The following is a 115,343-nucleotide window of genomic DNA, read 5'->3' as shown; positions in this document are numbered from 1 at the left end:
TTTTTATCTGATTCGCAAAAATCACTTTTGTTAGAACGCTTAAAAAATAGAATCAATAAAGAGGGCATATTCCAATTAGAATCATCTGTCGATCGCAGCCAACTGCGCAATAAAGAGCTTGTTCTAGAACGTTTCTTTAATCTCTTAGATTCCGGTTTGACGGTTGCCAAGCCCCGTAAGGCAACAAAAGTTCCAAAATCCAAAATTTTGGAACGATTAGATCGTAAAAAGAAACAGGCACAGAAAAAATCTTATCGCGGGAAAGTTGATTTTTAAAATTAAGTATCTGTTTGTTAGCCACTTGTTGTTTGTTTTCAAAACAAACTAAAGAATTAGTTTTAAAACTAAGTTTTTAGTTATATCTTTATTGTGTAATCGATTACAGACGATCTAGGTCTACACAAATTAATAAAGTCATGAATGAACTAAAAGAACTAACAAAAGCGGAAGAGCAGATTATGCAGCAGCTTTGGGAAATGGGAGGAGGATTTGTGAAAGATATTATGGAGCAGCTGCCTGAACCAAAACCAGCTTACAACACAGTGTCTACTATTATACGTATCCTAGAGACCAAGGGTTTTGTAGGGCATGAAGCTTTTGGTAAAAGCCATCGCTATTTGCCAAAAATTCAGAAAGAAGAATATAAGAAATTAATCACTGGAAAACTTTTGCATAACTATTTTAACAACTCGGCAACAAGCATGCTTTCTTTCTTTTTGGAAGAAAAAAAGATGGACGTGAAAGAGCTTGACGAGATTATGCAAATAATTAATAAAAACAGATAAAGCCTAACCAGCTTATAAACGACGTAATTATGATTTATTTACTTTTGGTAAATACCACGCTTATGCTGTGTTATTTGCTATATATCCTTTTCTTCAGAAGGCTAACCTTTTTTCAGCTAAACAGGATTTATCTCTTAGGGGCTGTACTTGTTTCTTTGCTTATTCCCGTGGGTCTTTTTATTAAGATTCCTAGCAGTTGGTTTATGAAGGAGACACTTCCGGTTATTGATTTATCATCCTTGATGACTGAAGCTGTTGTTATGGGGAGGGTAAGTACATCTCAGATTTCTTTACATATGCTATTGCAAATGCTGTATTGGGCGGGTGTGACCATCGGTTTTGCTTGGCTCTTGTTTCGCCTAGCTTATGTTTCCTACCTTGTAGGCCGTAAGAAAAGTACATTTAGTTTTGCTTTTTTTCACCGTGTCGTACTTGGTGATCAGGACTTGGGTAGCCCAATTATTGCAGCGCACGAGCAGGTGCATGTGCGGGAGGGGCATAGTTACGATATTTTACTGTTGGAAGTGGTGAGTGTGTTCAATTGGTTTAATCCCATACTATACTTTTATCTGAAGGAACTTAAGTTCCAGCATGAATGCATTGCAGACGATCAGTGTTCCCAAGATAAAGTTAGCTATGCTGAATTGCTGGTTGCGCAAGCTATGCAGGTTAAATCGGTTCATTTTTTACATGAGTTTTCCAATCAATCTATTTTAAAAAATCGAATTATGATGTTATTTAAAGATAAAACGAAAACACAAAAAAAGTGGCTTTACGTCACTATTGCTCCTGTTATTTTGTTAACGGCATTATCGACTATTGTTTTTAATACGAGTCAGGCAAAAGCATTGGTTCATGGTTTAGAAGATAAAGTAGCTACTAAGAATTTGCCAATAGGGAACTTCACTATGGCTGATGATAGCGATAAGGCGAATAGTGCTACGGAGACAGCTCGTAAGGTAGCGCTAGACGTGGTTCCAGAAAGCTTTGTTGAGCAAAAACAAGATACGAGTCGTCAAAAGACTGATGAAAATAAGAAAGGTGGAGTTTTCAATAATCCCGAGATATTGGCTAAACCGAAACAAGGAATTACTGATTTTAGAAAATGGGTCGGTGCGCATTATAATTATCCACAATCAGCAATTGATGCGGGTGTAAAAGGACAAATAATAGTTTCTTTTATAGTGGGAATTAATGGTGATCTCGACGATTTTAAAGTCGTTCAGGATGTTGGTCATGGTACAGGAGAAGCTTTAATCGAAGTATTAAAGACATCAGATTCTTGGGATCCAGGAATAATAAATGGTCGCAAGGTGCGTACTCTTTTTCAGCTGCCAATGACATTAGACTTAACACCTTAGCGGTTCTTCGGAGTAATTGCAAAGTTTAAACCTAATTCGTTAACGGTTATTCGTGGGTACAATGTTTGATGTTGTGCCAATGGATAACCGTTTTTTATATCGTTAAAGAGGCTTATTTACCGTAATCTCTTGATTTCTTCTTGCAACTGCTCAATCTTCTGGAGGAGTTGCCGTGCCACCTGAATACCTTGCATATTTATTTCAAGTTCGTAATACCAGGTGCTGTACTGCTCTAGTGCCTGTAGTTGCTCCTCATCAAGGTACTCTTCGTCTTTTTCTTTTAAAATATCTATCAGCCCCGATTCGGAAAGCTCTTTTAGAAAAGACGTTTCCAATTGATGATGAGAGGTGCGAATGTCTAGGATACGGATTAAGCTCTTTTTCATGGTGCTATTTTTTAAGATCAGCCAATTGTTGAAATAGTTCCTTCTCTTTGTCGTTGAGCGTTGTTGGTAATTTTGCTTCTAGGGTGATGTATAGGTCTCCAAATTCACCTTCTTTTTGGTAAACAGGAAAGCCTTTTCCTTTAAGGCGTACTTTAGTCCCGTTTTGGGTGCCTGCCTTTAGTGGTATTTTAACTTTTCCCGCCAAAGTGTCGACAATGGTTTCACCACCTAAAATAGCGCTGTATAGATCTATTTCTTGGGTTTTGTATAAATCATTCCCCTTGCGTTGGTACTGTGGGTCAGGTTTTATGTTAATCTGAATATAAAGGTCACCGTTAGGCCCCCCATTAGCACCTTCTGTCCCTTGACCTTTTAAGCGTATCTTCTGTCCATCATCAACACCAGCAGGGATGGTGACACGGATGTTTTTACCATTTATAGTAAAAGTTTGTGCATGCTTTGTATAGGCTTCCTGTAGCGTAAGGGATAATACCGCTTGGCTGTCTTGGCCTCTAAACTTTGTCTGTCGACCACCACCACGACGGCTACCAAACATTTGCTCAAAGAAGTCCGAAAATTCTCCGGTATCATAGTTTCCAGAATAGTCAAATCCCCCAAATGGGTTTTGTTGACCTCCAGATGATTGACGTTGTTGTTGACCATAAGCTTCTCCATGCTTCCAGTTTTCACCATACTGATCATATTTTTTTCTTTTTTCGGTATCGGTGAGTACTTCATTGGCTTCGTTAAGTTCTTGAAACTTTTTCTTCGCCTCTTCGTCGTTGGGGTTTAGGTCGGGATGGTATTTCCGAGCTAATTTGCGATAAGCTTTTTTTATTTCGTCTTGTGTAGCAGTTTTGGCTACGCCTAATGTTTTATAATAGTCTACAAAAGCCATGTTTGCTTCCCTTTGGGTTGGATAATCTGTGTGCAAGCAAGGCATTAAATGCTGCCTTAAGCCATTACTACTAAGTTAACAAAATAGATTCGTTTATTGTTTTATTTTAGGCATTAATCCTTTGTTTAAGCTGGTGGAAATAGGATACATTTGTTATAAAAAAATAGGGAAAGTGTTTCTTGCTGAAACGACTTTCCCTACCTATACATGCATGTAGATGGTGACTAATTTTTTATTAGTTGCACATTTTTTCCCACAAAGCTCTCTTTGAAATACTGTTTGTTACCTTGAACAATAAGTGTTTTAAGTTCGTGAACACTTGTCTGGGAGTCAGATTTTACAATGCTTCGACCATGAAGATTAGCTAATACGGTATCTGCTGCTAGTTCGTTTGAATAGTTTAATTCCGCATCTTTTAGATCTGCCTTAATCGATTTTATCTTGGCCGCATTGATTTTTAGCATTGATTTATCTTGAAGATTTAACTGTAGGTTGTTTATTTGAAATTCTTCATATTCGGGCTTGCCCGTGTACATATTTATGTTGGTGCCATCGTTAATTTCTAAAGCTAGGTTATCCTTTCTTTGGTTAACAGAAATATGACCTTCTGTATTGTTAAAAATAATCTTTTCTAAATTCCCAATATCATTTAATGAAAACGTCGTTGGATTACTTATGTCAAAAAATAAGGTGTCATTGGTGACACGTGTGTTGAAGTTGTAGATATCCTTTGAGAAGTAGCTATTTTCTCCGCTGGATAAACTTATGGAAGCCCTATGTCCATTACCCTCAATTTTAAGGATGCGGATGTTATCTGGATAACTCTTCTTTAGCTCTACTTTACGATTGGATGCCCAGAGCTTCGAAAGTAGATCAAGTGGCTCTCCTTCTTTACTGAGACGCATCGTTCCCGAAAGACTCGGAAAAATGGTCATGCATAGCATGATAATGAAAGCTATGCCAAAATATATAAATGATTTTTTCATGATTTATAGTCGTTATAATGTTGTATAATTTCGTTCAACTCAATCTTTAATAGCTCCATCGTTTTGAACAATAAGGGTAAATCTGTATGGATAAACTCTTGCTTCCTCTCTCGTTTGATTATTTCAATAGCATCAGGACTTACAAAGAAACCCAATCCACGCTTGTTGTAGATAATCTTATCCTGTTGTAAGATATCGTAAGCGCGCATGACCGTATTGGGATTCACCTCTATGTCGCTACCAAACTCTCGCACTGATGGAATTTTAGCATCGGCGGGCCATTCTTCCCGTAATATTTTCTCCATGACGAGTTGTTTAATTTGTAGATATATGGCTTTATCGGATGTAAATTGCATGGTTAGACCTCTCTTTCTTTTAATGCATGCTTAAATGCAAGAATAAACAAGGATAGGATAATTGCAATGAATAAAAGTTTAATCCACATTTCTGCTGGTGATGCTATAGTCTGGATACGTAGTTGCGTGTATGACATTTTGATGGTGATAATGATAGCTCCCCCTATCAAACATGCATACAATAACGCTGTATAGAGTAAGCTATGCTTTCTAAACAAAAAGTAGGCGAGATGTATTGCCGGTAAGAATAGAAATATTCCGAATGATACAGCTCTATACTTTTCAGGTTCAAGCGGAGTGAAATAGGTATTCCAGTAATACGCCGGGTACAAGATTCCTGCGGTTTCATTAGCAACATGCGATTTTTCTGCGAAAAAATGCTTCATTAATCCCACAAGGCTTTGGTCAATAATGTATAATGTTAGACTACCAATTATAGCAATCGCTATAGAGAAAATCCAAAGGGTTATGATTCTATAATTATCGCTAATAGGCATCGTGGTGTAACGGCTTTGCTTTTTAATGTGGCTCAGATATCTATGTGTGCACAAGATGATGATAGGAAGTGTGACAAATAGCGCCATCATTCTGCTTGGACCAAAGCCATTATGGATTTCGTTACGAATAAATTGAGAATTGTTTATTAATTCCGTATTAAATACGGTGTTATAAATTAATCCGTTAGGATGTAATAAATTAAAAAGCAATACTATAACCTGTATAACTGGAAGCAGTAGAATGAAGTTTTTGTTAAAGTTCCAAAACTCCTGAATGCTAGCTGTTAGGGTTATCTTTTGTGTCTTATTCAGCATGGTGATGAAGGTTAGTCGTTTTTAAATGCATAGGTATAACTGGGTTTTCATGTAGCGCGTTGAAGAAGATTTCGATGTCGAAAGGGGTATCTTCGTTATCACTATTCGGTACCAAGCTTAATGTGCCGTTGTAGTTGCTTTCTGCGTAAAAGGCTTCAGGGTAGTTCCCTTGCTTAAACGAAAAACGCTTGCTAAGTTCAAAAATTGAAGCGTCAAGGATAAGTTTGTTTTCCTTGATTACCAGCATATGGTCGATTAAATTTTGCACATCCCGTGTTTGGTGTGTAGAAATAATAATTGTTTTTTCTGAATCAAGGTGATTCACAATAAGTTTTCTAAACTGTGTTTTAGACGGAATATCTAAGCCATTTGTTGGTTCATCCATCAATAGCAAGGATACATTCGACGCTAAGGCAAAAGCAATATTTACCTTTTTGCGTTGACCATAAGAAAGGTCTTTTATCCTTGCCTGAGCCGCCACTTGAAACTTATTCAATATCTCGTCGAAATAGTGGCGGTCAAATTTTGGGTATAGCGGACTGTAGACACGAAGGATATCTGTAATCTTCCAATTTGGAAGGTCTACCTCATCTGTAACTAAGTATAAGTCGGATAATAATTCACGTTGGCGCTCACTTACCGTATAATCTCCAACCTTTAGTATACCGCTTTTAGCGTATATACTGGAGGAAATTAGTTTTAATAAGGTTGTTTTACCACAGCCATTAAGACCGAATAGGCCATATACTTGGCCAGGAGCAAGGGTCGTATTGATATCATTTAAGATATCTTTCCCTTTTTTGTAATGAAAGGATACGTTTTTAATTTCAATCATTAGTTTAGTGTATTAGTTAAGTAGTACACTACGAATGTATGTTTTATTTTTGAATATTATACAATTAATTGAAAAAAAAATCCTCTTACGGTTTGTAAGAGGATCTATTTATATTATTCTTTGTTGCTATCAACTTTAATGCGTTCTGCCCGATTAGCAATTTCCCATAGGATATGAAAGATGAGCTTTTCTCTTTTCACCATCATTGGGAAGTCTATTTTATCTACAGTATCTTCTGGTGTATGATAATGTGGGTGAAGTCCTGAAAAGAAAAAAGCCGATGGAATTCCTTTTTGTGCAAAATTATAGTGGTCCGAGCGATAATAGAGGCGCATTGGATCCTTCGGGTCGTCATACATATAATCAAGCTCCATATTGGTATAGCTCATATTTGCTTTTTCTGTAATTTGCTTAAGCTCGGAGCTTAGTTTGTCTGTTCCGATGGCGTGAACATAATTATGATTGTTATCGAGATGTTTATCGTCGATGCGTCCTATCATATCAATGTTTAGGCAAACAACGGTATTCGCCAACGGGAATACTGGGTTTTCGGTATAAAACTTAGACCCTAGCAAGCCTTTTTCTTCAGCCGCTAAAGCGATGAATAGAATGCTGCGTCGTGGGCCATGACCTTCAGCTTTTGCTTTTGTGAAAACACGTGCCAACTCCAATACGCCGACAGTTCCTGAACCATTATCATCAGCCCCTGGGAATATGGTTCCGTCGGGCAAGATGCCATCATGGTCATAATGCCCCGATACGACTAAGATTTCATCTTTAAGGTCGCTTCCTTCCAATAGCCCCAAAACATTAGGGTCATAGAAACGCTCGTTAACCATCCCCATTTCAGCCTTTACGCGAAGCGGAAAAGTGAAGGATGAAGGGTTTTTCGTTAAGCCTTCAATAGTTTTACCTGTAGGCAATAGAAATTGATTAGCTAATTTTTCCGAAAAATGGATTACAGGAGGGACGGTGTTTACAGCCGTTTCTTGTTCCGCTTTTGGATTAGCTAAGGAAAAGGAACCTCCACCTAAGCGGGTACCAAATCTTTTGATGTTATCTTGAACATAAGATCCTGTGGCTAATATTAGTTTGGGTTGCTGCTTGGCAATTTCTTGTAAGCGTTTGAAACGGCTTGTTGACCATTCCGATTCTTTATGTGTACCGGTGATGATAGCATTTCCATTTTTATCTTTAGGCTCTCCCTCGTTGATTAAAAGGACAATCTTGTTTTTAATAGAAACATTGGCCAGGTCATTGTATTTTTCATCTTGAATACCAAAGCCTATGAATACAACTTCATCTGCCTGGAAGCTACTTAGGGTGTTTACCCCTTGAACATAGAAGTCTTTTCCTTGTAGGTACTGCTCTCCATTAATTTGAAGACCTTCTGCTTTGTAGTATTTTTTTAGGAGTTGAACGGGCTGAAAGAAAGTGCCGTTTACTGGGGCTTTTAGCCCATATGATTTAAATTGATCAGCGATGTAGTGCGCTGCTTTTTCACCTCCTTTTTGTCCTGTTCCTCGCCCTTCAAAGGCGGGAGAAGCAAGGAGCGTAAGGTGTGTTTTTGCAGATGCCGTAGTCAAGGCTTCTGCATATTTGAGTTGTACAGGATCCTGGGCTACGGCACAGCTATGTAGTGCCGGTAGGAGGAAAATTGTTTTTAGCCAATTCTTCATTACCGGTTTTTTTTATTTGCTTATTGACAAGCGATTTTATTTACTCTGTTTCCATGTCTACCACCTTCAAATTCTGTTGTTAAGAAAGTGTCAACGATTTTTTTAGCCAATTCGATATCGATAAAGCGTGCAGGAATACAAACAATGTTTGCATCGTTATGTTGACGTGCTAAGGCTGATATTTCATTTTGCCAAGCAATTGCCGCGCGGATACCTTGGTGCTTGTTTGCTGTGATTGCTACACCATTTGCACTACCACAAATAAGGATTCCCAATTCGTTTTCTTTGTTTTCAACGCTTGATGCTACAGGATGTGCAAAATCTGGGTAATCTACAGAGTCTGCTGTTGCTGGACCAAAGTCTTGAACCTCGTAACCATTTGACTGTAAGAAATCAATTAAGATAGCTTTGTACTCTACACCTGCGTGATCACTTCCGATGGCAATTTTTTTAGACATGACTAATTATTTTTTGTTATAAAATTCTTTTTCTGCTTTATCCTTTTGTTTCTTAACATTCGCCGATACCATAATACTTAACTCGTATAAGATAAACATTGGAGCACTCACGGTAAGTAAGGTGATTACATCTGAAGTAGGTGTAATAATAGCGGCAATGATTAGGATGACAACGGTAGCATAGCGTCTACTAGCACGCATAAATGCTGGCGTCATTAATCCTAACTTAGAAAGGACAAATATTAAAATAGGCAAAAGGAATACCACACCACAGCCTAGGGTTAATGTTGCTACGGTCGACAAATAAGAGTCGATTGTAATCTGGTTGGTAATCATGTCACTAAGCGACACATTCGCTAAGAAGTTTATCGATAGTGGAACAACGATATAATACCCAAATAAAGCACCGATAATAAATAGTATCCAAGCATAAACAACAAAGCCACTGGCAGATTTTCTTTCTACAGCTGTTAATGCTGGTTTAATGAAAAGCCATACCTCAAATAAAAGGTAAGGAAAGCCTAGCGCTACTGCAATTAAAAGACAGGAGTTGATTTGTAGCATAAACTGACCTGCTACTTCGGTATTAATTAAATTGAAAGGAATCTTTTCAACACAAAAACCGTCGATACTCAAGGCGGCGCCAACTTTACACATCATACGGTAAGTCCAGAAGTCAAGTTGCTTAGGGCCTAAGATGATATCCTCAAAGATGAAATCATAAAAAGTAAAGGCCAGGGTAGCAAAAACTGCAACGGCGATAACTGATCGGATGATATGCCAGCGAAGAACCTCTAAATGGTCAAAGAATGACATCTCTGCCTCGATAGATTTACCTTTGTTTTTTATAGCTTTAATTAATTCGTTAGACTGTGACATGTTGAAATTTTAAAATTTTAATTTCGGTTGGAAACAAAAATACCATTCTTATTTGTAAGAATGGTATTTTCTGTATTTGTAAACAAAATATTATTAAACTTCTTCGTCTGGGTATTCCGATAAGTCGAAAGTCTCCATGAATTTAGTTGTAAAATTACCTGCTCTGAAGTTAGGGTCACGCATTAAACGTAGGTGTAAAGGGATCGTTGTTTTGATACCTTCGATTACGAATTCACTTAATGCACGTTCCATAGTGCTAATTGCTTCTTCACGCGTTTGCGCTGTACAGATCAATTTTGCAATCATTGAATCGTAATTCGGTGGAATGGTATAACCTGCGTAAACATGCGTATCGATACGTACTCCATGTCCTCCTGGTGAGTGGAAAGTAGTAATCTTACCTGGTGAAGGACGGAAATTATTGAACGGATCTTCAGCATTGATTCTACACTCGATAGAATGCATCGTAGGTTCATAATTTTTTCCAGAGATAGGAATACCTGCAGCTACTTTAATTTGCTCTTTAATCAAGTCGAAGCTGATAACTTCTTCCGTTACCGGGTGCTCTACTTGAATACGCGTATTCATCTCCATGAAGTAGAAGTTGCGGTGTTTGTCGACCAAAAATTCAATCGTTCCAGCACCTTCATAGTTTACGGCTTTAGCACCTTTAATCGCTGCTGCACCCATACGCTCGCGTAATTCTGGTGTAACAAATGGTGAAGGAGCTTCTTCCAATAGTTTTTGGTGACGACGCTGAATAGAACAGTCACGCTCAGAAAGGTGACATACAGTGCCATATTGATCACCCACTACTTGGATTTCGATATGTCTAGGGTCTTCTACAAACTTCTCTAGGTAGATACCGTCGTTTCCAAAGGCAGCAGCTGATTCTTGACGTGCTGAATCCCATGCAGATTCAAAATCTTCGTCTTTCCAGATGGTACGCATACCACGACCACCACCACCAGCAGTAGCCTTAATAATAACTGGATAGCCGATTTCATTAGCCAGCTGAATACCTGTTTTAACATCAGGTACTAAACCTAGTGATCCTGGAATCGTTGGTACACCCGCAGATTTCATGGTTTCTTTAGCGCTAGCTTTATCGCCCATTTTTTCAATTTGATCTGCTGTAGCACCGATGAATTTTATTCCATACTCAGCACAGATAGCAGAAAACTTAGCGTTTTCAGAAAGGAAACCATATCCAGGGTGAATAGCGTCTGCATTGGTTAACTCTGCAGCAGCTATAATATGAGGGATGTTTAAATAAGAATCTTTACTTGGAGGAGGACCAATACACACGGCTTCGTCAGCGAAGCGTACGTGTAAGCTGTCACGGTCTGCTGTTGAGTAAACAGCGACACTTTTAATCCCCATCTCGCGACAAGTACGGATGATGCGAAGGGCGATTTCTCCTCTATTTGCTATTAATATTTTTTTAAACATAAATGTAAAATGATGTTACCATGCGCGAAAAATTCGCTGTAATTGAGTTTTTTCCGAATTGAGTAGTACTCAATTAACTTGGGTCAACCAAGAAGAGAGGTTGATCAAACTCAACAGGCTGAGCATCATTAACAAGAATTTTAACGATTTTACCAGAAACTTCTGATTCAATTTCGTTGAAAAGTTTCATCGCTTCAATGATACACAAAACTTTGCCAGGAGCGATTTCGTCACCTACGTTTGCAAACAATGGTTTCTCAGGACCTGCTGCACGGTAGAACGTACCAATCATTGGTGATCTAACAGTGATTAAGTGAGCATCGTTGCTTGCTGCTGCTGCCGCAGGAGTTGCTGGCACTGCTGCTACAGCTGCTACTGCAGGAAGAGCTGCTGCTACTGCAACTGGGCTAGGTACTGTTGCCGTTACGTAAGTAGGCTCTTGATTTGTTTTTATCGTAATCTTAAAGTCTTTTTCTTCAATGGCGACTTCATTCACACCTGATTTTGATACGAACTTAATCAGATCTTGAATTTGTTTAATATCCATACTCATATTCTAGTCGATTTTTGTTTTTTAATGTTTTTACGAATCGGTAAAGATAATAAAATATTATGCTTTTGTATATGCCCACTTTAGGTATATAGAACCCCAAGTGAAACCGCCACCAAAGGCCGCTAATAATAGATTATCTCCTTTTTTTAATTTGTCTTCCCATTCCCATAAGCAGAGAGGGATGGTTGCACTCGTCGTATTTCCATACTTATGAATGTTTACCATTACTTTTTCTTCTGGTAGCCCAGCACGTTCGGCTGTAGCATCGATGATACGCTTATTTGCTTGATGCGGTACTAACCAAGCAATATCATCAGAAGATAAGTTGTTTCTTTCCATCACGTCGGCCGCCACATTCGCCATGTTTGTAACAGCAAATTTGAAGACGGTACGTCCTTCTTGGTAAGCATAGTGCATGCCTGCATCTACGGTGTGGTGACTTGCTGGGTTTAGTGAACCTCCTCCTTGAAGATTTAAGTAAGGAGTGCCGGAGCCATCAGTTTTTAGCACCGAGTCGATAAGGCCGTTGCCTTCATCATTAGCTTCCAATAGTACACATCCACAACCATCTCCAAAAAGGATACAGGTGTTGCGGTCTTCATAGTTAACGATAGACGACATTTTGTCGGCACCAACTACAAGCACGTTTTTATGCTTTCCAGACTCGATAAATTGAGCGCCTGTTGTCAATCCAAAAAGAAAGCCCGAGCAGGCAGCTTGTAAATCGTAACCCCAAGCATTTTTAGCACCGATTTTATCGGCCAAAATGTTGGCTGTTGCTGGGAATAACATATCAGGTGTACTGGTACAGAAGATAATCAATTCGATATCTTCAGCCGTAATTCCTCTTTTTTCTAAGAGTCCTTGTACTGCCGGAACAGCCAAGTCTGATGTTGCTTTGCCTTCCCCTTTAAGGATTCTTCTTTCCTTAATACCGGTGCGCGAAACAATCCATTCATCATTGGTGTCAACCTTTGTTTCCAATTCCTGATTCGTCAAGATATAATCTGGAACATACCCATTTACCGCCGTTATAGCCGCGTGAATTTTTGACATATTTAGTTAGTTGAAAGCAGATTTGATTTTGTCTACTATCTTCGACGCAATCATATCTCTTGAAAGTAAAACCATATTCTTAATCGCTTCTGGTGTCGAGATGCCGTGACCGATAATAACAGGTGCGTTAACACCTAATATCGGGCTGCCTCCGTACTGTTCGTAATTGAAGCGATCAAAGAATTCATCCTTCATACCTTTCTTCAATGTAACAACATAAAATGATTCGGCTAGTTTAAGAACGACATTTCCCGTGAAACCATCGCAAACGTAAACGTCAGCTAGATCTGTGAAAAGGTCTCTTCCTTCAGCATTACCGATAAAGTTAATTTTGTTGTTTTCTTTAAGAAGGGGGTATGTTGAGATTGTTAAGTTGTTTCCTTTTTCTTCTTCTTCACCAATATTTAGTAAGCCAACTTTTGGATTGTCAATACCATATATGTGTTGAGAATAGAGACTACCCAAAATAGCAAACTGATTAAGCATTTCTGGTTTACAGTCTGCATTAGCACCAACGTCTAAAATAATTCCAAAACCACTTTTGATTTTAGGAACGTTGGTAGCAATAGCTGGTCTGAGTACGCCAGGAATAGCTTTTACGCTGAACATCGCACCCACAAGCATTGCTCCCGTATTTCCAGCCGAGGCGAAAGAATCAAGTTCTCTATTTTTCAATAGTTCGAATCCCTTAGCGATACTCGAGTTGGGCTTTTGGGTAATGGCTTTGGTCGGATGTTCATGCATACCAATAGCATCAGGCGCATGGATGTAGTCGAAGTTATCGGGATTTGCTCCAGCTTGTTTCAACCGTTCTATGGTGTCTTGCTGATCTCCGATAAGGACTAGACGTTGATCGTCTTTTAATATTTTTTGAGCTTCTATGGCTCCTAGTATTGTGGAATTAGGTGCGTAATCTCCACCTAAAACGTCTAAACCAATCTTCATCCGTTATTATTTTATAACCAATAATACGCAAAAACATCCCAAATTGAAGCATAAAAATGTTTTACACCTATTTGGGATGTTGAGTTTTTTTGAATGATGTCGTTAGACAGCAGCGGTGTTTTCGATAATCAATTTACCGTTGTAGTATAAGTTACCGTCTACTGTGTATGCACGGTGTGGAGTATGTACAGCTCCTGTTTCTTTACATACAGTTAACGTAGGTCTTTCTGCCTTATAATGTGTTCTTCTTTTGTCTCTTCTTGATTTAGAAGTCTTACGCTTTGGATGTGCCATCTCGTATTTGTGTTTTAGTTATTTTTAATCTTTTTTAATATATCCCAACGTGGGTCTATCTTTTCTGTTGAATCTTCCGATTCGGTAATGCTTTCTTCTTGATTTATTTTAGCGAGCATTTCAGGATCACAGCTGATGTTAATACCTTGTTCGGTACAACGACTGTAGTAGGGTACGCATACGTTGATGTATTCATACAACAAGTTTGCAATATCCAACTCGTACTCCGCTTTTGCTAAAAAAAGAACTTCTTCCGTGCTGTTCTCCCAATCTTCCTCCGTGAATTTAACCAATGTACGCTCATTAATATCTAATGGCGAGTCAAACTCTTGTAGACAGATGTCACAGGTCAGCTGAATGATTCCTTTGATGTGAAAAAGAACAATTAACATGTTTTCTTGCTTCTGCAATTCTACATGAGCGTTCAGTTTTCCTTTTTTTACCAAAGAATGCGTATAGCAATCAAAGAACTTATCGTCAATTTCAAATTCAAAATTGTGCTGTCCCGCGGCTAAGCCCGAAAACGGTATTCTATATTGTTTTAGATATTTCACAATCTGCATTTGAGCCTGCAAAATTAATTAATATTTTGATAAATATGAAACATTTTTGCAAAATTACTGCGTTTCATCGCTGTAATAGTTTTTGCCGAGTTCGATTTTGTCACGTCCAGTGCTCACACGCCAGCGATTTGTGTCGCGTAGGGAGTAGGCACATCCGCAATATTCTTGCATGTAAAACCGCTCTCTTTTACTGATTTCCAACATACGTCCGGATCCTCCTTTTTTGCGCCAGTTTAGTGTCCAGTAGTCCATGTCAGGATGGCGAGAGGCCGCTTTAACGCCACAATCGTTGATCTGATTCATATTTTTCCATCTGGAGATGCCTAAGGAGCTCGAAATAACATCGAAGCCGTTTGCCGCAGCATATTCTGCAGTTTTTTCAAAGCGCATATCGAAACACATGGTACAACGAATTCCTTTTTCGGGTTCATTTTCCATCCCTTTGGCTAAATCAAACCAATGGTCGACATCATAATCGGCGTCGATAAATGGAATGTTGTGTTTCTCCGCAAAGCGAATATTTTCTTCTTTACGAAGGTCATATTCTGTACGTGGATGTATATTTGGATTATAGAAATAAATCGTGAACGTAATATCCGAAGCAATAAGAGCCTCCATTACTTCGCCAGCACAGGGTGCACAGCAGGAGTGAAGTAGCAGCTTTTTACCTTCATTCGGTAATGTTAATTTTTCACGTATAAGCGTGTCGTTGTTCATGAGTTACTTAAATATAATGCAATTTTACATAAATATTAAAGATTTTGCAAAAGTAGCTTGCTAGGATGTCGCAGGTGGCGCGTGAAAAGCGTTTAATTTTGTATGTTTGTAACATATAGCGAATAATGGTTATGATGAAGATTCCTTACGTTTTTAAGGCCTTAGCAGTGGTGTTTTGTTTAATTGCGGTTTACGCTTGTGAGCGCGATGATAAAGAGCCAAATTTAGATACAAAGAAGTTCTCTCGATTGTATGTTTCTTTCGAGGAATTTGGTACTTCAAATGTCGGTGTACCCGATACAAATGTTCGTATTATTTTTCCAGCAGATTCTAGTGAATTTAAATATTCTTTAGGTTTTGTTTCTGGCGCAAAGGGCGGAGGACCTATTTATTTTCATCCTTTTTTAAAGATGTTGTATCAGGCTAGCGTTATTAGTGGAGGAGTCTCCGATACGTCTATCTATGGCATGACCGTTGGGGATAGGACCGGTTTATTATCAAATGCAGCACGTTTAGGAAACAGACAGTATAATCTTATAAAGGGTCTTTTTTATCACTCAGCGTCGGAAACGCTTATAGCGGTAAATGCCTCAGGTGCTGATGCTGGTGTTTATCTTAATTACAGACCTCGAAACAATGGCTATGCACGTCCTATCAAGAAGCTAAAAAATTCGAGTCTTACAATGTGGGGAGCAGCGTTTGGTGGTTCTAATCTATTTACTTCTAAGACTGGTGATGATGCAGGGATTTATGTTTTCGAGAAAATATTAGCAACTGCTGTAGGTCCAGATTCTGTAGGTCGCTTAAATCCAACGCGTATTTTATCTATTGCTGACGCACAAAATCTTCGTGGAATGTCTTATGATACGGTGAGAAATGTGTTAGCTATTACCGATTTTGTGACAAATGGTGCCGAAGGAACAGGGCGTATTTTAATTTTTGAGAAATTCTCCGATTTAATTAAACAAGAAGCGATTATTCCGACACGTGTCATAACAGGACCGGCTACGTTGCTTAAAGAGCCTGTCGATGTGGCCATAGATCCACGTTCTACTGCTGATAATATTTATGTAGCCGATCGTTCGGGTAAAGTTTTACGCTTCAAACTTTCTGATAGCGGTAATGTCATTCCGAATAAGGTTGTAGAAATTGAGCGTAATAAACGTAAATTGATTCCAGCAGGTTTATCACTCGATGCGCGTGACTTTTCTACGCTGGGTCAGTAACCAGGTCTAGTAATAGCTGAATTTCGTCGCGTTTCTCCACATTGTCAAGGTGGTTGTATGCTGCCAATAGGTTGCGGAGGACGCGTCGTATAATATCCAAGTTTCCACAAGGCTTGGTGTATTGATCGCTAAATGGAAGGTTCAGTTGTTGCAAGAATGATTGGATATCGGACTCTTGCATCACTTGTCCCCTATTGAAAACATTAATGTAAAATAATACTTCCTCTGGATTTTCCTCATTCATATACGCCAATACAAAGTGTTTAGGCAAGTTTACCCCATAGATAGGAATATCTAAGCGTTGCGCTACTAAACTGTAGATACAGGCTAAGGAAATTGGATTCCCCTTTTTTGTTTCAAATACTTTATTGATAAAAGAGTTCTGCGGAGCATGGTAATCGCTCGTATTGCCAGAAAGGCCAAAATCTCGGAACAGGACATTGTTGAGTAGCTTCACTTTTTCTAGTGGGCTCATCTCATACATCATGAGGTACCATGCCTCTCGCTTGAGTTCGGCAAGCTGCTGATAGATTTCCGACTCGTTTAGTTGGCTATACTGATAACGATTAATGATAAGTAGGCCTTCCAGAAGGTCTTCCTGATTGCTCATCATCCACAGCTGTAAATCGTTCTTTACCTCATTGAATTGAATTTTATGAACAATCTGTTCTACTCTACTTTGGAGCAATGCATCAAACGAGGTTTCCCATTGCTGTTCCAAAAAAGGAACAACGGGAGGACCTGAAGCGATGAGTTTGTCTTCCAATTCTTGATAAATGGCCGCATCAGGATCGTCCAATAACGAAATAAGTGCTTTTAGTTCGTTTTCATTCATGTAATACGAATCTACGATTTTTAGTGAGAACCCGAAAATCATTGTACTCCTTGTTTTGTTAAGCCTACTTAAAGTTATCTAATGCACCCCGTATGATGTATAGATTGATTACTTCGTCCATGCCTAGGACTTATTTCCATTATCTTTTGTATTTTTAGGTTATGGCAAGACCAACAGATAAGGATACTTTACATAGGCAGAGTGCTTCCAGTTTTCAGCAGTTATTGACAGCTGTTGAAAGGAGGTCTGATGTGGATTATGTATTCCCCGAAGGGATGATGAATCGTAATGTTAGGGATGTATTTATGCATCTGCATGGTTGGCATCAGCTGTTTCTGAACTGGTATACGGATGGAATGGCGGAAAGGAAGCCTGTCATGCCTGCAGAAGGCTATGGATGGAAAGATACGCCTGCTTTGAATAGAGCCCTTTGGGCGGATGCTCAAGCTGTTTCTTTTGAGGAAGCGAAGGAATTACTTATTGCTTCGCATGCGGCTTTACAGCAGCTTATAGAGCAGCATAGCCAAGCTGAACTATTTACCAAGAAATACTATCGTTGGACAGGAACCACATCGTTGGCTTCTTACTTGATTTCGGCCACTTCTAGTCATTACGACTGGGCTATAAAATTAGTTCGCAAAGCGTATACGAAAAAGAGCTAGTGATATCACTAGCTCTTTTTGTTAATCTTCTTTTTTCAGTTGCCCGTCTAATAGATTGAGAATTCGCTTGCTGTAGGCTGCATTTTTTTCAGAGTGCGTTACTTGAATAATCGTTACGCCATCATCATTAAGCTGCTTAAAGAGCTGCATGACTTCTTCTCCTTGCTTTGAATTCAAATTGCCTGTAGGCTCATCGGCTAATAACAGTTTTGGCGATGCTGCTAAAGCGCGAGCAATACCAACAATCTGTTGCTGTCCACCAGAAAGCTGCGCCGGGAAAAGGTCTTTCTTTCCAACGATACCAAAGCGGTCTAATAAATCGGCTACTATAGCTTTTCTTTCTGATGAGCCATGCTGCTTATAAAGGAGCGGTGTTTCGATATTTTCGTATACCGTGAGTTCATCGATTAAGTGGTATGCTTGAAATACATAGCCCATATTAGCTTGCGAAATAGCCGTTCTTTTCTTGGCTTTTAAGGATAATACTTCCTCTTCCATAAAGTAGTATTTGCCTTCATCAGGCTCGTCAAGTAAGCCAATTACATTCAGGAGAGTTGATTTTCCGGATCCTGAAGGCCCCATGATGGATATAAAATCACCTTGTTCAATGGTTAGATTGATGTCTTTCAATACGTAGGAACGTGCGCCAGCAATGTTATACCATTTGAAAATATGTTCTAGTTTTATCATGATATGTATACGCTACAAAGCGGTGATAGCTCTTAAAACTTCACCTTGGTAATGATTTGATTTAATATTTTTTGCCGACTCATAAAGTTGGTCTTTCAGCTTGTTCGCTTGCGGAGCTTTGCTGATAATTTGCTTTAAAACTTCCGTTTGATAAAAGTCGGATTTTATTTGGTTAGTTTCAGCAATTAGTACTTTCCAATCTATGTTTTTAGGATTATTCTTAATTAAGCTCTTAACGACTTCAGCCTTGTAAAAGTCACTTTTCATTCCGCCTACCAAGCGCATAGTTTGCTTGAAGCCTTCCGCACCGATGTTTTGGTTGTTTGACAGGGATTTGTAAAGCTCCGCTTGGTAATAGTCAGATTTCATGCTTTGCGCAATCTCGATTACCCTAGCTTGTTGATCTTCCGTTAAATCTTGATTTATTAATTTCTTTAATGTTTCATGTTGGTAGAAATCTGATTTTATGCTACGTACAACATTTAAATATGAACTGTAAAGGTTTGTATCTCTTGTCGCTTGTTTCATTGCTGCAGTTAATACTTCTGCTTTATAAAAGTCCGACTTAATCGTTTGATCTAAATTCGTGATAATTTTATCCGCATCCTTAGGGCTTATTTTTAATTTAAGCAGGTTGTTAAGGTATTGACTGCGCGAAAAATCATTTTCTAAACGATCTACTTCTTGGAGGACAGCGGCTGTTCCACCTTTCGCAAAAATACGCTCCGTTCTGGCTTTAGCATCAACACCGTTGCGAATCATGCTTTGGATGCAAGACTGTAACAACGCCTCCTCGTTACCATTAAGGCTTTCTTTAATACGGCCGTTAACTTCATAAACGATATTGCCGCGGTTGTCGTTGTAAACCTCTAGCTTTTCACCGTTTTTGCTGAACTTGATAGCGCCTTTATTAGAAATAGATGCTATGCGTTTATCATTTTCGGCAATGCTTACATTACCTTTTATAGTTATTTTTAAACTTTCTTTATCGTTGCTAATTGTCCACGTAGAAACGTTGTTTTCTACGACTCTTTCTTGTTTTTCTTGCGCTTCTGCGTATCCTAGTATTCCACAAGATAGCAGTAGGATAAGTGCTGTTTTTTTCATCTCTTTTGTATTAATTATTGGTTATAGGATTCTGTTTTTTACTCGTCGCGTAAACTATTTATTGGGTTGCCTGTTGCGGCACGTAGCGTTTGCCAGGTTATGGTTACCATAGCGATAACCAATGCTATAAGTCCGGCTAAGAGGAACATCCACCATTGAATATCAATGCGGTACACAAAGTGTTGAAGCCAATTTTGCATCATCCACCAAGCTATAGGTGTAGCAATAAGGAAGGCTATAAGCATTAACTTGAGGAAGTCTTTGGATAAAAGCAACATAATACTGCTTACCGATGAACCTAATACTTTGCGGATACCAATTTCTTTAACACGCTTGTTAATCATCATCAAGGCTAAAGCAAAGAGGCCTAGTGAAGAAATGGAAATAGCTATGATTGCTCCACTAATAATAATCTTGACAAAGCGCTGCTCTTCGCGATAAAGATCTTGAATGTTATCATCCAAGAATGAAGCTTCTATCGTTGCTTTTGGATTTACTGTTTTCCATACTTTTTCTACCTTGGCGAGTTGCTCACTCAGCTGATCACCGTTGACACGTACAAAAATGTATTGTACGGTGAAGATTCCTGGATTAATAGATAGCGTTAAAGGTTGTACTTTTTGATCTAGTTTCTTAAAGTTAAAGTCGTCAATGATACCAATGATTTCATTGCTTCCTGCTAGTTTTAAAGTCTTGTTGAGCACTTTGTCTACGCCACCTAGCTGAATAGCCATTTGTTTATTGATCAATACGGCCGATGAGTCTGTTAGATAACTACGGTCAAAATCGCGGCCCGACACCAGCTTGATGTCGAGTGTTTTAAGGTAGTCGTAGTCGATACGCATAAAGTTTGTCGATACTTGGCGACCTTCGTAGTCAAATCCAAATCTACTATCCGACATGTTGCCATCACGTCCACGACCTAAGTTGATATCAGCCGCACTAACGGCTTCTACCCATGGCTCGCTAGCCAACGCATTGCGCATTTTCTGTAGGGCGAGTTCAGGTTCAATACCTACACCAATAGGAATACTGATAACCGTATTTTTGTCGAAGCCTAAAGGACGAAGATTGACATAACGTAGCTGAAAGCTGATGATGATTGTCGCTATAATCAGTACCGTAGCAATGGTGAATTGAACGACCGTTAAGCTGTTTCTAAGTCTGCTTGTTTTTACCGTAGCTGTACCTTTTAACGTTTGTATGATGTTGCTCTGCGCTATACGCCAAGCAGGATATCCTCCGGCAAGGATTGTGATAAACAGAAATATAAAAATGAAAATAGTAAGGTTAAGCGGTGTGAACAGTTCGCCTATGGTTAAGCGGTAGTTCATCATCGCGTTATACTCCGAAAGCACTAACCAAGCGACGCCAAGACCAATGATTAAGGCGATGACACAGAGCATAAGTGATTCTGTCCACAGCTGACCTATTAATTGGCTGGTGCTGCTGCCTAATGTTTTGCGTGTTCCTATTTCGCGGTTACGCGCAAAAGAGTTCGCTAACGATAGGTTCACGAAGTTAGAACAAGCGATAAGCAAAATTAGACCCGCAATTAAGAGTAAGATCCATGGGAATATCGGCGAACTGGCATCGCCCAATCCCAAATCATTACGATGATATGATTTAAATGGTAGTTGGTGAAGAGATAAGTAAACACCATTTTTATCAGCTTTTGCGCCATCACGCTTTAGCATTTCTTGATTATCCTTAAAGTAAAGCTCCATAAAGGCTTTAGCTTTTAGGGTAAAAGCATCATCTGTTGGGGGAGTGTTTGCAAATTTTACAAATACTGAGTGATTTTGATTCGACCAGTTGTCTACGCTCGTTTTGTAGCCTGGATATTGTTCAAAGCGGATTAAGCTGTTGAAATGAAGACTTGAGTTTGCGGATTTTCGTTTTATTACGGCCGAGATGTTTTTGTTTGTCCATACACCTCCAGCGTTGACTTCAACCTGTTTTCCGATAACCTGTGTTGTTCCAAACAGGTTTTCTGCAACCTGATCATCGATTACAATATTATCGATGTTGTTAAGTGCTTGTGTATTTCCACCTAAGTAGGAAAACGTAAATATCGATAGAAAATCGGGATCTACATATTTATTACTTCCGTGAAACTGTTTCTCGCCGTGACGGAGTAGGATATCTTCGTTGAGGTAGCGACTTGCCAATTCAATTCCAGGTATTTCTGCCTTTACCATCGGTGCTAAAGGAACTGGCATCGTTGCATTATACTTTGAGTCGGCATCTTCCTGGCTCGTTTTGTACAACAACGCAATTTTGTCGATATCCTGATGAAAATTATTGTACGATAGTTCAAACATGGCTGTTAAGTACAGCAGGGTGGAAGCGGCTATAGCAACGGCTAGTCCAATAATATGTATTGCACTTAATGTTTTTGCCTTTTTTAGGCTGCGCCAAGCAATTTTTATATGTTGTTTTATCATGATGTTCTGTTGTCTCGTATTAAAAATTAAAGTACCCCTTGTTATTCGTTGCGTAAGCTATTTACTGGATTTGCGCGCGCTGCGCGAATGGCTAAAGAGCTTACCGTTAGGAATGCAATGAAAAGAGCTATGCAGCCAGCAAGGGCTAGCATCCACCATTGTACCTGAATACGGTAGCTGAAGTCGTTGAGCCAATTGTTGGCTGCCCACCAAGCCACAGGTGCTGCCACTAAAAAGGATAGCAGTACCAACTTGATAAAATCTTTGGACAGTAGGATGCCAATACTGGCTACTGATGCACCCAATACTTTGCGTACCCCAATTTCTTTGACACGTGTTTCCGCGATATAGGATGCTAATCCGAACAAACCTAGGCACGATATAAAAATAGCCAACAAAGAAAAAGATAGTGCTAAACTTGCCGTTTGCTCTTGGTCTTTAAATTTTAGGGCAAACTGCTGATCGACAAAAGTGTAGGTGAACGGGTAGTTGGGATTGAATTTCTTAATGACCTGTTCGATACCTTGAAGATTTTCCTTCATGGATAAATTCGGATTGGTGCGCACAATGAGGTTCATTAAAAAGTTTTTCGAAGCCCTCATAAGCATAGGTTGCACATCTTTATAAGGAGATCCTGATAGGTAATCCTTAATAACACCCACAATGGTATACGACTCATCTCCCCATTTCAAGTATTTTCCAATAGGATTTTCTAAACCCATCATGCGGATTGCCGATTCGTTAATGACAACGGATGCACTGTCGGCCGGCAAATTGGCGTAGTCTAAATCACGACCTTCAACTAAGGTGAGGTTTAGGGTCTTTACAAAATCGCTTTCTGCACGCGTGAGTACAAAGGCACTATTTTTTATTTGCTCTGGTGTTGCCCCTTCCCACGAGAAATTGCCACTCGCTTGGGATGCATTCCGTGTTATCGTCCAGCCCGTACGTGTGACGCCCGTTGAAAAGCGGCTGTTCAGCAGTTCTGATTTAGTAGCTTGGTAGTTTTTCTCCAAGTCTCCTTCTATGGGGATTTCAATAAGTTGTGCCGTGTTATAACCCACTTCACGCTCGCCGGCATGTTTTAACTGTAGGCGTATAACTATCGTTGCTGCAATAAGGACTACTGCGATTCCAAATTGTAGGACAACCAAGCCTTCACGAAGGCTAAAGAAAGGTTGTTTTTTTGAAGAAGCTCCTTTAAGGCTTCGGATAGGGTTGAAGCTAGATAAGACAAATGCGGGGTAAATGCCCGCTAGTATTCCGGTGAAAAGTATAACAGCGACTCCTGAAATCCAGATTAAAGGATTTAACCAATCAATCAGTATCGGTTTATCCAAAATGCTGTTGAATAGCGGAAGTAGAAGGAAAGCCAAGGCGATAGCAACGATACCCGCAATAAAGGCTAAAAGGATAGATTCTACTAGAAATTGCTGTATTAAGGTTGCCTTCTTAGCGCCTACAGTTTTACGAAGGCCCACTTCTTTACTACGTTTCTGACTACGTGCCGTTGCTAGGTTCATGAAGTTTATGCACGCAATGGCAAGGATGATTATCCCTAACCCTGCTACTAGACGTATTTGTTCTATTTTTCCTCCTACGGGCTGTCCATTTTCAAAACGCGTGTATAGGTGCATCTTGGACATTGGGTATAAGAAAATAGCCGATTTCGTTAAGGACGGCTCTCCAGTGCGGACTAAAGGTTCAATCTTTTTGTTGAATGCTTCTAAATCTGTGCCTGGCTGTAACTGTACAAACGTGTAATAGGTGTTTGTATTCCAGTTGGTGCCCGAATTTGCTATTGTCTCCTTTGATAGTGGCGTTAAGTAGGTGAAGTCAAAATCGCTATTACTTGGCAAGTCTTGTAATACACCCGTAACTTTATACGGAGCGTTATTATTCATAAGGACTGTCTTCTCCATAGGATCTTCGTCGCCAAAGAGTTTCTTTGCTAGCGTGGCTGTAAGGACAATGCTCTGTGGGGATTGCAAGGCACTTTGTACCGATCCACGTAGAAATTGAAAATCAAAGATGCTTATGAAATCGGCGTCAGCCTCATTTCCCTGTGCTTTTAGTTTTTTATCGCCATAGGTGAACAGGTCGTTCGAAGACCAATACATACGTGCCGCATACTTTACCTCAGGATAGTTTTTTTTCAACGTCTCAGCAGCCGGTGCTGAGGTGATATCATGTACGTTTACCTTACCTTCATCGCTAGCGCTAGACCATACTTTGAATATGTTTTCTTGCTGTGGGTAGAAATTGTCGTACTGGAGCTGATTTTTAATCCACATAGCCACAAGTAGTACGGCAGCCATACCAATGGCTAGCCCCATTATATTGATAATCGAGTACCCTTTATTTTTGAATAGGTTACGTATAGCGATTTTTATATGTTGTTTTATCATGGTTTTCCTTATTTAAAAAACGTTTTATTCATCACGAAGGCTATTTACAGGATTTGTTTTCGCTGCGCGGATGGCTAAAGAGCTTACGGTTATTAATGCGATCACGGCCGCGAATAGGCCAACAATTACAAATGTCCACCAGTTGATGTGGATGCGGTAGCTAAAGTTTTCTAACCAACCCGACATAATCCACCATGCAATAGGAGAGGCGATGACTAAGGCTAAAAATACCAGTTTTAAAAAGTCTTTAGAAAGCATGGTTACAATGCCGGAGACAGAGGCACCCAATACTTTGCGAATGCCGATTTCTTTTTGTCGTTGTATCGTTGCGAAAGAAACGAGTCCTAATAGGCCTAAGCAGGCAATGAAAATTGCTAAGCCCGCAAATATGGCTGTCAGTGTTCCTGTGCGCTGCTGCTGTGCAAACTTGCTGTTATATGCTTCATCTACAAAACGTATGTTTATTGGGTTTTCGGGATTATATTTCTTCAATAAGGTTGTTAACTGTTGCATGTTATCGGCAAGGTTATGCTGCGTGTTGAAGCGTATGTGTACATAATTATACCAGTCGTTTTCTGGTCCTTGTACAATCATAGGCTCGATGTCCGCATAGGGAGATTTACAGATGAAATCTTGTATTACACCGACCACATGCCAAGTTATCTCATATTCAGTTCCTTTAGCTTCAATTACTTGGGCTCCAATTGGGTCGCTGAGTCCCATACGTTTTACGGCTGCTTGATTAAGTAAAATCGCTGTGGAGTCCGTTGGGTATTTATAGCTGTCAATATCACGTCCTTCTATAATTTTGATGCCCATCGTGCTAGAAAAAGAAGCGTCAGTACTCATTTTGTTGAATACCATATCGTAATCTTCAGGTTTGCTATTGAGCCAAGTATATCCCCAGCTGTTGCTCGCATAATGGCTAATACGACCTAAACTTTTGGTTACACTCGTTGCTACCCCTTGCTCAAGAAGCTCATTGCGTAGAAGACCATAATTATTTTTTAGCTCGGGATCCATATAAGCAAAGACTAGGTTTTGCGCATCGTATCCTTTTTCACGGTTTTGTGCATGTTGTATTTGTTGCGCCACAATGAAGGTACATATGCCTAGGCAGATAGAAACCGTAAACTGGAGAGCTACTAGTATTTGGCGAGGTTTGAATCCGTGTCGGCTAGTAGATAAGCTTCCTTTAAGAGTTTTTATCGGTTCAAAGGCTGATAAAACAAAAGATGGATAAATGCCTGCTGCTAGCGCTGTAAACAAGATGGTTCCTATAAATATAGGCCAAAAGATAGCGGCTTGTTCACGAATCTGAATATCGCTTTTTATCAATGTGTTGAAAAAAGGCAAAGCGAGTGTCGTGAGCAACAATGATAACGCTGCCGCCAATAGCGTTAGTAAAAAAGACTCCAATAAAAATTGAGCAATTAAGGTTTTGCGTGGAGCACCAATAGTTTTTCGTACAGCAACTTCTTTAGCTCTTTTTTCCGCGCTAGCGGTACTTAAGTTTATAAAGTTGATACAAGCAATCAAAAGAATGAAAAAGCCAATTAAAGTGAACATGCGTACGTTGACCATATTTCCTTCCACCATTTTACCATTCTCTGATTTATTGTATAAATGCCAGCGGCTTGCTGGATACAAATAAATACTAGCTTTAACGGTATTGTCCGTATTTTTTTTAACGAGGTTGGCAATATTACTATTAGCCTGCTCAAGGCTTACATTGTCCTTTAGTCTAACATACGTTACGTGGTTGTAGCTTGTCCAGCTGTTACTCATATGCCATCCCGCAAGTTTTAAGAAGTCCCAGTCGCAGAAAAATTGAGCGCCGTAAAAGGTTGAATTTTGCGGTATATCCTGAACGACTCCTTTAACGATACTAGTGGTAATACTGTCTATGGCTACTGTTTTCCCGATAGCGCTTTGTGTGCCAAACAGTTTTTTTGCCATGCTAATGGTTAGCACGACACTATTTGGAGTGGATAATGCTGTAAGGGGATTACCTTCAATGAAATGAAAATCAAATAAGCGGAAGAATGCCGCGTCGGCTGCTACACCTTGGGAGCGAAAACGCTCTTTCCCAACATATAACATATGCTCTATCTCACCTGTACGCACCATCTCCTCAATTTCGGGATGTTCTTGTTGTAGAATCGGCCCTAGTATGGCTGGTGTGCCTCCCCAGGTATGTGCTTTACCGTCAAAATTATCTAAGGTATTTACTTGATATAAACGGTCGGTATGACTATAAAAGCGATCGAAAGTTAATTCGTTATTTACCCATAAGCCTATAATCAGTGCAACGGATAGCCCAAGAGCTAAGCCCAGAATATTGATGCCACTAAATACTTTATTTTTCCATAAGGTACGTAAAGCTATTTTGAGGTTATTTTTAATCATGTTGCACGGTATTAAATGTTTTTAAAAATTCAGTTATAAAATTTTATTCGTCACGTAAGCTTTTTATCGGATTGAGTAAGGCTGCCTTTGTTGCTTGGTAGCCGATCGTGAAGAAGGCTATTAATACTGCTAAGAAGCCCGCCGTTAGAAAAATCCACCATTCAATATCGATGCGGTAAACAAAGTTTTCCAACCATTTATTCATGGCCCACCAAGCGATGGGAGAGGCAATGATTACGGCAATGAGGATTAATTGGGCAAAGTCTTTGGAGAGCATAGCTACAATACGGCTTGCCGAAGCTCCTAGCACCTTACGGATACCTATTTCTTTGGTTCGCTGACTCGCTGTGAGAGTCGATAGACCAAATAATCCGAAACAACTAATAAGGATGGTTACCATTGTAGCTAGGTTTATCAGCTTAGCGGTACGCTGTTCATTCTCATAGATAGACTTCATGCGTTCATCGTTGAATTTGTAATCAAACGGTGTATTCGGATAGAAGTTCTTCCATTCTTTCTCTAAGATGGCAATGGCTTCAGCCCATTGCTTTCTATCCTGTGAAAGCTTGATGTTAAACAGTTGCAATTGTCCTCTTTTTGAGGAAGACATCAACATTAAAGGCGCTATTTTCTCTCGCAGTGACCGTTGGTTGAAATCTTTAAAAACACCGATAATAGGAACTAAGCTCTTGTCGTAAGCAATTAATGATTTCCCCACAGCTTCCTCAGGTGTTTTAAGTCCCAATTCTTTTAAGGTCGATTCATTGATAAGAACGCCATTTTCATTCTCTGTGCGTAGGAGGTTCTTTCCTGCAAGCAGTTTTATTTTGTAGAGGTCTAAGTAATCTTCATCAATGTACTTACGTGGTAATTGGATTTGGATTTGCCCCGTGTCATTGGCTAAATAATAAACACTGCCCCAGTAGCTACTATTTAGGGGTTCATGGCCTAAGGCTACGCCAGCAATTTCAGGGTGCTTTTTTAAAGCTTCTTTGTATAAGAATGGGTTTACCTCTGCATCATGGTAAAACTTGTAAGGCATCTGCACATTTACCACAGCCTCGTGTTCAAATCCTAAATCTGACGATATGGTAAAGTCTAGTTGTTTGCCCATGATTAAAGCACTCACGATGAAGAACTGTGCAATAACAAATTGAAACACGATTAATGTTTTGCGTAAGTTGAGACGTGTACCTTTAATTTTCGTGTCTAGTTTGCCTTTCAACGTTTCGATTGCCCGCACCTTATTAATCAGGTATGCTGGATATAAGCCAGAAAGCAATGATATGAGGGTAACTAATAGCAGTAAAAAGCCAATCAATAGCGTAGGTTGGCTATAGCGCTGTAAATTTTCTGGTATAAACTCCGGGTAGAAATGTTGAAATAAGGTCGTAATTGGCCACGATAACAATAGCGCTAAAAGACTTATGAGTAGCGTTTCTAATAGGAAGTCACGTGTGATAGCTGCCGGTTTGGCACCTAAAGTTTTGCGGATACCAATCTCTTTAGCACGCTGCGGTACTTGCGCTGTGCTCAGGTTGATGTAGTTGATGCAGGCTAGCAATAGTAGGAAGCCTCCAATAGCCATTAAGCCATAAAGGACTTTCATATTCGCTGCCATGCCATACGAATTATATTGCGGCTCGAAATGTTTCTTTGTCAAGGGAAACGGCACGAACTTGATGGGCGATCCATACTTAGCATGCTCTGCTGCAGCCGTATTGTTGTATTCATTTTGTACAACTTGTAGTAGCCTATCGAGAGATGCTTGATTTTTTGTCTTAATATAAACGTTATGATTGGAATTCATACCCATCCAATTGTGGGTACTCCAATCAGCATCACTTATAGGGATGAATACTTCGGCTTGGAAACTACTTTGAAAAGGGAGGTCTTTAACCAAACCCGAAATTTGATATAAAGTAGAGTCTAAAGTTATTGTCTTACCAAGGAGCTCTTCAGTATCACCTTTCGGAAAATACTGCTTAGCACGGCTTGTCGTTAAAACAACTTGGTGAGCATTTGAAAAGGCCGATTTAGCATTTCCTGCTACCCATTCGTAAGGAAGCAAGTCAAAGTAACTTTTTAGTGTGCCTATTATCTTTTCAGGGTTTTCGTAATTTACCGCAGGAGCTTCCTTTTCGGAGGCTACACTGATACGTTCCACATTTTGATTGTAGATAGGAACAACTAAAGCATCTGGTAATGCCTGATCTACCATCAATTGGGCAAGACCTAAAGGGACACCTGGGAAGCCTTTATCGACACCTTTCTCATTATCCATAGAGATAATCTGGTTGATATAAGCCGCATCAGGCACTTTCTTATCAAAACTTAGTTCATGTTGTACAATAGTGAACACCATCCAACAGGCGCTAATACCTATCGCTAAGCCGGTAATATTCAAGGCTGTAAAGAGCTTATTTTTCCAAAGATGGCGTAAGGTTATTTTTGCACTGTTCATAAGATGGTATCTAATAAAGATTAAACATTTTCGGTTTCCATAATCACTTGTCCATCAAGCATACGGATCACACGGTCTGAAAATTTAGCATCGTGCTCACTGTGTGTTACCATGACGATGGTTGTTCCTGCCTCGTTGAGCTCTGTTAGTAGCTGCATCACTTCGTTACCATTGCTAGAATCTAAGTTACCTGTAGGCTCATCGGCCAAAATTAGTTTCGGATTGTTAACGACAGCGCGAGCAACGGCAACACGCTGCTGCTGTCCACCGGATAATTGTTGTGGAAAGTGATTGCGGCGGTGCATGATTTGTACCTTTTCTAATACTTCTTCTACACGACGCTTACGTTCTGCTGCAGGAACATTCGTGTAAATCAATGGAAGTTCCACGTTTTCGAAGACCGTTAACTCGTCGATAAGGTTAAAACTTTGGAATACGAAACCGATGTTATGCTTACGTAAATCAGAGCGTTTTCCTTCTTTAAATTTCGCTACCTCAATTTCATTGAATTTGTAGCTTCCTTCATCTAGATCATCTAAAAGGCCAATAATATTTAACAACGTAGATTTCCCACATCCTGAAGGACCCATGACAGCGACAAATTCACCATCTTTCACATGGATGTTTACTTTGTCTAAGGCTACTGTTTCCACTTCTTCCGTGCGGTAGTATTTCTGTAAGTTTGTTATATTGATCATATATTTTTTCTTTATCGTTGGATAATTGTTTCTGTTTAATTTATTCGTTTCTTAGTTTTTTTGTAGGGTTGGCGCTTGCCGCGCGAAATGCTTGCGTACTGATGGTTAGCAAGGCTATAATGAGGGAGAGCGTTGCCGCAAAGGCAAAGATAACCCATTGGATATCGATACGGTATTTATAGCCATCCAGCCAACTATTCATTAACCACCATGCGATAGGGAATGCCAAAAGACAGGATAATATAACTAGCAAGACAAATTCTTTGTTGAGCATAGCGATAAGCTTCGCTATGGAGGCTCCAAGCACCTTACGGATACTTATTTCTTTAGCACGCTGTTCCGCTGAATAAGATGCTAAACCAAATAATCCAAGACAAGAAATGACGATAGAAAGTACCGCAAAAACTGTCGCTAGACGTTGTGTCAACTGCTCGGTTTGGAACTTTGTATTAAAGATCTCGTCCATGAATCTATATTCAAAAGGATAGCCTGGATTGTTGCTTTTAACGATTTTTTCAATTTCTGGTAACACCTCAAAAAGATTAGCACCAGCTTTGGTTTTGATATTCATGATACCTCCATACTCGGCTTGGAATGGTATAATAACCATAGGCGAAGGAGCGCCATAAAAATCGTTATATACAAAGTCTTTGACCACCCCAACAATCGTGTATTGTTGACTGTTCCATTTCATTAGCTGTCCTGCAACTTTACCGTCAGGTTGAATAAGTTTAGCCAATGCTTCGTTAATCATCATAGCACTGCTATCGCTGAGCATGTTGGTGTTGAAGTTTCTGCCGTCATACATTTTTAGGCTCATCGTCGGCACCAGTTCTTCATCAGCACTAAGAATACCGATAAGAATATCCATATTTGAAGGTTTACCCTCCCATACAAAACCACTGCTATTGGAACCAATGTTTAAAAGGTTCATATTACTTAAACTTACGTGCTCTACTTGCCCTGTTGCTTTGAGCTGCTCTTTAATAGGCATAGGCTGTGCGGCCATATTACCTTGTAAAGTTGTCGTCAATACCTGCGAGCGGTCCATGCCAGACTCTCTATTTTTTACGTGCTGAATTTGTTGATAGATAATCAGCGTACAAATAATCAAGACTACTGAAGTGGTGTATTGAAGGATAACTAAGCCACGGCGGATTAAACTAGCAGATCCTGTTTTTTGTTTCGCTCCTTTAAGTGTTTTTAATGGATTAAAAGCAGATAGGTAAAATGCTGGGTAACTGCCCGCCAGCAAGCCGCAAATTAGAACAATCCCGCCTACAAATAGTAAATGTAACGGAGTGAAAAGATCAACGACCAATGTTTTTCCGATTAACGTATTAAAAGGACTAATCAGCAGGTGGACAAATAGAATAGCAAGTAAGGTTGATAGAAAAGCATAGAACAGTGATTCACCAATAAACTGTGCAATTAATGATTGGCGATTAGCACCTACAACTTTACGTAAACCTACTTCTTTTGCTCTTTTCTCTGAGCGTGCTGTCGATAAGTTCATGAAGTTGATACAGGCAATCAATAGGAGAGCCCAAGCGATGATACTAAAGAGACGAATGTTTTTGATGCGTCCTTCAATTTCATTTCCGTCTTTATCGAAAACATTATACATATTCCAGCGCGACATCGGATAAAGAAATGTCTGAGAAAATGTTACTTTACCATCTGTTTTACGTTCTGTAAAATCCATCATTGTCTTGTTCACCTCTTCCAAATTCGTATTTGGTTCGAGTTGAACGATAGTCATTACGGAGTTACTTCCCCAGTTATCTAACCAGTTATTTTGTTGCTCGTACTTTTTGAAGGATATTAACCAGTCGAAACGGAAGCTACTGTTGGTCGGAAAATCTTTAACCACACCACTAACGGTCGCATTATCTGTGTGATTGATGCTAAGTGTTTTACCTACAGCTGGACTGTTGCCAAAAAAACGCTTCGCCGCACTTTCGCTAAGCACAATTTGGTCTGGGTTATTTAATGCGGATGTACGATCTCCTTCCAGAAATTCCATGGAAAGGATATCCACGTATGATGGGTCTACGTAAGATCCTTGCTGATAAATATTATTATCACCAATAGATAGTAATATTTTGCTACCCCAGTCTAGGCGTGCTGCATGCTTAATACCTGGAATTTCCGCTTTGATTGCCGGGGCAAAAGGCCCTGGCGTAGATTCAAAGATATAGGTTGCTTCATCATATTTCTGTTTGGATTTCACCACATAAATATCTTTTTTGTTGGCGAAATTGTCGTTGCGTGTCAATTCACCTTCAACCCATAGGAATATTAATGCCGCAGCAGTTATACCAATGGCCAGACCAAAGATGTTGAGAAAGCTGTAGCCTTTGGTTTTCCATAGGTTACGAAAAGCTGTTTTTATAAAATTTTGTATCATCTCTTTAATCAGATTAATGCTGTTTTTATAATGTCGTAAGACTTTTTGTCGTTTTACTTAATGCTAAGCTCTTGTATTTTATCATAGCTTTCATAGCTAGAAACAATGACTTTATCACCCGGTTGCAGTCCTTTTAAAATTTCATAGTATTCTGGATTTTGACGTCCTAGCTGTATATCTACACGGTAGGCAGTATGTCCATTTTTGTCTAGCTTAAAGATCCAGTTGCCACCTGTTTGCTGGTAGAAACCACCTTTAGCAAGCAATAATGCTTTTGTTTCTTCGCTCAGCGCTAAGCGAATTTGTAGGGTTTGTCCACGGCGAATACCTGTTGGTGTTTCGTCAACAAATTCCATATCCACTTGGAAACGTCCATTCGTTACTTGTGTGTATACCTTTTTGATTTTTAGGCGATATGTTTTGCCACTAATGGTAAACTGACCGACCTGATCACTGAAGATACGGTTGATATAATGTTCATCAATCTCAGCACGTATTTTGAATCCAGTTAGGACATCAAGCTGTCCTAATCGTTCGCCTACATTTTTATTTTGTCCGATTTCAGCATCAAAAGAAGTTAACTGGCCATCCACTGGTGAGCGTACAATTAAATCACCTACTTTTTGACGCATTAAGTTCAGAGCGCTTTGTGTACGTTGGAAAGTCTGTCCATCCTGATGTGCCTTTTGTCCTCGCGAGATAGAATCTTGACGTAAGATTTGTTTTGTAAGCGTTACACGCTGCTTCTGATAGTTATAATCGTTAGTAGATTTTTCAAATTCTTGTGAACCGATAGCCTTCTCCGCATAAAGCGTCTTATTTAATCGGTATACACGTTCCGCTTCTCGGTAGGCTTGTTCTACTTCTGCCATTTGGTTGCGGTTATTGATGGAAACCTGCTCTGCACTGGTACTTGCGATTTGTGCTTGCGTCAATAAGTTTAATACCTGTGTCTCTTGTTGTACTAAGCTAAGCTCTTGATCCGTATTAGATAAGCGCATAATTGGATCTCCTTTTTTGAGAACGGCACCATCTTCAACATATTTTTCTTCTACACGACCACCAACGGCAGCATCAAGGTAGATACTGTTAATTGGCAATACTGTTCCGTTAATAGGAATAAACTCCTGAAAGGTATCTTCTTTCACTTCGACAATACTGATACGGTCTGCTTCAACGTTTAGTTTACTGTTTCCACTGGTGAAGTAGTAACTTGCACCAATCAAGCCAACAATACCTACGATGCCACCAATGGTTGCTATACGCTTTGCATTCCACTTCTTTTGTTCTATTGGTCTATCCATTTACTAATAATCTCTGTATAATAAAATAGGAGGAGTATTGTATCTGTTTGGTTAAAACCTCCCTTGCTCTCTATCTATATAATACTTATGCCAAAGTTTTAATCATTTAATTATCAGCGCTTTATTTGTTTTAACTTTTTTTAACTGTTCGTTAGCGGACAGTTGTTGTTCGTTGGCGGACAAGCTTAAGGTCTCAGGTGATGGTGGATGTTAATTTGCTACGTAGGTATGTTTTTGTGTTGGTTCTATTTTTAGAAGATAGTATGTTTTTGTTTTGTATTGATATAGAGCTGTTTGGTTCTTTTTACTATTGCTAATAACATTGGTTGTTTCCTGTAAATACACTTGTTTTTAAGTCAGTTTATAGTCGTAAAATTCCTAATTGTTCATGTGCGTACACCGATTGTTCGTAATCGGACAGTTGAATATTGGTTGTGTTTTTATCTTGTTGGTATTTAGTGTTTTGTGTTTTTGGCACGGCCTATGTCAACAAGATGAAAACAGGCTTAATGAAGATTTTTTTTAGTATAACAATATTGTTTAGTTTAATGAGTGTTAGTCCGGTTATGGGGCAGACGAATCCCCGTCTGTCACTGACCGACTGCATTACGATAGCTGTAGCGAACAATCCAACGCTAAAGCGTTCAGAGTTGGATCTTTCTCGCAATGAGCTATATTATAAACAAACAAAATATAATAGGTTGCCATCTCTAAATGGTAACGTTAGTCATGATTATAACCAAGGACGAAGCGTAAATAGTACGACGAATCAATTTATTGAGAGTAGTTATTTTTCGGGAAGTCAGTCGTTGAACCTTAGCGTGCCTTTGTTTAAGGGTTTGCAGCTATTGCATGATACGCGTAAGCGTGCTCGAGCGCAAGAAGCCGGGAAATTAGAGTTTGAGAATGCAATTAATGAGTTGAAATTAGATGTAATAGAGGCTTATGTATTGGTGTTGACAGCTCAAGATATGTTGACACAAACGGAAGGCCAGCTTGCTGTCACTGCCGAAAACTTGAAGCGTGCGACAGTCTTGCACCGTGAAGGGGCAATCAATCCAGGCGATTTTTATGATTTGCAAGGGCAGTTCCAATCGGAGCAAAATACTGTAGAGAACACAAAACAAGCATTATACCTCCAAGAGGTACGTTTAGCATCCTTATTAGCGATTGCTGTTGAAGAGCTCCCTAAGTTGGAACCTTTAAACCTATCAGTTAGTTTGGCGCCTATTTCTGGTGCTGACCTTTATAAAGGTGCGTTAACACATTTACCGAGTATTAAAGCGTTGGACTGGCGTATGAAGGAGGCGCAGGAAGATATTAAGCTTGCAAAATCGGGATATTTCCCATCGCTATCATTAAATGCAGGCATTCAGTCTCGTTTTTCTAGTGTAGACCCTGCGGGCTATAACTATTGGCAGCAGCTTAAAAACTATCCTTCTAAAGGGGTATCTTTAAATCTTCGTGTTCCCATCTTTAACCAAATGACAGTACGTACGCAGGTGCGACTAGCGAAGTTAAACCTAGAAGAAGTGGAATGGACGAAGAAAGCGCAAGAGAATAAATTGCGCGAAGAGACTTCAAAAAATGTGTTTAACCTAGGAGCGCTTCAGAAGAATGTATATAACCTAAAAGAGCAAGAACAAAGTTATCAAGAGGCTTTCCGTATTGCACAGGTACATTTTGATGCTGGCAATAGCAACTCTGTATTATTCCTTACGGTAAAAAACAAGCTTGATGCCAGTAAAAACCAGTTATTGATTAAGCAATATGAATGGTTGTTGCAAAAATATATCAATGATTACTATGCTGGAACATTGGATTTATAAGTAACTTCGTAAGAATGAAAAAGGCTACGGTATTAATAGTTGATGATGATCAAGATTTGCTAACGGCAGGTCGTATCTTGTTGAAAACGAAAGTTAAGCAGGTTATCGTGGAGAAGAATCCCGAATTACTTATGCAAATCTTAAGTAAAGAGGCGGTTGATATTGTGCTATTGGATATGAATTTCAAAAGTGTCATCAATACCGGTAATGAAGGTCTCTATTGGCTGGAAAAAATTAAAAGCCAGTATCCACATATTAAAGTAATCATGATTACGGCCTACGGTGCTGTAGATTTAGCTGTTCGTTCGTTAAAAAAAGGAGCTTCAGATTTTATTGTTAAGCCTTGGCAAAATGAGCAGTTACTACAAACGATAGGTAGTGTTTTTGATGAGCTGAAAACAACAACAGGAAAGAAGTCTTCCCTTATCTCCGTCAAGGATGAAAATTACCTCGTTGGCCGTTCGGCCATTATGGAGGATTTACAGTATAAAATAGATAAAGTAGCCCCTACCGAAGCGAACATATTAATTCTAGGGGAAAATGGTACCGGTAAAGACCTTATTGCCGAGGCTTTGCAGAATCGTTCTTTGCGTAGTAAAGGACCTTATGTCAAGGTTGATGTGGGCGCGCTGACGGATACTTTATTTGAGAGTGAGCTTTTTGGTTATAAGAAAGGTGCTTTTACGGACGCACGCGAAGATCGTCAAGGTCGTTTTGAGGCAGCTCATGGTGGTACTTTATTTTTAGATGAAATCGGGAATATATCCCTGCAGCAGCAGGCGAAGTTATTGAGTGTCTTGCAAAATAGGCAGGTCGTACCCTTAGGTTCATATCAAGGTATTCCGGTTGATATCCGCTTATTGAGCGCTACAAACGTACCGCTTAAGGTACTTGCTGATGAGCATAGATTTCGTAAAGATTTAATTTATCGATTAAACACGGTCGAGATTCAGGTACCTCCTTTGCGGGACCGTGGTGATGATATTATCTTGCTGGCTGAGCATTTCCTTGATTTTTATAATCGGAAGTACAATAAAAATATTGATGGCTTGGAGCGTGGAGCTCTTCAAAAATTGAAGGGTTATCATTTCCCGGGTAATGTGCGTGAGCTACAATATAGTTTAGAGCGTGCAGTGATTATGGCGGAGGAAAACACCATCAGTGAGCGTGATATTTTGTTCTCACCGATTGAACAGGAGCAAGTAACAGATACACCTTCCTTTGGACAATCCACGTCCAATCAAAGCCTAGAGGAAATGGAGCGCAAGGCTATTCATTCCGCTATCGAGCGTTATGCCGGTAATATCAGTAAGGCCGCACGCGAGCTTGGGCTTACACGTGCAGCTTTATACAGAAGGATGGAAAAATATAATCTCTAATACATGAAGCGTTCAGCTCTTTATTTCTCTTTAAAATTATTTGTTTTGCTGCTTGCTGCGGTAGGTATTGCTTATCTATTGTTTTTAGGGAAGTTCACCTATGGACTCTTCTTATTTGTTTTTCTATTTTTATTTGCCATTCAATGGCTACGGTCGGAACGTCGATTGGTGCGTCAGCTGCTAGATTTTTCCGAAGCCGTGCGCTATCGTGATTTTACAAGAAGGTTTTCCGTGAAACATCCAAATACCATCGAGGGGCAACTCTTCACGGCTTTCAACGATATTAACCATTCTTTTAAACAGATAAGTGCCGATAAGGAGATTCAACACCAGTACCTAAATAAGGTTATTAATATGTTGGATTCCGCGATTATCTTCTATCAAGCGGATTCTGGGAAGGTTATATGGATTAATGATGCTTTTAAACAGCTGTTGCAGGTGCCATACCTCGGAAATATTCATGGACTATTAAAAAAGAATCAAGAGCTCTATACAAAGACAATAAGTTTACAATCAGGTCGTCAGCAAATGGAAACTGTTAGTTCGGCGATGGGGAATATCAAGCTCTTGATGCATAGCTCTGAATTTGAAACCCAAGAAGGACTGTTTCGTATTGTCGTTTATCAAAATATTAATGAGGCTATTGCCGAGACGGAGACGCAAGCATGGCATAAACTACTGCGCGTATTGACGCATGAGATAATGAATTCTATTGCGCCTATCAGCTCTTTGGCAGAGACGTTGCATGATCGACTAGAGCAGGGGATGGCTCCCGATGAGATGGATGACCTTAAAGATGGGGTGCGCACCATAAAAAGAAGAAGTGAAGGCTTGTTGGCTTTTGCTAAAAGCTACCGGATGATTAATAAGGTTGATCAACCACAGTTGAGTGCCATCCCATTGAAGGTGCTATTCGAGAATATTTATCAGCTGCTGGAACCAACTTTACTGCAAAAAGGAATTGATTTAGATATTATCTTAAAAGATACGCGACTTATTTTGCGGGCCGATGTGAATCTTGTAGAACAGGCACTTATTAATTTACTGTTGAATGCTATTGATGCCGTAAAGGGAGTGGATGAACCTTATTTAAGTATTGCTGGAATAAGCCGTGATGGTTATACGATAATTAAGGTACAAGATAATGGGGTGGGAATGCCATTGGATATTCAAGAGCAGATTTTCACACCTTTCTTTACGACTAAAAAAACAGGAACTGGGGTGGGGCTTACCTTGAGTAAGCAAATCATGTTGCTTCATAAAGGAAATTTACTGCTAGAAAGTGAAGTAGGGGTGGGCAGTACCTTTATATTACAATTTCAAGCTTAATTCTTTCGCACAATTTTACTTATCGGACCTTATATATAGGCTATTTCTGTATAATCGTAAATCTTCTAAATTCTTGTTCTAGAAATTAGCTAGTTTTGTCCATTCATTTTAATTCAGGATATGCGATATTATTGGAAGGGGATTCAACATTTTTTTGGAGCGAATAGTCGACACGGCACGCACTCTCCTTTTGTATATCGATTGGCCGATGAGGTAATTTATAAGCCAATGGGCGAAACGTCTTTAGGTTTAGCTATGCCTATAGGTTTTACACCTTTTTACACTCCTTTATTAGCGGATCTTTTAAATTTTATGCAGTTGACGGGGTTGACGTCGTTGACAGACTCGGGAAAGGAATCGGCTATTTTGGTCGATTTTAGAAAAGATACGGTCGAAAGCTTGCTTGCTGCGCTGCAAAAAGGCTATGTGTTGATTGTTGATGAACCCTTTTTAGATAAAGGTCATGAGCGCTTGTGGAAAGAGCTTATTAATAATCCAGCAACAACGGTGGTGATGGATCTTTTTCATTTTGGCATTTTGCTACATCGGGAGGGACAACGTAAAGAATATTTCCGTTTACGTTATCCCTACTGGCGCTAAGTAGTAATCTACAAAGCTTGATGTCATATACTATATATAGGAAGCTTTTACTAAAAGGCTTCACTAATACTTAAATAAAAGCCCGATTGTCTAGCTTCACCAGGGCGTTTTTCTCCATAGCCATAATCAAAGCGAATAGAGCTCCCATGCTCAAGGCTGAAGAAGTAGCGGATTCCTCCGCCATAGCTAGGCACTAATCGAACACTATTCTCTTTAGAAAAGGTCGTTCCAGTGCCAGCAAATCCAACAACACCAAAGCGAGGCATAAACCTATAACGAAGTTCTGCTTGTGCCGTAGCATAGTTTTTATCGCGGTAACGCCCTTGGTAATATCCACGCATGGTCATATCACCTCCTAATTCACGCAATGCATAAAAAGGAACATTATCACCATAGGTACCTTTATATATAAGCTGTGCTGCGAGGGTTACTTTACTCGATATTGGATGAAATCCACGAACGTCTGCTTCCAACTGACCTCCCGTAAAATTATCACCTTTCCAAAAATTTGGTGCGTAGGCATATTTTAATCGTGCATAGTAGCCATCCGTTGTATATGTAGTACTATTTCTATTATCAAATAAGCTGGATAAACCTAGAGCAAGAAATTGTCCACCTGTTTTTCCATATACATGTTCTTGTTCAAAAATTCCTCCTTCTTCGGTATCTTTAAATTTTAAGTGCTCATAATTGAAATTTAAACCTGCATAAAACTTGGATGCGAGTTTACGTTCTACATCAATTTTGGCACGTATAAGTTTTTGATCAATTAAATCGGAGTCTTTTACATAGGTGTCGGATCCTATTCCATAAAAATTAAATGGCCAATCTTTGTAGCGAATTTCGGAAAGTATATGGTACTTGTTGTTTTTTGTCCATATATCAGAATTGAATTTTAAGTTTTTTTGATGCTTTGTTGTCATCGTTCCGCTTAACGCAAGGTTGGAAGTACGGCTTTCCGGATTGTTTTTGTCGGTGAAAAAGTTGTAGGTACTCGCCAACCCATACTCCAATCCGGTCTCTTGTGCATAACCAAGAGCAGGCAAAATGATAAAACTTCCGTTCCCTGTACTATCTTTTTCGGAAGAAATGAATTTTTTTATGGTCCTTTTAATGAATTTATCCTGCTGTGCATAGGTGTTTTTTGCCGATGCAAGGATCGAAATAACTAGAAAAATAGTAGTGCTTGTGCCTCGAAAATTAGAAATCATGTATACTGTATTAATATGCGCTATCCGAAATAGCGATGCAAGTTGTAAATTATTTCGTTGCATATCAAGTATATCGTGGTAAAGGGGTGTTTTTTTTTGCAAAATGTTTTTGAAGTTTCGATTCTGTGACTATCTTTGCATCATCGAAAACAAACAGGGTTGCCTGCTAGAAACGATAAAAGAAGCGTTCTTTAAGAAGATAAAAAAGTTGAAAAAAAACTTGCAAATATCAAATAAAAGTTAGACATTTGCAGACGTTATCCGAAAGGAAATTGTTCTTAAGAAAACGATAGTTTTTTAAAACTTTAAAAATAATAAGCCTCCTTAGCTCAGCTGGTAGAGCAACTGACTTGTAATCAGTAGGTCATTGGTTCGATTCCGATAGGAGGCTCAAATACAACTTTAAGGTTGTAGGTCTGGAGGGGTTCCAGAGCGGTCAAATGGGACGGACTGTAAATCCGTTGCTTCGGCTTCGAAGGTTCGAATCCTTCTCCCTCCACACTAATTTATCCATCTCGCTGGCTTAATGCCGGCGAGTGGATTATGCGGAAGTAGCTCAGTTGGTAGAGCGATAGCCTTCCAAGCTATAGGTCGCGAGTTCGAACCTCGTCTTCCGCTCATTTTTAAAATATAGGTTTAAGTCTCTGTCTTTTTTGATATTGTTGTCTAAATTGGTGGAGGCATTAGTCCGTAAATGAGCTTTTATAAGCCGAAGTAGCTCAGGGGTAGAGCACTTCCTTGGTAAGGAAGAGGTCGTGGGTTCAAATCCCATCTTTGGCTCGTATATAAATCAAGGAGCTTATTATAATTTGAAATAAGGATTTAATTAAGAAAATAATTTATAATTACTAATTCGCATAAACATGGCAAAAGAAAAATTTGACCGTAGTAAACCGCACTTAAACATTGGTACAATCGGTCACGTTGACCACGGTAAAACAACTACTACAGCTGCTATCACAAAAGTGTTGGCTGATAAAGGTTTATCAGAAGCTCGTTCATTTGATTCAATTGACTCTGCTCCTGAAGAAAAAGAGCGTGGTATTACAATTAATACTGCACACGTTGAGTACTCAACAGCTAACCGTCACTATGCACACGTTGACTGTCCAGGTCACGCTGACTATGTTAAAAACATGGTTACAGGTGCTGCACAAATGGACGGTGCGATCATCGTTGTTGCTGCAACAGATGGTCCAATGCCACAAACTCGTGAGCACATCTTATTAGCTCGTCAGGTTGGTGTTCCAGCGTTAGTAGTATTCTTAAATAAAGTTGATTTAGTTGATGATACTGAGTTATTAGACTTAGTTGAAATGGAAGTTCGTGAATTATTATCTTTCTACGAATTCCCAGGTGACGATATTCCAGTAATTAAAGGTTCTGCTTTAGGTGCTTTAAACGGCGAGCCTGAGTGGGTTGAGAAAATCATGGAATTAATGGACGCTGTAGATAACTACATTCCAATTCCACCACGTTTAACTGAATTACCTTTCTTAATGCCTGTAGAGGACGTATTCTCGATCACTGGTCGTGGTACAGTAGCAACAGGTCGTATTGAAAGAGGTGTTATCAACTCTGGAGATCCAGTTGAGATCTTAGGTATGGGTGCTGAGAACTTAAAATCTACAGTAACAGGTGTTGAGATGTTCCGTAAAATCTTAGATTACGGTGAAGCTGGTGACAACGTAGGTTTATTGTTACGTGGTATTGAGAAAACTGATATCAAACGTGGTATGGTTATCTGTAAACCAGGTTCAGTAACTCCTCACGCTAACTTTAACGCAGAGGTTTACGTATTATCAAAAGCTGAAGGTGGACGTCACACTCCATTCTTTAACAAATACCGTCCTCAATTCTATTTCCGTACTACAGACGTAACAGGAGAAATCTCGTTACCAGAAGGAACTGAAATGGTTATGCCAGGTGATAACGTTACGATCTCTGTTAAATTGATCTCTCCTATCGCAATGGAAAAAGGTCTACGTTTCGCTATCCGTGAGGGTGGTAGAACAGTAGGTGCTGGTCAGGTAACTGAAATTACAGCGTAATTTAAAGACGCTTAAGTATAAAGAACAAGCTAATTAGCTTCGGCTAGTTAGCTTGTTTTTTCTCTAAGAAAGGCTTTAAAAATAGACAAAAAAAGCAAATATAATTTGTCTAAATGCTGTTTAAACGCTATATTTGCAGTAGTAAAACAAAAATACACGGGCATAGTTTAAAGGTAGAACGAAGGTCTCCAAAACCTTTGGTCTGGGTTCGAGTCCTGGTGCCCGTGCTAACATAATTTAGGTAAACTAAAAATGGCTAAAGTACTTGATTTTTTTAAAGACTCGTATGTCGAGGTTACTGAGAAGGTGACTTGGCCTACGTGGTCTCAATTACAAAGTTCAGCAGTTATTGTACTTGTTGCTTCCATCATTATCGCATTACTTGTTTTTGTAATGGATAAGGCGTCGAGTAACTTACTAGAGTTGTTGTACGGAATAACTTCCTAAATTTTAGCATTAAAGAATTTATGGCAGATCAATCTTTAAAATGGTATGTAGTTCGTGCCGTCAGCGGAAAAGAGAAGAAGGTAAAGCAATACGTAGAGGCAGAGGTTAACCGCTTAGGTATTCAACATCTAGTTCCTCAGGTATTAATACCTATGGAGAAGTATTACCAAATGAGAGATGGTAAGAAGGTAGCTAAAGAGCGTAACTATTATCCTGGATACGTTTTAATGGAAGCTGCTTTAGATGGAGAGATTGAACACGCTATCAAGAATTTGAATAGTGTAATTGGTTTCTTAGGTGATAAAGCTGGTAATGCTATTCCTTTAAGACCTGCAGAGGTTAACCGTATCTTAGGTAAGGTTGACGAAATGGCAGAGCAAGGTGAAGCTATTAACGTTCCTTACTACGTTGGTGAGACAGTAAAAGTAAACGACGGACCTTTCAACGGTTTCACAGGTGAAATCGAAGAGGTACACGAAGATAAAAAGAAACTTACAGTAATGGTTAAAGTTTTCGGACGTAAGACTCCTTTAGAACTTAACTATATGCAAGTAGAAAAAGAGTAATACACTCTTTAAAATATTTAAAGCTCAACTTTCCAGTTGAGCTTTTTTTTTACCCTTTATTTGGTTATCATTAGTTATTGCCAATAGATGTATTTCGGACCAGTACCAAAAGTTGGGGACTAAGCAAATAATTTGATTAATCTAAACAAGAAGGAGTTTATATCAGAGACCCCACGAAACTGACTTCAGAAAGCTTTAATCTTAGCACTAAAAGATTCTGCTGATGCATTCGTACTTCTATTATTGAAGTAGTTTAATATTTTGGGATAATGCATAATTACGGTCCTAGATACCGTGTTGAAAGACTTAAAACCAGATTTCTCCCTAAGTCTACTTAAGGTATTTGTATTATCCATTCTACTAAAGCTAAAAGCACCTTTTTGTTTCTTTTCCAATGCATGGACGGTGTAGATTCTTGCAAAACTAGCGTATTGCTACGCTTTTTTGTTACGATATCTCAATTTTCTCCAGTTTTCTACTTTTTAAAGTGTTTTTTTTGAACAGGTAAAATAGATGTTAAAACATCTTGTTGTTGTCATTTTATTAATGAAATAGGCTGATTGTTGTTAATAATTAGTTTTTAAACCCTGATTGTTGTCTTTTAAAAATAGGTTTAAGTAAAAATATTTTTTCTATTTATTAGGTTTTATTCCTAGTTTCGCGTAAACTACTAACTTGATAGGCTTTATTTAAAAGTCGAGCTTTCCTAGAGCACTTTTTTAAAGCTTACTTATTGACAGTAGATGTATATAACTAAAAGGTTTTACGTCTTATGATTCTCTTCTTTCAGGCATATCCATGTCTTATTAACCAACACCAACCTTGTAATGCTTTTAGTTGAACGCTAGTAATTACCTAACCAAAATTGAAAATGAAGAATAAAAAACTACTACTACTATTTTATTCCTTGTTCTTATCCATCGTTTGTCTCTACGCACAGAGCAAAAGACCGGTTTCGGGAACGATTCGTGATGAACAAGGAAAACCTATCCCTGGGGCCACTATTACACAAAAGGGAAGTACCAATGCTGTACTAGCGAATGAGCGTGGTGAATTTACGATTGTACTGGAAGGTAACCCTGAGCTTGTCGCTTCCTCTATTAATTATTTAAACCAAGTATTAAAGCTCGATAATAAGCAACAATTAAACTTCGTATTGAAAGAGAAGAATGATGTCATTGATGAAGTTGTTGTAACAGGCTTTGGTGAAAACAGAGCTAAGAAAACTTTAGGTTATTCAATCACTCAAGTAAGTGGCGATGATATTAGACGTACAGGTAATATAAATCCAATAAATGCTTTACGTGGTATGGTACCTGGATTGCAGGTCACCCCAAATGCTGGCGGACCACAGGCCTCTACGCGTTTTTTGATTCGTGGTAGTGCCAATCTTGATCCATATGGTAACCAACCTTTAGTTGTTATTGACGATATCGTGATGGATGACCAGGTTATAATTCCTAACCGTGGTGGCGATCAAGATTTCGGTAATATCTTGAAAAATATAAACCCGGATGATATTGAGTCTATTTCGGTATTAAAAGGTGGTGCTGTTACGGCTTTATATGGTAGCCGTGCTTCCAACGGTGTAATTTTGATTAAAACCAAGAAAGGCTACTCACAACGTGGTCTTGGTGTCTCTTTATCGCAAAGTGTAATTTTTGAAAGCGCCTATAAGACGGTAGATCTGCAGAATAGATTTGGTGCAGGTGTACATGCTGATGACTGGGCGAAGTCTCCGGATGGAAAACTTTCTATTAATCCGAATACCTACTACATGAGTTTTGGACCGGAGATGACGGGTCAACTCTTTACCGATATTACAGGTGAAGAACGCCGAAACGACCCTAACTATAATGATCCTTTAGCCTTGTATAGAACAGGCGTAAACCGCAATACCAATTTAGGCGTTTCTGGTGGTAATGAAAATACAACCTTCCGTTTATCTTATTCTAATTTAGGGGTTACTTCGGCTACGCCGAATAACGATATGTCTCGTAACAACTTTAATTTCCGTGCTACACACCGTCCGGTAAAATCTGTATTGATTGATGCAAATGTTGTTTACACGGCAAGTGATGTAAAGAATCCTGCATTACAAGGACAAAATAGTGTGCTATACAAAACAAGCTATGGTGTTCCTCGGAACTACGATTTCCGCTATTGGTTAAATAACTACCGGGATGATAATAGAGGAGGCCTTAGCGAGCGTGATGTTTCTGGAGCTTCCAATGCTTTTTGGTTTATCTATGAAAATCAATATCAGCAGAAGGAGAATAATTTCAGAGGAAATTTAAATCTAAGAGCTGATGTTACGGATTGGTTACGTTTCGACGGTAGTGCTTCTTATAACCAAATTAACACCTATAATACATCAAAGGTACGAGGTACTGGCGAACGTTTTACAGGGGGCGATTATACGGTTAATGAATCTAATGTTAGACAGTACCGTTATAATGGTAGCTTTAGTTACATCAAAGACTTTGGCGATATTGATGTTTTGTTTAAAGTTGGTGGTGAATTCAATAAATCGGAAGGAAACGGTATTTGGAATAAAACCAATGGATTGTTGATTCCGGATATTTATCGTTTATCAAATAACGCGGGGACTAATTTGCAGACTGTAGAGCAAAAACCAAATAGAACGGAAATGGCTTCGTTGTTCTCGCAACTGAGCTTAGGTTATAAAGATTATTTATTCTTGAACTTATACGGAAGAAATGATTGGAACAGTACCCTTGTTTATAATGATGGACATGGTAATTATTCATATCCTTACTATGGTGCAGATGCCTCTGTTATTGTTTCGCAATTAGCAAAATTACCATCCTTTGTTGATTTTCTTAAATATAGATTATCCTTTGCGAAAGTAGGTGGTGGTACTGTTCCTTATAAAACAAATACAGGATCGTTCACCAATTATACACCTGCTTATGTTGATGCAAATGGAAATACAATATTAAAGTATGGTTACTTGGGAAGCTCTTTACCTAATTTAAACCTGTTGCCTGTAGAAAACTATAAGTATGAAACAGGTATTGAATTTAAGTTGCTGAAAAATAGATTGGGAGGTGATATTACGGTATATCTTCAGGATTCTAAAAATCAAATTCAAGATTTTTCTGTACCAGCGGTATCTGGTGTTAGATCAGCCTTAATTAACGGAGGTAAAGTACGTAATAAAGGTATTGAGTTATCATTATACGGCACACCGGTGAAGACGGGTGATTTCTCTTGGGATGTTTTAGTGAACTACACACGTAATAGAAATACAATTTTATCCTTACCATTTGATGCACAATATGCCATCTTAGATCAAGATGACGGTATCTATTCTGTTGCCAATTTAGGAGGTGATTATGGAGCTATTCGTGCGCCATATTCTGAAGCTTCTTTCCAAAGTAGAGAGAATGGTAAAAATGTTGATAGCCCTTTAAATGGACAGCCAGTGGTAGGCTTAGGAAGTGGTATTTTAGGTGACCCTGTTATTTACTATTTACGTGCTGGTGCTTATAACCCAACTGTTGGTGGCGAAGCGCAGCCTATAATTGGATCTACATTACCTAAGTTCTTAGGAAGTATTCGTAATACATTTAACTACAAAAATTTCGCTTTATCAGTGTTTTTGGATGCTAAATTTGGAGGTAAAGTTTATTCAACAACCTATGGATATGGATCTTGGTATGGTATGATTGATCATACTTTGAACGGACGTACTGCCGAACTAGGAGGTTTAGAATATATGAGTAACTCAAACTATAACGGACGTGGTCCGGGTCTTCGTAACGATGGTATTTTACCTAAGGGAGTATTTGCGGCGGGTACTACGATTGCTGCTGGTAGCAGTGCCGATGGTAAGTCACACGATTTGTCGGGTATGACTGTTGAAGAAGCATATCGTTTAGGTTATGTGAAGCCTACTCCTGCTGCTGACTATTATGATCGTACCTACGGATGGGGGACAGGATTACGCTCGCAGAGTACTTTTGAGTCTTCGTGGGTGTCTTTACGTGAATTGTCTGTCGCTTATGACTTACCAACGCAGGTAGCTTCTCGTTTCAAATTGAATAACTTAAGAGTATCGTTAATCGCAACAAATCTGATGTTCTTATATAATAGCGCACCGGATCATGTGAATCCTGATAACTTGAGCTCGACAAGCAGTGGTGCTTTTATAGAGCGTGGAGGAACTCCTTATTTCCGCCAATTCGGATTTTCAATTAATGCCAACTTCTAAAAAATTAGTGATGAAAAAAATATTAGGTTTATTATTTATATCTGCATTCACCTATTTCGGCTGTAGTAGAGATCATTTTGCTGAGATTAACACCGATCCGGATTTAGTATTTGCGGATCATATGGACCCTGTAAAGGTATTCCCTAATGCCGTTTTAGCCATACATACAAATGATTTTGAAGCCTATTATGATATCAATAGGAACATTACATTTTGGAACTATCAATGGGTACGACTAGCAGGCTCGAGTGTAAGTATTCAAGCTTTTAGATCACCTGTTACGGCTTCTCAATATCCATATCGTTACGATAATTTCTATTTTCGTGAAACAATGGGAGCCGGTGGTTCTGTAGCTGCTATTCAAAATATTATTGATCAAATGCCAGAAGCAGATCGAGCTAAGTATGCGCATATGCGTGCTATTGCTTTAGTGCCAAAAGCTTATGCTGCTTTCAATCTAAGTGATGTCTTAGGTAGTATTCCATATTCTGAAGCATTTAAGGCTCGTTATACGAATCCTCCTTTGTTGACACCTAAGTATGATAGTCAAGAAGAACTGTTTGCTATTCTAGATAAGGAGCTAAAAGAAACTGTTGATATTTTGAAACAAGCTCCTGCTGTTGCGCAAACGAAGCTTGGCAATGCCGATCTTTACTACCATGGTACTGGAGACGAATCGTTAAATTGGGCACAAGCGGCAAATGCGCTTCGTCTTAAAATAGCGATGCGTATTTTAAAAAGAAAACCAGACGAGGCAAAGCGTATCATCAATGAGGTTCTGACCGACAATATTGGTCCTATTAATTCTCAAGCTGCTTCTTGGGTTTTCCGCGCAGGAAAGAACATTGCTAACGGAGGTAACTGGGGTACATTTGGTAGTTTATCGGGTAATAAGGCTACTGTAGATTTTCTGTATGACAACCAGGATCCACGATTGAGAAATCAATACCGAAAATCATTGGTTACTGCTACGCAATTTGCACAGCTAAAGGCAAACGGTACCATTCCCCAGTCAGAAGAGTTTCGTGAGTATAGAGGGCGTTATATTAGCCTTGATGCCGCTTTGGAAGCTGATAAGAAATTTTATTTCAATGCTTTGCCGGGAATCAATGTGATGTATTCTTCGGAAATTCAAACGGCGCTTTTCAACTCCGCTATTAATCAGGGACTTGTTAATTTCCCTGTTATTACTTTTGCTGATGTCTGCTTTATGCGTGCCGAGTTGGCAGCTCGTGGTGTAACCCAAGAAAATGCCGATGATTGGTATAAAAAAGGAATTACAGCTTCCATTAAAGATTATAATAGTTGGGGACAAGATGCCAATGTACAAGGCTTTTCACAGGTTACAGATGCTGAGATTAATACTTACTTAGCGAAAGAAGCGATTAAGTATAATCCAACAAAAGGTGTAGAACAAATCTGTGTTCAGCAGTATATCAACTTCTTTAAAAATCCAAATGAAGCTTGGGCTTTAATTAAGCGTACAGGTTACCCAAGTACATCAGGAGTCGTTATAAAGGCGGAGAAGATGCTTTCGGCAGGTATTGAGGTTAAGATGCCTAGACGTTGGAGTATTGTTTTGCCTCCAATTTCAGACTTTAACTATCAAAATGCAGTTAAAGCTATTGCCGATATGCAGAAAGATGCGAGTTTTGGTGAGTTAAGCGATATCACTGGACGTGTTTGGTGGGATCAGCCTTAATGATTTCTGTATTTAATTAACAAGATCTTTTGAAAATTTGATTTAGATCTTTGGTACTAGGAAAAGCCTAGAGCGATACTCGCTCTAGGCTTTTTTACGTTACTTTATGTATTTCAGTATGATTTTTTTGTATGTTTTATATTGAAATATGTATCTTCGAGCTCCACATCCTACAAACCTAAATGGTTAATAGCAATTGAACTTGTTGGTTACACAAATCAAGTTGAATGAGCTTAATGCTCCCTATTAATGTTAAAATGTTTATGAAACAAATTCTTATTATGCTTCTTGCTGTTCTCCACTTTGCTGTTGGGAACAATCTTTATGCGCAAAAAAATAAACCTTTGCCAGCACGAACACAGTTGGTTAATTGGTATTTTCAGAAAGATAGCCTAGCGCAGGTACCTGCTGATTTGCAAGGGCAAGATTGGAAAGCGGTCCAAGTTCCACATTCATGGAATACCCATGATGTAATGGATGATAAGCCAGGATATTACCGCAATAAAGGATGGTATAAGTTAGATCTAGGTACTGTTGACCAGTTGAAAGGGAAACTTGTACGGTTACATTTTGATGGTGCCAACCAAGAAACAAATCTTTATGTCAACGGGAAGAAAGTTGGTGACCATGTCGGAGGCTATACTGCTTTTAATTTTGAGATTCAAGATTATTTAGACTTCAATGGGGGCCGTAATGAGGTTATCGTATGTGTCAATAATCGTTTTAATCTAGACATACCACCGCTGACGGCAGATTTTACGTTCTTTGGTGGAATCTACAGAGAGGTCTTTTTGGAGGTTAAAGATAAGATACATTTCGCAGATAAAGTGTATGGCTCCACTGGGGTGTATTATCGCACGCCTATCGTCAATGAACAAGAAGCTAAGCTAGAGGTCTTTGGTCAAATCGGATCCTCACTTGGAAAGAAACAAGCATTACGTTTAGTGTCTACTCTTTTCGATGCCGATAATAAGAAAGTAACTTCTGTAGCAAAGCAGTTAAACATAAGTCAGTTAGATTCATTTCAGGTTGTTTTTCCATCACTGAAAGCACCTAGACTGTGGTCGCCGGATCAGCCTTATTTATATCAGTTGGTAACACAGCTATTGGATAGTAAAGGTCAAGTTCTTGATGAGCAGAAAACAGCTGTTGGTTTTCGTTATTTCCGTTTTGATGCAAAAGAAGGTTTTTTCTTAAATGGTAAATCCTATAAACTAATAGGAGCAAGCCGTCATCAGGATTTTAAAGATTTAGGTAATGCTGTTCCTTATGCTATACAAGTAGCGGATGTATACAAGCTGAAAGCCATGGGCGGCAATTTCTTGCGTGTAGCGCACTATCCGCAGAATCCTGCTATTATGGAAGCGTGCGATCGATTAGGTATTTTGACTTCAGTTGAAATTCCTTTAGTAAACGCGATTACTGAAAGTAAAGCATTTGAAACAAATAGCTTACATATGCAAGAAGAAATGATCAGACAGAACTATAACCATAGTTCCGTAATCATTTGGGCACATATGAATGAGATTCTTCTACGTCCTTTATTTAATAATGATAAGCCTAGGCAAGAGGTTTACTTCAAAGCTATTTATGATTTAGCATCTAAGCTTGATGTTTTAACCCGTAAGTTGGACCCACACCGTTATACGATGTTAGCGCATCATGGCGCCGTGGATATGTACGAGCGTGTAGGGTTAACCCGTATCGCTATGATTAACGGATGGAATTTGTACCCTGGTTGGTATGGAGGCGTGATTGCTGATTTTGGTAAGCAGCTCGATGATATCCATCGTAAGATGCCTAATATCCCAATGTTAGTTACGGAGTATGGTGCTGATGCCGACCCACGTATTCACTCTTTTAGTCCTGTTCGTTTTGACAAAAGTGTGGAGTATGCGGTGTTGTATAATCAAGGGTACATGGACGATATGTTGAAGCGTCCTTTCGTTGCTGGAGGTTTTGCTTGGAACTTAGCCGACTTTAACTCCGAAACACGAGCAGAGAGTATGCCGCATATTAATAATAAAGGTCTATTGACTTGGGATCGTCAACCTAAGAATACGTTTCACCTTTATGAAGCTTATTTGGTGAAAACACCTTACGTAAAATTGGGAACTGCCCTATGGAAAAAACGTGGAGGAATCGCTCAAGGGAATGATACTTTTGTGAAGCAGCCACTAGAGGTGTATAGTAATCAAGCTGCTATTACCCTATACCATAATGGACAATCTCTAGGAACGCTGCCTGTTAAGCAGCATAATGCGATTTTCGATGTTCCTTTTGTTGCAGGAGCGAATGTTTTTAAAGCCGTAGCGCTTGATAGCCAAGGTAAAGAAGTTATTCAACAGCAGGATACAGTAGCTTTTCAATTGGTAAACGATTCTTTTGATAAAGCATTTGCACAAGATAGCTTACTTCATTTCTCGTTAGGTGAAAACCGTTATGTCTTAGATGATAATAATGAACTGTGGTTACCATTGCAGGTAGATGAGCATCGTACATGGGGTGTTAAAGGAGGCGAAGACTTCCGATTGACAGTTCGTGGAGGCGCCAACTTAGGTACCGACCGTAATATTACCAATACGTTTAATGACCCTGTGTACCAAACGCAGCAAGTAGGACTCAAGGATATTTTTATACCACTGCCCGAAGGGTCTTACCGTGTCGTACTGCATTTTGCTGAACTTAGTGGAGGTAAAGAAAAAGAGGTTGTGCCTTATGACTTAGAAAATCCACAAAGTGCTTCTACCAAATTTCAACACCGTTTGTTTAACGTATATGTTAACCATAGTTTGTGGTTAAATGATTTTGATTTATCCAAAATTGCTGGTGTTCAGAACGCACATACGGAGTCTGTAGAAATTAGAACCTATAAAAAACAAGGTTTGAAATTAGCTTTTGAAAAGGTGGAAGGTGAGCCTGTTCTCAATGCAATTTCGATTTATAAATTAAATAAATAGTTAACTCCTTCGTTAATTCTTAATAGCTCATAGGGTATGCCATATGAGCTATTTTTGTATACTAGGAGCTTTGTTCGAACAATATTTCCCCCTTTTATGAACAATTATTACGCCTTGCTATTAAGAGGAACTGCTTAGGTTTGTGATGTAACCAATAAGGCTGATTGTTTTAGCCTTTTCTGTTTGTAGGAAACGGAAAATTAAATTTGTAACTACTATTTTTCTGTAGGATTGTTTTCCAAACGGGGGTGCTCTTTTATGGTCTGCTTTTCTCGCATATTTAATTTGTTTCCAAAGCTTATTTTTTATAACATTTTGATTTCTAATTAAAAAAATATAAATTGTGAGCTTCTAACTAAACCTATTTTTATAAACCAATGAAAAAGACCATTCTTGCGCTATGCGTATTGTCTTTTTGTTTCTTACAGGTGCGTGGACAGTTTCCTCGATTCAAAATTTTAGCTTTTTATAGTGAAAATGTTGAAGGTGCGCATGTGGAATTTGCAGAAGAAGCTATTATTTTTTTTAAAAAACTTACGGAAGGTAACGGATTCGTATTCGATGTCACGAAAGATATGAACGACCTCCGTACCGAGAAATTGAAAGATTACTCTTTTATTATGATGCTTAATGATGTGCCTCATAGTAAGGAACAACGGCAAGCACTGGAAACCTATATGGAAAATGGTGGTGGCTGGTATGGTTTTCATGTTGCGGCATATAATGACCGCTCAAGTAATTGGCCATGGTTCTTGAATTTTTTAGGTGGGGGAGTATTTCATCGCAACAATTGGCCACCCTTACCCGCTAAAATCGTTATCGATCAATCCAATCACCCGGTAACCAAAGGACTTCCGAGTAGTTATATTTCTCCTCTTAATGAGTGGTATCAGTGGAAGCCTAGTCCACGAGAAAATAAAGATATCCAAGTATTAGCAAGTTTAGCCCCCGAAAATTACCCTTTAGGATTAAAAGATATTATACCTAATGGTGATACGCCTGTGGTGTGGACAAATACTAAATACCGTATGATCTATCTGAATATTGGACATGGGAAAGGAATTTTTTCCGATGCTACGCAGAATAAGCTAATCATTGATGCCCTAAAATGGGTCGTTAGTTCAGACAAAAAAGGAAACGTTTTTGAAAAATAAACCAATGGATACCAACACAATTCAACCTACAACAACTAAAATTAGAATTCGGGCCATTGACGTTATGCGTGGGCTCACTCTATTTCTCATGCTATTTGTCAATGATCTATTCACCTCAGGTGCTCCAGCATGGATGGCGCATACTAAGGGAGACTTTGACGGAATGGGACTCGCCGATTGGGTATTCCCAGGTTTTCTTTTTATGGTCGGTATTTCTGTACCCTATGCTGTATTAGCACGACGTAAAAAGGGAGATTCCGATTTCAAGATTTTTCAGCATATCGTTCTACGTACGCTAAGCCTCTTGCTTATTGGCGTATTAGTGCTCAATGGAGGCCGTGTTAATGCGGAGTTGACAGGTATTCCCGGACTATTATGGTCTGGACTGATGTATGGATGCGTCTTTCTGATATGGAACCTCTACCCAACGGATAGTCCTTATAAATCGGTTTTTACGGGACTACGCCTGCTAGGTGTTGTGGGCTTAGCTTATTTGGTCTATATCTTCAAGGCTGGAAACGCAGAAAATCCCGAGTGGCTAGAAATCGGTTGGTGGGGAATTTTAGGATTAATTGGTTGGGGCTATTTTGCCGCAGCAACGGTTTACTTAATTGCGCGCGATCGTTTGCTGATCGTTGGTTTGTTTTGTATACTGTTTGTGGTAATCAACATCCTTTCCATGAAGGGCATGATGCCTCATATTCCCTATGTAGGAAGAATATTTGGTGTTATCTTGGGCGGTAATGTACCTTCTATTGTGGTTGCCGGTTTATTTACAGGCATGCTTATCCGTGCTTTTTCCGCAGAACCAAAGCGGTTATTATCCTACTTAGTGATTATCGGTGTCGGCTGTCTCGTTGCTGGATTTGTTTTGCGCAATTGGTTTATCATTTCCAAAATATATGGAACACCAAGCTGGGCGCTGATATGCAATGGTATAAGTGTCCTTTTGCTGGTGGTTGTGTATTATCTTATCGATGTTAAACAGTACCAAAAAGGAATTTATGTCTTTGAACAGGCCGGTAAAAATTCATTAACAACCTACTTAGCTCCTGATCTTATTTACTTTGCTTGTTGGGGATTTGCTATTCCACTTTTCTTCTATAAGCAAGCCGATTACATGGCTTTGAATATTATCGGATCCTTAGTGTGGTCATTCGTCATGTTGTGGTTTGCCATTCTTTTGAAGAAAATAGGTATAGCCCTTAAACTCTAAAACTACTATTATCAATTTAAACCCCTATAAAATAAATTATGAATTTGTACAAAAAACTAACGTACCCGTTCCTGCTATTGGCAGTTTTGATGATTGGATTTAAATCCACAGCTGCATTTGCCAAAAAGCCTAGTAAGGTTATTATAGCGTATGTTACCTCGTGGACTTCAGTGATGCCTGATCCAACTCATATTACACATATCAATTATGCTTTCGGACATGTCACGAATACGTTTGACGGTGTGCGTATTGATAATGAAGCACGCTTGAAAAGTATTGTTGCTTTAAAAAAGAAACATCCACACTTAAAAGTTATGCTTTCTATTGGTGGATGGGGCTCAGGTCGCTTTAGTGAAATGGCTGCAGATGCTACCAATAGAGCTAAGTTTGCGAAAGATTGTATGCGTGTTGTTAAAGAATTTGGATTAGATGGTATTGATATCGACTGGGAATACCCAACAAGTTCGGCAGCAGGTATCTCGAACTCACCAGCAGACACCGATAACTTCACCCTGTTGATGCGCGATATTCGTCAAGCCATAGGTAAGAAAAATTTATTGACTTTAGCGACAGCTTCCAATGGTAAATACATAGCCTTCGGTGATATCAACCCGTATGTAGATTTTGTAAATATCATGACCTATGATTCTGGAAATCCTCCGTATCACCATGCTAGTTTATTCCGTTCTGACAAATCTGGAAATGTGACTTGTGAAGAGGCCGTAGCAGCGCACGTAAAAGCAGGTATGCCAATTGAAAAATTGGTGTTGGGCATTCCTTTCTATGGACGTGGCAATAAGAAAGAAGTGAAAACTTTTATTGACTATAAAGATTTGTTGAAATTGGAAGGCTTAGAAACAAAATGGGATGATGTAGCAAAAGCTGATTACATGGTGAACAGTGATGGCGAATTGGTGTTAACTTTTGAGACGCCTGAGTCTATCAAGTATAAATGTGAATATCTTTTGAGTAAAGGAATGTTAGGAGCTATGTATTGGGAGTATGCTGGTGATACAGCAGAAGGAACACTAAGAAAGGCTGTTTATGAAGGTGTAAATAAAAAATAAGTGAATAGAACGATGAATAGGTTTTCTTTTTTGAGGGTTTTCATGTTTCTTGCTGTACTAACAACGGGATTATCCGTTGTGAATGGAGCCGAGAAAGCCTTAAAACCATTTAAGGTATTGGCCTTTTATTCCGGAAACTGGGATGTGGCGCATATCAGCTTTGTAAAGGAAGCTAATGCTTGGTTTCCCGAGGCAGCTAAAGCCAACGGCTTTAGCTATGAGGCAACGACGGATTTTGATCAGCTTAATGCAACAAGATTGGCCGATGTCGATGTTGTCTTATTTTTAGATAATGTGCCAGGCTCCCCAGCACAGCGTAAAGCTTTCGAAGCATATATGGAGAGCGGTGGTGCTTTTATTGGTTTTCACGTTGCAGCCTATAATGATAACCCACTGAAATGGGATTGGTATTTCAATAAATTTCTTGCTGTAGGTCGCTTCGCTGGAAACACGTGGAAGCCTACTTCGGCCAACCTTAAGCTAGAGCATAAAAACCACCCGATAAGTCAGGGGATTCCAGAAGTCTTTAAATCGCAACCTAATGAATGGTATAAGTGGGAGAAGAATCTACGAGAAAACCCTGATATTCAGGTGTTGGTGTCTATAGATCCATCAAGTTTTCCACTTGGTACAGGACCCAAAGCACATGAAATATGGCATGAAGGCGATTATCCTGTCGTGTGGACACATAAGCGCTATAAAATGTTATACATTAATATGGGGCATAACGATATGCTATATAATCCAGATCGCACCGTGTCTCATACTTTTGAGAATGACTTACAAAATAAACTGTTGATTAATGGTCTTCATTGGTTAGCCGACAAAAAATAATAATTATGACGAGCAAGGCTTCCCTAAGTCTTGCTCGTTTTTTTAAATAAAAAACGCTAACTTTATAAGTAACAGTGCGTAACCCTAATCCCTAAACCCCGTTTTATGTTGTTTTTCCTTCTTCGTTTGATTCCTATTCTTTTGGCAGCCTTGTTGGCTTTAATCTTTAAAGCATCAGCGCAAACTAAAGAGACGGCTTTTTTTAAGGATGTAACAACGACGCATCTTCCACAAGATGCTAAAACGCATGCTCTCGATGTCGCGCTAGCAGATGTGAATGGCGATGGCCATCTCGATATGCTATTAGCACTGGAATCACAGCCCAATCGTTTATATGTAAATGATGGACAAGGGAATTTTACATGGGTTAAAGGTGTTTTTATCGAGGCTAATCATGATACGGAGCATGTTAGAGTCGGAGACTTTGATGGTGATGGTATTCTCGACGTGATATTCGTTGCCGAAGATGATCAAAATCACGAGTTTTATTTAGGCAATGGCGATGGTACTTTCCGTAATGTTAGCGACCGCCTTTTAGGAAAAAGTGAAGCTAATGGTTTAGATATCGGTGATGTCAATGGTGATGGACTACTCGATGTTGTTGTTGGAAACTCAGGGGCCGCTCCGGCTAATTTTCTATGGCTTAACAATAAAGCGAAGCCTGGTTTCTTTGTGGATGCCTCAAAAAGCTTACCTGCACATTTTGACCAGACCCAATCGATTAAATTGGCTGATTTAGATGGCGATGGCCATCTCGATATGATTGTTGCTAATGAGGTACCTCCAAATCGTGTATACTTTAATGATGGTAAAGGCAATTTCGTAGAAAGAGAAGGCGCTTTTATTGAAGAAGTCCCTTTGCACACACGCGAAGTTATAACTTTTGATGCTAATGGTGACGGCTTGACGGATATCTTGTTTGCCAACCTAACTAGCAACGGTGGTGGGCGGGATCATGACCCTAGAGCCCGTTTATTCATCAATCAAGGTGGTGGAATCTTTAAAGATGAAACTGCTACGCGGATTCCAGACTTTGATTTTTCTACCTATGCCGCGAATATTGTCGATTTCAACCACGATGGCCACCCCGATTTAATTTTAAGCGCAATTATGACGCCTCCTTTTGCTCCATATCAAGTACAAGCATTGCAAAATGATGGTAATGGACATTTCACCTTTGTGACGGATACTGTAATACCGAAAGCTACACACGGTAGAAGTTGGGGAATTGCTGTAGGCGATGTTAACGGTGATGGTATCGATGACCTTGTCATCGGAGGATGGGGCGATCAGGTCCGTTTACTTTTCGGGAAGAAATAAATAGTCTTCGCTTTTGTGGTCGAAATAAAGAGTGAATTTGATGGTTTGAACGAATTACACCCCATAATGTAACGATAAGCCCACCTTTGCTCCCTAAAAAATATAGATTTTTGGTGGAATAATAACCAAAATCTATAAACGTGAAAAAAATCTTCTTACTGCTTTTTTATACCTTTTGGTATGCTGTTGGTATGTTGTCTGCACAGCAGAGTCAGCGATTGATTAAAGGATGGGAATTTGTGCAACAAGACCTTGGCGGCATTTGGGAAGCGGTGCGTCCTGTTCCCGTAGGAGCACCCGAAGCGTCACCGATATGGCAAAATGTACAATTGCCGCATAGCTTTAATCAGACGGATGCCGTTTCTCCACTTATCAATTACTATCAAGGACCAGGTTGGTACCGTATATACCTAGACTTAAATAATCCATATGCTACAGGTCGAACATTGCTCCATTTTGAAGGTGCAGGGCAAAAGACACAGGTATACGTTTATAATGAAAAGGTGAAAGAGCATGTCGGCGGTTATGATGAGTGGTATGCCGATTTGACGGATGCTGTAGCTCGTTTTCGCCAAAATCCTGAAGCTGTAAAACGCTTCAAAGGGAAGGTGCCTGTTATTATTCGTGTGGATAACACCCGTGATTTAGAATTGATGCCGTCAGATCTTTCTGATTTTAATGTTTATGGCGGATTATACCGTTACGTAAACCTATTGTATACGCCGGCGTTGTCTGTAGAGAATGTGTTTGCCCATGCTGTGGTAGATACGAAAGGCAAGGAAGGTAAAGTCTCTTTACGTGCTCGCTTTAGGAACCCTCAACAAGTAGGTCAAGCGGAGGTGCGTATAACGTTACAGGATGCTAAAGGTAAAGAAGTCTTGAAACAGACAGTGCCCGTTCAGATGCAACCTAATAATGCGGTCATAGACCTCGGAGCTTTGACCTTGAAAACGCCTAATTTATGGTCTACAGAAAATCCTTATTTATATAAAATATCCGTTTCCGTGATTGCTGGAAAAGATACTGCAAAGCTGGATCAGCATATCGGTTTTCGTCATTTCGAATTTATGGAGAAAGGTCCTTTTATGTTGAATGGTAAACGTTTATTGCTCAACGGAACCCATCGTCATGAGGACCATGCTGGTGTGGGGCCGGCGATGACTGAAGAGCAGATATGGAAAGAGATGCGCATGATGAAAGAGATGGGCGTAAACTTTATCCGTTTAGGGCACTATCAACAATCACGCATTGTTTTGGAAGCATGTGATGCTTTGGGCATTTTGGTGTGGGAAGAAATACCATGGTGCCGCGGTGGTTTGGGTGGTGACGTATATAAAGAGCAAGGACGTCGTATGCTGACCAATATGATTGAGCAGCACTATAACCATGCTTCCATTATTATTTGGGGCTTAGGTAATGAGAATGACTGGCCTGGCGACTTCGATACTTTCGATAAAGAAAAAATTAGAGAGTACATGAAAGAACTCAATGACCTTTCCCATAAATTAGACCCCTCGCGAAAAACCGCTATTCGTCGATGCGATTTTTGTAAAGATATAGTGGATGTGTACTCGCCATCTATTTGGGCAGGCTGGTATCGTGGGATTTACACTGACTATAAATCTGTTAGTGAAAAAGAATTTAATCAGGTTAATCATTTTCTACATGTAGAATGGGGGGGGGATAGCCATGCGCGTCGTCATTCGGAAACACCTGACCAAGGGCTTTCGGAAGTGATGAAAAGTACATCTGCTGATGAACGCGCAGGAGATGCTTCGCTATTTGGTGGACCTGCACGCGTGTCGAAAGACGGCGATTGGAGTGAAAGCTATATTGTTAATTTGATCGACTGGCATTTAAAAGAACAAGAAACAATGCCTTGGTTGACGGGTACAGCCTATTGGCCATTTAAGGATTTTTCGACGCCCATTCGTCCAGAGAATCCAGTTCCTTATGTCAATCAAAAAGGAGTTGTCGAGCGTAATTTTAATAAAAAAGAGTCTTTCTATGTTTTTCAATCTTACTGGACAACAGAGCCGATGGCCCATATTTATGGACATAACTGGCCTGTACGCTGGGGTGCAGCCGGACAAGAGCGCATGGTGAAGGTTTTTTCTAACTGTGATGAAGCCGAGCTTTTTGTAAATGGCAAAAGCCAAGGCGTACGTAAACGTAATAGTCAAGATTTTCCTGCCGCAGGATTGCGCTGGATGGTGGCCTACCAAGAAGGGGAAAATAAACTCGAAGTAGTCGCCAAAAAAGGAAAAATCGTTGTTAAAGATGCTATCACTCAGGTATACCAATCAGCAACTTGGGGCAAACCAACGCAAGTGTCATTAGAAGTGATTGAACAAAAAGGAGACTCCGTACTTCTTGAAGCCTACCTGCGCGATGCCCAGGGAATTAAATGTCTAGATGCGCGCGATTATATAAACTTTCAGTCTTTAGGTGAAGGGTATTTAATAGTTGATCAAGGAACATCGGATGGAAGTAGCCGTTTACAAGCTTATAACGGACGTGCACGTATCACTTTCGTGCGCACAGGAGCACAAGCGGTTGTTTCCGTGCATGCTGATAGTATAGGCACTGCTATATTGAATCTTTCACAGCCTGCAATTCCAACACAAGTGTATCAGGAACTGAAAAAAGAAACCCTTCATGCTGCTGATAGTCTATTGACGGTTGCCGTAAAGACTATCGTCGATGCTCCAGCAGCTCGTTCAGCAGGAACGGTACACGATTTCTATTCCGAAGGTGATTATTGGTGGCCCAATCCTGCAGATTCCAATGGCCCTTACATCCGTAAAGATGGACAGACCAATCCGGATAACTTTATTGCTCATCGCGATTTCGTGATGCGATTAGGGGATATCGTTGGTTCCTTAGTCTCTGCATGGAAAGTTTCAGCAGACCAAAAGTATGTAGATGCAGTTATTCCACATCTGGAAGCTTGGTTTGTGAACCAAGGGACACGTATGAATCCATCTTTGAATTATGCACAAGCTATAAAAGGTGTGGCCACAGGTCGAGGGATAGGTATTATTGATGCTATTCACTTTATTGAAGTCGCTAAAGGAATACAAGTATTGAAGGAGGCAGGCAAACTGCCTCCTTCTTTGTTAAAAGGTTGTGAAGAGTGGTTCGCTAATTACCTGCAATGGGTGACCACTCATCCCTATGGATTGGAAGAGATGGCCGCTAAAAATAATCATGGCACTTGCTGGGTGATGCAGGTGGCAGCTTTCGCAAGCCTAACCGAGAATAAAGAACTATTGGCTTTCTGTGCCAATCGCTATAAAGCCGTATTGCTGCCTAATCAACTGGCTGACGATGGTCATTTCCCATTGGAAGTAGAACGTACAAAATCATACGGTTACTCCCTGTTTAACCTAGATGCTTTTGCGTCAACGTGTTATATCCTTAAGGATTTTGATCCGCAGTTACCCTACTATAGTCATGGGAAAAAGTCCCTGCACCAAGCCCTAGAATTTTTATACCCCTATCTGCAGGATAAAGATACATGGCCTTTTGGAAAAGATGTGATGTATTGGGAAGAATGGCCTACAGCGCAAGTATCCCTATTATTTGGGGGGCTATTATTCCAAGAACAAAAGCTGTTAAATCTATGGAGTAAACTTCCCCGATCTTATGCTATAACAGAAGTGAGAAGAAATTCATCCATTAGATACCCTATTCTTTGGTTGTAAAGGCTTTGTAAAGTTTATGTTAAAGGCCTGAACAATTTCCACCCTTATTTAGAGCAAAATTTACTCCATCATGTAGCGTTTTATGTTGATTTTTGAGGCTTAAGCCAATAGGATTAAACCAAATAAACCTAGTGATATGTTAACAAAAAGAAGAGCGTTGAATAGCTATGTGCTATGCTCACTACTATTGTTTTGTTGGGGGCAATTCGTCTACGCCCAACAATCGCGCAGTGTTCGAGGAGTGGTACACCAAGAAGGTGGTGCTGCTTTATCGAAGGTAACTGTGAAAGTCAAAGGAAACCCGACGACAACTCAGACGGATGAAAACGGAAATTTTATTATTCAAGTAGGACCGCAGGGAACCCTTGTGTTTTCCTTGATTGGTTATCAAAGCCAAGAAGTTCCTGTGCAACAAAGAGAGTCTATTACGGTGACCTTAAGTGAGGTTGTAGCCGATCTAGAGGAAGTTGTTGTTGTGGGCTACGGTACGCAGAAAAAAGTAAATCTAAGTGGTGCAGTTGCGCAGGTCAAAGGCGAAGATATCGTTAATAGGCCTGTAACAAATCTAACATCGGCTCTACAAGGGATGATGCCCGGTGTGGCAGTAACGCGTTCGAGTGGTAGACCGGGAGGGGAAGAATCTCGAATTCGTGTACGTGGTTTTAGTTCATCAAATGAGATGAGTGCTTTAGTACTTGTCGATGGTATTCAGATGGATTTGAACTTAATCAATCCGGAGGATGTAGAGTCTATCTCTGTTTTGAAAGATGCTTCGGCTTCCGCAATATATGGAGCACGTGCCGCAGGTGGTGTAATTTTAGTGACCACTAAGAAAGGACGTAGTGGTAAACCATTAATTAACTACAATAATTATTATGGTGTAAACATCGCTGCACGGAGACCAGAACGTTTGAATTCTTGGGATGAACAGATTTTAATTAACGAAGCGCGCGTAAATTCGACAGGAAACCCTGAATTTACCGAAGAACAGATTGAATGGTTGAAAAATCCGAATTTCTCCGTTCGTCCAAATCCAACGCAAGATCGTTGGGAGTTTTTTGGTAATAACAACTGGATTAAAGAGGGGATGAATAAATATAGCAGCATGCATAATCACAATTTATCCATTAGTGGAGGTAGTGAAAATGTTGTTTACAATGTTTCTGGAGGTTATTATCAACGTGATGGTGTTTTGCGTTATGGCCCTGATGACAATGAACGCTATACGTTACGTACCAATATAAGTGCCGCTGTGAATAAATATATTCATTTGGATGTGGCCGCAAATTATGTTGGATCTGTAGTGAACCAAAATGCATATGGTACAAACCCAATTATTGACCGTTTGTACCGTAGTCGTGCTAGACAGAGCTTGTATGTGCCTGCAGAAGATATCACAGGACAGCCTTTTAATGGTGATTTGCAGGTGAATCCTATTGACATTTTAAAAAATGGAGGTTTCCAAAAAAGTTTATATGAGTCTTTTACTGGTAGAGTGAATTTGAAAATTAAAGACCTCGTAAAGGGTTTAACGTTTGATTTTTCTGCTTCGCGTAATCAAGATTATTATAGCGATGAGATTAATCGTCGCACATTGACTTGGTATGGACGTTCAACGAACACGGTTCGTTTTAAAGTTCAAGATCCAAACTCTAGAAGTTTAACAAAGAATAGAGGTTATTTGAATAATGTTCAAGCAGTCGTTAATTATAATTTTAACATTGCGGATGATCATAAATTTACCCTATTGGGAGGGACTTCCTTTGAGGAATATCGCAAGGATGAGTTTTCGGCTGGAGCACAAGGTATGATTACCAATGATTCTTTCAGCTTAAACTTTGGCGATGCAGCAACAAAAACTAATGCTGAAAAAATTGAAACCTGGGCTATTGGTTCTTATTTTGGTCGATTGAACTATAGCTATAAAGAACGTTATTTATTTGAAGCATCTATTCGTTACGACGGTAGTTCGCGTTTGGCACCCGAAAACCGCTGGCATATATTCCCATCGTTCTCTGCAGCATGGCGTGTAGATCAGGAAGATTTTATGAAAGATCAAACAATTTTCGATCAGTTTAAAATTCGGGCTTCTTGGGGGCAATTGGGGAATGGTTCTGTGTTAGGATTGTATGACCATGTACCGTTATTGATAAGTGGTCTTCAATCTAATCTTCCAACTACAGGACCCTTAGTTTTTAATGATAAGCGAGAGCAATATTTTTTTCAATATCAATTAGCTTCTCCTAAGAAAACATGGGAGATTGTAGAACAAAGCAATATAGGTGTTGATTTTGCAGTTCTTAAAAATCGTTTAAATTTTACGGGAGATTATTATGTGAAGCGTAATAAGAACATGTTAGCTCCTTTGGAATTACCGTCAATTATCGGTCTTAACGTTCCTTATTTTAATGTGGGAGAGATGAAAAGTTGGGGATGGGAGCTAGAAGTGAAGTGGAAAGATAAAATTAAAGATTTAGGCTATTCTATTGGTTTTAACTTGTCTGATAACCAAAATAAACTAGTACGTTTTGATGGACGTAGTGTTGTGAATCCTGGCGTAGTTGAACTTTTAGAAGGGCAAGCAATGAATACTGTTTGGGGATATCGTACGGATGGATACTTCCAATCAAAGGCGGAGTATGATGATTATCGTAAAAATGTAAGTGTTCCATTCTTCCCTAATAATGGGGGAGCTGGTGATGTGAAGTACCTTGATTTAAACGGAGATGGTATTGTTAATGCTGGAAAACAAACTTTAGAGGATCATGGTGATTTAGTGAATTTCGGTACGACAAACGGTCGTGATTTCTTTGGCTTTGACTTAGGTGCACAATGGAAAGGTTTTGATGCGAGCATTTTCTTTCAAGGGGTAGCAAAACGTAAGTTTGTGATTGAACCAGGTACATTATCGCCAATGTTAGGTACTGCTGATTTACCGTGGACAATTCATATGGATCGTTGGACGCCAGAAAACCCAGACGCAATGTTCCCAAGAATGTATCAAACAAGTGATCATAACTATAGACCTTCTGATAAATGGATTCAGAATGGCGCTTATCTACGTCTTAAAAATGCGCAGATTGGCTATACTATTCCTATGAAAACTAAAGCCATTCAGAAATTCCGCGTGTTTGTATCAGGACAAGATTTGTGGGAAACGACTAAAGTAATGAATGTATTTGATCCAGAGGCTCCAAATAATGTTTCTGCGACTACGTATCCATTTTTCCGTTCGGTTTCTTTTGGTCTGAACATCACCCTATAATGTGCAATAATTATGAAATCTATTAAAAAATATATAAGTCATATCGCTTTTGCCTCCATGGTTTTGGTAGGGACGAGCGCATGTAGCCTTGACCGTTTTCCAGAGTCGGAATTTTCGGATAAAGATTTTTGGAATACAGAGAATGATTTACGCCTTGCGGCAAATCGGCTATACCAACGATTGGAAGGATTCTCGCTAGATAATCGTGCCGATGATAATGTAAATCAGAATATAAACCAGATTAGTAACGGTACGTGGAGTATTCCAAGTACAAGTGATGATTGGAATAATCCGTATCGAATAATTTTTACGGCAAACAATATTCTAATAAAAGGGGAAAAGGCAACTGCAGGAGAAGCGATTAAAAATCGTTATTTAGGTGAGGCACGCTTCTTTAGAGCCTATGCATACTTCACATTGTTACAGAAGTATGGTGATGTACCTTTATTATTAAAGACGCTGGACTTTGATTCACCGGAGTTGTTCATGGGGAGAGCCCCCAAGCAAGAGGTAGCGAAGCAAATTTATGAAGATCTAGACTTTGCTACGCAATGGCTTCCTTCGGCGTCCGCTGTTCCTGCTGATCAGTATGGTCGTGTTTCCAAAAGCACAGCACAGGCTTTAAAAGCTCGGGTAGCTTTGTTTATTGGAACTTTTGGTAAGTATCATAATGAGCCTGGTTTTCAAGAGCATTTGGATGTAGCGGTGAAATCTGCTGAGTTTGTGATGGGACAAGGACATAAATTGTTCGCTAATTATGGACAACTTTTTGACCATCCTGGCGAGGGGCGTACAAATACCGAAAATATTTTAGTGAAAATCTACGGGGTTAGTTCAAGCAACTTAATACTTGGGCATAACTATTCTAGAGATATGGAAAATGGAAGGTTGTCGATGACACGTAATTTTGTGCGTCAATACCTGTATGAAGATGGACTGCCAGCATTCAATGAGTTGAATCAGCCATCTAGTAAACGTTCTGCCTTCTTTGTTGCAGAAGGACAAGAGCCTAGTTACAATACCGTTTTTGAACACCGTGATCCACGCTTAACGTACACATTATTTAAAGCAGAGGAAAGTGCTTACAAAGGACCATGGGTGCCAACGACAACTTTGGGTTCGCGTACGGCTTATGCAACAAAAAAATACTTTAACCTTACCGATTGGCAAGTGAATGGTAATGGTACGGTAGACAGAATTTTAATACGTTACGGTGAGGTGCTGCTTATTTATGCTGAGGCAAAATATGAACAAACAGGAAGTATTAGTGATGCTGATCTTGACCGTACGGTGAATGCACTGCGTGCACGTGCAGGCTTTAATGCGAAGTTAACCAATACCTTTGCCCAAACGAATCAGTTGTCACTTCTTGAAGAGATTCGTCGAGAGCGTAGTGTAGAACTTGCGTTAGAAGGATTCCGTTATACCGATATTTTACGTTGGAAACTGGCAGAGAAGCTATTAACACAAACTTTACTTGGAGCAAAATACATTGCTGTAGATTGGGTTGGGGCTGATATAAAAAACCTTAATCTTAATACGGAGCAAATTTTAATTGTTGAAGATGCTAGTACCCGTAAGTTTGATCCAGCGAAGGATTATTACTACCCAGTGCCACTACGCGAAATTTCCGTTAGTGATGGTAATGTTGTTCAAAATCCAAACTGGAAATAAAATTTAGAAAACATGAAAAATATTAAAAAATATACAGGATTGATGTTGTTGTTCGTGGGCTTATTCACGGTCTTCACTTCTTGTGAAGATAGAGACACCCCTGCAGGATTACCTGAATTTGAACATCATTATTACATCGTCTACGTACCAAACAATAATAGCGCGGTGACGGTTAAACGTAATCAGGAAGCTTTGTTGAAGTTGCCGCTACAGTTTTACTCGGAGTTTACACGTGATTATGATGCCGTAGCAACCTATGTTGTTAATACGCAGGGTCTTCCTAATACAACTGTTCCAGCGGTATTAGGCGAAGATTACGAAATTGTGAACGAAGCCGGACAGCGTATTCAGCCAGAAGATGGTAAATACAAAATTGTATTCCCGAAAGCGCAGAAAGCAGAAGCTGCAATTTATGTGAAGCTATTGAACAACAGTAAACCAGGACGTAGAACCGTAGAAATTAACTTAGTGGATAACATTCAGGAGAAGTTTAGAGTTGATGTGTTCTCTACAGCCTTTAAACGCACCTTGAACATTGATTAATGATGATGAGAAAGACAGTTAAATTAGGCCTTTTTGTAGCTGGAATTGTTTTTTGTATGCCAATTGTGCGGGCGCAAGATGCCCGCATAAAGGCATCAGAAACGCAGTTTCATTATTTACTTAACGAGGTAGAAGCACAAGTTGATGCTCAACATGTAGCACCGCGTACCGTGGAAAAAGGGAAACTTCATCTTGTACCTTCACGAGATTGGACAAGTGGCTTCTATGCTGGAACACTATGGAACTTGTATAAGTTCACGGGAAAGCAAGAATGGAAGGATGCAGCAGAGAAAGCTACCGCACGCATTGAGGCAGAGAAGTTAAATGGTAATACCCATGATATGGGCTTCAAAGTATATTGCAGCTTTGGCAATGGCTATGCCTACACGCAAAATCCTGCTTACCGTGATATTATCATCACTTCAGCAAAAACATTGGCTACACGCTTCAACCCGAAAGTAGGAAGCTTGCGCTCATGGGATCATAACGCCGATAAATGGCAGTTCCCTGTTATTATGGACAACATGTTGAATCTGGAGCTTCTTTTTGCAGCAACGAAGTTGACAGGCGATTCTACCTATTACAAAATTGCTGTTTCCCATGCCGATAAAACATTGGCTAATCATTTCCGTGCCGATGGTGGAAGCTACCACGTGGTAGATTATGATCCTGAAACGGGGGCTGTTAAGCATCAGCACACTCATCAAGGCTATGCCCACAGCTCTACATGGGCAAGAGGGCAGGCTTGGGCCTTGTATGGCTTCACGATGAGTTACCGCGAAACAGGCGATAAACGTTATTTGAACAAAGCTTTGGCTATCGCCGAATGGATTAAGAAACATCCACACCTACCGAAAGATGGTGTCGCATATTGGGACTTTGATGCGCCAGGTATTCCAAATGAACCAAGAGATGCTTCCGCCGCTGCGGTCATGGCCTCCGCTTTGTATGAGTTAAGTCGTTTACATGGGAAAGATAAAAACCTCTTGAAGTTTGCAGACAAGATTTTTGACTCCTTGACTAAGCATTATACAAATAGCGCAGGAAGTAATCATGGTTTTTTGTTACAACATAGCACAGGGTCAAAGCCCCATCAATCGGAGGTAGACGTTCCCTTAATCTATGCAGACTACTATTATATAGAGGCCTTGGGTAGAAAGTTAAATATTATTTGATTTAGCGCATAAAATTGCATAATATGGTCTCTCCAATTACACCTAAAAAGAAATGGCTAGAGCACTATACTTATTTCTTTTTGTTTTTTTATTTACCAGTACCAATGGCTACGGGCAATTAAAAGAAGAAAGAGTACGATTTTTTCACCTTGATGCTAAAAGTGGTCTATCGCAAAGTAGCGTATTTGCTATTCTGCAGGACCACCTGGGCTTTATGTGGATTGGCACACGTGATGGCTTAAATCGTTATGATGCTAAAAAGTTTACGACATATCGTAATGCGTTGTCCGATAGGGATGTCCTATCGGACAATTATATTACAACCCTATTCGAAGATAAACAGAAAAGACTTTGGGTAGGTACCGCCAATGGACTCAATCTATTTAATCGTCAAAAAGATAAATTCGAAATTATTCCCGTAGCAACAGATCGTAATGCTATGATAAACGGGGTAACGGAAGACCGCAGGGGGAATATTTGGTTTAGTACTTCTATAGGCTTGTACGTATTACGTAAAGAAGCGACATCCACTCAATTGGAACTGGTATATAATGGCTACAAACCTGATGGCGCAACAGCTGTACACGCAGGGAGCCGTTATGTTCAGCAAGTTATGGAAGATAGCCAAGGACGAAGCTGGATAAGCACCGTTGGTGGCGTTTATGTATATCAAAACTTGCTTAACAAGAGGAGTTCTCCTCCGCAGCATATATTTCGTGCCGAAACTGGACGCCTAAATTGTCAAGATGTACGCTTTGTCTATGAAATGAAACCTGGAATTTATTGGTTCGGAACGAAAGAGGGAGGAATAAACGTGTATGACCAACGGAGCGATGCTTTCACGTATTATGGTGATGGAGTTGCGGGGAAAAGTACGGGTTTACATAGCTTGGATATAAGAAGTATGATTGCCGACCGTTTCGGAGGCTATTGGATTGGAACTATCAACGGATTATACTACTATGCTGAAGATACCGGTTTTCTAAGTTTTCGTAAAAATGAAATTAATCCGTATTCCATTAGTGACAATTCTATTAGGCCCATTTATCAAGATCATAGAGGGTCGATTTGGTTAGGTACCTACTATGGAGGAGTGAATATTTTTGATCGGAATATTCCATTTTTTAGAAATCATACGAAGGGTACTTCTAAAGATGGTTTATCGTCGAATGTGATTAGTGGTATTGTGCAAGATCAAGCCAGTAATTATTGGGTTGGTACTGAAGGCGGGGGATTAAGCTACTTTTCTAGTCATAAAGAGCTACTACATCAATACACAAGTAATCCTGCTATAGGGACTTCATTGAGCACCAATCATGTGAAGGCCTTATACCTTGATAAAAATGAAAACTTGTATATAGGAACCTATAACGGAGGACTTAATGTCCTGAAAAAGGGAAGTGCTTCCTTTCAGCATTATAAGCATGACCCTGCTAATCCTTCTTCCATTGCGAATAATAATGTATATAGTTTTGCGACAGACGATGCTAATAATTTGTGGGTTGGTACCTATGGCGGAGGAGTGAGCCTACAAAAAAATGGAGAAAGCGGCTTTTTTGAACGATATAACCATCGTCGTAAAGATGGAAAACAGTTGAGCTCCGATCTGGTACGCATTGTCTTCATGGATAGTCGTAAAAACATGTGGGTGGGTACTGATAATGGGTTGAATGTGAAGTGGAAAGGTAAGGATGGCTTCGAGAAGTTTTACTACGCTGACGACAATCCGGAAAGTATAAGTAGCAATGTAATCATTAATATTTTTGAGGATTCTAAAGGTAGACTTTGGGTGAGCACTTATAAAAATGGTATTAATGAGTTTAATTATGCGACCAAGGCCTTCCACCGTATCATGCCTAAAAGTCCTAACTTAAGTAATGATTTTTATAGTATCGTTGAAGATAATGGTTTGCTCTGGATAAGTAATGATAAAGGGTTGGCCGCGTTTAACCCTGAGGATGGCAATATTAAACGTTACAATATTCTAGACGGATTGGTGGGGAATGAGTTTTCCATGCATGCCGCTTATAAAAGTAAAACAGGAGAACTACTTTTCGGGGGAACACATGGAATTACAGCTTTTTGGCCCAAAGATATTCCAACAAGCTCCTACATTCCTAAAGTAGTGTTTACCGATTTTAAAGTCTCTAATAAATCTGTACCTATTGATGATGACGGCACATTAAAGTCACACATCTCCAACCGTCCTACGCTCACCTTAGACTATAAGCAAAACATGTTTAGCGTTGATTTCGCAACGTTGAATTTTATTGTGCCTGATAAAAATAGGTATGCCTATAAGCTTGAAGGTTTTGATAGCCACTGGAATTATGTTTCTACGCCTACGGCCACTTATACCAACTTGCCTGCCGGAAACTATACTTTACTGATAAAAGGAGCTAGTAATGATGGTGTGTGGTCCGAGCATCCGCAGGAGCTAAAAATCGTTATGCTGCCACCGCCTTGGAAAACATGGTGGGCATACTTAATTTATACCCTCTTGGTTGGAGCAGCAGTATATGGTGTCGTTCGTTTTACGCGCTCAAGAGCCGAATTAAGACATCTGCTGAAAGTGAAGGAGATGGAAGCTGAAAATAAACGTAAATTGGCTGAGGTTAAAGCTAGTTTCTTTACCAATATCTCGCATGAACTACGAACACCCTTGACGCTTATTTTAGGTCCCTTAGATTATATTCTGCCTTCAATGGAAGAAAATAATAGTCTAAAACCGACCTTGACGACTATGCATAAAAATGCCCAGCAGCTACTTCAGTTGGTGAATGAGCTGCTAGATTTACGCAAGAACGAATTGGGACATACCAGGTTGAAGGTTGCCGAATACGCTATAGATGAGTTTGTGCGTGAAGTCCTCTATTCTTTCAAGAATCAAATGGCTCTGAAAGGTATCGTTGTGGAGACCTACTGCGAAGAGCCTCACCTTAAAGTATGGTTTGATCATGTTCAATTGGGCAAAGTATTTTACAACCTCATTGGTAACGCTGTAAAGTATGTGCCAAATAATGGTCATATTCAGGTGAACCTAAGTACCAAACCTTCCCATGTAGATGGTGAAAAAGATAAACTGTATATTGAGATTCGCGATAATGGAATAGGAATTCCAGAAGACGAGATACAATCGGTTTTCGAACTTTTTTATCAAGCCGATAAGCAGGTAGGGATTAAACCGTCGCTAGGCTCTGGTGTTGGGCTGGCCTTGGCAAAAGAAATTGTACAGCTGCATCACGGAACCATTCAGGTGGAAAGCCGGTATAGCCCACAGCAAATAGATTCCTTTACCATCTTTAAAATTGAGATACCTCTTGGGAACGCCCATTTTACGGACGAGGAACTCGTTGTGAATCCAAAGGCTAACACTTTTTATAGTACTGAGCAACAAAATCATCAAGGACAAATATCCCATAAAGACATCTTGGCTATTGAAACTGAAGTATCCGCTATTGTAGACGATCAAGAGCTTAACTCCGTTCTTATCGTTGATGACAATGAAGCGATTCGTGATTTCTTGTATCAAGGATTGTCAAGAAATTATAAAGTAGTCGTGGCGGCAGATGGGGAAGAAGCTTTAACCTTTATTGAGCAGCAGCTACCTGATATGATTATTTCGGATGTCATGATGCCCAATTTAGATGGCGTATCTTTATTAAAAAAGGTGAAAGAAAACCCTATTTCTTCGCATATTCCAGTTCTCTTATTGACGGCACTATCGTCAGATCAAGATATGCGTGAGGGGATGTACGCTGGCGCGGATGATTACCTCGTTAAGCCTATCAATCTAGAGCTTCTTTCATTAAAAATTCAAAACATCTTATTTACACGTAAGTGCTACCGCAAAAGTTTCCTTCAGGAGTTAGTGTTGAAAGAATCGGGAGAAAATGATGGTGCGAAAGGACAAGACTATGCTTTCTTAAAGAAAGTCGTAGATTTCGTAGAGCAAAATTTAGCGGAGAGCGAATTGAATGTTGTGCGCCTGTCGGCGGAAGTAGGAATGAGTAGACCCGTTGTTTATCGCAAAATAAAGCAGATAACAGGACTAAGCGTAATCGAGCTAATCAATCTGATACGTATGCGACATGCCGTAACATTGTTGAATGATAGCCAGCTTCTTGTCTCTGAAATCGCGTATCACCTCGGCTATAGTGATCCCAAATATTTTAGTAAGTCCTTTAAAGTATTCTTTGGACTCAGCCCTAGTCAATTTTCGGCACTAGACCAAGTCGCAAAAGTAGAACTGATGCATAGCAACAGCTTCTTTAAACTTTTGAAGTACGTAAAAGAGGAAGTAGTCTAAAAGCCTATTCCTTATAAAATTATACAACAGTGCTATGGAAACTGAATAGGGGTTGCATCATTAGCATATGCGAATCCTATTTTTGTTAATTCTTTTTCTTTCTTTTTCTGCCCTCAAGGCGCAGCCAGCAGCAGATTTTGAATCCGTTTATAAAGAGTTGAATACGGTCTTCAAAGGTCACCTTCCTAGCGTTGGAGAATATAGTTTATTATTTACGGTGAAAGGAGACAGCTGTGTTACGATTGAAAAGTCGAACAGGTCACTGCCAGATTCCGTTGAATTTAATGCATCCGTAGTACCTGCCATATTAAAACATAAAAGCATATTTAAAGCAGAGCAGTGGTATAAGCTACGATTGTTTTTCGATGTGTTTAGCGATGTTACCTATGCCGTCGTGCAGCCTATTGCAATACCTGAGGATAGCGTTTTTGGCCCACATGAATTTTATCCAGAACCAAGGGGAGGCTTTATGGAGTTTTCTCGAATACTAGCCATGGACATTTTACGAAATGAAAAAAAAATCCAATGGACTGCTGCAGATAGTGTTATGCAGCTATTAGTTTTGGTGAAATGGAGAAACCAAAGAGTTGACTTTTTGGGCGATCAAAGGTTTGAAAGCTTATTAGATAGTGCTAGATTAATAAAATGGATGTCTCATCTTGAATTTGGGATACCTGCCAATGTATTATTGACATTCAATCTTAATACCAAGTTGCTCTTTGCTGATGATTTTATGGAGCGAATGCTGTGGCGAGATTTTGTAACGTTAGAAAAGAGCGAGAAAGTGCTGCCGAATACTTTTCAGGGCAGTTATGTGAAACGAAACAATAGACCATTTGAAGGCATGAAAGAGCGCTTGTTGGTTTCTTTGGTTTGTAATCCCTTAACGAATATATTAGAAAATCCTATTATTCATAAAGGTAGTACGCAAGAAGCTAACGATTTAATTGATTTTATACGAGCTAACGAAAAGGAACTTAAATTAAAATTTCAATACGATTTACGTTATTTTTTCTATCTATAGATACTTTGTTGAACGGATTAATAGTGATACCAATCTTTTGTAAGGCAGTTTATATTGTTTGTACTTAACCGTTATATTATTTAATAGCTTATGCGTTGTGACGTGATTTTAGAAGGAATGATTAAAATTAGTCTATTCCTATTTGTTTTTCTTCTTTCGTTTTTGATCACAAAGTCACAGGAGCTAACGGATTTTGAACCCGTATATAAAGAGTTGAACCACGTCTTCAAAGATTATTCCCGCAGAGGTGGAGCCTATAGTTCAGAATTTACCTTAAGCACTAGAAAACACATTAAGTATGAAAATACAGACGAAGTTTTAGGTGAAGATAAAGAACTCAATAAAAAGATTTCCCAAGCTGTATTAAAGCATAAGAAGCTGTTTAAACAATATCAACGCTATAGTATTCGTGTTTTTTTTGATACGTATTCTGATGTTATTTACGCCAAGATATATCCAATTATACCGGTAGAAATGGATAGCGATGACAGGGTTTTTGGTCCGTTGGAGGTACATGCAGTGCCAAGAGGAGGAATGAACAAATTTTTATTGGCGATAGTGCATGATATACAGCGAAATAAAGAAAAATTGAAATGGGCTGAAACGGACAGTGTAGCTCATCTTTCGATTATCGTTTGTAAAGATGGTGCTACCTTCTTTGCAGGAGAGCAACGACTTATTAGTCTTTTAAATTTCGCTAAGCGCACAACATGGAAACCAGCGATAGTCAGTGGTGAACCAGTTACTATACGCATTAAATTAGAACTAGATGTTAAATATGCCTTATCGAATGATTTGGATAGTAGAAAAATGTTGGAAAATTTTAATAAGGGAGAGTCCTTTTACGAAAAGATGTTGTCGGAATTATTTCAAGGAGACTACGTTGCTTGGAACACTTATAAACCTAAATTGGGGAAGGAGCAAATGCTCGTTTCTTTTGTTTACAATAGTAACACAAGGAAATTCGAAAATCCTATTATCCATAGGGGAGAAACGAAGGAGGCTAAAGTTTTAATTGCTTTCATCCTTAATCAGCTTGAAGGGGAAAAAATAGAAGGATATCCTAGACCATTTTCGCGTTATTTTTTCTATCTTTAAAGAAGCTGTCTGTATTCTTAGGTTACGAAACCTTACATAGGTTTCAAGGAGCTTGATTAAATTTTTATAATAAGCAACAACTAAGAATATAACGATTGTCTTTATGTGTGTTTAGGAGAGGTGTTAAAGTGCTTGAAAATGAGCGTATAATACTTTCAGGCACTATCCTAAATAATAAAATAAATAAAATTGGAATTTACCATCGTAAAAACAGGTGTTATCAATGAAAATTTCTTTTTATAACCTTTTGTAATTCAAAACTTCTTATTATCTTTGCACCTCGTTTAGTTGTGTAGCCTAGCTATATGGCTTTACGAAAACAAAATAAATGTTACAGTTTGCTTCCAACTTACTAACAGACATTTAACATATTAAATTCAAAACAAAATGGCAAAAGAAGTCGGTGCGTTAGTAAAATTACAAGTTAAGGGCGGTGCTGCAAATCCATCTCCACCAGTAGGACCTGCGTTAGGTGCTAAAGGTGTGAACATTATGGATTTCTGTAAGCAGTTCAATGCGCGTACGCAAGACAAGCCAGGGCAAGTATTGCCTGTTGTTATTACCGTTTACACGGACAAGTCGTTTGATTTTATTATCAAGACTCCACCGGTAGCAGTTCAGTTGAAAGACGTTGCTAAATTAAAAGGTGGATCTGGTGAGCCTAACCGTAAGAAAGTTGCTAACATTACATGGGAGCAAGTTGAGGTTATCGCTAAAGATAAAATGGTCGATTTGAACGCGTTTACTGTAGAAGCGGCAATGAAAATGGTTGCTGGTACAGCGCGTAGTATGGGAATTACCGTTTCTGGTAACGCTCCTTGGAACAATTAATTAACGAAATCAATTTAAGAAAGTGGCTAGATTAACAAAAAATCAAAAAGCGGCACTATCCAAAATTGAAGCTGGTAAAGCGTACTCTTTATTAGAAGCAGCAGCTTTGGTAAAAGAGATCACGACGACAAAATTTGATGCTTCTGTGGATATCGACGTTCGTTTAGGCGTGGATCCTCGTAAAGCAAATCAAATGGTTCGTGGTATCGCGACATTACCTCACGGGACTGGTAAAGCTGTTCGTGTTTTAGTTTTGTGTACTCCTGATAAGGAAGAAGAAGCTAAAGCGGCAGGTGCAGATCACGTAGGTCTTGACGATTATATCAGCAAAATCGAAGGTGGTTGGACTGATGTTGACATCATTATTACTATGCCTAGTGTTATGGCTAAAGTAGGTAAATTAGGACGTATTTTAGGTCCTCGTAACCTTATGCCAAACCCTAAGACTGGTACAGTTACTACAGAAGTAGGTAAAGCTGTAACAGACGTAAAAGGCGGTAAAATTGATTTTAAAGTCGACAAGACAGGGATCATCCATACTTCAGTTGGTAAAGTGTCATTCTCTCCAGAGAAGATTTATGAAAACGCATTAGAGGTATTACAAACTATCTCGCGTCTTAAACCTTCAGCTGCAAAGGGAACGTACTTCAAAAGTATTCACATCTCTTCAACTATGAGTCCTGGTATTCATATTGAAACTAAATCAGTAGCGGGTATTTAATCATGAGAAAAGAAGAAAAACAAGAAATTGTTCAAGCTTTGGCCGAACAGATTAAATCTTATGGTAATTTCTACATTACAGATACTGCTGATTTAAGTGTTGAGAAAGTAAATAACATCCGTCGTAAATGTTACGAGCAAGGAATCATCATTAAAGTAGCTAAAAATACTTTAATCGAGAAAGCCTTGATCGAAGCAGGTATCGATTCAGAAGAATTACGTAGTGTACTAAAAGGAGCGTCTACATTGATGCTTTCAGAAGTTGCTACAGCTCCTGCAAAATTGATCAAACAATTGCGCAAAGAAGGTGATAAGCCGTTGTTAAAAGCAGCTTATATCCAAGAAACTGCGTTTGTAGGTGATGCTCAATTGAATGCATTAGTTTCCCTTAAATCTAAGGAAGAACTTGTTGCAGACGTTATTGCAGCTCTTCAATCTCCAGCGAAAAATGTTATCTCTGCTCTTCAATCAGGTGGAAATACTATTTCAGGTTTAGTAAAAGCTTTAGAACAAAGAGGCTAACGAACGCTCTTGTAAAACAAAAGTTCGTGATTTATTAAAATTATTTATTTAAGTACATTCAAAAATTCAAAATAAAATGGCAGATTTAAAACAACTTGCTGAACAGTTGGTTAACTTAACAGTAAAAGAAGTTAAAGAACTAGCTGATATCTTAAAAGACGAGTACGGTATCGAGCCTGCTGCTGCTGCTGTTGCAGTTGCTGCTGCTCCTGCTGAAGGTGGTGCTGCTGCTGCTGAAGAGAAAACTTCATTTGACGTTATCTTGAAAGAAGCTGGTGGTCAGAAATTAGCAGTAGTTAAATTGGTTAAAGATTTAGCTGGTTTAGGATTGAAAGAAGCTAAAGATTTAGTTGACGGCGCTCCTAAAGAAATCAAAGCTGGTGTTTCTAAAGACGAAGCTGAAGCGTTGAAAAAACAATTAGAAGAAGCTGGAGCTGTTGTTGAGATCAAGTAATCTCACATACTAAAGCACCTTAAAGGTTTAGACTCTGTCAAGTTTTTTGACAGAGTCTATTCCTGTTTATATTATTACATGTGTCAGATGGGTGCTGCCATTTGACAAAAATCATGTTTACAGCATAGTTAGCTCAGTTTTTTAAAACTAAAAATCTTATTCCCTTGGCAAATAATAATATTCAAAAAGAAAGAGTGAATTTTGCTACAAGTAAGAAGGTTATTGATTATCCTGATTTCTTGGACGTGCAATTGCAATCTTTCAAGGAGTTTTTTCAACTTGAAACTACTTCTGACAACCGCCATCAGGAAGGGCTGTTCAAGGTTTTCGCAGAAAACTTCCCTATTTCTGATTCAAGAAACATCTTTGTGCTAGAGTTTTTGGATTACTTTATTGATCCACCTCGCTACGATATACAAGAGTGTATTGAGCGTGGCTTAACCTACAGCGTTCCGTTAAAGGCAAAGTTAAAGTTATCTTGTAACGATGAGGAACACGAAGACTTCGAAACCATTGTACAAGATGTATATCTTGGAACAATCCCTTACATGACACCAAAAGGTACGTTTGTTATCAATGGTGCAGAGCGCGTAATCGTTTCGCAGTTACACCGTTCTCCAGGCGTTTTCTTTGGTCAGAGTAGACATACAAACGGTACTAAACTTTATTCTGCAAGGGTAATTCCTTTTAAAGGATCTTGGATCGAATTCGCAACAGACGTAAACAACGTCATGTATGCGTATATCGACCGTAAAAAGAAATTCCCAGTTACAACTTTATTACGTGCAATCGGTTACGATTCGGATAAAGACATTCTTGAATTATTTGATCTTGCAGATGAAGTAAAAGTTAGTAAATCGGGTCTTAAAAAATATGTTGGTCGTCGTTTGGCGGCTAGGGTATTGAAAAAATGGGTTGAAGATTTCGTGGATGAGGATACAGGTGAAGTTGTATCTATCGATCGTAACGAAATCATTTTAGAACGTGAAACAGTCTTACAGGATGACCATATTGACTTGATTATCGACGCTGGCGTAAAATCTATCATTTTAGCCAAAGAAGATGCATCAAACAATGCGGATTACTCCATTATATATAATACACTTCAGAAGGATACGTCCAACTCTGAAAAAGAAGCTGTTGAACACATCTACCGCCAACTACGTAACGCAGAACCACCTGATGAGGAAACTGCACGTGGTATTATCGAGCGTTTATTCTTCTCAGACAAACGTTACGATTTAGGTGATGTTGGTCGTTACCGTATCAACCGTAAGTTGAAATTAGGTACAGCTGACGATATCAAAGTGTTAACACGCGAAGATATTATTGCGATCGTTAAATACTTGATCAATTTGATCAACTCTAAAGCAGAGGTAGATGATATTGACCACTTATCTAACCGTCGTGTACGTACTGTAGGTGAGCAACTTTACGCGCAGTTTGGCGTAGGTTTATCCCGTATGGCACGTACAATCCGTGAGCGTATGAACATTCGTGATAACGAGGTGTTTACACCAACAGATTTGATTAACGCAAGAACTTTATCTTCTGTAATCAACTCTTTCTTTGGTACAAACCAGTTATCACAGTTTATGGACCAAACCAATCCGTTAGCGGAGATCACGCACAAGCGTCGTCTTTCAGCTTTAGGTCCTGGTGGTCTTTCTCGTGAGCGTGCAGGTTTCGAGGTTCGTGACGTTCACTACACACACTATGGACGTTTATGTACGATTGAAACTCCAGAGGGACCAAACATTGGTTTGATTTCTTCTTTAGCCGTACACGCAAAAATTAATAACCTAGGTTTCATCGAGACACCTTACCGTAAGGTTACTGACGGTAAAGTAGTCGTTGATCAGCCTGTTGTATATCTATCTGCTGAAGATGAAGATGGTAAAACCATCGCTCAAGCAAATGCACAATACGATGATAAGGGTAATTTTGAAGATCCTAAAGTAAAAGCTAGATATGAGGGTGACTTCCCGATTATCGAGCCTGAGCGTTTGGATTATATGGACGTTGCGCCTAACCAGATTACATCTATCGCGGCTTCGTTAATTCCTTTCTTGGAGCATGATGATGCCAACCGTGCCTTGATGGGTTCCAACATGCAGCGCCAAGCGGTGCCATTGTTGCGTCCATCTGCACCAATCGTAGGTACAGGCCTTGAAGGACGTGTAGCGTCTGACTCCCGTACATTGATTAATGCTGAAGGTAATGGTGTGGTTGAATATGTTGATGCAAATGAGATTCAAATTCGTTACGAACGTAATGAAGATGAGCGTCTTGTTTCTTTCGATGATGATATCAAAACATACAGACTTACGAAATTCAAGAAAACCAACCAGAATACATGTATTAACTTAAAACCTATCGTTACGAAAGGTGAGCGAGTTTTCAAAGGACAAGTATTATGTGAAGGTTATGCTACTGAAAATGGTGAGTTAGCATTAGGTCGTAACTTAAAAGTAGCGTTCATGCCTTGGCAAGGATACAACTTTGAGGATGCGATTGTAATTTCTGAGCGTGTAGTATCGCAAGATTTATTTACTTCTCTTCACATTGAAGAATTTGAATTAGAAGTACGTGATACAAAACGTGGTGAAGAAGAGTTAACAGCAGATATTCCTAACGTATCAGAAGAAGCTACTAAAGACTTAGACGAAAACGGTATTATCCGTATTGGTGCTGAGGTTAATGGTGGTGATATCTTGATCGGTAAAATTACACCTAAAGGAGAGTCTGATCCTTCACCAGAAGAGAAATTATTACGCGCTATCTTTGGTGACAAAGCGGGTGACGTGAAAGATGCTTCATTGAAAGCTTCCCCTTCATTGAAAGGTGTAGTTATCGATACGAAGTTGTTCTCGCGCGCTAAGAAAATGTCGAAAGAGGTTGAGCGTAAAGCATTAGAAAAACTAGAACTTGCGCATGATAAAGCTGTAAGAAGCTTAAAAGAGCGTTTAGTAGAGAAGTTGTTTGCTGTCGTGAATGGTAAAACGTGTCAAGGTGTTTACAATGTGTACAAAGAATTATTAGTAGCGAAAGGTGCTAAGTTCACACAGAAAATCCTTACCGATTTAGACTATGCACATATCAACCCTACAGGTTGGACAACAGACGATGATAAAAACGAAATGATCAAGTCTGCTCTTCACTTCTACAACATTAAAGTAAACGAAGAGTTAGGTGCGTTCAAACGTGATAAATTCGCGATTTCAGTAGGTGATGAACTTCCTTCAGGAATTGTACAGATGGCAAAAGTTTACGTAGCTAAGAAACGTAAATTGAAAGTGGGTGATAAAATGGCGGGACGTCACGGTAACAAAGGTATCGTTGCACGTATCGTACGTGATGAGGATATGCCATTCTTAGCAGATGGAACACCAGTAGATATCGTATTGAATCCACTAGGGGTACCTTCTCGTATGAACCTTGGACAGATCTACGAAACAGTATTGGGTTGGGCTGGCCAAAAATTAGGTATGAAGTTCGCTACGCCAATCTTCGATGGTGCCGAAATGGGACAAGTAGAAGAGTGGATTGAGAAAGCTGAATTACCGAAATCTGGTAGAACATATCTATACAACGGTTTAACAGGTGAGCGTTTCGATCAACCAACAACAGTAGGTGTAATTTACATGTTGAAATTAGGCCACATGGTTGATGACAAAATGCACGCACGTTCGATCGGACCATACTCATTGATTACACAACAACCGTTGGGTGGTAAAGCTCAGTTCGGTGGTCAGCGTTTCGGTGAGATGGAGGTATGGGCATTAGAGGCATTCGGTGCATCTAATATCCTACAAGAGATCCTTACTGTGAAATCCGATGATGTTGTAGGACGTGCGAAAACCTACGAGGCAATCGTTAAAGGTAATAACCTTCCAACACCATCTGTTCCTGAATCATTCAACGTATTGGTTCACGAGCTTCGCGGATTAGGTTTAGATATCACATTAGATTAATATAAGTATAAGCTTTGACAGGTATAGTTTCTGTACTTGTCAAAGCTTTTACCTAGAGCTTTAACTTTTTATAAGGTATGTCTTACAAAAAAGATAATAAAATTAAAAGTAACTTCACTTCGATTACGATCAGCTTATCGTCTCCAGAAACTATTTTGGAACGTTCTAGCGGTGAGGTTACCAAACCAGAGACGATCAACTATCGTACCTACAAACCGGAACGTGATGGTTTATTCTGTGAGCGTATTTTTGGTCCTGTAAAGGATTACGAATGTCACTGTGGTAAATACAAACGTATCCGTTATAAAGGTATTGTCTGTGACCGTTGTGGTGTTGAAGTAACAGAGAAAAAAGTACGTCGTGAGCGTATGGGACACATCAGCTTGGTGGTTCCTGTAGCACACATCTGGTACTTCCGTTCACTTCCTAACAAAATCGGTTATTTATTAGGTCTTCCAACTAAGAAGTTGGATATGATCATCTACTACGAAAGATACGTGGTTATCCAATCGGGTATCAAGTTAGATGATGGTATCAACTTCATGGATTTCTTGACGGAAGAAGAATACTTAGATATCTTAGATACGTTACCAAAAGAAAACCAATACCTTGATGATAATGACCCCCAGAAATTCATCGCTAAGATGGGTGCTGAGGCATTAGAAGAGTTATTGAAACGTATCAAGTTAGATCAGTTATCATACGACTTACGCCACCAAGCAGCGAACGAAACTTCGCAGCAACGTAAAAATGAAGCTTTAAAACGTTTACACGTAGTAGAAGCTTTCCGTGGTGCTAATACGCGTATTGAAAACCGTCCGGAATGGATGATCGTGAAAATCGTTCCAATCATTCCACCAGAATTACGTCCTTTAGTGCCGTTAGATGGTGGTCGTTTTGCAACGTCCGATTTGAACGATTTATACCGTCGTGTAATTATACGTAACAACCGTTTGAAACGTTTGATCGAGATTAAAGCGCCAGAAGTAATCTTACGTAACGAAAAACGTATGTTACAAGAGGCTGTTGACTCTTTATTTGACAACTCACGTAAAGTTAACGCGGTAAAAACTGAAGGTAACCGTGCTTTGAAATCCCTTTCTGATATCTTGAAAGGTAAACAAGGTCGTTTCCGTCAAAATTTACTAGGTAAGCGTGTGGATTATTCAGCACGTTCCGTAATTGTCGTAGGTCCACACTTGAAATTACACGAATGTGGTCTTCCGAAAGATATGGCGGCAGAGCTTTACAAACCGTTTATCATCCGTAAGATGATTGAACGCGGTATTGTGAAAACTGTAAAATCAGCTAAGAAAATTGTTGACCGTAAAGATCCTGTTGTATGGGATATCCTGGAAAATGTCTTAAAAGGACACCCAGTGTTATTAAACCGTGCACCTACGCTTCACCGTTTAGGTATTCAGGCTTTCCAACCGACTTTAGTTGAAGGTAAAGCAATCCAATTACACCCATTAGTGTGTACAGCATTCAACGCCGATTTTGACGGTGACCAGATGGCAGTTCACTTACCTTTAGGTAACGCTGCAATTTTGGAAGCCCAAATTTTGATGTTGGCATCGCATAATATTCTTAACCCTGCGAATGGTTCTCCGGTAACGGTACCTTCTCAGGATATGGTTTTGGGTCTTTACTACATTACTAAAGGCCGTAGAACTGCTGGTGACCATATCGTACGCGGTCAAGACATGACTTTCTATTCTGCTGAAGAGGTAATCATTGCCTTGAATGAGAATCAGATTGACTTGCACGCAAACATTAAGGTTAAAACCAACAATAAAAATAAAGAAGGCGAAATCGTTAACTCAATCATTGAAACAACTGTAGGTCGTGTAATCTTCAACCAGATTGTTCCAGTAGAAATGGGATTCATTAACGAGTTGTTGACTAAGAAATCGTTACGTAATGTCATCGGTGAGATCGTGAAGAATACGGGTATGGCTCGTGCTGCACAGTTCTTGGATGATATGAAAGAGCTTGGTTTCCAAACAGCCTTTAAAGGTGGTCTTTCTTTCAACTTGCAAGATTTGAACATCCCAGCTGCTAAAGCTGAGTTGATCGGACAAGCAACAAGTGAGGTGGATGATGTAATGAACAACTATAACATGGGTTTCATTACAAACAACGAGCGTTACAACCAGATTATCGATATCTGGACACGTATCAACAACAAGTTGACAGCGCACGTTATGGACATCTTATCTAACGATAACCAAGGTTTCAACTCTGTATACATGATGTTGGATTCTGGAGCCCGTGGTTCGAAAGAGCAGATTCGTCAGTTATGTGGTATGCGTGGTTTGATGGCTAAGCCTCAGAAATCTGGTAACTCAGGTGGTGAGATTATCGAAAACCCGATTTTGTCCAACTTTAAAGAAGGACTTTCGGTACTCGAGTACTTTATCTCTACCCACGGTGCGCGTAAAGGTCTTGCCGATACGGCCTTGAAAACAGCCGATGCGGGTTACTTAACGCGTCGTTTACATGACGTTGCTCAAGACATGATTGTTGTTGAGCACGATTGTAACGGTCTTCGTGGTATTTACAAAGCAGCACTTAAAGAAAACGACGATATCGTTGAACCATTATATGACCGTATCTTAGGTCGTACGCCGCTTAATGATGTATTCCACCCGGAAACTGGTGAATTAATCGTTGCAGCGAACATTGATATCAGTGAAGAAATTGCTACAGTAATTGAAGAGGCTGGTATTGAAGGTTTAGATATCCGTTCCGTATTAACGTGTGAGTCAAAACGTGGTGTTTGTGCTTCATGTTATGGACGTAACTTAGCTTCTGGTAAGCGTGTTCAGTTGGGTGAAGCTGTAGGGGTAATCGCAGCACAGTCTGTTGGTGAGCCAGGTACACAGTTAACACTTCGTACGTTCCACGTCGGTGGTACGGCATCTAACATCGCGGCAGATTCTACAATCGTTGCTAAATATGATGGTAAAATCGAGTTCGAAAACGTACGTACAGTACCGAAAGAAGGCGAAAATGGTCCTTTCCAAGTAGTAATCGGTCGTTCAGGTGAGCTTCGTATCATTTCTGAAGATAGAAAAGTTCTTTACCAACAAGTAATCCCTTACGGTGCTAACTTGTTCGTAAATGAAGGTGATAAAGTAGAAAAAGGAAAAATCTTAGTTGACTGGGATCCATATAACGCGGTAATCATCTCTGAGTTCGGTGGTAAAATCGAATTCGAAGCGATTATTGAAGGGGTTACTTTCCGTGACGAGTCTGATGAGCAAACTGGACACAAAGAGAAGGTTATTATCGAGACACGTGATAAAACGAAAAACCCTGCTATCAAGATTACTGATTTGACGGGTGATGCTTTACGCTCATACAACATTCCAGTAGGTGCTCACGTTTCTGTTCAAGATGGACAGAAAATCAAAGAGGGTACTATCTTAGCGAAGATTCCTCGTGCTACAGGTAAAACTCGAGATATTACAGGTGGTTTACCACGTGTAACAGAGTTATTCGAAGCACGTAACCCTTCAAACCCTGCGGTAGTAACTGAAATTGATGGTATCGTAACTTTAGGTGGTGTGAAACGTGGTAACCGTGAGATTTCTATCGAGTCTAGAGATGGACAAATTAAGAAATACTTAGTACCACTTTCGAAACACATCTTAGTACAAGATAATGACTTCGTGAAAGCGGGTATGCCATTGTCTGATGGTTCGATCTCTCCAGGTGATATCTTATCAATCAAAGGTCCAGCAGCGGTACAAGAATATATCGTTAATGGTATCCAAGAGGTTTACCGTTTACAAGGGGTAAAAATCAACGATAAGCACTTTGAAACAATCGTTCACCAAATGATGCAGAAAGTGAATATCGAGGATCCAGGAGATACACGTTTCTTAGAGAAAGAAGCAGTAAACAAATGGGACTTCATGCAAGAAAACGATTCATTATTCGATAAGAAAGTAATCGTTGACGCTGGTGATTCATCGACTTTACGTCCAGGACAAATCGTTACTTTACGTAAACTACGTGAAGAGAATTCTTTACTAAGACGTCAAGATCTTAAAACAGTAGAGGTTCGTGATGCTATTTCTGCGACATCTAGTCCATTGTTACAAGGTATTACTCGTGCTTCCTTAGGTACGAAATCGTTTATCTCAGCAGCTTCCTTCCAGGAAACTACGAAAGTATTAAACGAGGCAGCTATCGCTGGTAAGCGTGATAACTTATTAGGATTGAAAGAAAACGTAATTGTTGGTCACTTGATTCCTTCAGGTACTGGTTTACGTGACTATGGAAATATCATTGTAGGTTCTCGTGAAGAGTACGATCAATTATTAGCTTCGAAGGAAGAAGATTAATAATAGGTTAGCTATATAGAAAATAGGGTCGTGAAATTAACGACCCTATTTTTTTGTCCAAGAAAGGAGCTTTTCGCAACGACTGGCCAGCTCATCAGCGGCATTTGCTGCTCCAGTATTTGCTCCAGTATTCTGGAAAAGCTTGGACCCTAACCCTAAGGCTGTAGCACCTGCCGATAACCAATTTTTAACATTGCTCTCCTCAACTTCCACACCTCCGGTAATCATAAATTTGGTGTTCGGAAATAAAGGTTTGATACTTTTTACAAAACCTGGGCCAACAAGGTCTCCAGGGAAGATCTTTACTAGTGGCGCACCTAGGCTTTCCGCTAGCGCAATCTCCGTTGGCGTTAAACAGCCAGGAATCCAAAGTTTACCTTTAGCAAGTGTCTCTTCGGCTATCGCCGGATTAACAATAGGGCTGACAATAAAGTCGGCACCAATTGCTGCATAGGTTTTTGCTAGCTCGGCGGTCTTTATCGTGCCGATACCTAAGCTTAAGTCGTGGAAATGTGCCTTTTTATAGGCGAGTAAGACTTCAAAATTCTCTAGCGCATTGACGCCTCGATGTACAAACTCAAAAACACGTATTCCTCCTTTGTAGCTTGCTTCGAGTACCGAAATACAGCGCTCTACATCATCATCGTAAAAAACAGGAACGATAGGATGTGCAGCGATATGATTTATTAATTGTTGCATATTAACTTATTTTTCCATTTCCAAAATCACCCTCAACAAAGAGTTTCGCAAAACCTGCATTTGTCGCGGTATCAATAATCTGCTGTGGATTCATTTTTTGCACTAAGGCATGAATAAAACCTGCCATAAAAGCATCACCACTTCCTATTCGGTCAATTACCTCCTGAGTTTCGAAGGTTTCTGAATGTGTATCTATACTCGGGCTATGGTAAGTGCCATAGAAGAGGTTATGTTGTGCGTTATCCATAAAACGAAACGTATAGGCCAAATGTTTGCATCGTGGGTATTTTGTAAATACCTCCTTGGCAGATTGACCTGCGGCTTCAATATAGGTTTCTTTAGTCGTTTGACGGTCTAAAAGGTTGTCAACTGTTGTACCCAACATTTTCTCAGCAGCCCAAATATTTCCCATTATAACATCACAGTAAGCGACTAGGCGAGGCATAATGGCTATAGGCTCTTTACCATACTGCCACAGCTTACTGCGGTAGTTGAGATCGACCGAGATGGTGACTCCCTTCTGTTGTGCAGCTAAAAGTATTTCTTCTAATAAAGTAGCCATGTTTTCGTTCAATGCTGGCGTAAGCGCACTCCAATGAAGCCATGTTACATTTGATAAAAGTTTGTCGATCGAGAAATCATCCTTTTTAAGCTCACTAAAGCTTGAATATTTACGGTCGTAAATAACATCTCCTTTAGTCAGACCGTTAGCCCCTAATAAGATGTATTGGCCTAGTCGGTCGCCAGCAAAAATAACTTTATCTGCATTGACTTTATGTTGGCGTAAGACTGATAGAATCTCCGTTGATAGCGCATTTTCTGGAAATGCACTTACATAACTCACCGATTCCCCCATTAAGGCTAAAGATACGGCAACATTAGCTTCCGATCCACCAGGATAAAGTTTTACGGTGTTACTTTCAGCGGCAAAAAAATGAGCCCCAGTAGGCTGTTGTCGAATTAATATTTCCCCGAAAGATAGGATTTGGTTTATCATATTGTTAAGGTTTCTAGTGCTCAAATTACGCTATTTTTTTGTTTTAGCATACCGTTTTAACGCAATCGTTATCGTAATTTAAGCCTTTAAAATTCGCTGTAAAGCGATAAAAAAAGTATCATTGACCCAGTAAACCTTAAGTCAATATGAAATATCCACCATTGTGAAAATACAATGGAACAATCTGGATATTCCATAGGGCCTTTAAAACAAATTATCCACATATGAAAATTTTGGAACGTTTCTCCTTGAAGGGAAAAGTTGTTGTGATAACCGGCGGTACAGGTGTTTTAGGCTATTCCTTTGTGAAAGCATTGGCAGAAGCTGAAGCACGCATCTGTATTGTAGGAAGATCAGCAGAAAAATGTGCTGAACGTGTTGCCTTAGCAGAATCTTTAGGAGCAGAAGCTTTTTATGTATTAGCCGATGTACTTGATGAGCAGTCTATGATTGCCGCTAAAGATACTATTGTTGCACGCTGGGGAACGATAGATAGTTTAGTAAATGCTGCTGGTGGAAATATTCCAGGTGCAACCATTGGTCCTGACCAAGATATTTTCGACGGAAAAATTACTGATACAATTAAAGCTATTGAATTAAACCTATATGGAACCATTGTTCCAACGATGGTTTTAGGAGAGGTCATAGCGAAAAATGGTAAAGGGTCGATTGTAAATATATCCTCTTTAACAGCCAATAAACCTTTCACACGTGTACTTGGTTATACTGTAGCCAAACACGGTATTGATGGCTTCACCAAATGGATGGCAGCAGAGCTAGCCTTACGCTATTCCGATAAAATTAGGGTGAATGCTATTGCTCCGGGTGTTTTTCTGACTGATCAGAATCGTGCCTTACTTATTAATACGGAAGGTAATTATAGTGATCGCGCACAACGCATTGTTAATAATACACCTTTTTCACGCTTAGGTGATCCTGCTGAACTAGAAGGAGCTTTGATTTATCTATTGAGCGATGCGGCGAGTTTTGTAACAGGGGAGACCTTGTTTGTTGATGGTGGTTTTAACTCTTGGAGTGGTGTATAATGGCAAATAATAAATTTTTAGAGCAAGCATGGCGTTGGTATGGACCCAATGATGGGGTTTCCCTGCAAGATGTAAAGCAAGCTGGTGCAACCGGTATTGTAACCGCTTTGCACCATATTCCACACGGCGAAGTGTGGCCTGTGGCTGATATTTTAGAACGTAAAGAGCTTATTGAAGCTTCTGGATTGACTTGGTCTGTAGTCGAGAGTGTACCTGTGCATGAGGCTATTAAGATTGGAGGCGAGCATGCTGAACATTATTTAAATAATTACCGTACCTCGTTACGTAATTTGGCATCTTGTGGTATAAAGACTGTCTGTTACAATTTTATGCCTGTCTTGGATTGGACAAGAACACAGCTAGATTTAGTGATGGAAGATGGCTCTAAAGCCCTCTATTTTAATTGGGTAGATTTAGCGGTATTTGATATCTTTATTTTGGAACGACCTCATGCGGCAGAAAGCTATCCTGCTAAAGTTGCTGAAGAGGCTAAGGCTAAATTTGCAACTTTTACAGTAGAAGATGCGAAAGATTTGCAAGTCAATATTTTGATGGGAATCCCTGGGGAGAAGGATGCTTCATTAGAAGAGTTGCGCAAAAGTATTGCTATCTATGAAGAAATAGGCCATGCTGGCTTGCGTGAAAACCTAAAATCTTTCTTGTCGGCTATTGCCGATGTGTGTGAAGAGGAAGGTGTTAAGATGACTATTCATCCAGATGATCCCCCATATCCAATTTTTGGACTACCAAGGGTTGTGAGCAATTTAGCTGATTTACAGTTTATCTTGAAGAGTGTAGATAAAGGATTCAACGGAATCTGTTTTTGTACAGGTTCTTTAGGCGCTGGTCCGTCAAATGATGTGCCTGCTATATTTAAGGAAGTTGCTTCACGCGTTAATTTTGTGCACCTCAGAAATGTACAGCTTGATGCCGCTGGTAATTTTTATGAAGCGAACCACTTGGAAGGAAACGTGGATATGTATGCCGTAGTGAAGGCGTTGGTTGCTGAAAACCAACGGAGAGAAACGCCTATTCCATTCCGACCTGATCATGGTCATCAGATGTTGGATGATCTAAATAAAGTTACTTTCCCGGGATATTCGGCTATCGGGCGCCTACGTGGTCTAGCAGAACTGAGAGGACTGGAACTCGGAATCATAAGAACAGTATAAACCAGGCCGCTTAGGCGGCTAAAAAAACCATTATGACAAAACCTACAAATTATAGGTGGACAATATGCGCATTATTGTTCACCGCCACAACCATTAACTACCTTGATCGGCAGGTACTATCATTGACCTGGAAGGATTTTATTGCCCCTGAATTTCATTGGACGAATACCGATTACGGTAATATAACGGCTTTGTTCTCCATCTTTTATGCAATATCGATGTTGCTCGCAGGACGCTTTGTCGACCGTAAAGGGACGAAAAAAGGTTTTCAATGGGCAATTGGTATTTGGTCTGTAGGGGCTATTTTACACGCCTTTTGTGGTATTGCTACTTCTGGCGTACTAACAGGCCAGTGGTGGGTAGGTTTTTATGCGTCAAAAGAAATTATTGCTGGTGTACAGGATGTTTCTCGTGTTATTAATGTCAGTGTTTTTCTATTTATTATTGCACGTTTGGTATTAGCTATTGGAGAGGCCGGGAACTTTCCGGCAGCCATTAAAGCTACAGCAGAATATTTTCCAAAGAAAGATCGCGCATTTGCGACCAGTATTTTTAATTCTGGAGCTACTATTGGCGCTCTGTTGGCGCCATTGAGTATCCCTCTTATTGCGAAGTACTGGGGATGGGAGATGTCCTTCATTATTATTGGTGCTTTAGGATTTATTTGGATGGGATTTTGGCAATATTTATATTATAAGCCTTCGCAAAATCCCAAAGTAAATGAAGCTGAAATTGCCTATATCAATCAAGATACAATACGATTGGAAGTCGATAATCCTGAGGTTCCTTATGAGAAAACATCTATCCTAAAATGTTTACGTTTCAAACAGACATGGGCTTTTGTGTTCGGTAAATTTATGACTGATGGTGTATGGTGGTTTTTCCTATTCTGGATGCCGGCCTATTTAAGCTCTGTTTACAACATAAAATCATCTGATTTTGAAGGACAGATAGCTATTTTCGTGCTCTACGGGTTAACGCTACTTTCTATTATAGGCGGTTGGTTACCAACCTATTTTATCGAAAAAAAAGGATTGGATGCTTATCAAGGACGTATGAAAGCCATGTTGATGTTTGCTTTTTTTCCTTTGCTCGTGCTTTTTGCACAGCCATTAGGGCATCTTTCGTATTGGGTTCCTGTTATTTTAATTGGTATTGGCGCCGCAGCACATCAAGCTTGGTCGGCTAACATCTTTTCCACCATTGGTGATATGTTCCCGAAGCGTGCTATCGCTACAGTAACGGGTATCGGCGGTTTAGCCGGCGGTTTAGGGTCGTTTTTTTTTTATAAATGATCAGGCTGGCTTTTCGATTATGCAGAACAAACAGGATTGACTTTCTTAGGATTTCAAGGCCTGCAAGCTGGATATTTTATAGTTTTTTCTTTTTGTGGAACAGCTTATTTGATTGCTTGGGTAGTCATGAAGAAATTAGTTCCAAAACTAGAAGTGGTCGATCTATAGGTCGTTGGTCGATTTACGCAGCTTAATCGTGGTGGGGAGCTTAATGTCTTCCCACTCGATTTGGTTTTTATATTTTTTTGTCAAGATCTCATGAAGCTTCTGAAAGGAAATCTCTCCAATATCTTGTGCTGGTTGATAGATGGTACTTAGCGAAGGATTTAACGATAGAGCAAGGTCTGTATTGGCAAACCCGATAACGGCTAGCTGTTCTGGGACGAGCACACCCATCTGCGCAAGAATACCTAGAGAATGCGTTGTAATGGTGTCCGAAACACCTACAATAGCGGTCGGTGGGGTAGGGAGTTTAAGTAGTTGCCCTAAGCTAGTTTCCAAGTTCGCATCTAACTCCGATCTGTTTTTAGCATCAAGGGAAATAATATAACTACTATTAACCTCAATATCTGCGTCACGGTGCGCTTTAATATAACCTGCTAAGCGATCTGCTGTCATCCCTTGCTTGTTGCCGCAAAGTATAGCTATATGAAGATGTCCTTTATCAAAAAGATGACGACAGGCAGCACGTGTGCCCTCTGTGCTAAGGATACCTATTTTGTGTGTCTTTAAAGGATAATTTGTACGGTCAAAAATGACAAAAGGTATCTGCTCCGCCATCTGTTGAACATAGGTGGTATTGGAGTTTTCGTGAATGGGACAAAAAAGAATGCCGTCTACGCCTTTGTCAACAAGTGCTTTGATGGAACTCTTTTCTAAGGCTTCATCTTCCATGGTGTTCATGATAATCGCTCGATAGTTTTGAGCAAGCGCTGCCTTATGAATACCCTCTAGAATTTGTGATTCAAAAGGACTACTCATTTTAGGGATGATGACACCAATAGTATTTGAACGCCCTGTTTTTAACGTTTGGGCAATAGTATTCGGTTGATAATTTTTTAGTTCGGCGTGTTCCCTTACCCTTGCTTTCGTTTCTTCACTAATCTCATAGCTATCATTTAAAGCTTTGGATACCGTAGAAACTGACATGCCTAATGCTTGCGCTAGGCTTTTCAATGTAACTCTTGCCATAGTTCATCCTTTTAACGTAAATCCACTAATTCATAGTTCGAATATTCTTTCGTGTTAAATGTGAATCGAAATGGAGCTATCGATTGGTTGATATATAACGTTTTTATCGTATAGGTATAGCGACCTCCTGATTTATCGAAAATAAGTACGTCATGAATATGATTGTTTTTATTAATGCGTAGCTTAATTTTGAAGTAGTTTACTTTTGTGTCTAGAGGACTTAGTTCAACAACCTTTAAAGCGGTGCCCTTCTCTGACTCATTACCCATAAATACAGATTTAAATCCTGTTTTGTAAAAGGAAAATATGTTATTCGGGCCTATAGAACTCGTGTTATCCGTTGCACTTGTAATTTGAACCTCTTTATCTTCCTTCAGAACCGACCACGTTGACTTCCCATCACTGATGAAATCTTGATCGGTCATTTGTATCCGATATTGATTTTTAGTCTTGTTGAGATAGAGTACTCCTTTATCTGTATAAGGAGCTCCTTGTGCTTGTTGCACTGCGAAAGTGAAATCAGATTGAATCGTCTGGTAACCATCATATTTTTTAGATACTTCGTCCAATAACTTCTTCGCCGCAGGGTCGTCCTGAGCAAATAGGTTAAAAGTCGCTAATAGCGCAAAAAAAGTGAAGATTGTTTTTTTCATAGTCATGTACTTTGGACTAAAGTATCGCCAAATGGTTTACTAAAGCCTCTTTAATCTTATTATTTATTACGTAAAGTCTCTAAAAACTGCTCCAGTGAATATTCATCTGGATAGAGTACCTCACGTGCTTTACTTCCCTCAAATGGGCCTACAATACCTGCCGATTCTAGTTGGTCGATAATACGGCCTGCACGGTTATAACCAAGCTTAAGCTTACGTTGTATAAGCGATGTAGAGCCTTGCTGATGCATAACAATCAGACGAGCAGCATCCTCAAATAGAGCATCACGATCCGATAGGTCGAAATCAGCATTGCCACTTCCTTCTCCATTTTCGTCCACATATTCAGGCAATAAGAATGCGGAAGGATAACCACGTTGGCTTCCAATGAACTCCGAAATTCTATCTACTTCTGGTGTATCGACAAAGGCACATTGAATCCTTGTTAAATCACTTCCTGTGGATAGAAGCATATCTCCACGACCGATTAGCTGATCCGCCCCACCGCTATCTAGAATTGTTCTTGAATCGACCTTCGACAATACTCTAAATGCTAAACGCGCAGGGAAGTTGGCTTTAATGGTACCCGTAATAATGTTAACGGAAGGTCTTTGCGTTGCAATAACCAAGTGGATACCTACGGCACGTGCTAATTGTGCTAGACGAGCAATAGGTGTTTCAACCTCTTTACCTGCCGTCATCATTAAATCGGCAAACTCATCAACAACCAATACAATGAAGGGTAAGAATCGATGGCCATCCTCCGGATTTAATCGTCTATTGACAAATTTTACATTATATTCTTTCAGGTTACGTACTTGCGCATTCTTTAGCAAGTCATAACGTTGATCCATCTCGATACAAAGTGAGTTTAAGGTATTAATTACCTTTTTTGTATCTGTGATGATCGCTTCTTCTTCATTGGGTAGCTTTGCTAAGAAGTGGCGTTCAATAGTCTTAAATAAGGAAAGCTCCACTTTCTTAGGATCGACCATGACAAATTTTAATTCTGCAGGGTGCTTTTTGTAGAGTAGGGAGGTAAGAATAGCATTAATACCTACCGATTTACCCTGACCCGTCGCACCAGCTACAAGCAAGTGAGGCATCTTCGCTAAATCTGCAATGTAAACCTCGTTAGAAATAGTCTTTCCTAACGCTATAGGCAAGTCCATATCTGTTTTCTGGAACTTTTCTGTCGCTAGTACAGAGCGCATAGACACCATCTCTGGAGAGCTATTAGGAACCTCAATACCAATGGTACCTTTACCAGGCATCGGTGCTATAATACGTATACCTAATGCAGCCAAGCTTAAGGCTATATCGTCTTCTAAGTTCTTAATTTTTGAAATACGAACGCCCGGTTTAGGAATGATTTCATAAAGTGTAACCGTCGGTCCGATGGTTGCTTTGATATGCTCAATCTCGATGTTGTAGTTACGAAGTGTATCAACAATACGATTTTTATTAGCTTCTAACTCTTGTTGGTTGATGGTGATTTTGCCTTCGCCATAGTCTTTTAATAAATCTAAACCAGGATATTGATAACCCGATAAATCTAGCTTAGGGTCATACTCCCCAAATTGAGCCACTAAATCATTCGCTGTGATAGCTTTTTCCTGAATAGGTTCCGCAACGCTCAATTCTAGCTCGTCTGTAGCCGCAATTTCTTCATCTGCCGTAGGCAAAATTGTCGATTCTACAGACAGCGGAATGCTTGCCGCTTGGTCTTGAACCGTATTGCTAGTTGAACTGGTTGAGAAGGTGAAGCTTGTTTCCGTACTATTAGAATTGTCATCCTCCAAATGAAGGTCTAAGCTTTCTGTAACAGTACTACTATCTTCTTCATCCTTTTCAATCGGAATGATTGGACTTTTTATACTATTAACAGCAAACTCTGTTGAACCTTCTTCTTCCTCTACCTCTTCTTCCTCTTGCTCTATTAATGATGCTGGAACCTGATTTCCAAACGTATTGGAGCGTGGATTAGTATTGTTAACGGCTGTATAGTTGTCTTCTTCTTTATCTTCAAGCTCTTCTTCAGGGATTTCACGTTTCGGAAACCATGTTAAGCGTAAATCGAAGTTATAAATGATAATCAAGGTAGTCAAGTAGGCGAAAATCAACAAACCAGCAACACCCGTAGAACCGATTTGTGCTTTCAACAATTGGTTCGTCCAGTAGCCGAACTTCCCTTCCAACATGTGTGGCGCTTCGGTGATAAAATCCTGAAGAAAGCCTAATGTCACTGAAATAAAAATAATAGCAACGAAGGAATACGCTAACGTTTTCCAGATAGGTAAAAGGGATTTTTTATAAAGCAGACGGTAGCCTATAATGAATAAAACCAAAACAAAGAGGAAGGAGGCTACACCAAACCATTCATAAATAAATAAGTTGGCCAGCAGCGCACCCAATTTACCAAGTTTGTTTTCAACGACAGGAAGATCTACTCCGTCGTCCGCAATTTCTTGACTTGTATTGAAAAGAGTAGACCAGCCTCCATTAGTTTGTGCAATGTAGCTTTGGTCTTGTTTCCAAGTAAATAAGTACGAAACAAAAGATACCGCAAAGATGAAAGAAAGGAATAGCAAGAATATACCTATTACCTTAAGTGCCTTACGTTGTCCTTCCGAAAAATTGATGTTTTCAAATGATTTGAACCGTTCTTTTTTCGCTTGTACGGTATTTGTGGTGGAGCGCGTAGCACGTTTACTGCTGCGTATGCTGCCCCCTATATTTTTAAATGTATTTCCTTTATTTGACATGAAAAACCGATAACCCTTCTTATACAAACATAAAGAAAATGCCCGACTATTTAGGCAGGTATTTCGTATTTTCAAACGTGAACTGAATTATCTTTTTTGAATATTATAGGCCTTTAGCTCACAATGACCATCGAATCCTCGCTATAGCGTGTGGAGTGTCACAGGTAGCCTGTAGGCTACGCGCACAGCCCTACCACGTTGTATGCCTGGCTTCCAGACCTCTTTTGCCATTCTGAGCGCTTTAATGGTCGCAGGGCCGGTGCCATAACCAAGGTCATTGGATATTTTAAAGTTACTCATCTGACCATTTTTTTCTACAATAAATGATATCATTATCGTACCTGATACACCTACATCAATCGCTTCTCTTGGATAGCGGAAATTGTTAGCAACAAGCTGACGCAGGACATTTATGCCTCCTGGATAACTAGGGTCAGCCGTTAACGTAGCCTGATTATAAGTTATCTTTTCACCAATGGAATCCATAGATATTCCTCCGAGAAGCACCCCATCTTTCCAAGTCTCTTCGAATGTGTATGATCTGAATTTCCCTACCCACTCACCATTTTTTTTATGATTTGAAATTGGTCCTGATTCATAATCGGGATCACCGTAATTATCGTTATTCGAGCTTAGAAGGTTTTTTAGGACGAGTTTACCATTCCCATTTTCAGCTAGTTTATTCCCTAAAGAATCTTGAGCAAGGATAAATAGGGTAGGGTCTGTTTTAGCCCCCATCTTTTCGTAGATATAAATCTCATCAGATGGTGTCTTATAAAAGAGAACACTTTCTATCAAACCATTGGGATAGTAGCGAAAAGCACTGTCTATGACTTGATTTTTGTTATTGTATTCTCGTTTTTCGTACAGTCGTCCGTTCGGATAAAAGCTTTGAAAAGGACCGATTGTACTCTGAATGAAGGTTGGTTTACTGATGTAAGCGTTAATTTTTGGAACATCACCTTGTGTATAAAACTCTACGTATTTGAAAGCTTCAGATTCTATGTCTCTAGCAATGATACGATAGAAATAAGAATCTTCTTTTTTTGGTACGGTTTCTCCTTTTTTGTTGTGGTACGTTACACTGGGGGCTTGTGCAAAGCTGCTGAAAAGCGTAAAAAGGAGAAATAGGGTTAAGCTTAATTGTCTTCTCATAAAATACTTGGGAGTGTTTTTAGTTAACACCCCCAAGTTAAATGTTATTTCGCAATAATCAAATAGTAATTTTTCTTACCGCGCTGTGCAACAATGTATGTATCGTTGATCAAATTTGTTGTTGTGAAAACTTGCTCTAAATCGCTTAGTTTTTCTTTATTAATGGTTACACCACCACCTTGAAGCATTTTTTTAGCCTCACCTTTAGAAGGAAAGATTTGTGTTTGTACCGCTAAAAGGTCTAGCACATTGATGCCTGCAGCCAATTCTTCTTTGCTAACGTCAAACTGAGGAATTCCATCAAATACTTCTAATACACCTTCATGGTCTAAATCGGCCAAGAAAGCTAATGAGCCATTGCCAAATAAAAAGTCCGAAGTTTTGATTGCTGTTTCGTAATCTTTCTCCGAGTGTGTGCGGATAGTAATATCTTTTGCTAAAGCTTTTTGTACCGTACGCGTATGTGGTGCCGCATCATGCTCCGCAATAATCGCTTGAAGTTCTTCTTGCGTTTTCAACGTGAAAATATGAATCCAGTTTTTAGCATCATCATCGGAAGCATTTAACCAAAATTGGTAATACTTATAAGGCGATGTTTTCTTCGGGTCTAACCAAACTGCTCCTGATTCTGTTTTACCGAATTTTTGACCATCAGCTTTCTTAATCAACTGCGTTGTAATAGCATAAGCCGTACCTTGGTCTTGTCTGCGGATCATCTCACTACCCGTAACGATATTACCCCATTGGTCAGAACCACCCATTTGTACTTTACAGTTATGGTGTTTCCACAAATAGTAGAAGTCATATCCTTGAATCAATTGATACGTAAATTCCGTGAATGAAAGACCATTATCACCTTCTAAACGTTTCTTTACGGAATCTTTGGACATCATGTAGTTGACCGTGATTAACTTACCAATATCACGAATGAAGTCTAAGAAACTAAAGTTTTTAAACCAATCGTAGTTGTTAACCATCTGGGCATCATTCGCTCCTTCACCAAAGTTTAAAAATTTCGCTAATTGCGTTTTTAAACAGTTTACATTGTGCTGTAAAGTAGCTTCATCCAAAAGATTACGCTCAGCCGATTTAAAGGAAGGGTCACCAATCATACCTGTTGCTCCACCAACCAATGCTACAGGTTTATGTCCTGCATTTTGAAAGTGGATTAACGTCATGATTTGCGTTAAGTGGCCTACATGTAAGGAGTCTCCAGTTGGATCAAAGCCAATATATCCAGAAACCTTTTCTTTGTTTAGTAAATCCTCTGTTCCAGGCATGATATCTTGAAGCATGCCTCTCCAACGTAATTCTTCTACAAAGCTCATCTTTTTCTTGTTAAGATTTTTATATTAAGATTGCAAAGATACAAGATTAAGCCGTATCTTACCCTATCTAAAACGATATTTGAAGAAGTGAATTTTCTATCCCATTTCTATTTTGAGCGTTATTCAACCAGTGCAGAACGGGTGTTGGGAACGTTATTGCCCGATTTGTTAAAAAACGTTGATAAGCAGTATAACTTCCAGCCACAGCGCTATGAAGAGGTATTCTTAGCTAATGCGGTGACATCTCAAATTCTGAGTGGATGGTATCGACACGTCGAAGTAGACAAGTTGTTTCATAGCTCTCCTTATTTTATGCAGCATTGTCATAACCTCAGGAAGCTACTGGTACCAGTTCTTGAAGGCTTACCAATTCGTCCCTCTTTTATGGCACATATTGCCGTAGAGTTGATGCTTGATCACCTACTTATTAGAGAGAAAATGGTTAATCCTTTACGGCTTTATGAACATTTAGAGGCTGTACCCGCTTCTGTGATAAAACGGTCGCTTGGCCTGTTAGATACAGTAGATGTGCCTAAATTCATGGATTTCTATGAACGCTTTTTAAGCTCTAGGTATATTATGCAGTATGCGGAAACCAAAAATGTGAGCTATGCCCTATTTAATATCTGTAAGCGTATTTGGGTTTTTGAAGTTTCTGACGAACAGCGTCAAGCATTGACCGAACTGTTGGAGGAATATCTTGAACGTCAAATGAAGGATTTTGTATCCGTGTTTCATTATATCCAAGAGGAATTATCCTAGTTTATTTATAGTTCGATTCTGCTATCTACTCGTTTTTATCATTAGGCTGTTGATTTTTTTTAGCACATTTGTAATGAACTAAGGGAATTATTAACGATTATGATGAAAAAACTTTTCCGAAAGAAGAGTGTCGACCAAATTCTGAAAGACGCTGAAGAGGGAACAGGACTTGCAAAAGTTTTGGGTGTCCGCGATTTAGTCTTTCTCGGTATAGCAGCTATTGTTGGTGCTGGAATTTTTAGTACGATAGGTTTAGCAAGCTACGAGGGTGGGCCTGCTATCTCTTTACTTTTTGTCTTTACGGCTTTCGCTTGTGTATTTACAGCATTAGCCTACGCACAGTTTGCTTCTACAGTCCCTGTGTCAGGAAGCGCCTATACCTATGCTTATGTTGCTTTTGGTGAGCTCTTTGCTTGGGTTATCGGCTGGGCCTTAGTCTTGGAGTATGCCGTATCGAATACGGTAGTTGCTATTTCATGGTCTCAGTATTTCTGCACTATGATGGATGGCTTTGGTTTACATGTGCCCGATTGGTTGAGTATGGCTCCGGGTTATGCCCTTGAGTCGCATGCTAAATTTCTTGAACAAGGTGCCGAAGCATTGAGTTTAGTCGAGAAAGTTGGCCTTAACGCTTACCTTACGGCACCACGCATTGCTGATATTCCCATTATTTTTGATCTTCCAGCAGGTTTGATTACCATCCTGGTTACTTGGCTCGTTTATGTAGGTATTAAAGAGTCACAGCGTGCTAGTAACATTATGGTGCTCATCAAAGTTGGTGTTATTATATTGGTTATCGTAGGTGGTGTATTCTTTGTGAAGCCTGAAAATTGGACTCCATTTGCACCCAATGGCATGAAAGGCGTACTCGGATCGGTAGCGGCTGTATTTTTTGCTTTTATAGGCTTCGATTCGATTTCGACCACAGCTGAAGAATGTAAAAATCCACAACGCGATTTGCCGCGCGCTATGATTCTCTGTTTAATAATATGTACGGTGTTGTATGTGGCTATTACTTTAGTCTTAACGGGAATGGTGAATTACACGGAATTGAATGTAAAAGACCCTTTAGCTTTTGTGTTTAAGTATGTGGGATTTGACCATATGGCAGGTATTATATCCATTACTTCTGTTGTTGCGATTACAAGTGCTTTGGTGGTTTACCAGTTGGCACAGCCGCGTATCTGGATGACGATGAGTCGTGATGGATTGATGTCTAAGAAGTTTGCACGGGTGCACCCGAAGTATAAAACGCCTGGCTATGCGACGATAGTTACGGGTTTCGTCGTTGCTTTACCATCATTTTTCTTCAAAATGGATTTCTTCGTTGATTTAACAAGCGTAGGAACTTTCTTTGCTTTCATTATGGTGTGTGCAGGTGTTCTTTATATGGATCATTCGGGGCTATCTAAAAAGTCTAAATTTAGAGTTCCCTATATTAATGGTAAATACTTAATCGGGTTAGGTTTTGTCGCTGCTTGGATTCTTTTATTCAATTACGGACAAGATATTTTCGCAGAATGGAAATCTTTAGATGCTAGTTATATCTTCGAGCATAAGTCCTTAATTATATTTTTCTGGTTGGTATGGTTGACCCTTGCTATACTCGGATTTAAGTTGAATTTTTCTTTGCTTCCTGTCATCGGTATCTTAATCAATCTTTATTTGATGACCGAGTTAGGAGCTAGCAATTGGCGTATTTTTGTTATTTGGCTAATCATAGGTTTGGTAATTTATTTTGCCTACGGCTATAAAAACTCCAAATTAAATCAAAAAGATACAGACGCTGTTCAATCGTAAATTGAAAACAGTATATAAAAAAGAAAGCGCTATAGGTTAACCCATAGCGCTTTCTTTTTTATATATACTTTTTAACCGTTTCTACGGGTAAGTTTTACTTCTGTAGTATTGGGGATATTGAGTGGTACTCTTTCTAAGGTTACAAAACTGCTATCCAGTCCAAATCCTTTCTCTTCAGATAATGAACAGCGTTTTAACAGTTTGTATATCTCCAAAATAAGACGTTCACTCCATTTCAAGTCATGGGTTTTTGATATTATTTTTTCGAGTACAACGAAGTTGAAATCACCGGTTACTTTATGCTTCTTCAGCGTTTCGTATTTGCTCGTGATATCAATCTCTCCTTTTTCAACCATGTCTTCCACTACTTTTCGGAAGAGTAGGCTGATACGTTGTTCCTCGCGGAAGCCGAGTTTAAAGTCTATACGTATCAGTTTGTTTGGAATCAATTGATCAACGACGTAGTCGCGCGTGTGTGGATGGTCCATAACATCAACGTGTACTAACCAGTATACATCTGCACGTTTTGGTTTTTTGTTGATGATGGAATAGATAATTTTCGATTCAATTTCATTCTTGTTGTTTGCGCTCGTCAAATAAACTAAGTGCGATGCAAATTGAGGTACGCTTTTGTCTTCACTCAACTCAGAAATGATTGGGAAATACTCGCGTATATCATTAAACTTAACGAATCGATTTTTAATCTTCCGTGCTCCATACCAAGAGAACATCGCCGTGAAGAGTGCGGCGGCCAAAAGTAGGGTCAACCAGCCTCCATGGTGAATTTTGGATAGGTTACCAAACAAGAATCCAAGCTCAATAACGGAGTAAAAAACACCGAAAATTACAATCCATATTTTATTAATGTGTAACCTCAATAGGAAGTAACACATTAAAAAGGTTGTCATCAAGAATGTTAAGTTGATTGCTAAACCATAGGCAGCATCCATCTTGCTGGATTCTTTAAACACAGCAATAACAAGCATACACCCCAGGTATAGTATTAAGTTGATGGAAGGTACGTAGAGTTGTCCTTTTTGATCACTAGGGTATCTAATAGTTACCTTAGGCCAAATGTTTAAGCGTACGGCTTCAGATATTAATGTATATGATCCAGAAATCATCGCCTGGCTGGCAATTACAGCTGCGATTGTAGCAATAGTAATTCCATAAAGAATAAAACCATCAGGCATAATCGCATAAAAAGGGTTTTTATCGCCCAATGCATTACCTTGGTGCTCTAGTAACCAAGCTCCTTGTCCGAGGTAGTTTAGGAAAAGGGCTATCTTCACGAAAATCCAACTGATGCGGATATTCTTTTTACCACAATGTCCCATATCCGAGTAAAGGGCCTCTGCACCGGTGGTACATAGGAAAATAGCACCAATTAATACTAAGGCTTGTGGGTGGTTGACAATTGTTTTAATAGCGTAGTAAGGGTTTAAAGCGATTAGTACCTCTGGCGAGTGATGTATATACATCGCACCTAAGGTCGCAATAGTCGTAAACCAAATCATCATCAGCGGTCCAAACACACGGCCTACAATCGAGGTGCCGAAGCGTTGAATTAGGAATAGCAAACTGATAATCAATACAACAATAGGTACTGTTGGAACTGTTGGATTGTGAATGGCAATCCCCTCAATAGCGGAAGAAATTGTAATCGCAGGGGTAATCATACCGTCAGCAAGCAAGGCGCTAGCCCCAATGATAGCTGGGATAATGAGCCACTTTGCTTTTTTGCGAACTAAGGAGTAGAGCGATAAAATCCCCCCTTCCCCTTTGTTATCAGCATTTAACGTTATCCACACATATTTTATGGTGGTTTGTAACGTTAATGTCCAAAAAACACAGGATAAACTGCCGATGACAAGTTCGCGGTCAATGATTCCTCGTTGGAAAACCGCTTTAAAAACGTAGAGTGGAGAGGTTCCAATATCTCCGAAAACAATGCCTAAGCTGATCAGAAGCCCGGCAAGGCTTAATTTGTGCACATTCTCGTGCTTGGATGGTTTCATTTGTTATATATTAATCGAAACAGCTGTATTAAAAAGTGTGCCAATCTAGGCAAAAAACTTGGTAACGTATAATCTTGTTAAAAATTGTTAAAAGCAAAACATTATTTAATATTTTAGACTTTAACTAAGTAAAAAAGAACTAAATTTGTGAAGGATGATTGGGGAGTAGGATAGAATTCTTTTAAACCAAATTGCCTTATTGTTAGTCTAATCTTGAAATGAAAACATTGATTCGCAAAATAGTTTTACCAATGATGCTTAGTGTCTTAGCACTAGGAGCAGGGAGAGCTATGGCCAATGTTTCGTCGATTGCTAGTCATCCTGCAGTGCTTGTTGAACGCGCTGACGAAAGCAATGAGAAGCTTATCAATAATGTTAAAGTTTTTTTTAACCCAATTGCCGAACAAGTAAGTGTAAACTTTAAACTAGGAAAGCAATCTACGGTTGCTATTAAAGTTATGGATGCGCTGGGTAACGAGGTTGCAAATTTAATGAATGGACGATTAGATGCGGGTATGCAAAATTTATCTTTTGATGGTATTGCTAAATTAAATCCAGGCGTTTACTTCGTGCGTGTATCTTCTGGTACTGAAACTGTAATTAAGCGTTTTTCTGTACGCTAAATTTCTTCTAAAAGAGCGTTGAAGAACGCTAAATCCCAATCTTTTATTTTATAACATTTCTTTAACACTTTGTGGTATCGCTTTTGTTGTGCCCTACATAAGTTTAAGGTTCAAGGAGTGTGTTATGCGTATAGTTACTTATAGTATTTTTTATTTTCTTATCGCTTTTAGCGTCGTTAGCTGCATGAATCCACATGCAGGAACAACAGCCGATGCGTCAAAGACGATTAAAATTACGGAGAATAAAGTTATGGGTACTTACAAAGGAGAGTTGCCTTGCACCGACTGTGAGGCTATTACAACAATGCTTAGCTTAAATGACGATCAAGAGTACGTCTTAGAATATGTGTATGTGGGAAAGAGTCCAGAAGCTTTCTCGAAAACGGGAAAATGGACATTGGAAAATGGTGAGTTAGATTTGTCAGGATTAGACTATAAATATAAAGTAGAGGCGAAGCAATTGAGACAGCTTGATTTGTCGGGGAAAGAGATTGTAGGCGAGCTTGCCGATCGTTATGTATTAAAACGTTTTTAAGGATAGGTTTTTGAGCTACCCTTAAAAACGAGTGTATTATATTAGTCTTTTGAAGAACAAAGCCCTTTAAGCGTTTGAACCGCAAAATCTATATCTTCTTTTGTATTGTATTTACTAAATGAAAATCTTACCGATGGTCTTTTAGAATCTTTGTTTAAAGCATTCAATACGTGACTACCAATTTCAGACCCTGAACTACAAGCGCTACCACCCGAGGCAGAAACACCAGCAATATCTAGGCTAAATAGTAACATGTCGGCTATATCTGTACACGGTAATGAAACATTTAACACGGTGTATAAGGAATTATTTTCGTCGGTGTTCCCGTTGAACTGTACATCTTGAATTTCACGAATTAACGATTCTTTCATATACGTTTTTAACCCTTGAATATGTGCTTGATGCTCTTCCATATGGGTGTAGCATAATTCTAAGGCTTTCGCAATACCGACGATTCCATAAACATTCTCTGTACCACCACGCATATTACGCTCTTGAGCACCACCATATAACAAAGGCTTAATTTTATTCTTTCCGTTGATATATAAAAAGCCTACACCTTTGGGGCCGTGAAATTTGTGGCCAGCACCTGTGATGAAGTCAATACTTAAGCTAGAAAGGTCAATCGGGTAGTGTCCCATTGTTTGTACGGTATCCGAATGAAATACAGCGTTGAATTCTTTACATAGTTCTGAAACTGCATGTAAATCAGTGATACTGCCAATCTCGTTGTTGGCATGCATTAGTGAAACAAAAGTACGTGGATTTTTTTCTAGTAATTCACGTAGGTGTGCTAAGTCTGCATTTCCTCTTTCGTCAATACGGACGAAATCTAAATGGATGTTACCTAGTTTTTCTTGCTCTTCTAGCGTGTGCAACACTGCATGGTGCTCTATTGGAGAGGTAATGGCATGCTTGATACCTAAGTCCATAATGGAACGTACGATAGCCATATTGTCGGCTTCTGTTCCACCGGAGGTGAAAAATATCTCCGAAGGAGACGCTTTTAATAAATGTGCGATAGACTTACGCGCCTTTTCGACAATCGTCTTTACCTCACGACCGTGTGCATGGATAGAAGATGGGTTACCAAAATTCTCTTGCATGGTCTCCGTCATCACTTTGATGACTTCTGGCTCTAAGGGAGTTGTCGCTGCGTTGTCTAAATATACTTTCATACTGCAAAATTAAGGAATGGAATTGTAAAATCTATGATTTTCTACGAGGAGTTGCGATTAAAACGATTGAAAATAAACTGAAAGCTAAACCGATATAGGCTAGCAGGTCACCGTTTTTGCTGTAGAATGTTAGATCCTCGTTTAGGTTGATTTCTTGTGTTAAAGCTGTGGGTTCCCACCAGCTTGTTTTTTGTATAATATCACCACGTTGATTGATGAAGCCTGAAATACCCGTATTAGCAGAGCGTACGACCCATCTTCTGTTTTCGATGGCACGTAGCTTAGCATATAGCAAGTGTTGGTCTTTACCTGAAGTATTGCCCCACCAGCCATCGTTTGTAATGACAGCAATAAATTGTGCACCTTGTTTTACGTAATCAGCGACATAATTGCCCCAGATGGACTCATAGCAGATGACAGGAGCAGCACCAATACCGCTTGCCGCATAAAATACCGAAGGCTCACCCTGACGGCCATAGCCTCCTGTAGTGCCTCCAAAATGAGCAAAAAGTGGCTTTAGGAAGTCTAGAGCTTCACCGAAAGGTAGTTGTTCAACTCCCGGAACCAGTTTTGATTTATGGTAAAACTGCACTTTACTTGACTGGTCAATTAGTACCGCTGCATTAAAGGCATCAAGGTATGTGTTGTTTCCCCATGCTCTGGCAGTTGGTGTCTTTGGCGAATTATAAAGTTTGTAACTTTCTATACCTGATAAGACATTTCCATTTTTGTATTTATCAAGGAAGTCAATGATGCGTTCATAGCTCGAATATGCTCTAAACTCATCTTCATTAATCCCACCTTGTGCAGAAATAGCCGTCTCCGGCCATATAAAAAATTCGGTGTTAGGCTTAGCCACTTTCTCAGACAAGTTGATCAGTGTAGATAGCTGTTGCTCAGGTGTAATGGTGCCAAACTTTTGGTAAGGGTCAATGTTTGGTTGTACAACGACAATCTGTGATGGATTGCTATGTTCTTCGTACGTAGTGTAAATAGCAAGTGAGATGCCTGAAGGAATAAGGATAATTAGACCGATGTAAAGACCTAGTTTTAGCGTAGAAATAGCTTGTATTTTATTTAACCTTTGCCATACCAGTAGAAAGACAAAGATATTGACTAGCCATATCCAAATGCTACCACCGTGCACACCAGTGAAGCTGTACCATTGCACCAACTGGTGTAGGTTTGCAAAACCATTGCCTAAGGTCATCCACGGGAATGCTAAATCCCAGCTTTGGTGCAGAAATTCATAGCTTAACCAAAGCGATACTAGACCAACGAAGCTTAGACCGATTGATCTTCTTTTGCGTAATTGGTAGTATAAGCGAAATGCGATAGCCATCAGTAAAGGAGCTAAAGCAAAAGGAATAAGTGAAATTAAAAGGGATACATAAGACGGTAAAAATGCATTCATCGCATTGTATACCCAATAAATAGATGCTGTATTCCAAACAAAGCCAGTTAAAAATGCCAGCCAGAATATTTTTTTACCCTTTTTATTGTCCGTACTACGTATGGTTTGTTCGATTGCTATTAACAAAGGAACAAAGGCTATCCATAAAATAGGAGAGGTATAGGGAATCGGTGGCCAAGCAAACCATAGTAAAAAGGCACTTAAAAGTGCCAGTAAAATTCTATTTTTCACGTGTTATAGCTGAGATAATAAATCTGTTTTTTTGGTCTCATATTCAGCTTGTGTAATGAGCTGTCTATCGTACAAGTTTTTCAGCTTTTTCAATTTCAGCGTTAGCTCATCATCTTCTTCCTGCGGTATCGATACAGCAGCTAATGGAGGCTGAACTGGTGTAGGTTCAGGTGTAGGGTGAACTTCCTCTGGTACTTGAAGGTTTGTAATTTCAAACGTAGTTTCATTAGCGCTAGGCGTATGCGTGGCGGTATGGTCTTGAGGAGCTGGTGTTTCATGAATAGGTGCAGCAACAGGTGTAACTGTTGTTTCTGTTTCTATTTTGAATACAGGGTTATTCGCTTGTTCCAAGGCTTCTTTAATCAGTTGATAAAGTTTACGCGCTTGAACTTTTGGAATATAATCTATCGTAAGGTTTTCATCACTGATTGGAATAATAGTGACTTTAGAACCAAATATTTCTTCTTTGAAAGCAATGTCTTTAATATCACCCCAAGCGAAAATTTCAAAATTGGTAGCTAAACCAAGCTTTGTGAATTCGCAAAGAAAGATACGCTTATTACTCACCGTGATGCTATCGGGCAACAAAGTAACAGCTGGTTTTTTCTGTAACGCTATATATTGAATAAACTCGCCAGAGGTTAACATATCCACAATTTTATCATGGATTCTTTCTACAACCTTAGGGTCTTGTCCGTCTTGGAGAAATTTTGCAATGCTCATTTTTGTGAAAATTAATTTTAAAAAAGAAAATCAGATCCTTCTAGTTTTCCAATCCTGCTACACAAAATACGAATTCTCCTTTAATAGGATTGTTCTCGTAGTGTAATTTTAAATATTGTAAGGTGCCGCGCACATTCTCTTCGTAAATTTTACTCAATTCACGCGAGATGGAAGCTTGCCTTTCCGCACCGAAATATACAATAAACTCTTCAATAGTTTTTAGAATTCGATGTGGAGATTCGTAAAAAATCATTGTTCTTTTTTCTTCTGCCAGTTGTTTCATCCGCGTTTGTCTTCCTTTCTTCACAGGAAGGAAGCCTTCGAAGCAAAAACGGTCGTTTGGAAGTCCTGAATTGACAAGTGCCGGAACGAAGGCCGTAGCTCCCGGTAGGCACTGAATGTCAAGACCTGCCTTGATGACTTCACGCACTAAAAGAAAACCAGGGTCAGAAATTGCTGGCGTGCCAGCATCGGATATTAAGGCTATATTTTGTCCTTCTTTGAGGAATTTAATGATCTCGGCTACAGCTTTATGCTCGTTGTGTTGATGATGGGCAAATACCTTTTTGTCAATACCAAAATGTTTAAGCATAGGAGCACTGGTGCGGGTGTCTTCCGCTAAAATTAAGTCTACTTCTTTCAAGATGCGAATTGCACGGAAAGTCATATCTTCCAAATTGCCAATAGGGGTCGGTACTAAGTATAACATAGCCAAAGGTACTGTTTTTTACCTTGGATTTTAAGCTGGAAATGATTGTTTTAAAAAATGTAGGAGGGGAGAGTAAGCGTAGTAAATGGGTAAGCTTTGAAAGAATTAATCTTCAAAGCTTACATAGTCATCGCCATCATAAGCGAATTCTTGAATTTCCGTGTAGGTCTCTAGGTCTGTGATTTCTAAGTCTTTTAACATATTCTTTTTTTTATACTACAATAATCGCTGTTGAAAATAAACTAAAGGTTATAGCTATATCAATTTATCATTAACTCGATAACTATTAATGATTTTGTTTATTGCTTTCTTTAAAGATAGTGTATTTCGATTACACTTCTTATCTTTGTATCTTAAATTTTTTCATTATATGTTACAGTTAAATTATATCCGTGAAAACAAGGATGCAGTAATCGAACGATTAGCTGTAAAGAATTTTAAAGATGTAGACTTGGTTGAGAGTTTAATTCAACTAGATGAGTCGCGTCGTAAAATTCAGAACGAATCTGATGCAATCGCAGCGGAAGCTAACGCGGCAGCAAAGCAGATCGGTGACTTAATGCGCCAAGGTAAAAAAGAAGAAGCTGAAGCCGTAAAGTCGAAATCCTCCGGATATAAAGAACAAGTAAAACAGCTTACCGATAAATTGGCTCAGGTAGAGCAAGAGCTTCACGATAAGTTAGTGCAGTTACCTAATTTACCGCATAGCAGTGTTCCTGTTGGTGTTTCTGCTGATGACAATGAGGTTGTTTTAAGCCATGGTGATGTCCCTACTTTAGCTGAAGGTGCTTTAGCTCACTGGGATCTTTTAACAAAGTATGATATCGTAGATTTAGAGTTAGGTGTTAAAATTACGGGCGCTGGTTTTCCAGTGTATAAAGGTAAAGGTGCTCGTTTACAGCGTGCTTTAATTAACTTTTTCTTGGATCAAGCAGCTGCGTCTGGCTATGAGGAAGTACAAGTGCCTACTTTAGTTAATGAGGCGTCAGCATTTGCTACTGGACAATTACCGGATAAAGAAGGACAGATGTATCATGTTGGAAATGATGATTTGTATCTAATTCCTACAGCAGAAGTTCCAGTAACGAATTTGTACCGCGATGTTATTGTTAAAGAAGAACAATTCCCTATTAAACATTGTGCTTATACGCCATGTTTCCGTAGAGAAGCTGGATCTTATGGAGCACATGTTCGTGGCTTAAACAGATTACATCAGTTTGATAAAGTAGAAACTGTACAGATTGTACACCCTGATAAGTCTTACGCTATTTTGGAAGAGATGAGTCTATACATCCAAGGTTTATTGCAGAAGTTAGAATTACCTTACCGCGTATTGCGTTTGTGTGGAGGCGATATGGGCTTTACTTCAGCTTTAACGTACGATATGGAAGTGTATAGTGCTGCTCAAGGTCGTTGGTTAGAAGTATCTTCTGTTTCTAATTTTGAGACCTACCAGTCTAATCGTTTGAAAGTTCGTTTTAAAAATGAAGACGGAAAAATGCAATTAGCGCATACGTTGAATGGTTCTGCTTTGGCTTTGCCGAGAATTGTAGCTTCTATTTTAGAGAATAATCAAACAGAGAATGGTATTCGTATTCCAGAGGCATTAGTGCCTTATACTGGTTTCGCATATATCGACTAATAAAGTAATCTATATAACTTAAGGAAGTCTGTATCACCTGTCATGGGATGATACAGACTTTTTTTTGTATGTTTATGAAACTAAACCAAAGGCCTTTTATGGGTATTTCACTCTACACCTTCAATTAAATAGGTTTTGTTCTTATAGCCCGATATGTATTATCAAAACCTGAACAGGTTTTTAATTGCTAATGTATGCGGGGAAAATATAACCTAAAACCAATTAAACAAAATGATGAATTGCTCAAAGGAGTATTCAAACAATATTTTGTCGAGTTCCTACGATTTATCTATCCTAATGCAGCAATTATCTTTGATTTTAGCCATGCTATTGAGTTTCTAGACAAAGAGTTGTTAAAGATTAATCCTAATAGAGAGCGTAGTAAAGGACGTCGTGAGGCAGATTTGTTGGCGAAGGTAAGGCGTTGCAACGGTCTTGATGAGTATATTTTAGTGCATACTGAAATTGAAGGAGGAAGTCATAAAGATTTTGCATTTCGTTTGTTACAATATCATTACCGACTATTAGATTATCATCAAAAACCTGTGGAGACAATAGCCTTTTTTACAGGGGGGAGACAACAAGCACGTCCTAAGAAATACCAGTATGAAGTTATAGATACAAAACTATCTTTTTACTATCGTAGTTACCATATTTTTGATAATAGTGAGTTGGAGCTGTTAGCTATGGATAATATTTTCGCATTAATTGTGTTATCATGTCAAAAAGCCTTATTGGAAGGGAAGGTTGCCGATGATGTACTCGGGGAGAATCGCCTGACTATTGCTAAAGCTTTGCTGAAAAGAGGCTATCCACATGAAGATGTAAAAAGCTTTCTAGTTTTTCTTAAAAATTTTATATATATTGAAAATAAGGAAGTTGATGTTTTTTTTGATAATCAAATAAGTGAACTTACAGGAGGAAGTATTAGTATGGATGTTATTGAAATTGTGAAAAAACAAGCGGTTGAACGTGCATTAAAGAAAGGCCGTCAAGAAGGTATTAAAGAGGGGCGTCAAGAAGGTGTTAAAGAAGGTGTCAAAGAAGGTCGCCAAGAGGGTATTAAAGAAGGTCGCCAAGAGGGAGAGTTAGATAAAGCAATTGTTATTGCTAGAAAAATGATACAAGAAGGATTTTCACTAGACGATATAGCCAAACTAACAGATCTTTCACCCGATGAGCTTCAAAAGTTAGGTAGAGATTGAACTATCATGTAAGCAATTTTAGATTGTTTTAGTTTTTGATAATCAAATAAGTGAACTTACAGGAGGAAGTATTAGTATGGATGTTATTGAAATTGTGAAAAAACAAGCTGTTGAGCGAGCTTTAAAGAAAGGTCGCCAAGAAGGTATTAAAGAAGGTCGCCAAGAAGGTATTAAAGAAGGTCGTCAAGAAGGTGTCAAAGAAGGTCGTCAAGAAGGTATTAAAGAGGGGCGTCAACAAGGTGTTAAAGAAGGCCGTCAAGAAGGTGTCAAAGAAGGTGTCAAAGAAGGTGTCAAAGAAGGTCGCCAAGAGGGAGAGTTAGATAAAGGAATTGTTATTGCTAGAAAAATGATACAAGAAGGATTTTCACTAGACGATATAGCCAAACTAACAGATCTTTCACCCGATGACCTTCAAAAGTTAGGTAAACCTTAAACTATCGTTTGAGGCAATTTTAAATTGATTTTATTTCTTTTAAATCAGTTGTTTATAGATTGTTTATCCTATAGACTAAACCTTTGCTCATTTTACGTAGTCATACCGTTAAAGCCATACTTAATAAATAAAGTCATTATAGGTTTTAGTTTATAAGTGGTAATAATGATATGTTTAATCTTTTAAAAGATAGCGTTATGAACAAGACAAAAACCTTTACTTTTATAGTGGTCCTCATGACCTCCGTTTTGATGATGTTATCTCCAAAACAAACTAATGCACAACCTTTCGGTCGTGTTTCTTTCGAACTTTTATATCAGGAATTGTCTCCATATGGTTATTGGGACCGAGATGTCAACTATGGTGATATTTGGTTTCCAGCTAGAGTGGGACGTGATTTTAGACCATATGGTACCAATGGGTATTGGGCCATGACGGAGTATGGTAACACCTGGGTTTCAGGCTATGCTTGGGGTTGGGCGCCGTTTCATTATGGTCGTTGGGTATATACATCTTATAACGGTTGGGGTTGGCTCCCTGGTTATGAATGGGCACCTGCTTGGGTAGATTGGAGAAGTGGTGGTGGATACTATGGCTGGGCTCCTATGGGACCAATTGTAAATGTTCGAGTTTCAGTGGGTATGCCATTAGATTTTTGGGTTTTTATCCCTACACGTCGTATTTATGAACGTCGAATGGATCGGTATTGGAGCTATGGTGAGCGCAATATGTATAACCGCACGACCATCATTAACAACAATACTTATATTGTCAATAACAACTATTATAATGGAGGACCTGGTCGTCGTGATATTGAAAGAAGTATTGGTCATTCCGTAGAAATGCGTAGCATCCGTGCGATGGATAGTCGTGCTCCTTCGAGAGTAGATACACGCTCTGTAAGCATTTATCAGCCTGCTGGCGGACGTGATGGGGCTCCTTCACGTGTTGGGTCAGGAAGAGACGATAGATCGACAGAGGTTAGAGGAGGTTCTTCAAATAATGATCGAACACCATCTCGTGTAGATGCAGGAAGAGGAAATACACGTCAGCCAGAAACCGGGACTACGGCAGAGCGTAGCCGTGGCGACCTCGGAACAGACACAAGAGGAAATACACGTCAGCCGGTAACAGGCACAACTCCAGAACGTAGTCGTGGAGAGGTAGTCAACGAGACAAGAGGTAATACGCGAAATACGGAAACACCTGTAGAGCGTAGGCCTACTTCTACTGATCGTTCTGGATCAGAATGGGGAGTTCCGTCACGCAATACAGAGAGTAGCGGCAGTCGCGTTGACCGTAGTTCTTCTCGCGGAAGTGAAGGAACTGTAGAGCGAGTACGTACCACAGAGTCACGTTCGACTGGTACAGGTCGTCAACAAGAGCAGCCTTCTACTCCGGTACGTAGCCGCAGCGAAGGGTCTAGTGCTTCTCCTGTATCTTCCACACGGGAGACGAGCGAGCGTGTGCAGCCTACCAGAGAACGTGGAGAGAGCTCTAGTAGTAGTAGAGGCGAGCGTTCTTCGGGTGGAGGAAGAACGAGATAGCCGTTTGGTAAGTAATATCGTTTAATAAATCACAGTAATATAACAAGCAGCCTGTGTGGTAGATACCACGCAGGCTTTTTTGTTTTTTGGCTTCATGCCGTTTTTGAGCCAACAATTTCTTAACTTCAACTGTTATTTCAATGCAGATACGACGTACATATGGCAAAACTAAGCTCTATACTAGATAACGATTTTTACAAATTTACCATGCAATATGCGGTGGTGAAATTATTCCCTAAGGCTCAGGCGCGGTATCGGTTTATTAACCGTGGTAAGCATAAATTTCCAGAGGGTTTCGCCGAAAGGCTGCGTGAGTCTATTGCCGATATGGCGAGCTTACGCCTGTCGAAAGAAGAAAAGTTTTTTTTTGCAAGCAAATGTTCTTACATAGACCCTACTTATTTTGACTTTCTACAGGGATATCGCTACGATCCTGAGGAAGTACATATAGAACAAGTTGGTGCCGATTTGACGGTGACTATCGAAGGTTTTTGGTACCGTACGATTTTGTGGGAGGTGCCTATCATGTCGCTTATTTGTGAGTTGTACTATGAGATGAGTGATGATGTTAGGGTTGATGATGAGACCGTCTGTCAAATTGTTCGTGATAAGATGGCTAAGTATGATAAACTTAATATCACTATTGCTGATTTTGGAACACGTAGGCGTCATTCTTACGCGGTACATGATTTAGTGATTGATACGCTAAAATCAAATCCATCGAAAACATTTATCGGTACTAGTAATGTACACTTTGCGATGAAATACCAAACGACTCCGATTGGCACACATGCACATGAGTGGTTTATGTTTCATGCGGCTAAATATGGATATAAAATGGCTAATCTTTTAGGGTTGGAGCATTGGTCAGATGTATATCGTGGTGATTTAGGTATAGCCTTATCTGATACGTATACGACAGAGGTCTTTTTCAAGCAATTTGATAAAAAATTAACGAAGCTTTTTGATGGCGTAAGGCATGATAGTGGTGATGCAATTGAGTTCGCTCGTTTAACGATTGCCCATTACGAAAGTAAGGGTATTAATCCACGATCGAAGACAATTATCTTCTCCGATGGCCTTGATTATGAAAAAGTAGCTAAGATTGTTGCCTTCTGTGAAGGGAAAATTGGTTATTCTTTTGGTATAGGTACTGATTTTACAAATGATGTTGGCTTAACTCGTATGAATATTGTACTGAAAATGGAAGAAGCTAAACCTGAGGATGGTGACTGGACGCCTGTTATTAAACTTTCCGATGAGCCAAATAAGCATACTGGAAAGGCTGAAGAAATTAAAATAGCAAAAGAAGTTCTTAATATAAAAGATTAATGGAGAGAGATGTATATGGGGAAGCGCTTTATGATTATCACGCGCTAAATGCATTGTCAGAACCCTTGCTGCTACATAGTAGCTATGGGGATATTGAGGAGATGCCAATTGACGTATTCTTTAGGGATGCGGATGATTTCCCCGAATTAGAGCATATTGCATTGGCTCTTTGTGATGGGCATGTCTTAGATGTAGGAGCAGGAGTGGGAAGCCATGCGTTATATCTACAAGAAAAAGGCTTTGTCGTAGATGCTCTTGAAGTATCTAATACGGCATGTGAGGTGATGAAGAATAGAGGCGTTCGTGAGATCATTCAGGCTGATTTTTTTAATCTTAAGGTTGATAAAGGTTACGACACCTTACTTTTCCTTATGAATGGTATTGGTTTGGCAGGCAGTATAGAAGGGCTTCGTAAGCTATTACGTCATAGCAAAACCTTAATGAGTGAAAAAGGACAATTGATTTTTGATTCCTCTGATATTTCTTATCTATACGAAGAATATAGAATTCCTAAACCTGATCATTATTTAGGAGAAATTCATTTTCAGTATGAGTATAAAGGGCAGGTTGGCCAACCGTTCGATTGGTTGTATATCGACCAACAAGCCTTAATTGCATTAGCACATGAAGAAGACTGGGTAGTTCAGATTCTATTTGAAGATGACCAAGATCAGTATTTGGTGCGTATGGAACCTAGAAAAGCGGTTAACGATTAATCGTTAACCGTTAATTCTCCGCGTAGCGGTATTTCAACCCAATGAGCTACGGGCTCTTGTTCTTCGAAATGCCCTTGTAGGTACATAAGCTTTGTTACAGCAGCCTCAAATGTCATATCGTAACCATTGAGCACGCCTAAGGCTTTTAATCCCTGTGAGGTCTCATAGCGCCCTAATTCGACCGAGCCTACTTTACATTGTGATATATCTAATATATTTTTACCATTCTTGATGGCTTCGCCTATCAGGTCTAAGAACCACGGTTCCGTCATGGTGTTCCCAGAACCAAAGGTTTCCATGATGATGCTACGCGCATCAGATTCTAGAATAGCTTTGATAGTTGCTTTATTGATACCTGGAAATAGTTTTAATACAGCTACCTGGTCATCAATCTGTGTATGCAGTATGAATTCTTTGTCTGTATTATCTAATAAGGCTTCTCTGTTGTAATTAATATGTATGCCTGCTTCCGCCAGTACGGGGTAGTTTGGTGAGCGGAATGCCTCAAACTTAGCTGAATTGTACTTGAAGGAACGGTTTCCGCGGAATAACTTATTATCAAATAGAATACAAACCTCCTGAATAATTGACTTTCCATTTTCTTTCGCGGACGCAATTTCCAGTGCTGTCATGATATTCTCGCGTGCATCAGTTCTGATTTCACCGATTGGTAACTGAGAACCAGATAAAATAACAGGCTTTTGCAAGCCTTCAAGCATAAAGCTTAAAATTGATGCGGAGAAAGACATCGTATCCGAACCGTGCAAAATAACAAAACCATCATAGTGCTCGTAGTTGTCCTTAATGATTTGAGCCATTTCTAACCAAATAGAAGGCTTCATGTTGGAAGAGTCGATGATAGGAGTAAAGGAGTGTACGGTTAGGTTGTAATTGAGGCGAGCGAGGTCTGGCAGATTTCGAGCGATAAGCTCAAAGTCAAAAGGTA

Annotated in this window: 87 protein-coding genes, 5 tRNA genes and 1 pseudogene (2 of these 93 cut by a window edge); 52 read left to right on the top strand and 41 right to left on the bottom strand. The window is 39.5% G+C overall.

The window, feature by feature from the left end; all coding sequences use genetic code 11:
- The 3 genes from arfB to WH223_RS11625 form a co-directional block, all read left to right on the top strand.
- Positions 1 to 276, top strand: partial view of an alternative ribosome rescue aminoacyl-tRNA hydrolase ArfB gene (gene arfB, locus WH223_RS11635; RefSeq protein ID WP_340047835.1) — the 3' portion only. It extends 129 nt beyond the left edge of the window; the window shows 276 of its 405 coding nt (coding positions 130–405); the start codon falls outside the window, past its left edge; its stop codon occupies positions 274 to 276.
- A 140-nt stretch (positions 277 to 416) separates the two neighbouring features.
- The gene (locus WH223_RS11630) at positions 417 to 785 is read left to right on the top strand and encodes a BlaI/MecI/CopY family transcriptional regulator (RefSeq protein WP_340047834.1); all 369 of its coding nucleotides are present in this window, start codon (positions 417 to 419) and stop codon (positions 783 to 785) included.
- A gap of 29 nt (positions 786 to 814) precedes the next feature.
- Positions 815 to 2,146: a M56 family metallopeptidase gene (locus WH223_RS11625; protein WP_340047833.1), complete on the top strand. Its 1,332-nt coding sequence runs from the start codon at positions 815 to 817 to the stop codon at positions 2,144 to 2,146.
- 116 nt (positions 2,147 to 2,262) lie between these two features.
- Here WH223_RS11625 and WH223_RS11620 read toward each other — a convergent pair whose 3' ends face one another.
- The 16 genes from WH223_RS11620 to WH223_RS11545 all read right to left on the bottom strand — a co-directional run bounded on the left by WH223_RS11620 (position 2,263) and on the right by WH223_RS11545 (position 15,015).
- Positions 2,263 to 2,532, bottom strand: a complete 270-nt coding sequence (locus WH223_RS11620) for a chaperone modulator CbpM (RefSeq protein ID WP_340047832.1) — start codon at positions 2,530 to 2,532, stop codon at positions 2,263 to 2,265.
- Positions 2,533 to 2,536: 4 nt separating this feature from the next.
- Positions 2,537 to 3,430 carry a J domain-containing protein gene (locus tag WH223_RS11615; protein ID WP_340047831.1) on the bottom strand — a complete coding sequence of 298 codons (894 nt, stop codon included), beginning with the start codon at positions 3,428 to 3,430 and terminating at the stop codon, positions 2,537 to 2,539.
- Between the two features lie 224 nt (positions 3,431 to 3,654).
- Entirely contained in the window at positions 3,655 to 4,416 is a 762-nt protein-coding gene (locus tag WH223_RS11610; protein WP_340047829.1) for a hypothetical protein, read from the bottom strand.
- Positions 4,413 to 4,772: a GntR family transcriptional regulator gene (locus tag WH223_RS11605; RefSeq protein WP_340047828.1), complete on the bottom strand. Its 360-nt coding sequence runs from the start codon at positions 4,770 to 4,772 to the stop codon at positions 4,413 to 4,415. Before WH223_RS11605 ends, WH223_RS11610 begins: the two co-directional genes overlap by 4 nt.
- Before the next feature lie 2 nt (positions 4,773 to 4,774).
- Positions 4,775 to 5,584, bottom strand: a complete 810-nt coding sequence (locus WH223_RS11600; RefSeq protein WP_340047827.1) for a hypothetical protein — start codon at positions 5,582 to 5,584, stop codon at positions 4,775 to 4,777.
- A complete protein-coding gene (locus WH223_RS11595) occupies positions 5,574 to 6,419 on the bottom strand; it encodes an ABC transporter ATP-binding protein (protein WP_340047825.1) in 846 nt (281 codons plus the stop codon). Before WH223_RS11595 ends, WH223_RS11600 begins: the two co-directional genes overlap by 11 nt.
- Positions 6,420 to 6,532: 113 nt before the next feature.
- Entirely contained in the window at positions 6,533 to 8,098 is a 1,566-nt protein-coding gene (locus WH223_RS11590) for a M28 family peptidase (RefSeq protein ID WP_340047823.1), read from the bottom strand.
- Positions 8,099 to 8,118: 20 nt separating this feature from the next.
- Positions 8,119 to 8,556 carry a ribose 5-phosphate isomerase B gene (rpiB, locus tag WH223_RS11585; RefSeq protein ID WP_340047821.1) on the bottom strand — a complete coding sequence of 146 codons (438 nt, stop codon included), beginning with the start codon at positions 8,554 to 8,556 and terminating at the stop codon, positions 8,119 to 8,121.
- A gap of 6 nt (positions 8,557 to 8,562) precedes the next feature.
- Complete coding sequence (gene tatC / locus WH223_RS11580; RefSeq protein ID WP_340047820.1) at positions 8,563 to 9,435, bottom strand: twin-arginine translocase subunit TatC; 873 nt, start codon at positions 9,433 to 9,435, stop codon at positions 8,563 to 8,565.
- Positions 9,436 to 9,528: 93 nt separating this feature from the next.
- The gene (gene accC / locus WH223_RS11575) at positions 9,529 to 10,887 is read right to left on the bottom strand and encodes an acetyl-CoA carboxylase biotin carboxylase subunit (RefSeq protein ID WP_340047819.1); all 1,359 of its coding nucleotides are present in this window, start codon (positions 10,885 to 10,887) and stop codon (positions 9,529 to 9,531) included.
- Between the two features lie 73 nt (positions 10,888 to 10,960).
- A complete protein-coding gene (gene accB, locus WH223_RS11570; protein WP_340047818.1) occupies positions 10,961 to 11,440 on the bottom strand; it encodes an acetyl-CoA carboxylase biotin carboxyl carrier protein in 480 nt (159 codons plus the stop codon).
- 57 nt (positions 11,441 to 11,497) lie between these two features.
- Entirely contained in the window at positions 11,498 to 12,496 is a 999-nt protein-coding gene (locus WH223_RS11565; protein ID WP_340047817.1) for a beta-ketoacyl-ACP synthase III, read from the bottom strand.
- 6 nt (positions 12,497 to 12,502) lie between these two features.
- Positions 12,503 to 13,441, bottom strand: coding sequence for a phosphate acyltransferase PlsX (gene plsX, locus WH223_RS11560; protein ID WP_340047815.1), 939 nt, complete (start codon positions 13,439 to 13,441; stop codon positions 12,503 to 12,505).
- Positions 13,442 to 13,543: 102 nt separating this feature from the next.
- Positions 13,544 to 13,735: a 50S ribosomal protein L32 gene (rpmF, locus tag WH223_RS11555; protein WP_071790457.1), complete on the bottom strand. Its 192-nt coding sequence runs from the start codon at positions 13,733 to 13,735 to the stop codon at positions 13,544 to 13,546.
- Between the two features lie 14 nt (positions 13,736 to 13,749).
- Positions 13,750 to 14,298, bottom strand: coding sequence for a YceD family protein (locus WH223_RS11550; RefSeq protein ID WP_340047813.1), 549 nt, complete (start codon positions 14,296 to 14,298; stop codon positions 13,750 to 13,752).
- 54 nt (positions 14,299 to 14,352) lie between these two features.
- The gene (locus WH223_RS11545; protein WP_340047811.1) at positions 14,353 to 15,015 is read right to left on the bottom strand and encodes an epoxyqueuosine reductase QueH; all 663 of its coding nucleotides are present in this window, start codon (positions 15,013 to 15,015) and stop codon (positions 14,353 to 14,355) included.
- Positions 15,016 to 15,146: 131 nt separating this feature from the next.
- Here WH223_RS11545 and WH223_RS11540 point away from each other — a divergent pair, with 131 nt between their 5' ends.
- Positions 15,147 to 16,241, top strand: coding sequence for a hypothetical protein (locus WH223_RS11540; RefSeq protein WP_340047810.1), 1,095 nt, complete (start codon positions 15,147 to 15,149; stop codon positions 16,239 to 16,241).
- On the opposite strand, the gene WH223_RS11535 is transcribed toward WH223_RS11540, so the two are convergent.
- Positions 16,225 to 17,076: a transglutaminase-like domain-containing protein gene (locus WH223_RS11535; RefSeq protein WP_340047809.1), complete on the bottom strand. Its 852-nt coding sequence runs from the start codon at positions 17,074 to 17,076 to the stop codon at positions 16,225 to 16,227. The genes WH223_RS11540 and WH223_RS11535 overlap by 17 nt on opposite strands.
- Before the next feature lie 161 nt (positions 17,077 to 17,237).
- On the opposite strand from WH223_RS11535, the gene WH223_RS11530 reads away from it, so the two are divergent.
- Entirely contained in the window at positions 17,238 to 17,738 is a 501-nt protein-coding gene (locus tag WH223_RS11530; protein WP_340047808.1) for a ClbS/DfsB family four-helix bundle protein, read from the top strand.
- Between the two features lie 21 nt (positions 17,739 to 17,759).
- Here the strand turns inward: WH223_RS11530 and WH223_RS11525 are convergent, their stop codons facing one another.
- The 9 genes from WH223_RS11525 to WH223_RS11485 are packed head-to-tail and all read right to left on the bottom strand — an operon-like array spanning position 17,760 to position 33,675.
- Positions 17,760 to 18,428, bottom strand: coding sequence for an ABC transporter ATP-binding protein (locus WH223_RS11525; protein WP_340047807.1), 669 nt, complete (start codon positions 18,426 to 18,428; stop codon positions 17,760 to 17,762).
- Between the two features lie 12 nt (positions 18,429 to 18,440).
- Positions 18,441 to 19,535, bottom strand: a complete 1,095-nt coding sequence (locus tag WH223_RS11520; protein WP_340047806.1) for a hypothetical protein — start codon at positions 19,533 to 19,535, stop codon at positions 18,441 to 18,443.
- A gap of 38 nt (positions 19,536 to 19,573) precedes the next feature.
- Entirely contained in the window at positions 19,574 to 21,982 is a 2,409-nt protein-coding gene (locus WH223_RS11515; RefSeq protein ID WP_340047805.1) for an ABC transporter permease, read from the bottom strand.
- Between the two features lie 41 nt (positions 21,983 to 22,023).
- A complete protein-coding gene (locus tag WH223_RS11510; protein WP_340047804.1) occupies positions 22,024 to 24,390 on the bottom strand; it encodes an ABC transporter permease in 2,367 nt (788 codons plus the stop codon).
- A 24-nt stretch (positions 24,391 to 24,414) separates the two neighbouring features.
- Positions 24,415 to 26,799, bottom strand: a complete 2,385-nt coding sequence (locus WH223_RS11505) for an FtsX-like permease family protein (RefSeq protein ID WP_340047803.1) — start codon at positions 26,797 to 26,799, stop codon at positions 24,415 to 24,417.
- Positions 26,800 to 26,842: 43 nt separating this feature from the next.
- The gene (locus WH223_RS11500; RefSeq protein ID WP_340047801.1) at positions 26,843 to 29,263 is read right to left on the bottom strand and encodes an ABC transporter permease; all 2,421 of its coding nucleotides are present in this window, start codon (positions 29,261 to 29,263) and stop codon (positions 26,843 to 26,845) included.
- Between the two features lie 20 nt (positions 29,264 to 29,283).
- Positions 29,284 to 29,961, bottom strand: a complete 678-nt coding sequence (locus tag WH223_RS11495; protein WP_340047800.1) for an ABC transporter ATP-binding protein — start codon at positions 29,959 to 29,961, stop codon at positions 29,284 to 29,286.
- Between the two features lie 40 nt (positions 29,962 to 30,001).
- Complete coding sequence (locus WH223_RS11490) at positions 30,002 to 32,371, bottom strand: ABC transporter permease (RefSeq protein WP_340047799.1); 2,370 nt, start codon at positions 32,369 to 32,371, stop codon at positions 30,002 to 30,004.
- Positions 32,372 to 32,424: 53 nt separating this feature from the next.
- Entirely contained in the window at positions 32,425 to 33,675 is a 1,251-nt protein-coding gene (locus WH223_RS11485; protein ID WP_340047798.1) for an efflux RND transporter periplasmic adaptor subunit, read from the bottom strand.
- Between the two features lie 509 nt (positions 33,676 to 34,184).
- Between WH223_RS11485 and WH223_RS11480 the strand changes: the two genes are divergently transcribed.
- The 4 genes from WH223_RS11480 (at position 34,185) to WH223_RS11465 (ending at position 38,812) form a co-directional block, all read left to right on the top strand.
- Positions 34,185 to 35,504, top strand: coding sequence for a TolC family protein (locus WH223_RS11480; RefSeq protein ID WP_340047797.1), 1,320 nt, complete (start codon positions 34,185 to 34,187; stop codon positions 35,502 to 35,504).
- A 14-nt stretch (positions 35,505 to 35,518) separates the two neighbouring features.
- Complete coding sequence (locus WH223_RS11475; protein ID WP_340047795.1) at positions 35,519 to 36,883, top strand: sigma-54-dependent transcriptional regulator; 1,365 nt, start codon at positions 35,519 to 35,521, stop codon at positions 36,881 to 36,883.
- A gap of 3 nt (positions 36,884 to 36,886) precedes the next feature.
- Positions 36,887 to 38,212, top strand: coding sequence for a sensor histidine kinase (locus WH223_RS11470; RefSeq protein WP_340047794.1), 1,326 nt, complete (start codon positions 36,887 to 36,889; stop codon positions 38,210 to 38,212).
- Positions 38,213 to 38,332: 120 nt separating this feature from the next.
- Positions 38,333 to 38,812 carry a hypothetical protein gene (locus WH223_RS11465; protein ID WP_340047792.1) on the top strand — a complete coding sequence of 160 codons (480 nt, stop codon included), beginning with the start codon at positions 38,333 to 38,335 and terminating at the stop codon, positions 38,810 to 38,812.
- A 50-nt stretch (positions 38,813 to 38,862) separates the two neighbouring features.
- Here WH223_RS11465 and WH223_RS11460 read toward each other — a convergent pair whose 3' ends face one another.
- Complete coding sequence (locus tag WH223_RS11460) at positions 38,863 to 40,023, bottom strand: BamA/TamA family outer membrane protein (RefSeq protein WP_340047790.1); 1,161 nt, start codon at positions 40,021 to 40,023, stop codon at positions 38,863 to 38,865.
- 318 nt (positions 40,024 to 40,341) lie between these two features.
- Between WH223_RS11460 and WH223_RS11455 the strand changes: the two genes are divergently transcribed.
- From WH223_RS11455 to nusG, 8 genes are all read left to right on the top strand, one after another.
- A tRNA-Thr gene (locus WH223_RS11455) sits at positions 40,342 to 40,414 on the top strand.
- 27 nt (positions 40,415 to 40,441) lie between these two features.
- A tRNA-Tyr gene (locus WH223_RS11450) sits at positions 40,442 to 40,522 on the top strand.
- 46 nt (positions 40,523 to 40,568) lie between these two features.
- A tRNA-Gly gene (locus tag WH223_RS11445) sits at positions 40,569 to 40,641 on the top strand.
- A gap of 90 nt (positions 40,642 to 40,731) precedes the next feature.
- Positions 40,732 to 40,803 (top strand) — tRNA-Thr (locus WH223_RS11440).
- Between the two features lie 83 nt (positions 40,804 to 40,886).
- Positions 40,887 to 42,074: an elongation factor Tu gene (gene tuf / locus WH223_RS11435; RefSeq protein ID WP_340047789.1), complete on the top strand. Its 1,188-nt coding sequence runs from the start codon at positions 40,887 to 40,889 to the stop codon at positions 42,072 to 42,074.
- Positions 42,075 to 42,230: 156 nt separating this feature from the next.
- Positions 42,231 to 42,301 (top strand) — tRNA-Trp (locus WH223_RS11430).
- A gap of 25 nt (positions 42,302 to 42,326) precedes the next feature.
- Complete coding sequence (secE, locus tag WH223_RS11425; RefSeq protein WP_340047788.1) at positions 42,327 to 42,521, top strand: preprotein translocase subunit SecE; 195 nt, start codon at positions 42,327 to 42,329, stop codon at positions 42,519 to 42,521.
- A gap of 20 nt (positions 42,522 to 42,541) precedes the next feature.
- The gene (nusG, locus tag WH223_RS11420) at positions 42,542 to 43,087 is read left to right on the top strand and encodes a transcription termination/antitermination protein NusG (protein WP_340047787.1); all 546 of its coding nucleotides are present in this window, start codon (positions 42,542 to 42,544) and stop codon (positions 43,085 to 43,087) included.
- A 185-nt stretch (positions 43,088 to 43,272) separates the two neighbouring features.
- Here the strand turns inward: nusG and WH223_RS11415 are convergent, their stop codons facing one another.
- Positions 43,273 to 43,443, bottom strand: a complete 171-nt coding sequence (locus tag WH223_RS11415) for a transposase (RefSeq protein ID WP_340047786.1) — start codon at positions 43,441 to 43,443, stop codon at positions 43,273 to 43,275.
- A gap of 515 nt (positions 43,444 to 43,958) precedes the next feature.
- Between WH223_RS11415 and WH223_RS11410 the strand changes: the two genes are divergently transcribed.
- From WH223_RS11410 to rpoC, 22 genes are all read left to right on the top strand, one after another.
- Positions 43,959 to 47,324 (top strand): SusC/RagA family TonB-linked outer membrane protein, encoded by a 3,366-nt coding sequence (locus WH223_RS11410; protein ID WP_340047785.1) that lies wholly within the window; start codon positions 43,959 to 43,961, stop codon positions 47,322 to 47,324.
- 10 nt (positions 47,325 to 47,334) lie between these two features.
- Positions 47,335 to 49,026, top strand: coding sequence for a SusD/RagB family nutrient-binding outer membrane lipoprotein (locus WH223_RS11405; protein WP_340047783.1), 1,692 nt, complete (start codon positions 47,335 to 47,337; stop codon positions 49,024 to 49,026).
- A 263-nt stretch (positions 49,027 to 49,289) separates the two neighbouring features.
- Complete coding sequence (locus tag WH223_RS11400) at positions 49,290 to 51,986, top strand: glycoside hydrolase family 2 TIM barrel-domain containing protein (RefSeq protein ID WP_340047781.1); 2,697 nt, start codon at positions 49,290 to 49,292, stop codon at positions 51,984 to 51,986.
- 377 nt (positions 51,987 to 52,363) lie between these two features.
- A complete protein-coding gene (locus tag WH223_RS11395) occupies positions 52,364 to 53,140 on the top strand; it encodes a ThuA domain-containing protein (RefSeq protein ID WP_340047780.1) in 777 nt (258 codons plus the stop codon).
- A 4-nt stretch (positions 53,141 to 53,144) separates the two neighbouring features.
- On the top strand, positions 53,145 to 54,356 hold the full coding sequence (locus WH223_RS11390) for a heparan-alpha-glucosaminide N-acetyltransferase domain-containing protein (RefSeq protein ID WP_340047779.1): 1,212 nt from the start codon (positions 53,145 to 53,147) through the stop codon (positions 54,354 to 54,356).
- A 38-nt stretch (positions 54,357 to 54,394) separates the two neighbouring features.
- On the top strand, positions 54,395 to 55,423 hold the full coding sequence (locus WH223_RS11385) for a glycoside hydrolase family 18 protein (protein ID WP_340047778.1): 1,029 nt from the start codon (positions 54,395 to 54,397) through the stop codon (positions 55,421 to 55,423).
- A gap of 42 nt (positions 55,424 to 55,465) precedes the next feature.
- The gene (locus tag WH223_RS11380; RefSeq protein WP_340047777.1) at positions 55,466 to 56,257 is read left to right on the top strand and encodes a ThuA domain-containing protein; all 792 of its coding nucleotides are present in this window, start codon (positions 55,466 to 55,468) and stop codon (positions 56,255 to 56,257) included.
- A gap of 105 nt (positions 56,258 to 56,362) precedes the next feature.
- Entirely contained in the window at positions 56,363 to 57,577 is a 1,215-nt protein-coding gene (locus WH223_RS11375) for an FG-GAP repeat domain-containing protein (protein ID WP_340047776.1), read from the top strand.
- Between the two features lie 140 nt (positions 57,578 to 57,717).
- Positions 57,718 to 61,284 (top strand): alginate lyase family protein, encoded by a 3,567-nt coding sequence (locus WH223_RS11370; protein ID WP_445265612.1) that lies wholly within the window; start codon positions 57,718 to 57,720, stop codon positions 61,282 to 61,284.
- A 136-nt stretch (positions 61,285 to 61,420) separates the two neighbouring features.
- A complete protein-coding gene (locus WH223_RS11365) occupies positions 61,421 to 64,549 on the top strand; it encodes a SusC/RagA family TonB-linked outer membrane protein (protein WP_340047775.1) in 3,129 nt (1,042 codons plus the stop codon).
- A 12-nt stretch (positions 64,550 to 64,561) separates the two neighbouring features.
- On the top strand, positions 64,562 to 66,223 hold the full coding sequence (locus tag WH223_RS11360; RefSeq protein WP_340047773.1) for a RagB/SusD family nutrient uptake outer membrane protein: 1,662 nt from the start codon (positions 64,562 to 64,564) through the stop codon (positions 66,221 to 66,223).
- A gap of 12 nt (positions 66,224 to 66,235) precedes the next feature.
- Positions 66,236 to 66,766, top strand: coding sequence for a hypothetical protein (locus WH223_RS11355; RefSeq protein WP_340047772.1), 531 nt, complete (start codon positions 66,236 to 66,238; stop codon positions 66,764 to 66,766).
- Complete coding sequence (locus WH223_RS11350) at positions 66,766 to 67,941, top strand: glycoside hydrolase family 88 protein (protein WP_340047771.1); 1,176 nt, start codon at positions 66,766 to 66,768, stop codon at positions 67,939 to 67,941. Before WH223_RS11355 ends, WH223_RS11350 begins: the two co-directional genes overlap by 1 nt.
- Before the next feature lie 52 nt (positions 67,942 to 67,993).
- The gene (locus tag WH223_RS11345; protein ID WP_340047770.1) at positions 67,994 to 72,250 is read left to right on the top strand and encodes a two-component regulator propeller domain-containing protein; all 4,257 of its coding nucleotides are present in this window, start codon (positions 67,994 to 67,996) and stop codon (positions 72,248 to 72,250) included.
- A gap of 67 nt (positions 72,251 to 72,317) precedes the next feature.
- On the top strand, positions 72,318 to 73,274 hold the full coding sequence (locus WH223_RS11340) for a hypothetical protein (RefSeq protein WP_340047769.1): 957 nt from the start codon (positions 72,318 to 72,320) through the stop codon (positions 73,272 to 73,274).
- A gap of 162 nt (positions 73,275 to 73,436) precedes the next feature.
- Complete coding sequence (locus WH223_RS11335) at positions 73,437 to 74,372, top strand: hypothetical protein (protein WP_340047767.1); 936 nt, start codon at positions 73,437 to 73,439, stop codon at positions 74,370 to 74,372.
- 387 nt (positions 74,373 to 74,759) lie between these two features.
- Positions 74,760 to 75,203, top strand: coding sequence for a 50S ribosomal protein L11 (gene rplK, locus WH223_RS11330; RefSeq protein WP_340047766.1), 444 nt, complete (start codon positions 74,760 to 74,762; stop codon positions 75,201 to 75,203).
- A 22-nt stretch (positions 75,204 to 75,225) separates the two neighbouring features.
- On the top strand, positions 75,226 to 75,924 hold the full coding sequence (gene rplA, locus WH223_RS11325) for a 50S ribosomal protein L1 (protein WP_340047765.1): 699 nt from the start codon (positions 75,226 to 75,228) through the stop codon (positions 75,922 to 75,924).
- Between the two features lie 2 nt (positions 75,925 to 75,926).
- Positions 75,927 to 76,445: a 50S ribosomal protein L10 gene (gene rplJ, locus WH223_RS11320; protein ID WP_340047764.1), complete on the top strand. Its 519-nt coding sequence runs from the start codon at positions 75,927 to 75,929 to the stop codon at positions 76,443 to 76,445.
- 76 nt (positions 76,446 to 76,521) lie between these two features.
- The gene (gene rplL, locus WH223_RS11315; protein WP_340047763.1) at positions 76,522 to 76,899 is read left to right on the top strand and encodes a 50S ribosomal protein L7/L12; all 378 of its coding nucleotides are present in this window, start codon (positions 76,522 to 76,524) and stop codon (positions 76,897 to 76,899) included.
- A 164-nt stretch (positions 76,900 to 77,063) separates the two neighbouring features.
- Positions 77,064 to 80,873 (top strand): DNA-directed RNA polymerase subunit beta, encoded by a 3,810-nt coding sequence (gene rpoB, locus WH223_RS11310; protein WP_340047762.1) that lies wholly within the window; start codon positions 77,064 to 77,066, stop codon positions 80,871 to 80,873.
- A gap of 77 nt (positions 80,874 to 80,950) precedes the next feature.
- Positions 80,951 to 85,228 carry a DNA-directed RNA polymerase subunit beta' gene (rpoC, locus tag WH223_RS11305; RefSeq protein ID WP_340047761.1) on the top strand — a complete coding sequence of 1,426 codons (4,278 nt, stop codon included), beginning with the start codon at positions 80,951 to 80,953 and terminating at the stop codon, positions 85,226 to 85,228.
- 45 nt (positions 85,229 to 85,273) lie between these two features.
- On the opposite strand, the gene WH223_RS11300 is transcribed toward rpoC, so the two are convergent.
- Both WH223_RS11300 and WH223_RS11295 read right to left on the bottom strand, forming a co-directional pair.
- Entirely contained in the window at positions 85,274 to 85,927 is a 654-nt protein-coding gene (locus tag WH223_RS11300; protein WP_340047760.1) for a bifunctional 4-hydroxy-2-oxoglutarate aldolase/2-dehydro-3-deoxy-phosphogluconate aldolase, read from the bottom strand.
- Position 85,928: 1 nt separating this feature from the next.
- Complete coding sequence (locus tag WH223_RS11295; RefSeq protein ID WP_340047759.1) at positions 85,929 to 86,924, bottom strand: sugar kinase; 996 nt, start codon at positions 86,922 to 86,924, stop codon at positions 85,929 to 85,931.
- 224 nt (positions 86,925 to 87,148) lie between these two features.
- Here WH223_RS11295 and WH223_RS11290 point away from each other — a divergent pair, with 224 nt between their 5' ends.
- The 3 genes and pseudogenes from WH223_RS11290 to WH223_RS11280 all read left to right on the top strand — a co-directional run bounded on the left by WH223_RS11290 (position 87,149) and on the right by WH223_RS11280 (position 90,605).
- Positions 87,149 to 87,970 carry an SDR family oxidoreductase gene (locus WH223_RS11290; RefSeq protein ID WP_340047758.1) on the top strand — a complete coding sequence of 274 codons (822 nt, stop codon included), beginning with the start codon at positions 87,149 to 87,151 and terminating at the stop codon, positions 87,968 to 87,970.
- Positions 87,970 to 89,142, top strand: coding sequence for a mannonate dehydratase (uxuA, locus tag WH223_RS11285; protein ID WP_340047757.1), 1,173 nt, complete (start codon positions 87,970 to 87,972; stop codon positions 89,140 to 89,142). Before WH223_RS11290 ends, uxuA begins: the two co-directional genes overlap by 1 nt.
- Positions 89,143 to 89,174: 32 nt before the next feature.
- Positions 89,175 to 90,605, top strand: a pseudogene (locus WH223_RS11280) (MFS transporter).
- On the opposite strand, the gene WH223_RS11275 reads toward WH223_RS11280, so the two are convergent.
- From WH223_RS11275 to tyrS, 5 genes are all read right to left on the bottom strand, one after another.
- On the bottom strand, positions 90,600 to 91,628 hold the full coding sequence (locus WH223_RS11275; protein WP_340047756.1) for a LacI family DNA-binding transcriptional regulator: 1,029 nt from the start codon (positions 91,626 to 91,628) through the stop codon (positions 90,600 to 90,602). The pseudogene WH223_RS11280 and the gene WH223_RS11275 sit on opposite strands and share 6 nt — an antisense overlap.
- 11 nt (positions 91,629 to 91,639) lie before the next feature.
- Entirely contained in the window at positions 91,640 to 92,281 is a 642-nt protein-coding gene (locus WH223_RS11270; RefSeq protein ID WP_340047755.1) for a LolA family protein, read from the bottom strand.
- A gap of 59 nt (positions 92,282 to 92,340) precedes the next feature.
- Positions 92,341 to 95,046 carry an FtsK/SpoIIIE family DNA translocase gene (locus tag WH223_RS11265; protein WP_340047754.1) on the bottom strand — a complete coding sequence of 902 codons (2,706 nt, stop codon included), beginning with the start codon at positions 95,044 to 95,046 and terminating at the stop codon, positions 92,341 to 92,343.
- A gap of 141 nt (positions 95,047 to 95,187) precedes the next feature.
- Positions 95,188 to 96,201, bottom strand: coding sequence for an energy transducer TonB (locus tag WH223_RS11260; protein WP_340047753.1), 1,014 nt, complete (start codon positions 96,199 to 96,201; stop codon positions 95,188 to 95,190).
- Between the two features lie 44 nt (positions 96,202 to 96,245).
- Positions 96,246 to 97,529, bottom strand: coding sequence for a tyrosine--tRNA ligase (gene tyrS, locus WH223_RS11255; protein WP_340047752.1), 1,284 nt, complete (start codon positions 97,527 to 97,529; stop codon positions 96,246 to 96,248).
- A gap of 30 nt (positions 97,530 to 97,559) precedes the next feature.
- On the opposite strand from tyrS, the gene WH223_RS11250 reads away from it, so the two are divergent.
- Together WH223_RS11250 and WH223_RS11245 are read left to right on the top strand one after the other, a co-directional pair.
- Positions 97,560 to 98,291, top strand: a complete 732-nt coding sequence (locus tag WH223_RS11250; RefSeq protein ID WP_340047750.1) for a hypothetical protein — start codon at positions 97,560 to 97,562, stop codon at positions 98,289 to 98,291.
- Between the two features lie 99 nt (positions 98,292 to 98,390).
- The gene (locus tag WH223_RS11245) at positions 98,391 to 100,091 is read left to right on the top strand and encodes an amino acid permease (protein ID WP_340047749.1); all 1,701 of its coding nucleotides are present in this window, start codon (positions 98,391 to 98,393) and stop codon (positions 100,089 to 100,091) included.
- Positions 100,092 to 100,162: 71 nt separating this feature from the next.
- On the opposite strand, the gene WH223_RS11240 is transcribed toward WH223_RS11245, so the two are convergent.
- On the bottom strand, positions 100,163 to 102,109 hold the full coding sequence (locus WH223_RS11240) for a KUP/HAK/KT family potassium transporter (RefSeq protein ID WP_340047748.1): 1,947 nt from the start codon (positions 102,107 to 102,109) through the stop codon (positions 100,163 to 100,165).
- Between the two features lie 218 nt (positions 102,110 to 102,327).
- On the opposite strand from WH223_RS11240, the gene WH223_RS11235 reads away from it, so the two are divergent.
- The gene (locus tag WH223_RS11235; protein ID WP_340047747.1) at positions 102,328 to 102,732 is read left to right on the top strand and encodes a T9SS type A sorting domain-containing protein; all 405 of its coding nucleotides are present in this window, start codon (positions 102,328 to 102,330) and stop codon (positions 102,730 to 102,732) included.
- A gap of 124 nt (positions 102,733 to 102,856) precedes the next feature.
- A complete protein-coding gene (locus WH223_RS11230; RefSeq protein WP_340047746.1) occupies positions 102,857 to 103,267 on the top strand; it encodes a copper resistance protein NlpE in 411 nt (136 codons plus the stop codon).
- A gap of 41 nt (positions 103,268 to 103,308) precedes the next feature.
- Here the strand turns inward: WH223_RS11230 and WH223_RS11225 are convergent, their stop codons facing one another.
- Genes WH223_RS11225 through rsmI form a run of 4 tightly spaced genes read right to left on the bottom strand, consistent with a single transcriptional unit; the run spans position 103,309 to position 107,522 of the window.
- On the bottom strand, positions 103,309 to 104,445 hold the full coding sequence (locus WH223_RS11225) for a cysteine desulfurase family protein (RefSeq protein WP_340047745.1): 1,137 nt from the start codon (positions 104,443 to 104,445) through the stop codon (positions 103,309 to 103,311).
- Positions 104,446 to 104,476: 31 nt separating this feature from the next.
- Positions 104,477 to 106,090: an apolipoprotein N-acyltransferase gene (gene lnt, locus WH223_RS11220; RefSeq protein ID WP_340047744.1), complete on the bottom strand. Its 1,614-nt coding sequence runs from the start codon at positions 106,088 to 106,090 to the stop codon at positions 104,477 to 104,479.
- A gap of 3 nt (positions 106,091 to 106,093) precedes the next feature.
- Positions 106,094 to 106,813 (bottom strand): PH domain-containing protein, encoded by a 720-nt coding sequence (locus WH223_RS11215; RefSeq protein ID WP_340047743.1) that lies wholly within the window; start codon positions 106,811 to 106,813, stop codon positions 106,094 to 106,096.
- A 40-nt stretch (positions 106,814 to 106,853) separates the two neighbouring features.
- Positions 106,854 to 107,522 carry a 16S rRNA (cytidine(1402)-2'-O)-methyltransferase gene (rsmI, locus tag WH223_RS11210; protein ID WP_340048292.1) on the bottom strand — a complete coding sequence of 223 codons (669 nt, stop codon included), beginning with the start codon at positions 107,520 to 107,522 and terminating at the stop codon, positions 106,854 to 106,856.
- A gap of 370 nt (positions 107,523 to 107,892) precedes the next feature.
- On the opposite strand from rsmI, the gene serS reads away from it, so the two are divergent.
- The 6 genes from serS (at position 107,893) to WH223_RS11180 (ending at position 114,397) form a co-directional block, all read left to right on the top strand.
- On the top strand, positions 107,893 to 109,164 hold the full coding sequence (serS, locus tag WH223_RS11205) for a serine--tRNA ligase (protein WP_340047742.1): 1,272 nt from the start codon (positions 107,893 to 107,895) through the stop codon (positions 109,162 to 109,164).
- Between the two features lie 194 nt (positions 109,165 to 109,358).
- On the top strand, positions 109,359 to 110,369 hold the full coding sequence (locus WH223_RS11200; protein ID WP_340047741.1) for a hypothetical protein: 1,011 nt from the start codon (positions 109,359 to 109,361) through the stop codon (positions 110,367 to 110,369).
- Positions 110,370 to 110,445: 76 nt separating this feature from the next.
- Positions 110,446 to 110,802 carry a Yae1 family protein gene (locus tag WH223_RS11195; RefSeq protein WP_340047740.1) on the top strand — a complete coding sequence of 119 codons (357 nt, stop codon included), beginning with the start codon at positions 110,446 to 110,448 and terminating at the stop codon, positions 110,800 to 110,802.
- Between the two features lie 197 nt (positions 110,803 to 110,999).
- Complete coding sequence (locus WH223_RS11190; protein WP_340047738.1) at positions 111,000 to 112,349, top strand: DUF6600 domain-containing protein; 1,350 nt, start codon at positions 111,000 to 111,002, stop codon at positions 112,347 to 112,349.
- Positions 112,350 to 112,508: 159 nt separating this feature from the next.
- A complete protein-coding gene (gene pncB, locus WH223_RS11185) occupies positions 112,509 to 113,681 on the top strand; it encodes a nicotinate phosphoribosyltransferase (RefSeq protein ID WP_340047737.1) in 1,173 nt (390 codons plus the stop codon).
- Positions 113,681 to 114,397 carry a class I SAM-dependent methyltransferase gene (locus tag WH223_RS11180; RefSeq protein ID WP_340047736.1) on the top strand — a complete coding sequence of 239 codons (717 nt, stop codon included), beginning with the start codon at positions 113,681 to 113,683 and terminating at the stop codon, positions 114,395 to 114,397. The genes pncB and WH223_RS11180 overlap by 1 nt, the downstream gene beginning before the upstream one ends.
- On the opposite strand, the gene WH223_RS11175 is transcribed toward WH223_RS11180, so the two are convergent.
- On the bottom strand, positions 114,394 to 115,343 hold the 3' portion of the coding sequence (locus tag WH223_RS11175) for an asparaginase (protein WP_340047735.1). 73 nt of this gene lie beyond the right edge of the window; only the last 950 of its 1,023 coding nucleotides appear in the window; its start codon lies beyond the right edge, outside the window; the stop codon is at positions 114,394 to 114,396. The genes WH223_RS11180 and WH223_RS11175 overlap by 4 nt on opposite strands.

The organism is Sphingobacterium sp. MYb382 (assembly GCF_037572665.1).
Taxonomy (GTDB): Bacteria; Bacteroidota; Bacteroidia; order Sphingobacteriales; family Sphingobacteriaceae; genus Sphingobacterium.
The sequence above is the reverse complement of the archived record's forward strand: the minus strand, read 5'-3'. Positions and strand labels throughout refer to the sequence as shown.

Coding starts and splice junctions, on each gene's coding strand:
- WH223_RS11630 (WP_340047834.1), top strand. CDS start 417: ATGAATGAACTAAAAGAACTAACAAAAGCGGAAGAGCAGATTATGCAG.
- WH223_RS11625 (WP_340047833.1), top strand. CDS start 815: ATGATTTATTTACTTTTGGTAAATACCACGCTTATGCTGTGTTATTTG.
- WH223_RS11620 (WP_340047832.1), bottom strand. CDS start 2,532: ATGAAAAAGAGCTTAATCCGTATCCTAGACATTCGCACCTCTCATCAT.
- WH223_RS11615 (WP_340047831.1), bottom strand. CDS start 3,430: ATGGCTTTTGTAGACTATTATAAAACATTAGGCGTAGCCAAAACTGCT.
- WH223_RS11610 (WP_340047829.1), bottom strand. CDS start 4,416: ATGAAAAAATCATTTATATATTTTGGCATAGCTTTCATTATCATGCTA.
- WH223_RS11605 (WP_340047828.1), bottom strand. CDS start 4,772: ATGCAATTTACATCCGATAAAGCCATATATCTACAAATTAAACAACTC.
- WH223_RS11600 (WP_340047827.1), bottom strand. CDS start 5,584: ATGCTGAATAAGACACAAAAGATAACCCTAACAGCTAGCATTCAGGAG.
- WH223_RS11595 (WP_340047825.1), bottom strand. CDS start 6,419: ATGATTGAAATTAAAAACGTATCCTTTCATTACAAAAAAGGGAAAGAT.
- WH223_RS11590 (WP_340047823.1), bottom strand. CDS start 8,098: ATGAAGAATTGGCTAAAAACAATTTTCCTCCTACCGGCACTACATAGC.
- rpiB (WP_340047821.1), bottom strand. CDS start 8,556: ATGTCTAAAAAAATTGCCATCGGAAGTGATCACGCAGGTGTAGAGTAC.
- tatC (WP_340047820.1), bottom strand. CDS start 9,435: ATGTCACAGTCTAACGAATTAATTAAAGCTATAAAAAACAAAGGTAAA.
- accC (WP_340047819.1), bottom strand. CDS start 10,887: ATGTTTAAAAAAATATTAATAGCAAATAGAGGAGAAATCGCCCTTCGC.
- accB (WP_340047818.1), bottom strand. CDS start 11,440: ATGAGTATGGATATTAAACAAATTCAAGATCTGATTAAGTTCGTATCA.
- WH223_RS11565 (WP_340047817.1), bottom strand. CDS start 12,496: ATGTCAAAAATTCACGCGGCTATAACGGCGGTAAATGGGTATGTTCCA.
- plsX (WP_340047815.1), bottom strand. CDS start 13,441: ATGAAGATTGGTTTAGACGTTTTAGGTGGAGATTACGCACCTAATTCC.
- rpmF (WP_071790457.1), bottom strand. CDS start 13,735: ATGGCACATCCAAAGCGTAAGACTTCTAAATCAAGAAGAGACAAAAGA.
- WH223_RS11550 (WP_340047813.1), bottom strand. CDS start 14,298: ATGCAGATTGTGAAATATCTAAAACAATATAGAATACCGTTTTCGGGC.
- WH223_RS11545 (WP_340047811.1), bottom strand. CDS start 15,015: ATGAACAACGACACGCTTATACGTGAAAAATTAACATTACCGAATGAA.
- WH223_RS11540 (WP_340047810.1), top strand. CDS start 15,147: ATGATGAAGATTCCTTACGTTTTTAAGGCCTTAGCAGTGGTGTTTTGT.
- WH223_RS11535 (WP_340047809.1), bottom strand. CDS start 17,076: ATGAATGAAAACGAACTAAAAGCACTTATTTCGTTATTGGACGATCCT.
- WH223_RS11530 (WP_340047808.1), top strand. CDS start 17,238: ATGGCAAGACCAACAGATAAGGATACTTTACATAGGCAGAGTGCTTCC.
- WH223_RS11525 (WP_340047807.1), bottom strand. CDS start 18,428: ATGATAAAACTAGAACATATTTTCAAATGGTATAACATTGCTGGCGCA.
- WH223_RS11520 (WP_340047806.1), bottom strand. CDS start 19,535: ATGAAAAAAACAGCACTTATCCTACTGCTATCTTGTGGAATACTAGGA.
- WH223_RS11515 (WP_340047805.1), bottom strand. CDS start 21,982: ATGATAAAACAACATATAAAAATTGCTTGGCGCAGCCTAAAAAAGGCA.
- WH223_RS11510 (WP_340047804.1), bottom strand. CDS start 24,390: ATGATAAAACAACATATAAAAATCGCTATACGTAACCTATTCAAAAAT.
- WH223_RS11505 (WP_340047803.1), bottom strand. CDS start 26,799: ATGATTAAAAATAACCTCAAAATAGCTTTACGTACCTTATGGAAAAAT.
- WH223_RS11500 (WP_340047801.1), bottom strand. CDS start 29,263: ATGAACAGTGCAAAAATAACCTTACGCCATCTTTGGAAAAATAAGCTC.
- WH223_RS11495 (WP_340047800.1), bottom strand. CDS start 29,961: ATGATCAATATAACAAACTTACAGAAATACTACCGCACGGAAGAAGTG.
- WH223_RS11490 (WP_340047799.1), bottom strand. CDS start 32,371: ATGATACAAAATTTTATAAAAACAGCTTTTCGTAACCTATGGAAAACC.
- WH223_RS11485 (WP_340047798.1), bottom strand. CDS start 33,675: ATGGATAGACCAATAGAACAAAAGAAGTGGAATGCAAAGCGTATAGCA.
- WH223_RS11480 (WP_340047797.1), top strand. CDS start 34,185: ATGAAGATTTTTTTTAGTATAACAATATTGTTTAGTTTAATGAGTGTT.
- WH223_RS11475 (WP_340047795.1), top strand. CDS start 35,519: ATGAAAAAGGCTACGGTATTAATAGTTGATGATGATCAAGATTTGCTA.
- WH223_RS11470 (WP_340047794.1), top strand. CDS start 36,887: ATGAAGCGTTCAGCTCTTTATTTCTCTTTAAAATTATTTGTTTTGCTG.
- WH223_RS11465 (WP_340047792.1), top strand. CDS start 38,333: ATGCGATATTATTGGAAGGGGATTCAACATTTTTTTGGAGCGAATAGT.
- WH223_RS11460 (WP_340047790.1), bottom strand. CDS start 40,023: ATGATTTCTAATTTTCGAGGCACAAGCACTACTATTTTTCTAGTTATT.
- tuf (WP_340047789.1), top strand. CDS start 40,887: ATGGCAAAAGAAAAATTTGACCGTAGTAAACCGCACTTAAACATTGGT.
- secE (WP_340047788.1), top strand. CDS start 42,327: ATGGCTAAAGTACTTGATTTTTTTAAAGACTCGTATGTCGAGGTTACT.
- nusG (WP_340047787.1), top strand. CDS start 42,542: ATGGCAGATCAATCTTTAAAATGGTATGTAGTTCGTGCCGTCAGCGGA.
- WH223_RS11415 (WP_340047786.1), bottom strand. CDS start 43,443: ATGGATAATACAAATACCTTAAGTAGACTTAGGGAGAAATCTGGTTTT.
- WH223_RS11410 (WP_340047785.1), top strand. CDS start 43,959: ATGAAGAATAAAAAACTACTACTACTATTTTATTCCTTGTTCTTATCC.
- WH223_RS11405 (WP_340047783.1), top strand. CDS start 47,335: ATGAAAAAAATATTAGGTTTATTATTTATATCTGCATTCACCTATTTC.
- WH223_RS11400 (WP_340047781.1), top strand. CDS start 49,290: ATGAAACAAATTCTTATTATGCTTCTTGCTGTTCTCCACTTTGCTGTT.
- WH223_RS11395 (WP_340047780.1), top strand. CDS start 52,364: ATGAAAAAGACCATTCTTGCGCTATGCGTATTGTCTTTTTGTTTCTTA.
- WH223_RS11390 (WP_340047779.1), top strand. CDS start 53,145: ATGGATACCAACACAATTCAACCTACAACAACTAAAATTAGAATTCGG.
- WH223_RS11385 (WP_340047778.1), top strand. CDS start 54,395: ATGAATTTGTACAAAAAACTAACGTACCCGTTCCTGCTATTGGCAGTT.
- WH223_RS11380 (WP_340047777.1), top strand. CDS start 55,466: ATGTTTCTTGCTGTACTAACAACGGGATTATCCGTTGTGAATGGAGCC.
- WH223_RS11375 (WP_340047776.1), top strand. CDS start 56,363: ATGTTGTTTTTCCTTCTTCGTTTGATTCCTATTCTTTTGGCAGCCTTG.
- WH223_RS11365 (WP_340047775.1), top strand. CDS start 61,421: ATGTTAACAAAAAGAAGAGCGTTGAATAGCTATGTGCTATGCTCACTA.
- WH223_RS11360 (WP_340047773.1), top strand. CDS start 64,562: ATGAAATCTATTAAAAAATATATAAGTCATATCGCTTTTGCCTCCATG.
- WH223_RS11355 (WP_340047772.1), top strand. CDS start 66,236: ATGAAAAATATTAAAAAATATACAGGATTGATGTTGTTGTTCGTGGGC.
- WH223_RS11350 (WP_340047771.1), top strand. CDS start 66,766: ATGATGATGAGAAAGACAGTTAAATTAGGCCTTTTTGTAGCTGGAATT.
- WH223_RS11345 (WP_340047770.1), top strand. CDS start 67,994: ATGGCTAGAGCACTATACTTATTTCTTTTTGTTTTTTTATTTACCAGT.
- WH223_RS11340 (WP_340047769.1), top strand. CDS start 72,318: ATGCGAATCCTATTTTTGTTAATTCTTTTTCTTTCTTTTTCTGCCCTC.
- rplK (WP_340047766.1), top strand. CDS start 74,760: ATGGCAAAAGAAGTCGGTGCGTTAGTAAAATTACAAGTTAAGGGCGGT.
- rplJ (WP_340047764.1), top strand. CDS start 75,927: ATGAGAAAAGAAGAAAAACAAGAAATTGTTCAAGCTTTGGCCGAACAG.
- rplL (WP_340047763.1), top strand. CDS start 76,522: ATGGCAGATTTAAAACAACTTGCTGAACAGTTGGTTAACTTAACAGTA.
- rpoC (WP_340047761.1), top strand. CDS start 80,951: ATGTCTTACAAAAAAGATAATAAAATTAAAAGTAACTTCACTTCGATT.
- WH223_RS11300 (WP_340047760.1), bottom strand. CDS start 85,927: ATGCAACAATTAATAAATCATATCGCTGCACATCCTATCGTTCCTGTT.
- WH223_RS11295 (WP_340047759.1), bottom strand. CDS start 86,924: ATGATAAACCAAATCCTATCTTTCGGGGAAATATTAATTCGACAACAG.
- WH223_RS11290 (WP_340047758.1), top strand. CDS start 87,149: ATGAAAATTTTGGAACGTTTCTCCTTGAAGGGAAAAGTTGTTGTGATA.
- uxuA (WP_340047757.1), top strand. CDS start 87,970: ATGGCAAATAATAAATTTTTAGAGCAAGCATGGCGTTGGTATGGACCC.
- WH223_RS11275 (WP_340047756.1), bottom strand. CDS start 91,628: ATGGCAAGAGTTACATTGAAAAGCCTAGCGCAAGCATTAGGCATGTCA.
- WH223_RS11270 (WP_340047755.1), bottom strand. CDS start 92,281: ATGAAAAAAACAATCTTCACTTTTTTTGCGCTATTAGCGACTTTTAAC.
- WH223_RS11265 (WP_340047754.1), bottom strand. CDS start 95,046: ATGTCAAATAAAGGAAATACATTTAAAAATATAGGGGGCAGCATACGC.
- WH223_RS11260 (WP_340047753.1), bottom strand. CDS start 96,201: ATGAGAAGACAATTAAGCTTAACCCTATTTCTCCTTTTTACGCTTTTC.
- tyrS (WP_340047752.1), bottom strand. CDS start 97,529: ATGAGCTTTGTAGAAGAATTACGTTGGAGAGGCATGCTTCAAGATATC.
- WH223_RS11245 (WP_340047749.1), top strand. CDS start 98,391: ATGATGAAAAAACTTTTCCGAAAGAAGAGTGTCGACCAAATTCTGAAA.
- WH223_RS11240 (WP_340047748.1), bottom strand. CDS start 102,109: ATGAAACCATCCAAGCACGAGAATGTGCACAAATTAAGCCTTGCCGGG.
- WH223_RS11235 (WP_340047747.1), top strand. CDS start 102,328: ATGAAAACATTGATTCGCAAAATAGTTTTACCAATGATGCTTAGTGTC.
- WH223_RS11230 (WP_340047746.1), top strand. CDS start 102,857: ATGCGTATAGTTACTTATAGTATTTTTTATTTTCTTATCGCTTTTAGC.
- WH223_RS11225 (WP_340047745.1), bottom strand. CDS start 104,445: ATGAAAGTATATTTAGACAACGCAGCGACAACTCCCTTAGAGCCAGAA.
- WH223_RS11215 (WP_340047743.1), bottom strand. CDS start 106,813: ATGAGCATTGCAAAATTTCTCCAAGACGGACAAGACCCTAAGGTTGTA.
- rsmI (WP_340048292.1), bottom strand. CDS start 107,522: ATGTTATACTTAGTACCGACCCCTATTGGCAATTTGGAAGATATGACT.
- serS (WP_340047742.1), top strand. CDS start 107,893: ATGTTACAGTTAAATTATATCCGTGAAAACAAGGATGCAGTAATCGAA.
- WH223_RS11200 (WP_340047741.1), top strand. CDS start 109,359: ATGCGGGGAAAATATAACCTAAAACCAATTAAACAAAATGATGAATTG.
- WH223_RS11195 (WP_340047740.1), top strand. CDS start 110,446: ATGGATGTTATTGAAATTGTGAAAAAACAAGCTGTTGAGCGAGCTTTA.
- WH223_RS11190 (WP_340047738.1), top strand. CDS start 111,000: ATGAACAAGACAAAAACCTTTACTTTTATAGTGGTCCTCATGACCTCC.
- pncB (WP_340047737.1), top strand. CDS start 112,509: ATGGCAAAACTAAGCTCTATACTAGATAACGATTTTTACAAATTTACC.
- WH223_RS11180 (WP_340047736.1), top strand. CDS start 113,681: ATGGAGAGAGATGTATATGGGGAAGCGCTTTATGATTATCACGCGCTA.